General features: G+C 55.7%; 73 protein-coding genes, 2 tRNA genes, 1 pseudogene and 1 riboswitch. Of the genes and pseudogenes, 42 read left to right on the forward strand and 34 right to left on the reverse strand.

All coding sequences use genetic code 11. The features are described 5' to 3' along the window. The 4 genes from EDC90_RS11305 to EDC90_RS11320 all read right to left on the reverse strand — a co-directional run. On the reverse strand, positions 1–90 hold a 90-nt coding region (locus tag EDC90_RS11305), incomplete at its 3' end, for a GTP-binding protein (protein WP_132311443.1). Positions 91–284: 194 nt separating this feature from the next. Beyond that, positions 285–1,487, reverse strand: a complete 1,203-nt coding sequence (locus tag EDC90_RS11310; RefSeq protein ID WP_132311608.1) for a GGDEF domain-containing protein — start codon at positions 1,485–1,487, stop codon at positions 285–287. 200 nt (positions 1,488–1,687) lie between these two features. After that, positions 1,688–1,761 (reverse strand) — tRNA-Gly (locus tag EDC90_RS11315). 18 nt (positions 1,762–1,779) lie between these two features. Then, a tRNA-Tyr gene (locus EDC90_RS11320) sits at positions 1,780–1,864 on the reverse strand. A 216-nt stretch (positions 1,865–2,080) separates the two neighbouring features. On the opposite strand from EDC90_RS11320, the gene EDC90_RS11325 reads away from it, so the two are divergent. The 3 genes from EDC90_RS11325 (at position 2,081) to EDC90_RS11335 (ending at position 5,109) form a co-directional block, all read left to right on the forward strand. After that, positions 2,081–2,959 (forward strand): TrmH family RNA methyltransferase, encoded by an 879-nt coding sequence (locus tag EDC90_RS11325; RefSeq protein ID WP_132311610.1) that lies wholly within the window; start codon positions 2,081–2,083, stop codon positions 2,957–2,959. A gap of 82 nt (positions 2,960–3,041) precedes the next feature. Then, positions 3,042–3,809, forward strand: a complete 768-nt coding sequence (locus EDC90_RS11330) for an HAD-IIB family hydrolase (protein ID WP_132311612.1) — start codon at positions 3,042–3,044, stop codon at positions 3,807–3,809. A 79-nt stretch (positions 3,810–3,888) separates the two neighbouring features. After that, positions 3,889–5,109, forward strand: a complete 1,221-nt coding sequence (locus EDC90_RS11335; protein ID WP_132311614.1) for a glycosyl transferase — start codon at positions 3,889–3,891, stop codon at positions 5,107–5,109. A gap of 99 nt (positions 5,110–5,208) precedes the next feature. On the opposite strand, the gene EDC90_RS11340 is transcribed toward EDC90_RS11335, so the two are convergent. After that, positions 5,209–7,482: a TonB-dependent hemoglobin/transferrin/lactoferrin family receptor gene (locus EDC90_RS11340; RefSeq protein ID WP_132311616.1), complete on the reverse strand. Its 2,274-nt coding sequence runs from the start codon at positions 7,480–7,482 to the stop codon at positions 5,209–5,211. A 286-nt stretch (positions 7,483–7,768) separates the two neighbouring features. Here EDC90_RS11340 and EDC90_RS11345 point away from each other — a divergent pair, with 286 nt between their 5' ends. After that, the gene (locus EDC90_RS11345; protein ID WP_132311740.1) at positions 7,769–8,329 is read left to right on the forward strand and encodes a dual specificity protein phosphatase family protein; all 561 of its coding nucleotides are present in this window, start codon (positions 7,769–7,771) and stop codon (positions 8,327–8,329) included. A gap of 34 nt (positions 8,330–8,363) precedes the next feature. Here EDC90_RS11345 and EDC90_RS11350 read toward each other — a convergent pair whose 3' ends face one another. Further along, positions 8,364–9,248: a LysR family transcriptional regulator gene (locus EDC90_RS11350; protein WP_132311618.1), complete on the reverse strand. Its 885-nt coding sequence runs from the start codon at positions 9,246–9,248 to the stop codon at positions 8,364–8,366. Between the two features lie 131 nt (positions 9,249–9,379). On the opposite strand from EDC90_RS11350, the gene EDC90_RS11355 reads away from it, so the two are divergent. Together EDC90_RS11355 and EDC90_RS11360 are read left to right on the forward strand one after the other, a co-directional pair. Beyond that, positions 9,380–10,876, forward strand: coding sequence for a CoA-acylating methylmalonate-semialdehyde dehydrogenase (locus EDC90_RS11355; RefSeq protein ID WP_132311620.1), 1,497 nt, complete (start codon positions 9,380–9,382; stop codon positions 10,874–10,876). 154 nt (positions 10,877–11,030) lie between these two features. After that, positions 11,031–11,444, forward strand: a complete 414-nt coding sequence (locus EDC90_RS11360; RefSeq protein WP_132311622.1) for an ester cyclase — start codon at positions 11,031–11,033, stop codon at positions 11,442–11,444. A gap of 9 nt (positions 11,445–11,453) precedes the next feature. On the opposite strand, the gene EDC90_RS11365 is transcribed toward EDC90_RS11360, so the two are convergent. Next, positions 11,454–11,906 carry a MarR family winged helix-turn-helix transcriptional regulator gene (locus tag EDC90_RS11365; protein ID WP_207903894.1) on the reverse strand — a complete coding sequence of 151 codons (453 nt, stop codon included), beginning with the start codon at positions 11,904–11,906 and terminating at the stop codon, positions 11,454–11,456. A gap of 82 nt (positions 11,907–11,988) precedes the next feature. Then, a riboswitch (TPP riboswitch) is annotated at positions 11,989–12,084 on the forward strand. 60 nt (positions 12,085–12,144) lie between these two features. Here EDC90_RS11365 and thiM point away from each other — a divergent pair. The 5 genes from thiM to EDC90_RS11390 all read left to right on the forward strand — a co-directional run bounded on the left by thiM (position 12,145) and on the right by EDC90_RS11390 (position 16,074). Beyond that, entirely contained in the window at positions 12,145–12,945 is an 801-nt protein-coding gene (gene thiM, locus EDC90_RS11370; RefSeq protein WP_132311624.1) for a hydroxyethylthiazole kinase, read from the forward strand. Then, a complete protein-coding gene (gene thiE, locus EDC90_RS11375) occupies positions 12,942–13,580 on the forward strand; it encodes a thiamine phosphate synthase (RefSeq protein WP_132311626.1) in 639 nt (212 codons plus the stop codon). The genes thiM and thiE overlap by 4 nt, the downstream gene beginning before the upstream one ends. Continuing rightward, positions 13,577–14,374: a bifunctional hydroxymethylpyrimidine kinase/phosphomethylpyrimidine kinase gene (gene thiD / locus EDC90_RS11380; protein WP_132311628.1), complete on the forward strand. Its 798-nt coding sequence runs from the start codon at positions 13,577–13,579 to the stop codon at positions 14,372–14,374. The genes thiE and thiD overlap by 4 nt, the downstream gene beginning before the upstream one ends. A gap of 136 nt (positions 14,375–14,510) precedes the next feature. After that, positions 14,511–14,954 (forward strand): c-type cytochrome, encoded by a 444-nt coding sequence (locus EDC90_RS11385; RefSeq protein ID WP_245511032.1) that lies wholly within the window; start codon positions 14,511–14,513, stop codon positions 14,952–14,954. 199 nt (positions 14,955–15,153) lie between these two features. Next, positions 15,154–16,074 carry a cytochrome c gene (locus tag EDC90_RS11390; RefSeq protein WP_132311630.1) on the forward strand — a complete coding sequence of 307 codons (921 nt, stop codon included), beginning with the start codon at positions 15,154–15,156 and terminating at the stop codon, positions 16,072–16,074. Between the two features lie 17 nt (positions 16,075–16,091). Here the strand turns inward: EDC90_RS11390 and EDC90_RS11395 are convergent, their stop codons facing one another. Both EDC90_RS11395 and EDC90_RS11400 read right to left on the reverse strand, forming a co-directional pair. After that, on the reverse strand, positions 16,092–16,583 hold the full coding sequence (locus tag EDC90_RS11395; protein ID WP_132311632.1) for a GNAT family N-acetyltransferase: 492 nt from the start codon (positions 16,581–16,583) through the stop codon (positions 16,092–16,094). Between the two features lie 195 nt (positions 16,584–16,778). Continuing rightward, positions 16,779–17,192: a MerR family transcriptional regulator gene (locus EDC90_RS11400; protein WP_132311634.1), complete on the reverse strand. Its 414-nt coding sequence runs from the start codon at positions 17,190–17,192 to the stop codon at positions 16,779–16,781. 81 nt (positions 17,193–17,273) lie between these two features. Here EDC90_RS11400 and EDC90_RS11405 point away from each other — a divergent pair, with 81 nt between their 5' ends. Then, entirely contained in the window at positions 17,274–17,969 is a 696-nt protein-coding gene (locus EDC90_RS11405; RefSeq protein ID WP_132311636.1) for a cation transporter, read from the forward strand. Between the two features lie 90 nt (positions 17,970–18,059). Here EDC90_RS11405 and EDC90_RS11410 read toward each other — a convergent pair whose 3' ends face one another. After that, on the reverse strand, positions 18,060–18,938 hold the full coding sequence (locus tag EDC90_RS11410) for a branched-chain amino acid aminotransferase (protein WP_132311638.1): 879 nt from the start codon (positions 18,936–18,938) through the stop codon (positions 18,060–18,062). A gap of 258 nt (positions 18,939–19,196) precedes the next feature. Here EDC90_RS11410 and EDC90_RS11415 point away from each other — a divergent pair, with 258 nt between their 5' ends. Continuing rightward, entirely contained in the window at positions 19,197–19,847 is a 651-nt protein-coding gene (locus tag EDC90_RS11415) for a haloacid dehalogenase type II (protein WP_132311640.1), read from the forward strand. Positions 19,848–19,923: 76 nt separating this feature from the next. On the opposite strand, the gene EDC90_RS11420 is transcribed toward EDC90_RS11415, so the two are convergent. Continuing rightward, positions 19,924–20,349, reverse strand: coding sequence for an organic hydroperoxide resistance protein (locus tag EDC90_RS11420; protein ID WP_132311746.1), 426 nt, complete (start codon positions 20,347–20,349; stop codon positions 19,924–19,926). 172 nt (positions 20,350–20,521) lie between these two features. Here EDC90_RS11420 and EDC90_RS11425 point away from each other — a divergent pair, with 172 nt between their 5' ends. Next, the gene (locus EDC90_RS11425; RefSeq protein ID WP_281015408.1) at positions 20,522–21,004 is read left to right on the forward strand and encodes a MarR family winged helix-turn-helix transcriptional regulator; all 483 of its coding nucleotides are present in this window, start codon (positions 20,522–20,524) and stop codon (positions 21,002–21,004) included. Between the two features lie 164 nt (positions 21,005–21,168). Here EDC90_RS11425 and EDC90_RS11430 read toward each other — a convergent pair whose 3' ends face one another. From EDC90_RS11430 to focA, 4 genes are all read right to left on the reverse strand, one after another. Next, positions 21,169–22,170, reverse strand: a complete 1,002-nt coding sequence (locus EDC90_RS11430; RefSeq protein ID WP_132311642.1) for an asparaginase — start codon at positions 22,168–22,170, stop codon at positions 21,169–21,171. A 44-nt stretch (positions 22,171–22,214) separates the two neighbouring features. Next, positions 22,215–23,216 carry an NAD(P)H-quinone oxidoreductase gene (locus EDC90_RS11435; protein WP_132311644.1) on the reverse strand — a complete coding sequence of 334 codons (1,002 nt, stop codon included), beginning with the start codon at positions 23,214–23,216 and terminating at the stop codon, positions 22,215–22,217. 118 nt (positions 23,217–23,334) lie between these two features. Further along, positions 23,335–23,889, reverse strand: a complete 555-nt coding sequence (locus EDC90_RS11440) for an HdeD family acid-resistance protein (protein WP_132311646.1) — start codon at positions 23,887–23,889, stop codon at positions 23,335–23,337. Between the two features lie 146 nt (positions 23,890–24,035). Further along, the gene (focA, locus tag EDC90_RS11445; protein ID WP_132311648.1) at positions 24,036–24,899 is read right to left on the reverse strand and encodes a formate transporter FocA; all 864 of its coding nucleotides are present in this window, start codon (positions 24,897–24,899) and stop codon (positions 24,036–24,038) included. Positions 24,900–25,132: 233 nt separating this feature from the next. Between focA and EDC90_RS11450 the strand changes: the two genes are divergently transcribed. The 3 genes from EDC90_RS11450 to EDC90_RS11460 all read left to right on the forward strand — a co-directional run bounded on the left by EDC90_RS11450 (position 25,133) and on the right by EDC90_RS11460 (position 28,299). Further along, positions 25,133–25,774: a glutathione S-transferase family protein gene (locus EDC90_RS11450; RefSeq protein WP_132311650.1), complete on the forward strand. Its 642-nt coding sequence runs from the start codon at positions 25,133–25,135 to the stop codon at positions 25,772–25,774. Between the two features lie 215 nt (positions 25,775–25,989). After that, positions 25,990–27,402 carry a chloride channel protein gene (locus tag EDC90_RS11455; RefSeq protein ID WP_132311652.1) on the forward strand — a complete coding sequence of 471 codons (1,413 nt, stop codon included), beginning with the start codon at positions 25,990–25,992 and terminating at the stop codon, positions 27,400–27,402. 177 nt (positions 27,403–27,579) lie between these two features. After that, positions 27,580–28,299: a phosphoadenylyl-sulfate reductase gene (locus tag EDC90_RS11460; protein ID WP_132311750.1), complete on the forward strand. Its 720-nt coding sequence runs from the start codon at positions 27,580–27,582 to the stop codon at positions 28,297–28,299. A 161-nt stretch (positions 28,300–28,460) separates the two neighbouring features. On the opposite strand, the gene EDC90_RS11465 is transcribed toward EDC90_RS11460, so the two are convergent. From EDC90_RS11465 to EDC90_RS11475, 3 genes are all read right to left on the reverse strand, one after another. Beyond that, positions 28,461–29,483: a LacI family DNA-binding transcriptional regulator gene (locus tag EDC90_RS11465; RefSeq protein ID WP_165972811.1), complete on the reverse strand. Its 1,023-nt coding sequence runs from the start codon at positions 29,481–29,483 to the stop codon at positions 28,461–28,463. Between the two features lie 177 nt (positions 29,484–29,660). Then, positions 29,661–30,881 carry an NAD(P)/FAD-dependent oxidoreductase gene (locus tag EDC90_RS11470; protein WP_132311656.1) on the reverse strand — a complete coding sequence of 407 codons (1,221 nt, stop codon included), beginning with the start codon at positions 30,879–30,881 and terminating at the stop codon, positions 29,661–29,663. Between the two features lie 230 nt (positions 30,882–31,111). Further along, positions 31,112–32,218 (reverse strand): TRAP transporter substrate-binding protein, encoded by a 1,107-nt coding sequence (locus EDC90_RS11475; RefSeq protein ID WP_132311658.1) that lies wholly within the window; start codon positions 32,216–32,218, stop codon positions 31,112–31,114. A 398-nt stretch (positions 32,219–32,616) separates the two neighbouring features. Here EDC90_RS11475 and EDC90_RS11480 point away from each other — a divergent pair, with 398 nt between their 5' ends. The 15 genes from EDC90_RS11480 to EDC90_RS11550 all read left to right on the forward strand — a co-directional run bounded on the left by EDC90_RS11480 (position 32,617) and on the right by EDC90_RS11550 (position 56,012). Further along, a complete protein-coding gene (locus tag EDC90_RS11480) occupies positions 32,617–33,243 on the forward strand; it encodes a TetR/AcrR family transcriptional regulator (RefSeq protein ID WP_132311660.1) in 627 nt (208 codons plus the stop codon). A 2-nt stretch (positions 33,244–33,245) separates the two neighbouring features. Next, entirely contained in the window at positions 33,246–34,211 is a 966-nt protein-coding gene (locus EDC90_RS11485; RefSeq protein WP_132311662.1) for an HlyD family secretion protein, read from the forward strand. Further along, the gene (locus EDC90_RS11490; protein WP_132311664.1) at positions 34,208–35,143 is read left to right on the forward strand and encodes an ABC transporter ATP-binding protein; all 936 of its coding nucleotides are present in this window, start codon (positions 34,208–34,210) and stop codon (positions 35,141–35,143) included. Before EDC90_RS11485 ends, EDC90_RS11490 begins: the two co-directional genes overlap by 4 nt. Beyond that, positions 35,133–36,278: an ABC transporter permease gene (locus EDC90_RS11495; RefSeq protein WP_132311666.1), complete on the forward strand. Its 1,146-nt coding sequence runs from the start codon at positions 35,133–35,135 to the stop codon at positions 36,276–36,278. Before EDC90_RS11490 ends, EDC90_RS11495 begins: the two co-directional genes overlap by 11 nt. Before the next feature lie 130 nt (positions 36,279–36,408). Continuing rightward, a complete protein-coding gene (locus EDC90_RS11500) occupies positions 36,409–39,738 on the forward strand; it encodes a DUF2126 domain-containing protein (protein ID WP_132311668.1) in 3,330 nt (1,109 codons plus the stop codon). Then, complete coding sequence (locus EDC90_RS11505) at positions 39,739–42,174, forward strand: circularly permuted type 2 ATP-grasp protein (RefSeq protein ID WP_132311670.1); 2,436 nt, start codon at positions 39,739–39,741, stop codon at positions 42,172–42,174. A gap of 6 nt (positions 42,175–42,180) precedes the next feature. Continuing rightward, entirely contained in the window at positions 42,181–43,056 is an 876-nt protein-coding gene (locus tag EDC90_RS11510) for a transglutaminase family protein (protein WP_132311672.1), read from the forward strand. Positions 43,057–43,300: 244 nt separating this feature from the next. Next, positions 43,301–45,760 carry a glycogen/starch/alpha-glucan phosphorylase gene (locus tag EDC90_RS11515; RefSeq protein ID WP_132311674.1) on the forward strand — a complete coding sequence of 820 codons (2,460 nt, stop codon included), beginning with the start codon at positions 43,301–43,303 and terminating at the stop codon, positions 45,758–45,760. Further along, positions 45,760–47,970, forward strand: a complete 2,211-nt coding sequence (glgB, locus tag EDC90_RS11520) for a 1,4-alpha-glucan branching protein GlgB (protein WP_132311676.1) — start codon at positions 45,760–45,762, stop codon at positions 47,968–47,970. Before EDC90_RS11515 ends, glgB begins: the two co-directional genes overlap by 1 nt. A 16-nt stretch (positions 47,971–47,986) precedes the next feature. Continuing rightward, a complete protein-coding gene (glgC, locus tag EDC90_RS11525) occupies positions 47,987–49,252 on the forward strand; it encodes a glucose-1-phosphate adenylyltransferase (protein WP_132311678.1) in 1,266 nt (421 codons plus the stop codon). A gap of 3 nt (positions 49,253–49,255) precedes the next feature. Continuing rightward, positions 49,256–50,701, forward strand: a complete 1,446-nt coding sequence (gene glgA / locus EDC90_RS11530; protein WP_132311680.1) for a glycogen synthase GlgA — start codon at positions 49,256–49,258, stop codon at positions 50,699–50,701. Positions 50,702–50,704: 3 nt separating this feature from the next. After that, on the forward strand, positions 50,705–52,333 hold the full coding sequence (locus tag EDC90_RS11535) for an alpha-D-glucose phosphate-specific phosphoglucomutase (protein WP_132311682.1): 1,629 nt from the start codon (positions 50,705–50,707) through the stop codon (positions 52,331–52,333). A gap of 93 nt (positions 52,334–52,426) precedes the next feature. Then, positions 52,427–54,412, forward strand: a complete 1,986-nt coding sequence (gene glgX / locus EDC90_RS11540; protein ID WP_432420003.1) for a glycogen debranching protein GlgX — start codon at positions 52,427–52,429, stop codon at positions 54,410–54,412. Between the two features lie 49 nt (positions 54,413–54,461). Then, a complete protein-coding gene (locus tag EDC90_RS11545; protein WP_132311686.1) occupies positions 54,462–54,944 on the forward strand; it encodes a MaoC family dehydratase in 483 nt (160 codons plus the stop codon). A gap of 9 nt (positions 54,945–54,953) precedes the next feature. Then, positions 54,954–56,012, forward strand: coding sequence for a DUF2332 domain-containing protein (locus EDC90_RS11550; protein ID WP_165972812.1), 1,059 nt, complete (start codon positions 54,954–54,956; stop codon positions 56,010–56,012). Positions 56,013–56,017: 5 nt separating this feature from the next. Here the strand turns inward: EDC90_RS11550 and EDC90_RS11555 are convergent, their stop codons facing one another. The 5 genes from EDC90_RS11555 to EDC90_RS11575 are packed head-to-tail and all read right to left on the reverse strand — an operon-like array spanning position 56,018 to position 61,941. Further along, complete coding sequence (locus EDC90_RS11555) at positions 56,018–56,578, reverse strand: sarcosine oxidase subunit gamma (protein ID WP_132311688.1); 561 nt, start codon at positions 56,576–56,578, stop codon at positions 56,018–56,020. Next, on the reverse strand, positions 56,571–59,534 hold the full coding sequence (locus EDC90_RS11560) for a sarcosine oxidase subunit alpha (protein ID WP_132311690.1): 2,964 nt from the start codon (positions 59,532–59,534) through the stop codon (positions 56,571–56,573). The genes EDC90_RS11555 and EDC90_RS11560 overlap by 8 nt, the downstream gene beginning before the upstream one ends. Then, a complete protein-coding gene (locus tag EDC90_RS11565) occupies positions 59,531–59,839 on the reverse strand; it encodes a sarcosine oxidase subunit delta (protein WP_132311692.1) in 309 nt (102 codons plus the stop codon). The genes EDC90_RS11560 and EDC90_RS11565 overlap by 4 nt, the downstream gene beginning before the upstream one ends. Before the next feature lie 3 nt (positions 59,840–59,842). Continuing rightward, positions 59,843–60,679, reverse strand: a complete 837-nt coding sequence (locus EDC90_RS11570; RefSeq protein WP_132311694.1) for an alpha/beta fold hydrolase — start codon at positions 60,677–60,679, stop codon at positions 59,843–59,845. An 8-nt stretch (positions 60,680–60,687) separates the two neighbouring features. Continuing rightward, the gene (locus tag EDC90_RS11575; protein WP_132311696.1) at positions 60,688–61,941 is read right to left on the reverse strand and encodes a sarcosine oxidase subunit beta family protein; all 1,254 of its coding nucleotides are present in this window, start codon (positions 61,939–61,941) and stop codon (positions 60,688–60,690) included. A 363-nt stretch (positions 61,942–62,304) separates the two neighbouring features. Here EDC90_RS11575 and rpsU point away from each other — a divergent pair, with 363 nt between their 5' ends. Next, entirely contained in the window at positions 62,305–62,517 is a 213-nt protein-coding gene (gene rpsU / locus EDC90_RS11580) for a 30S ribosomal protein S21 (RefSeq protein WP_132311698.1), read from the forward strand. Between the two features lie 168 nt (positions 62,518–62,685). Further along, positions 62,686–63,546: a tetratricopeptide repeat protein gene (locus tag EDC90_RS11585; RefSeq protein ID WP_132311700.1), complete on the forward strand. Its 861-nt coding sequence runs from the start codon at positions 62,686–62,688 to the stop codon at positions 63,544–63,546. A gap of 48 nt (positions 63,547–63,594) precedes the next feature. On the opposite strand, the gene EDC90_RS11590 is transcribed toward EDC90_RS11585, so the two are convergent. Both EDC90_RS11590 and EDC90_RS11595 read right to left on the reverse strand, forming a co-directional pair. Then, entirely contained in the window at positions 63,595–65,067 is a 1,473-nt protein-coding gene (locus EDC90_RS11590; RefSeq protein WP_132311702.1) for a TonB family protein, read from the reverse strand. A gap of 88 nt (positions 65,068–65,155) precedes the next feature. After that, the gene (locus EDC90_RS11595) at positions 65,156–65,599 is read right to left on the reverse strand and encodes a hypothetical protein (RefSeq protein WP_132311704.1); all 444 of its coding nucleotides are present in this window, start codon (positions 65,597–65,599) and stop codon (positions 65,156–65,158) included. A gap of 222 nt (positions 65,600–65,821) precedes the next feature. Here EDC90_RS11595 and hemP point away from each other — a divergent pair, with 222 nt between their 5' ends. The 5 genes from hemP to EDC90_RS11620 are packed head-to-tail and all read left to right on the forward strand — an operon-like array spanning position 65,822 to position 69,876. Beyond that, entirely contained in the window at positions 65,822–65,971 is a 150-nt protein-coding gene (hemP, locus tag EDC90_RS11600; RefSeq protein ID WP_245511033.1) for a hemin uptake protein HemP, read from the forward strand. Positions 65,972–65,985: 14 nt separating this feature from the next. Beyond that, positions 65,986–67,056 (forward strand): hemin-degrading factor, encoded by a 1,071-nt coding sequence (locus EDC90_RS11605; protein WP_132311708.1) that lies wholly within the window; start codon positions 65,986–65,988, stop codon positions 67,054–67,056. A 9-nt stretch (positions 67,057–67,065) separates the two neighbouring features. Further along, positions 67,066–67,974 carry a heme/hemin ABC transporter substrate-binding protein gene (locus EDC90_RS11610; protein WP_132311710.1) on the forward strand — a complete coding sequence of 303 codons (909 nt, stop codon included), beginning with the start codon at positions 67,066–67,068 and terminating at the stop codon, positions 67,972–67,974. A 7-nt stretch (positions 67,975–67,981) separates the two neighbouring features. After that, positions 67,982–69,082, forward strand: a complete 1,101-nt coding sequence (locus tag EDC90_RS11615) for a FecCD family ABC transporter permease (protein ID WP_132311712.1) — start codon at positions 67,982–67,984, stop codon at positions 69,080–69,082. A 5-nt stretch (positions 69,083–69,087) separates the two neighbouring features. Then, positions 69,088–69,876: a heme ABC transporter ATP-binding protein gene (locus EDC90_RS11620; RefSeq protein WP_132311714.1), complete on the forward strand. Its 789-nt coding sequence runs from the start codon at positions 69,088–69,090 to the stop codon at positions 69,874–69,876. 6 nt (positions 69,877–69,882) lie between these two features. On the opposite strand, the gene EDC90_RS11625 is transcribed toward EDC90_RS11620, so the two are convergent. The 3 genes and pseudogenes from EDC90_RS11625 to EDC90_RS11635 all read right to left on the reverse strand — a co-directional run. After that, complete coding sequence (locus EDC90_RS11625) at positions 69,883–70,794, reverse strand: patatin-like phospholipase family protein (protein WP_165972813.1); 912 nt, start codon at positions 70,792–70,794, stop codon at positions 69,883–69,885. Positions 70,795–70,971: 177 nt separating this feature from the next. Continuing rightward, positions 70,972–71,529, reverse strand: coding sequence for a 16S rRNA (guanine(966)-N(2))-methyltransferase RsmD (gene rsmD, locus EDC90_RS11630; protein ID WP_132311718.1), 558 nt, complete (start codon positions 71,527–71,529; stop codon positions 70,972–70,974). Positions 71,530–71,559: 30 nt separating this feature from the next. Next, positions 71,560–72,939: pseudogene (locus EDC90_RS11635) on the reverse strand (pseudouridine synthase); the annotation flags it as partial. A gap of 69 nt (positions 72,940–73,008) precedes the next feature. Between EDC90_RS11635 and EDC90_RS11640 the strand changes: the two are divergent. Beyond that, positions 73,009–73,458, forward strand: coding sequence for a nucleoside deaminase (locus EDC90_RS11640; RefSeq protein ID WP_132311722.1), 450 nt, complete (start codon positions 73,009–73,011; stop codon positions 73,456–73,458). A 3-nt stretch (positions 73,459–73,461) separates the two neighbouring features. Here EDC90_RS11640 and EDC90_RS11645 read toward each other — a convergent pair whose 3' ends face one another. From EDC90_RS11645 to chrA, 6 genes are all read right to left on the reverse strand, one after another. Continuing rightward, positions 73,462–73,950 (reverse strand): GNAT family N-acetyltransferase, encoded by a 489-nt coding sequence (locus EDC90_RS11645; protein ID WP_132311724.1) that lies wholly within the window; start codon positions 73,948–73,950, stop codon positions 73,462–73,464. Between the two features lie 35 nt (positions 73,951–73,985). Further along, positions 73,986–74,633 (reverse strand): hypothetical protein, encoded by a 648-nt coding sequence (locus tag EDC90_RS11650; protein ID WP_132311726.1) that lies wholly within the window; start codon positions 74,631–74,633, stop codon positions 73,986–73,988. A 207-nt stretch (positions 74,634–74,840) separates the two neighbouring features. Further along, entirely contained in the window at positions 74,841–77,744 is a 2,904-nt protein-coding gene (gene ileS / locus EDC90_RS11655) for an isoleucine--tRNA ligase (protein ID WP_132311728.1), read from the reverse strand. Between the two features lie 252 nt (positions 77,745–77,996). After that, positions 77,997–78,977, reverse strand: coding sequence for a bifunctional riboflavin kinase/FAD synthetase (locus EDC90_RS11660; RefSeq protein WP_132311730.1), 981 nt, complete (start codon positions 78,975–78,977; stop codon positions 77,997–77,999). A gap of 46 nt (positions 78,978–79,023) precedes the next feature. Next, a complete protein-coding gene (locus tag EDC90_RS11665) occupies positions 79,024–79,872 on the reverse strand; it encodes a TIGR01459 family HAD-type hydrolase (RefSeq protein WP_132311732.1) in 849 nt (282 codons plus the stop codon). 67 nt (positions 79,873–79,939) lie between these two features. Further along, entirely contained in the window at positions 79,940–81,268 is a 1,329-nt protein-coding gene (chrA, locus tag EDC90_RS11670) for a chromate efflux transporter (RefSeq protein ID WP_132311734.1), read from the reverse strand. A gap of 234 nt (positions 81,269–81,502) precedes the next feature. Here chrA and groES point away from each other — a divergent pair, with 234 nt between their 5' ends. Both groES and groL read left to right on the forward strand, forming a co-directional pair. Continuing rightward, positions 81,503–81,799, forward strand: a complete 297-nt coding sequence (gene groES / locus EDC90_RS11675) for a co-chaperone GroES (protein ID WP_132311736.1) — start codon at positions 81,503–81,505, stop codon at positions 81,797–81,799. A gap of 82 nt (positions 81,800–81,881) precedes the next feature. Next, a complete protein-coding gene (groL, locus tag EDC90_RS11680; protein WP_132311738.1) occupies positions 81,882–83,543 on the forward strand; it encodes a chaperonin GroEL in 1,662 nt (553 codons plus the stop codon). The last annotated feature ends 413 nt before the right edge of the window (positions 83,544–83,956 follow it).

An 83,956-nucleotide genomic window follows, 5' to 3' on the forward strand; every position in this document is an offset into this window, starting at 1 on the left:
TGCCGTCAACGTCGTCTTGCCGTGGTCAACGTGACCAACTGTACCAATGTTGACGTGCGGCTTCGTGCGCGTGAACTTTTCCTTTGCCATTTTTATGCTTCCTGTAACTGGTAACACGGATGACCCGGCGAACCGGTTTAGTGCCGCCGTTTAAGGCTTTCCCGGACAATAAGCAAGACCAAATCGCATAGTTATCGTCGCTGCTGCCTTCTGAAAGCCAAGTGTTTGCAATCGCTATACTGTTTTGCGATTGAAAAACGTCAGTGAAAATTGGCCGGCGCAGTTCAGGCTGGGGTGCTTCCGGTTACTTTTTCACACATTATGGAAGATTTGGTAACCTCAGGACCGGCTGACATATCCCGGCCGTCAGCTTCGCCCACAACCCGGTTGCGACCGGAACGCTTGGCCTGATAAAGAGCCTGATCGGCGTCACGATAAAGCGCTTCATAGCCCAGTCTGGCGGGCAGCGATGCCACACCAATACTGCAACTGATCCTAAAACCTGATGGCACATGATCGAACCGGGCTTCAGAGAAGCGGGCCCTGATCCTCTCGCTCAAGGATACGGCACCTTGCTGACTGATACCGGTTGCAAGAATAGCGAATTCATCACCGCCAATGCGACCAATGAGATCGCTGGAACGGGATTGTTCTCTAAGGAGATTGCCGAACGCGCTCAGCACGGCATCGCCGACAGGGTGACCAAAGGAATCGTTGATCGTTTTGAAGTCATCCAGATCGAGCAGAATAAGCGCGATTTCGGAAGATTCATGAAGATTGTAGACGACGTCTACCGACCGATCAAAGCCCGCGCGGTTCAAAACGCCGGAAAGCGTATCCTGATCCCGCAGCCGGTTCAGGTTTTCCAGCGATTCCACAAAATGCGAGGCGAGAATCTCAAGCGCGAGGATCATCGCGATCAGCAGGATATACATCTGCAGGAATTGCCAGATCGCACTCGATGGATCCGCAATATCAGCGGTGAATAGTGTTGCGACCGTACGCGCTGTATGCATGACACCAAGTGCGACAAGCGTCCAGAAAATCATCTTGTCATGAATGCTGTCCGTCCGGTGCACCCAGAACCGCGCCAAAACCAGCACCATATAAGCAAACAGACTGGCGTTAACGGCAATCGTGCGGGCTTCAATTGTACTGGTCACCAGAAAATAGAGATAAACACCAAACATTGCAGTAAACGCGATCAGGTTTCCGGCAATACCGAATGTTCTGCCTCTTCGTTGCAGAAGCGCTTCACCCAGCAAGACCTGACATAGGATAAAAAGCCCATTACCGATGGCGAGAGCGACATAGTCGTGCAAATGCCAGCGCACGAACATAAAGCAAAACCCAACCGCCAGCACCGAATAAGAAACGGACAGGAGAAGAAGATAGTTGCGTCGCACACCTGTTAGCCAGGCAACAACGAAACTGCCAGCGAGAATAATCAGAGCTCCCGGCACAATGAGTGCTTGCAGAATCGGCATCCGTCGATTGTGACGCTAACAGCGTTCCCCGTTTTTCGCTTAAATGAACGCCCCACCCCACGCATGACTAAAAACGGGTCTATCTTACGTTCACATCCAAAGGTATTATTACCAAAGGTTGTCGCGATGTGGAATTGCAGTATCACGGAAAAATACGATTGAATGCCGTAAAACGAAAACAGGCACAAGAAATGGTGTTTTGGAGCGGGTAGCGGGAATCGAACCCGCGTATTCAGCTTGGAAGGCTGCTGCTCTACCATTGAGCTATACCCGCGGGTCTTCCAGATGCCGGTGGTGGAGGAGGTTGGATTCGAACCAACGTAGACTAAGTCAACGGATTTACAGTCCGTCCGTTTTAACCACTCACGCACTCCTCCAGTACCAGCCTGGACGGCGGTCATGCCGTAGACCGAAACAGTGACTTGGCTTTCGCCGTGACCCCGTTTGCGATCTGCGTGGCGTATATGACCGGCTCGCCTCTTTGTGTCAACACGCTCGTAGCGAAAAAAATGACGAAAAAATAACAATGCACAGCGCCACGCTTTGGTGAAGGAGGGTCTGGCCGTTTCGGCTCCGCAAACGTATAAGACAGTATGAGCAAAAAACACGACAACGAGGGCGGCGCGAAAGACGCGCATTATGCCAAACTGAGACGCGCCCACCGGGATGCAAAGCGCGCCCGCGGTGAGCTGCCACACAAACCGCAGGACAACCGCAAGAAACGGGGACCGGCAGTCCCGCTGCCCGTCGGCGAGGACGAAGTTCTTCTCTACGGCCTGCATACGGTTCGTGCGGCAATCGAAAACCCCGAACGAACGCTGCTGGAGCTGAAAGTCTCTCAGAACGCGCTGGATCGGCTGACGGACGGGTTTTCTCTTCCCGAAGATCTGCCTGTCGAGATCGTCCACCCCCGCGCGATTGACGACATTCTTGGCTCCGACGCAATCCACCAGGGCGTTCTGCTAAAAGCACGCGCCCTGCCCGTGCGCAGGCTGGATGCGCTTCAGAAAAGCCCGCTGATTCTGGTTCTCGATCAGGTCACAGACCCGCATAATGTCGGCGCTATATTGCGCTCGGCCGTGGCCTTTTCCTGCGGCGCAGTGATTACCACGATGCGGCACAGCCCTGCCGAATCAGGTGTTATGGCAAAATCCGCCTCAGGCGCGCTTGAATATATACCCTATATTCAGATCACCAATCTCGCCAAGGCACTCGAAGAGCTGCATGCGCTTGGCTTCACCAGTGTCGGCCTTGATTCGGAAGGGCCTGCCCCGATGGAAGAAACCCTCAGTGGTGACAAGATCGCGCTTGTTCTGGGCGCCGAAGGTAAGGGGCTAAGGCAAAAGACGAGGGAGACCGTCAGTGCCCTTGCGCGTCTGGATATGCCAGGCAAAATCAAATCGCTGAATGTTTCCAATGCTTCAGCGATCTCGCTTTATGCAGCCCGGCAGTATCTCTCCCGCAAGCCCTGACCACATGAAACGGCCGAACAATACGGCCGTTCATACGTTTAAACGTTGACTTGAAAGACCCGCATATCCGGAAGGCATAAAAATGCATATTGTTTTCACCGATCTTGATGGCACCCTGCTTGATCATGAAACATATGCATTTGAACCTGCACGCCCTGCGCTGGAACGCCTTTCAGACCTTGGAGTCCCGCTGATTCTGGCGAGCAGCAAGACCGCTGCAGAGATGCACCCAATCGCGGAAAGCATCGGTATAGACTTTCCAATGATCGTGGAAAATGGCGCAGGCGTCGTTGACCCGTCTCGCGAAACAGCATCGGAAAACACTGTCTATAAGCGGCTTCGGGGCATCCTCAACGACATGCCCGAAGATCTGCGTGCGCTTTTTGAAGGGTTCGGAGACTGGAGTGACCAGAAGGTGGCCGAAAAGACCGGCATGCCTCTGGCATCCGCCAGCCTTGCCAAAAAGCGTCATTTTTCTGAACCGGGACTTTGGAGCGGTAACGAAGATGAACGCGCCCGATTCTGCGAACACCTGGAGGCTGAGGGTTTTCAGGCCGTTCAGGGTGGACGTTTCTTCACCCTGATGCCGCAGACATCAAAGGCGGCACGCATGCGGGAAGTCGCTGACGCATTTCATCAAAGATCAGGCGAAACCATTACAACTGTCGCACTTGGAGACGCGCCAAACGATCTGGCCATGCTGGAAACCGCTGACCACGGCTTCATCATCGCCAATCCGGCCCATAAGCCACTGCCGGTCACAGACCGCGAGCGCAAAGGTTTTATCAGGCGATCAGAAAAACCCGGCCCTGCCGGATGGAATGACATGATATTGCAATTGTTTAAATAATATCATTCGAAACGGGAACAGTACCGGTTGAAGGCCGCAGTGAGTCTGGTCATTCAACCTATAAAGCAGGAGCGCCCCTATGGCTGACTTTCATCAAAACGGCGTTGTCGCAACGCTTCACAATCTTCGCGAGCGTTCACTTCATCGCGTCGAACGGGAGCTGACCAGCTTCAGCGCCACACGTCCCATCACGCTGATCCTGCCATCACTGTTTTCCGAGCTGGAAGCCGACGCGCTTGATAATATCGTCCAGCAGCTCATGGAAGTACCCTACATCTCGAATATTATCATCGGCCTCGATCAGGCCAATGAAGAACAGTACCGCCACGCACTGAAATATTTCAGCCGCCTGCCGCAGCAGCATGCCGTTCTGTGGAACGACGGCCCCCGCATGAAGGCCATTCACGAGCGTCTCGATATGGCTTCACTGGCCCCGGAGCAGCCCGGAAAGGGTCGCAATGTCTGGTATTGCATTGGCTATGTGCTGGGCGCGCGCAACTCTTCTGTCGTCGCTTTGCACGATTGCGACATCGTCACCTACTCGCGTGAGATGCTGGCGCGGCTGGTCTACCCGGTGACCAATCCGGCCTTTCCTTACGTGTTCTCCAAGGGCTATTACCCGCGGATCGCCGATGGCTCTCTCAATGGCCGGGTCACTCGTCTTCTGGTCACCCCGTTGCTCTTGAGCCTTGAAAAGACGATCGGACACCAGCCCTACATCGATTACCTGAAGGCCTTCCGTTACCCGCTGGCCGGCGAATTTGCCATGCGCACGCATATTCTGGCAGATATCCGCATCCCGTGGGACTGGGGACTGGAGATCGGCGTACTCTCGGAACTGTGGCGCAATTTCTCCAATACGGCGATCTGCCAGGTGGATATTTCAGACGCCTATGATCATAAGCACCAGCCACTATCGCCAGAAGATGCGCAAAAGGGCCTCTCGCGCATGTCGACCGACATCTGCAAGGCAGTTTTCCGCAAGCTGGCAACCGATGGCGTCACCTTCTCGCACGAAACGCTGCGTACGGTGAAAGCTGCTTATTTCCGCACTGCACTGGATCTGGTTGAGATCTATCACAACGACGCGCGCATGAACGGCCTTTCAACGGACCGCCATAAGGAAGAACAGGCCGTCGAACTGTTTGCAACAAACCTGACGGAAGCCGGAAACTCGTTCCTCGAGACGCCGGATGCAACGCCGCTGATGCCACGCTGGAACCGAGTCTTAAGTGCAATGCCTGATATTCTTGACGAGATGCAGGGTGCCGTTGCTGCAGACATGGCGGAATACGGATAAGCGGCCACGATCCAGATTAAGACCCGATTTCTAAGCTGAGACAAAAAAAGGCCGGACGCTGATGCGCCCGGCCTTTTCGATCTCGTGTTTCGGCAAGTATCAGAATTTCTGCGTCAGAGAGATTTTGAACGTCCGGCCCGGTTCAGAATAATATTCCTGAGGCTGAGAGATCGAGGTGACTTGATTGTCGAGGGCTTCGTAGTAGGTCTGGTCAAAGACGTTGAACACACCCGCCTGCACGCGCAGACCATTCAGCTGTTCAGGTTCCCACCACGCAGTTAGATCCACGATGCCATAACCTGGCCATTCATAAGCAGCGTCACCGTCCACTGTCGTGTTCTCTGAGACACCGGCAGCAAGAACCCAGTTGGCATTTACGCCCCAGATATCATTGTTGTAGCCACCGCCGAGGATCGCTTTGAGAGGCGCAACGGAAGCAAGGAAACTGTCTCCGTCATCCATGTTCCAGCCCCGTGCAAACGCCAGTGAGCCGCGAACGCTGAAATCATTGGCGAATGTCTTCTGGCCGGAAAGCTCCAGACCGGCAATCTGCACATTGGCAATGTTCACATTTTGCGAAACTGTGCCCGCCCCGAAAAACAGGTTCTCTGGCTGCAGCCCCATAGCCCTTACTTCACTGTCAGTAAATGTCCTCGTACCTATGAAATCATAGTAGCGGTTATAGAAAGTAGAAATTCGAGCGCCAGTATCCACGTCACCGAAATTTGACCCAAATTCGAAGCCCCAGCTTGTCTCCGGCTTCAGATCCGAATTACCTAGCCTAAAATAGGATGTGGGAGACCCATAGGACAAATACAGTTCAGGCGCTGTTGGTGCGCGGAAAGATGTGGCGAACTGACCGAACAGCTCCACATCAGGAGTCAAATCGTACGCCGCAAGGATTTTCGGCGAAACATGGAATCCGGTTTGCTTTTCCGGCTCGCCAACAATCCGATAACCATCGTTTTTGGCGAAGGCATCGCCACTCTTTGGATCACGCCAGTAAGCATCCATTCTCAGGCCCGGTGTCACCGTCAGACCAGTATCACCGAACACCATTTCATCCTGCACATAGAGACCGAGATCATAAGAGTTCACCTCAGGTGAGTCAGACTGATTATTGTGGTATGTACTACACGGAGGAAACATCGCCGCGCGTGGGCTACACGTGTCATGCCCCGCACTATACTGCGTGAAATTGGCATAATCGAAGCTGCCACCAACCGTCACGGTATGCTGCACATCACCGGTGAAGAAGGTGTTGCTCGCCCAGCCGGTGACGCCGTAGTCTTCCTGCGTAATTTTGGAGGTGCGTCCGAAATCGCCTGCCGGCGACGTCAGACGTGTGCCATTTGTGCCGCTGACGCGCTGGTTCCGCTGCCAGTAAACGGTTGCCCAGGCGGCATCCACCCAGCCATCTGTTGAAAATGCGTTATAGCTGTAATCCAGCGAAACGCGATCGCGGTGCTTGTCTTCTGAACCACGCCAGTCATTCGGGTCGTAACGCGAGCCGACATACTGATCTGCCAGCAGATCGATGTCCTTATCGTAATCGTAGCGTTCAACCGTCAGGCCGAGCCGTGTTGCGTCATCAATCTGCTGCTGAAGCTTGAACAGGAAATTGTCTTCATCATAAGTCGCGGGGTTGGCTTCGGTCCGGTCTGCGCCGTAGCCACCGACATTTCCGTTGGTTTCGGTTTCATGGCCGTGGGTGTAAATCCCCTGGAACAACACAGATGTCCCCTTCTCCGAACGGGCAGCAAATGCGGCATCGCCAGTGATGCTTTCATCGGCGCTGTTGTAAAGCGCACGAACGCGACCACCGAATTTCGCGCCCTCCTCCAGCAGGTCGTCCGGCTCCAGCGTATTGACAAGAAATGCGCCACCCATGGCTCCGCCACCCGCGCGGCTGGAATCAGCACCACGCACGATGTCGATCGTGGCAACAGAATTGAAATTGAAACTGTCGACACCACCACCGGAATCGGAACGTGCGCCCGGATCAAGGTAGGGAATCGGAATACCATCGATTGTGGTCAGAACCCGGGGGCCCTGAAGACCGCGGATATTGATCGAGCCACCGTCGTCACCGGCGAAGGCGACGCCTGGAACAAGCATATTTCCAAGATCGTCGACGGACTGGATCATATCACGATCCAGCTCCTGTTCTGTCACCTCGGTGGCAAGCGGCGTTTCCGCAACACCACTTTTATCACGTGTTCCTTTTGTTGTTACCGTCACCGGCTGAAGCACGGTCGTCGCACCATTCTCGGCCGTTGTCGCGGCCTCCTGCGCAAAAGCAGTTGCAGCAAAAGCGACGGTCGCCATGGCCGTGCAGGCAAGAAAGGCAGTTCGGGAAGTCCCCTTACGCATCACTGAAGTCCCTCTAAATCTGGAAGAACCTGGCTGGCTGCGTCCGGGCTATCTGAATGGACTGGCTGGCTGGGTTATGTCTGAAACGGTGTCATAATCCGTTAATGTCGGGACTCGATTAAAAAACATGACTATTTTTGTCAATATTAAATGCCTGACTTTCGTCATATTTGTTCAGGCGTGTTTCTGGCTTGTAAAAAGTTCGTGCCGGGTTAGAATTCTTCCAGAGTGATGGCCACACATCGCCCGCGGCAGGAGTGCCAGTCAGGAAGTGGACGTTTTGAAATTGAAAAAGATTTTCAAGAAGGGGCTGACGGCGCTTGGAATCGTCACCGTCGCAGCAGGCACTTATCTCGGTGGGTTGCAGCTGACAGGCAATTTTCATGAAGTCAAAGCCGGTGAGCTATACCGTTCCGCTCAGCCGGATGCCGCCGATCTGAAACGCTACATCAACGACTACGGGATCAAAACCGTGATCAACCTGCGTGGAGCCAAACCGGGCAAAGACTGGTACGAAGCCGAAATCTCCGAGAGTGCCGCGCTGGCCGTCAATCACGTCGACTTTCATATGTCAGACCGGACTGTGCTTTCCACGGAGCGTTCCCGCGAACTGATTGGCCTGATGCGCGACGCCCCGAAACCGATTCTGATTCATTGCCGAAGCGGTGCGGATCGCACGGGGCTTGCCTCTGTAATGTATCTTCAGCAGCTTGGAGGTGTGGGGGAAGAACGTGCCGAATGGCAACTCTCCCCGTTATATGGGCACATCGGTATTCCGGTAATAGGTCCCTATGCCATGGACCAGACCTGGGAAAACATGGAAAAAGTATTCGGCCTTCCAAGCTGAAGAAAGCTGCGGGTCATCGCCGTCTTAAATGCGGTTACAGCGCAAACCGGTCTCGCTCGGCTCGAAACCGTTTTGTCAAAAAGGACCGGATCAGGGCAATGCGTGCCAGATTGCCGGTATCGGGATGCGAGAGCAGGTAATAGGCGCGCTTAAACTGAATTTCGGGCAGAATGCGAACAAGCCCAGGTTCGGGTCGCGCCGCAAAGTCATGCAGAATGCCGATGCCCACACCAGCACGCACAGCTTCCATCTGACCGGCAACACCGGCACAGCGAAACTGCCGCCGGGTCCATCGGGAAAGATGGCTGGCATAGTTCAGCGATGATGCATAAGCATAGTCTTCCACGCCGGTGACAGCCACATGCGCCGAAAGGTCACCTTCGGTTTGGGGTGTGCCGTTGCGGGCAAGGTAGTCTTTGGAGGCATAGACACTCAGCGTATAGTCCGTGAGGCGTGAGACAACCAGACGCCCCTCTTCCGGTGGGTCCAGCGCAATGGCCAGATCGGCCTCCCGCTTGGAGAGCGAAAAAGTGCGCGGCAGCGGCACCAGTTCAACGACCAGATCAGGATGAGCCTGCTGTAGCTGCCCGAGTTCGGCGGCAAGAAAATAGGTTCCCAGACCATCCGGTGCACCGATGCGCACCGTTCCCGACAGGCTTGCGCCACGCGCGCGGGTATCTTCGGTGATCGCAAGGATCTCGGTCTCCACACGTTCGGCAGCAATCAGGATTCGTTCTCCCGCCTCCGTCAGAGTGGAACCTGAGGGGCGACGGTCAAACAGAGGCTCGCCCAACGCCTCTTCCAGCGCGGTGAGCTTGCGCGCCACTGTCGCGTGATTGAGCCCCAGCGCATTGGCTGCCGCCAGGATTTGCCCATGCCGGGCAACCCCCAGGAAGACCTTCAGATGATCCCAGTCCATATCAAAGCCTCTGGACTATAGTTTCTGCACAATGGATATGCTGATTATCCTGTTTCTTTGCGTAAATGAATAGGCAAAACTGGTGAAACAGTTATCCATTCTTTTAAAACGGGTCACCCGGAGGAAACGGCATGAAAACCATTCAGCACTTTATCAATGGTGCAGCAGCTGCAGGAGAAGGCAGCCGCACGGTTCCCACCTTTAACCCGGCATCGGGCGCGCAGACCGGCACGCTTTCGCTTGCCAGCAGTGCAGATGTGCGTTCTGCCGTCGAAGCCGCCAAAGCCGCGTTTCCGGGCTGGGCCGAAACGACACCGCTGCGCCGTGCGCGAATACTCAACAAGTTTCTCGCCATCGTCGAAGAGCGGATCGAGGAGATGGCAGCCCTGATCTCATCCGAGCATGGCAAGGTTATTTCAGATGCCAAGGGCGAAATTCAGCGCGGGATGGAGGTTGTAGAATTCGCAACGGCCGCACCGCAGCTTTTGAAAGGCGAGTTCACCGAAAATGTCGGCACCGCCGTCGACAGCTGGTCGATGCGCCAGCCGCTGGGTGTTGTTGCCGGTATCACGCCGTTCAATTTTCCGGCCATGGTTCCGATGTGGATGTTTCCCGTAGCTCTGGCCTGCGGCAATACCTTCGTTCTAAAGCCTTCCGAGCGCGACCCTTCCGCCGCACTTCTGATTGCGCAATGGCTGAAAGAAGCCGGACTGCCCGATGGTGTTTTCAATGTCGTTCAGGGCGACAAGGAAGCCGTCGATGCCCTGCTGACTGACCCGGATGTTGAAGCAGTGAGCTTTGTCGGATCAACGCCGATTGCACGCTATATCTACACAACCGCAACTGCGAATGACAAACGCTGCCAGGCGCTGGGTGGCGCGAAGAATCATATGATTGTCATGCCCGATGCCGATATGGATCAGGCCGCCGATGCCCTTATGGGCGCAGGCTTTGGTTCGGCCGGTGAGCGCTGCATGGCCATTTCTGTTGCCGTCCCTGTCGGTGATGAGACTGCGGATCGGTTGATCGAAAAGCTGAAACCGCGGATTGCCGCACTCAAAGTGGGTGCTGGAGCCGACCCGGAAGCCGATATGGGACCGGTCGTGACCGCAGCCGCTAAAGAAAAGATCGAAGGCTATATTACATCCGGCGTCGAAGAAGGCGCGGATCTGATTGTGGATGGTCGCGGTCTGAGCGTTGAAGGCTATGAGAACGGCTACTTTGTTGGCGCAACCCTGTTCGACAAGGTGACGCCTGACATGAAGATCTACAAGGAAGAGATTTTCGGACCGGTTCTCTCCATTGCCCGCGCCAGGAGCTATGATGAAGCCGCCGGCTGGATCAATGATCATGAATTCGGGAACGGTACGGCCATTTTTACCCGTGATGGCGATGCTGCCCGTGAATTCGCTCATAAGATCAAAGTCGGCATGGTCGGTATCAATGTGCCGATCCCGGTTCCCATGGCGTTTCATTCTTTCGGCGGCTGGAAAGCCTCACTGTTCGGTGATCACCACATGCATGGACCGGAAGGTGTGCGCTTCTATACGCGCATGAAAACCATCACCAGCCGCTGGCCAAAGGGTATTCGCTCCGGTGCTGAATTCTCCATGCCGACGATGAAATAGCCACCGCTACACCCCTTGTTTCAAGAAAACCTGTTTCTATGACCCCGGCATGGCAAAGTGCCGGGGTTTCGTTTTCTGGCCATCAGGGATGAGATGTATTGATTTTATACAGTTAAACTGTATATTATATCTCAACTCAACTGGAAGAACGAGCATGTCGAAAGATAGTATAGAAAAACGGACTGTCCGCAGGTTCAACATAGACGTCATAGAGAAAGGTGATGCCGATAGCTTTGACGAACTTATGGGAGAAGATTTCGTCAATCACGCTGCACCCGCCGGCGTTTCCACGGGGCCTGAAAGCATGTGGAACATGCTGGCAAACACACTCCGCCCCGCACTGTCCGACCTCAAGGTGACAATCCACGAGCAACTGCAGGACGGAGACAAGGTGACGTCACGCAAGACAATTACCGGCCAGCATACAGGCGCATTCATGGGTATAGCCGCGACGGGACGGCATGTCTCTATCGATGTTATCGATATTGTACGGGTAAAAAACGGCCAATATATCGAGCACTGGGGCGTTAATACACTTGGTGCCACGCTCACCACTCTGAGGAACTGAGCTGCAGTTTCAACTTTGGGTGAGGCGTTCGAGAAGAGCAGCGGCCTCACTCAGAACCTGCTGCTCACGATGGTTGAGTTGACACGCGAGCGCGCCGGCAATCCAGGCGCTGCGGGCAGAGCGTGATTGCTCCAAAATCTTACAGCCGGTCGCGGAGATCATATTGAGCTGGCTGCGACCGTCTCCGGGAGAAGGTGAGCGCGTCACCAGCGCCTCCTTTTCGAGTTCTGCGATTACGAGGCGCATGCTTTGGTGCTTGACACCACGGTGCCGGGCAAGATCTGTTGTGGTCATCGGTCCGCAGTATTCGAGTAATGCCAACGTTTCATTTCGCGCAGAACTTGGCGTACCCGCCTCAGCTCTCGTTTTACGAACAAAACCACCAACTGCACGACGCAGGCTTTCGGCAAGCTCCATCAGATTGTCATCAGGCTGTGCCTTTATGGGCGTTTTTCTCATCATAGCTGCCTTTCTTCTGCGTTGATAAGACGCGACTACATGTCACCTCTTAACGCATCTCCTTTTTCTGTTATAACACGCGCATCAAGAGAGACAGGGGCGTCCGTTTGAAACGGGCTGAGACGAACCCTTGGAACCTGATCCGGATCATACCGGCGGAGGGAGTCACTCGGGTTCAAGCAGTGCGCCACATTGCCTTCCCGTCCGGGTTCCCCGCCTTCAAAACGCAAAGGAAACCGACATGACGGATATTGCGCCTGAAAAAATCTTCGAAAAAATGCGCTCTGAAACGCCTCTGGTCCAGTGCATCACCAATTACGTGGCGATGAACATCGCTGCCAATGTGCTGCTTTCAGCGGGTGCGTCACCGGCCATGATTCACGCTGAAGAAGAAGCCGGTGACTTCGCCAAGATCGCATCGGCACTGACGATCAATATCGGCACTTTGTCACCGCAATGGATTGCAGGCATGAAAGCCGCTGCCAACGGGGCGAATGAAGCAGGAACGCCTTGGGTGATGGACCCTGTCGCACATTTTGCAACGCCTTACCGTGCCAATGCGGCGCTGGAAATCCTCAATCTCGGGCCGACCATTCTGCGCGGCAATGCCTCTGAAATTCTGGCGTTTTCCGGCGCAACAAGCGGCGGCAAAGGTGTGGATTCCGGCGACAGCGTGGAAGCGGCTGAAGCGACTGCAAAAACACTGGCTACGGAACGATCAATGGTCGTGGCCGTTACAGGGGAGAAGGATTTTGTCACCGATGGAAAACGGGTGGCCCGCATCTCCGGTGGCTCGCCGATGATGCCGCAGATCACGGCGATGGGTTGCGCGCTGACAGGCCTTGTTGGTGCCTTTTCCGGTGTGCACCGTGATGACCCGTTTGAAGCCACAGTCACTGCGCTGGCGCTGTTCGGCGTGGCGGGTGCCAGGGCACACAAGAGCGCAAGCGGGCCCGGTTCATTTTCGGTGCAATTCCTTGACCAGCTTGCGGCAATCACACCGGAAGACCTTAAAAAAGAAGCAGGAATTGAACTGCAATGAAAAACACCTTTGATCTCTCGCTCTATCTCGTGCTCGACCCGGGCCTTTGTGGTGCCTACGGGATGGTTGAAACCACACGTGATGCCGTTGCCGGCGGCGCAACCATGATTCAGCTGCGGATGAAAGATGCCTCCTCGCAGGAACGTACTGAGGTGGGCCGTGCGCTGAAGCAGATTACCGACGGCACAGATACAAAACTGATCATCAATGATGATGTCGAAGCCGCCCTTGCGATTGATGCAGACGGTGTGCATGTCGGCCAGGCTGATGACGGCCCCGCGCTCGTGCGTGATATGCTCGGCCCGGACAAGATCGTCGGGCTCTCGATTGATGGGCTTGAGATTGCCAGAAACTTCGACCCCACTCCGGTCGATTATATTGGTGCCGGACCTGTCTTCGCGACGGCGACAAAGCCGAACCACGCCCCGCCGGTTGGCTTTGAAGGGCTGGCGGAGATGATCCGCATTGCTGGTCTTCCAGCCGTCGCTATCGGCGGATTAAATGCAGGCCACGTTGAAGCCACCTTTGCTGCAGGCGCTGACGGCATTGCCGTTGTCTCCGCGATTTGCGGTCAGCCGAATCCAAAAGAAGCAACGTCAACCCTTTTCCAGGCCATTCAGAAGTTTAAGCGATGATTGCAAATATCCTGTCCATCGCCGGTTCCGACCCCTCAGGCGGCGCCGGTATTCAGGCCGACCTGAAAACATTTTCGGCACGCGGCACATATGGAATGGCGGTTATGACCGCGCTGACGGCGCAAAACACGCAAGGCGTCACCGGCGTGCATGAGGTTCCCTCTGCCTTTGTCTCCGAACAGATCGCAGCGATATTTGATGACATCAGGGTCGATGCCATCAAAATCGGGATGATCTCCAATGCCGATATAGCAATGACCATCGCAGACAGCCTTCGCCATCATGTCGAAGTCCCGGTGGTGCTGGATCCGGTGATGGTTGCCAAGGGAGGCGCGCGCCTTCTGCCTGAAGACGCAGTGCAGGCCGTGCGTGATGACCTTCTGTCTATGGCAGCGGTCTTGACACCAAACCTTCCGGAAGCGGCCGCCCTGCTTGATGAGGACGTTGCGCAAGACCGCGACACGATGCTCAAACAGGGTGAAAAACTTCGGACACTTGGCGCCCAAGCGGTTTTGATGAAAGGGGGCCATCTGGAAGGAAACCAAAGTCCGGATCTTCTGGTCACGGCAATCGGCCATGAATGGTTTGAAAGCGAACGCCTCGAAACAGCCAATACCCATGGCACCGGTTGCACACTATCCAGCGCAATCGCGGCTGAAATCGGCAAGGGCAAAAATCTCTCAGAAGCGGTGAAGGCAGCCAAGGCCTATGTTCACAATGCCATTGTCGCTTCAGCCGAACTAAAGGTGGGGTCCGGCCACGGACCAACACATCATTTCCATAACCTCTGGTAAAGGGAACCATCAGGAAAACGTGAAAAATCGCAATCAGGGCTTATTCTGCATTCATCTTTGAGCGCTGAGCGTTCATACTGCCCTTCGAGAGGAAGGGAGGCGCGTTCGTGCCGCCATGTCAAAAAGGGAGAATTTGATGCGGAATAAAGCCATGATTGCGGGTTTCACTGCCCTCTGTCTGAGTGCCGGAGCTGTTCTTGCGCAGGACGCTCCGCAGATCTTAAGACAGGACGACATGAAACAGATTGGCCGCGCTATGGGACAGCTTGGTGCCATCGCCAAAGGCCAGAAGGATTACGACCCTGTTGTTGTCGAGGGCGCACTTTCGACCATCGCCACGGAAGCGAAGGATTTCACAACACACTTTCCGCCTGATTCACAATCCGGCCATGACACTGAAGCAAGTCCCGCCATATGGGAGAATATGGACGACTTCAAAGCCCATGCGGACAAGCTGGCGGCAGAAGCTGACGCCCTTCTGGCTGATCTTCCAGCCGATCAGGCTGCTGTCGGCAAAGCCATGAAGGCACTCGGCGCAAATTGCGGTGCCTGCCATGAGCTCTATCGGGTCAAAAACTAGTCAACCGAATCTGACGTTCGTCTCATTGTTCCGCTTGCTCTGTACGAACGTCAGATTCAACGAGAGTGACTAGCAAATTTATGTTTCTAGTGTGGGTTTCGAATTTGAAATTCGCATTCGAGGTTGCTGCAACAATGAGGCGAATTTCAAATTCACCACACTAGAGTGCCTTAAAAACTCTGACGCACTTGAAAAAAGGATGAGCCTCTTGAAAAAGCTGACGGCTTTCATCTTGATTATCGCCGCTGTTTTGACCGGCGCAGCATTTGCCGTCGTTCTCACGCCTCCGCAAGTTGACAACACGGCTTTCATAGACCTTCCGGCGCCAGATATTAAGAACGGCCAGCAAATGTTCTGGGCCGGTGGTTGCGCCGGTTGTCATGCCGCGCCGGTCGCAACAGGCGATCAGAGGCTCGTTCTTTCCGGAGGCCTTGCGATCAAAAGTGACTTTGGCACGTTCCACGCCCCCAACATCTCGCCTGACCCGCAGGCCGGGATTGGAGCCTGGTCAGTCCCCGAATTTGCCAATGCTGTGAAAAAGGGCATCGGGCCGGATGGCGAGAACCTTTATCCGTCCCTGCCCTATACATCTTATGTCCGAATGACCAACCAGGACGTTAAGGACCTGTTTGGCTATATCATGACGCTGCCTGAAAGCAGCCAGCCTGACAAACCACACGATCTCGCCTTTCCTTTCAGCTTCCGTCCCGCACTGGCCTTCTGGAAAGAGCTCTATTTCTCCGATCAGCCACGGGTGGAAATTTCAGGAGCGTCAGCGCAGGTCGAGCGCGGGCAGTATCTGGTTGAGGGACCGGGACATTGCGGCGAATGCCATACACCACGAACACGCCTTGGCGGACCGGAATATGATCGCTGGCTGGCGGGCGGACCGAACCCCGACGGCCCGGGAATGGTTCCGAATATCACACCCGGTTCAACTTTCATCGGAAGCTGGTCAGCCAGCGAAATCGCCGACTATCTCGAAACCGGTTTTACGCCGGAATACGATGTCGTCGGCGGTTCCATGGTCGAAGTGCAGAAAAATCTCGCACATCTGCCCCGCTCTGACCTTGAGGCCATTGCCGCATATCTGAAGGCTGTTCCCGCGCGTCAGAATTGATAAGCGGGTGCGGTTCCTTATTCCGCAAGAGACTGGAGATAGCGCATTCCTGTGACCGGCCGCGGAATGAAGGCCATCTGCTCGTAGAATTTGTGCGCCGAAATATTGCCGGTCGTCGCACTCACCGAAAGGTATTCACAACCTGCAGCACGGGCGAAATTGCGCGCACGCTCAATCAGATGCTGGCCGACACCATGGCTTCTGTGCCCGTCACGCACGAACAGATGATGAAGATCCATGCCACGCTTGCCCTGCTGGGCACGGTAAAGCGGGGTCAGAAGAGCGTAGCCCAAAAGACCTGCACCGGCATCGGCTACAAGCGCCATGACCCAGGGTGCAGGCCCGAAAAGATCGCGGTGTAACTGATCTGCAGTGGCCTCGGACACATCGCCATGATGTGCGGCAAGCAAGCCTATCATTTCAACAATTTCGGGAATATCGTTTTCGACCGCTTTTCTGATGGTCATCAGGCGCGGTCGTTCAAGAGAGATTTCACTGTCTTCGGTCATTTTATACGTCCCTTAAAGTTGGTTCTCCACCTGGGACGTGTCGCTGATCACCTTGCCGCCCCAGGCGGCCGGTGATGCACATGATCAAACGCGGCCGCTCCTATCGGAACAGCCAAAAATACTTAGCAGTGTGAAGCGCGATATTGATCATTGTTCTGAAATGCGACGGAAACCGACGAAAGTCAATCAAAAAAATCAGTGCTCATCCGCGCAAAGACTGTGATCGGCCAGCGATCGGATAACATAGCAATCCTCAACTGCATGTCCGTCGCAGCGCGAGGTGATCCGCGCCAACTCACTTTCAAGCCTTTGAAGCCGGGCGATCTTTTCGCGCACTTTCGTCAGGTGCTCGCGCGCAATCGCATCGGCACGAAGGCAGGGCTCGTCCGGGTGCGCCGAAAGCTCAAGCAACTCGCGTATTGCATCAGGTCTGATGCCAAGATCGCGGGCATGACGGATGAAGGTCAACCGTTCCAGTTCCCGTTCACCGTAGCGGCGCTGGTTGCCTTCGGAGCGTTCCAGAGGTGAGATCAGCCCTGCTTGCTCATAATAGCGGATGGTCGGCACCTTCACGCCGGTTCGCTTCGATAATTCCCCGATGGACAACATTTTTCAAAAACCTCTTGAAGCTCTAGTCGCTAGAGGTCCTATGTAGTGTGTCACCGAGGCAAATGACAAGGTGATATCAAAATGAGCGCAGGATGCGGACATTCACACGGCCCCTTCGACGGCATGTCAGAGAGCTATAAAAAGCGGTTGTGGGTGGTTATTTTTCTTAATGCGGCGATGTTCATCGTTGAGATGACCGCCGGTCAAATGGCACGATCGCAGGCGCTTCAGGCCGATGCTCTGGACTTTTTCGGTGACGCACTGACTTACGGCATATCTATGGCGGTGATCGGCTCTTCACTGAAAACACGATCCATCGCAGCCGCCTTTAAAGGCACCAGTCTTTTTCTGATGGGTCTTTGGGTATTCGGCTCCACCATTTGGCGCGTTTTCGTTGCTGGTGTGCCGGAAGCCCCGGTTATGGGCATTATCGGCGCACTGGCTCTGGCCGCCAATCTACTAACCGTATTGCTGCTGCTTTCTTATAAAGACGGCGACGCCAATGTTCGTTCCGTCTGGCTCTGCTCGCGCAACGATGCGATCGGCAATGTCATCGTTATGATTGCCGCAATCGGGGTATGGGGATCGAACACGGCGTGGCCTGACCTTGCGGTCGCCTTTATCATGGCAGGGTTGTTTCTGACGTCATCGTATCAGATCCTCACCCAATCTTGGCGGGAGTATCGTGCCGGAGGCGCTGAAGCTCTTGCAGCCTCGCTTGGAGACGACGGGCATAACCACGGGAAGGGAAGTCGCTGCCAACACGAACATCATTGAATAGCCAGCCGGCCCAAAATCCCCGGCGCAACAAAAAGCCCGGCAGATTGCCGGGCCCGGGCCTTCTTTGTTCCCTGACAAACTCAGGCCTTACTTTTTGCAGGTTGTACGCGCCCAGTTCATGTAAAGCTCCATAGCCTTCTTTGCCATAGGGCCATGTTCAAAATCACGGTCATCAAGCTTAACCACCGGAACAACCTTATTGTAGTTTCCGGTCATGAACAGCTCATCGGCGTCCATGAAATCCTGAACACGCAAAGTGCGCTCTTCGGCTGGAATACCAGCCTCGCGCAAAAGCTTCAGCACACGCTTGCGGGTGATACCGGCGAGGAAACAGCCATTATCTGCCGGGGTCATCGCAACACCGTCTTTGACGAGAAAGATGTTGGCAGACGCGGTCTCAGCAACATTGCCATTCATGTCGCAGGCCAGCGCATTGTCGAAGCCGCGCGAGCGGGCTTCAATCATCATCCGACCGGAGTTCGGGTAAAGACTGCCAGCCTTTGCATATGTCATAGCGACTTCCGGCGACGGACGGCGGAACGGCGACACCGTCAGCGTGACCGGCGTTGTTGACCGCATCGGCGTTTCAAACAGGCATAGTGCAAAGCGTGTTGAGTCCGGATCGGCGGGCACCAGCCCATTGAGGCCATGCTCGGCCCAGTACATCGGCTTGATGTAAACAGCTGTACCGCTTTCAAATTTTTTCAGGCCTTCCCAGACCAGAGCCTCAATCTCTTCCGGGGTCATCGTCGGCTTAAGGCCGAGATTTTTCGCCGAGCGGTTAATGCGCTTGCAATGCTCATCCAGGTCGGGTGCCATGCCTTCAAAATAGCGCGCACCGTCAAACACTGTGGAACCGAGCCACATCGCATGGGATGTCGGGCCGATCAGCTTCGGATTCCCGGTCAGCCATTCACCGTCAACATAGGTCCAGGTCAGGGTCGCGGGGGACGTGTCAATTGTCATTTCAAACTCCTGATAGCCGCCCTCACCTGGCGGGAATGCACGTGCGGTTGCGGTCGTCGATATGGCGGCTGCAGCGGAGGAAGGGCGGCAAAATTTACCGCAGGCAATCAACCCCCCCAATGCCATTCAGGTCAAGAGGAAAATCCATTCTCCCGGTCTCAAACGAAAACAATTTGCCGTTGCGTTGAAGCCTGAGCGTGAACCGTCTAATACACCCAGAACAAATATCCGAAGCTTGCAGCAGGGTGCTTTTATTTCATGTCTCATAATGCCTACGTGTTTGATGCCTATGGCACCCTTTTCGACGTGCACGCCGCCGCCCGAAAACATGCAGATCGCGCCGGTGGTCATTATAAGATGCTCTCGAATGTCTGGCGTGCAAAGCAGCTTGAGTATTCGTGGGTCCTGACGCTGTGCGATGAATATGAAGATTTCTGGGTTCTGACAGAACGCGCCCTGGATTTTGCCATGCATTCCGTCGGCCTGATTGACAAGTCACTGCGCACAGATCTGCTGGAGGCCTACTGGACACTGGACTGCTACCCGGAAGTTCCCAGCGTTTTGGAAACCATCAAGGCCCGCAACGCAAAAGTCGCAATTCTTTCAAACGGAACATCGGCGATGCTTGAGGCGGCCGTGAAGAAGGCCGCGATCAGCGGATTGATCGATGACATCTTCTCCGCCGAGCAACTGCGGCGCTTCAAGCCTGCTCCGGAAGTCTACGATATGGCAATCAATGCCTATCAGATTTATCCGGACAAGATTTCGTTCCAGTCCTCAAACCGATGGGATATCGCCGGAGCCGCCAATTTCGGCTTCCGGACTGTCTGGATCAACAGGCACCAGACACCCAACGAATATGAGGGCATGGGACCGAATCTGATTTTGCCGTCGCTGGAAGGCATCTGAGCCGGCTTTTCGACAGTCACAGAAAAACCCGCGGTAAACGCCGCGGGTTTTGATTTAACTGTCTGTCATTCAGTGATCAGTCAGCAACACTGACCGGCACTTCATAGCTGACACGCAGTGCATGGCTGTAGGGGCAAACAATATGCGCCTGATTGACGAGCGCCTCGGCTGTTTCGCGATCCAGCCCCGGAAGCGATACCGTCAGCTCAGCTTCAATACCGAAACCTTCCCCATCATCGCGAGGACCAACGCCGACCGTTGCCGAAACGGTGGTTTCAGCCGGAAGCTTTACTTTTTTCTGACCGGCAACGTTCTGCAGTGCGGAATTGAAGCAGGCGGCATAACCGGCAGCGAAAAGCTGTTCCGGATTGTTCCCTTCGGCGCCTGGACCACCCATTTCCTTCGGCAGTGAAAGATTGACTTCAAGCGCGCCGTCCTCGGTCTTGACCGAGCCTTCGCGTCCTCCAGTGGAAATTGCCTTCGTTGTATAAAGTTTCTTGATCATAGTCAGTCTCCTTCGTCTGGAACCGCTCAAAAGCGGCCCGGTTATGAGGAAAAATCTATTATCTTCTCTTCGACGTCCGGCAGCCCGATTTGTTCCATAGCCACCGCGATCTTTCTTTTAGATAGTGCACAATTTAATTTTACACAATGATATTTCCAAAAAAATCTGCATGACCTATATTGAGCATATGAAAACCACCTTATCGGAAAAAAATGAGCTGATGCCGCAGCTCGATGATCAGCTTTGTTTCGCTGTCTATGCAGCGGCCCATGCCTTTCAGCACGCCTACAAGCCGCTGCTTTCGCACCTCGGCCTCACCTATCCGCAATATCTGGTCATGATGGTATTGTGGGAGCATGGCACGATCTCAGTCAAAGCCATAGGCCAGCGCCTCGGCCTTGATTCAGGAACGTTGTCGCCATTGCTGAAGCGCCTCGAAACGGCAGGCTACATCAACCGCCGCCGCGCCACCGAAGATGAGCGCCGCGTTGAGGTTACGCTGACCCGTAAGGGTGAGGCTGTGCGTGAAGATGCCCGTGACATAGCGCGTTCCATCGCAGTCAAGACCGGCTGTAGCCAGGAGGATGGGAAGGCGCTTCTGGACAAGCTGAACGGCTTGAGGGCTGAGCTGCTCTCAACCGATAAAGCATAATCAGCCGTCGGCAGCATATCTGCTCCAGGCGGCTTCAATCTGCTGGCGTGCAGGAAAAAGATCTAGAGCATTTCGCAGTCAGATGGAAACATCTGACGTCCGCGAAAATGCGTCAAAACAAAGAGATAGAGCGGTTGCGCGTTTCCATGAAAGGCGGAACCGCTCTAGTTCGGCAGAACAGCCCGGATAACGCCGACTTCCATCCCGTTCCAGTTTTTCATCGTCTGGTGCGCCAGCCCCGCAAGGGCATCGGAGGCACCGGGATCGGCATGCATCAACCGGGAAAGGACAGCGGAAACCATCGCTTCTGCGGCCCGCGTTGTTCCATCCTCGCACTTCAGTGCGATGCCAAGCCCAAGCTCGGGGATTGCAGCACAGAAAACCCCTTCAGCCCCGGTTTTGGCGAACACACGGCCCGGCACCGCACTCATGAGCGTATTGCAGGCGCGCCCGGTTCCCGACACATAAAACGGCTCTGCCATGCAGGCAGAAAGGATGCGCTGTGCAGCCTTGGCGCGCACGGGCTCAAGCCCCGTTCCCGTCGCCATCTTTGCAAACCCATGCGCAAGAGCTTTCAAAGGAACGGCATAAGTGGGAATTGAACAACCATCGGTCCCGCACACATCATGGCCAACAACAGCACCGGTGACATTCTCCATAGCGTCACGGATCTGCTGCTGTAGCGGGTGATCATACCCTGAATAACCTTTAAGCCCGATACCCTGATGAGTGCAGGTGCATACGAAACCGGCATGCTTTCCCGAGCAGTTATTGCACAGCGCATCGGGGGCTTCACGCGCACGGGCCTGATGGATCAGAACCTTGCTGTCCGTTGACCAGTGGGCGCCGCATTCCAGATCCTCGACGCTGCGACCGGCCCTGGCCAGCATTTGCCCGGCCAGCGCGATATGAGCATCTTCCCCCGAATGAGAGGCTGCTGAAAGGGCGATTTCACGATCTCCGAACCCATAGGTATCCGCAGCACCGCTTTCAACAAACGGCAAAGCCTGAATGGCCTTACAGGCCGAACGCGGAAAAACAAGCGCATCGGTTTCCCCCGCAGACCAGACGAGACTGCCACTCTCATCGACAACGGCGATCATGCCGCGATGACGGCTTTCAATGCGCTGACCACGCGTGACTTCAACCAGAACCGGATTGACCATCTTAAAAGCACTCCTGCAGCAGCACCGCCAGAGGGCAGGCCGATTTATTCAAACGTCAGTATGATTTTCCCGATGTGGTGGCCTTCTTCCATAATTTTATGGGCTTCGACAACCTCCTCAAACGGCAAAACTTTGTGAACGACCGGCTTGATCTCACCCTTTTCCAGACGCGGCCAGACTTGTTGCGCCAATTCGTCACGGATACGGCGTTTCTCCTCTTCCGTTCGCGGACGCATCGTCGAACCGGTCACCGTGAGGCGCTTCACCATAATGGGCGTAAGATTGACGTTTTCGGCTTTGGCCCCGCCAAGAAAAGCGATGATCGACAGGCAACCATCGCGCGCCAGTGCCGAAAGGTTACGCTGAAAATAGGATGCGCCAACCATATCGAGGATCACATCAACACCACGACCGCCAGTCTTTTCCTTAACGATCTCGACAAAATCCTGTTCACGGTAATTGATCGCAGCCATCGCGCCGAGGCGCTCGCAGGCGGCGCATTTTTCGGCCGATCCGGCAGTGGCAAAAACCTCAGCTCCGAAAGCCCGTGCCAGCTGGATCGCGGTTGTGCCGATACCGCTCGTGCCGCCGTGAACAAGCACCGTCTCGCCTTCAGTCAGGCCCGCCATCTGAAACAGATTGGCCCAGACGGTGAAGAAGGTTTCCGGCAATGCAGCCGCACCAACCGCATCCATCCCCTCAGGCTGCCGCAATGTTTGGGCGGCCGGCAGAAGGCAATATTCAGCATAGCCGCCGCCATTGGCCAGTCCGCAAACGGCATCTCCGACTTCGAAATCCGAAACGTCTGCGCCTTTTTCAGCGATGACGCCGGCAATTTCCAGCCCCATGACCGGGCTGGCACCGGGCGGTGGCGGGTAGTTTCCCTGTCGCTGCGCGACATCGGGGCGGTTGACACCGGCGGCGTGAACCTTAACCAGAACCTCACCGGGGCCGGGTTTGGGTTTAGGACGTGTGGCGACCGACATAACTTCCGGCGCTCCAAAACCACTGATCGTGATGTATCGCATGGAACCGTCTGACGACATGAGCCTAGCTCCTCCCTCATCTGAGTGTGCGAATAGCTAACAGGTTTCCGGGCCAACCACAAAGACGATTTCGGGGTGCAATGCACCCCGAAAAGACTTCAAACGAAAATGATCATAATCAGCGTGGTCTGAGAGCCAGTGCAAACACGACCATTGCAACGCCGTAGACAAGGAAGTCAGCCGCGACGAACAGCCCCAGCAGCCACAGGCTGTTTTGCGGGAAGTTGTAAGCAATCATGACGGCGGCAAGGATAAGCACCAGACCGGAGAAAATCATCCAACCCCAGCCTTTTGCAGGCCGAACGGTAAATCCGAGATAGAGCCGGAAACCACCGGCAACCGCAAGGGAAACGCCGATGAAAATGGCAAACAGCCCTGAACCCAGAAGCGGATTACTGATCAGCAAAATGCCGGCAAGAACATAGAGAATGCCACTGGCCAGCCAGAATGCGGTTTGGCCCTTTGCCCTGGAATAAAACAACTGGGAAAGATGTGCGACACCGGCGATGATCATCATAACGCCAAAGAAGACGACGGATGCAACTGTCGCAACAGCAATGTTTCCAAGCAAAATCAGGCTGAACAGCACCAGAATGATGCCAAAAGCCATAACCCAGCCCCAGCGGTCTCTTATTTTTTCAACATCGGGATTCAACTGCCCCATCATAACCATCGCTAAGCCCTTCCTGTATGGTTCGTTGGGGCAGACGATAGATAGATCGCGATCCGGGTGCAACTACTGTTGCAGACAACCCGCAAGATGTTTGTGGTCGCGACACTTTCAGTCAGAAAGCGCAGCCGTTTGATCACGCTTCATTTTCAGTGTTTCGCATCGCGAACCGACGGCCGGAGATAGATGAACCAGTAGACCAGCCCGACAAAAAGGCCACCTCCAATAATGTTTCCAATCGTTACCGGGATCAGGTTGTGCAGGATGAAGTTGCTCCAGGTCAGGTCTGCATAATCGGCGATATTGGCTCCGGCCTTTTCCCAAAACTCCGGAGAAGCCCCGTTTTTGGTCAGAATCGCCATGGGAACCTGAAACATGTTGGCCACGCAGTGTTCAAAGCCGGCAGCAACAAACATGGCCACCGGCAGGACAACAGCCAGAAGCTTGTCTGTGACAGTGCGCGCTGCATAGGTCATCCAAACACCAAGACACACCAGAACATTACACATGATCCCCAAGGCAACGGCCTGAATAAAGGTGTGATGCAATTTGTGCTGGGCGATGTGCATATAGTTGAGACCAAGCAAACCACTATCGCCTTCATAGTGCCGCGCGGCCTGCATGATCAGGACAAGTCCGAATGCCCCAACAAAGTTGCCGCAATAGACAAGTGCCCAGTTTTTAAAGAGCTGGCTCCAGGTAATTTTTCTGCTGGCCCGTGCAACAACGGTCAGAACCGTACTGGTGAACAGATCAGCGCCGAGAATAACCACAAGCATCAGGCCGAGGCTGAAAGACAAGCCGCCCAGCATTTTGTTGGCACCCCACCCCATATCCGCATTTCCGGTCGTCACGACGGTATAGAAGATAAATGCAATACCGATGAAGGCGCCTGCGGTAACCGCAGACAAAAAGGAGGAAACCGGATCCTTCGTCGCCTTGGCGACACCGACATCCTCTGCTTTTTTCGCCATCACATGGGGCGGAAAGGCGTCGAAATTCAGATGCTGCATGGAATTATTGCTCTTTTTACTGGCGTGCAGGAACGCTTTTGTCTTGGATTGTGCCGTGTTTAACAAAACAGGCCTGCCGCGCGTTGATCCTGATCATAAACGCAAGACCGAAACACGACCAAAGTTGGAAAGGCCGACGGATTTCAAACCGCCTGCCGCTTAATTTCATGGCTTATTCAGAAACAGGCGTCATAATCAAGTCGCTGATAATGCGTGTAAAGGAGCAGACATACATGCTGGAAATCTGGGGCCGAAGAACGTCATCCAATGTACAGGCGGTTATGTGGACGATTGGTGAGATCGGACTAAGCTATGAGCGATATGATGTCGGTCACAAATATGGCGGCAACAACACCCCTGAATTTCTGGCGATGAACCCGAACGGTCTGGTTCCTGTCATGCGCGATGGAAGCGATAGTCAGCCGGTTTTTGAAAGTGCTGCGATCTGCCGTTACCTTGCTTCAAGATATGGTTGCGAGGCTTTCTGGCCGCAGACACCCGCCCTTCGTGCACAGATCGACAAATGGGCAGAATGGGCAAAATCCTCCGTTGCTCCAGCGTTCACAAAGCCGATTTTCTGGCAGGCTGTTCGCGTGCCGGAACAGGAGCGGGACGCAGCAAAGCTGGCTCAGTCCGTCGAGCTCTTCAGCCGCCTGCTGTCAATCGCCGAAGCGCAGCTGAAAGCGCACTCTTTTCTGGCCTCGGATACGTTCACGCTGGCAGACATCATGCTCGGCCACCTTCTTTACCGTTATTTCACAATCGATATCGAGCGCCCACCCCTGCCGCTGGTTGCAGATTACTACAAGCGGCTTTGTGAGAGCCCGGCTTATCGGGAGCATGTGATGGTTTCGTATGAAGAGCTCAGAGCTTGAAACCTGAAGTGAACGAGGATCGTTCCCATTCCAGTCCCGGCCTCTGGCTGCCAGTCGCCGGAAACCTTGGCCGGGGTTCAGGAATCTCCTGGCAGCATCCTTGAAATCCGGCGCCGAGGAGAGGATAAGGAACCCTGCGAGTCCGCCCGTCGCTAATTTCGGGCGCACTTCATCATTTCAAAGCACCTTAGAAAAATTGTCTCGAAAGCCGTTCGATGCGCCCCTACTATAAAAACGTCAAAATGGTCCGCCGCACCCGAGTGATGTGGGGGTCATGGCGAATATGGCAGCCGCGGCTCGTATTCTGGGTTGGTGCTTTGATGATTGGCGTCATCAGTGTGTTGTTTGCCCGTGCGGCAGACCACGCACAGGAGATGTTCAACGCTATCCGGACTGCGAATGAGTTCACACCATACCTGCCGCTGATCATTACACCGCTTGGCTTTGTCCTCTGCTCTTATATCGGCAACCGTTTCTTCCCGAATTCCCAGGGGTCAGGTATTCCGCAGGCGATTGCAGCACGCCACCTGCACGACCGGGCCAGCCAGCACAGGCTGCTGAACCTGAAGATCGTCGTCGGAAAGATTCTTCTGACGATTGTCGGTTTATTCTCCGGTGCTTCAATCGGGCGCGAAGGGCCGACAGCGCAGGTTGGTGCCTCAATCATGATTCAGACCGCGCACTGGGGCAAGATGATCCAGACCAAAGGCCTGATCGTTGCCGGTTCGGCGGCGGGTATATCCGCTGCCTTCAATACACCGCTCGCCGGTATTGTGTTCGCCATTGAAGAAATGAGCCGCGCGTATGAGTCGCGCGCCAACGGCCTGGTTGTTTCCGCCATCATTCTTTCCGGACTTGCCGCCATAGGCCTTGCTGGCAACTACACCTATTTCGGCCATGCTTCCGCGATTGCGATTCATCCTGAAGAATGGGTCGCCGTTTTTGTCTGTGGCATCGGAGGCGGGCTGCTTGGCGCTATGTTCTCGCTTTACTCGCTGAAGATCGCCCGCCGCGCCAAGCGCTGGGCACAACCGGCTCCGATCAAGCGCATGGCGATGCTGGCTGGTGGCTGCGGACTGCTGGTTGCTGTCATCGGGATCATCAGCGGCGGCACAACGTTTGGGACAGGCTATGAACAGGCCCGAACAGTTATTGAAGGCGGCGAGATCAGCCCGTTCTTCTTCATCGGAAAACTGGCAGCGACATTCCTGTCGATGGCGTCGGGAATTCCCGGCGGTCTTTTTGCACCATCCCTTTCGGTCGGCGCTACACTTGGTTCCAGTGTCGCAGACCTCATGGGCATCAGCATCGGTCTTGGTGCTATTCTTGGCATGGCCGGATATTTCGCCGGTGTCGTGCAGTCACCGATGACCGCGTTCGTGATCATTCTCGAAATGACCGATAACCATGACGGCATTATCACGCTGATGGCCACATCGATGCTTGGCTACATCGCTTCGCGTATGGTTCTCAGTGAGCCGCTTTACCACGGCCTTTCGCGTGCCTTTATTGCGGATAGTATTAAATTTCAGCGTGCGAAAAACCGCTCTTCAAGCGAGACAGAAAAATCGACCGTCGAAGAGGTTCAGAAAGAGACCAGAGATTATGACGAAAAAGGAACCTTATAGCAGAAACAGGGTCATCCTGCATTCTGCGGTATCCTTTGGCAGCACATTCTAAGCCCGCTCTGCTCTTCGGCAAGCTTTTGTCGCGAAGTCGTTTTTTGTGGCAAGCCGGTCTCTGGAAACGCACCTGAAGCAACGTCATACTGCCAAAGCAGTTTCAACAAGGCGAGCCGATTGAAGATGACCCAAGCAGATGCCAAGATCCACAAACTGAATGATACGCTTGCCAGTTTAAGCCTCGGGGAACGGCTGAAATATATCGCCGATCAGCAAGTATCCGCTGTCTTTACGACCAGCCTTGGCATCGAGGATCAGGTTATCACCGAGGCAATTGCAGTGTCCGGGCTGAATATACGGATCGCGACCCTCGAAACCGGTCGGCTGTTCGATGAGACGCTTGCCCTCATCGATGAAACAGAAGAACGCCTCAATATCAGGATCGAGCGCTACCAACCGGATGAAGCAGCGGTCGCCGGATATGTCGATGCGTATGGCCGCAACGGCTTTTATGAAAGTGTTGAAGCCCGTCAGGCCTGCTGTCATATCCGAAAGCTGGTGCCTTTGGCGAACGCTCTTAAAGGGGCTGATATCTGGATTACGGGCCTTCGGCGCGGTCAGTCGGGCAACAGGGCAAGCACACCTTATGCAGAATATGACGCCAAACGTGCTTTGACAAAGGTCAACCCCCTCGCTGACTGGGGCATTGATGACATTCATGCTTACGTGGCAAAGCACAGCGTTCCGGTGAACCCGCTGCACGACCGTGGCTACCCGTCAATCGGATGCGCACCCTGCACGCGTGCGATCAAGCCGGGTGAACCCGAACGTGCTGGCCGTTGGTGGTGGGAAACAGATGCGAAACGCGAATGTGGGCTGCATCTGGCAAAGACGTCCGGCTAGTGGAGTGAATTTGACATCCGCGAAAGTGCGTCAAACGAACAGATAGAACAGATGTGCGCTTCAGTGAAAGCGGAGCCGCCATGCGACCTTTTCGCAGCAAGGCTGCCCCTGATTGTTCGCAAAAACGGCCGCCTTTGGCATAGCCTCAGATGACAGCCCCCTCACCGACGCGTGCTGGCCCCTTCAACCAGCGCGACCTCCAGCTCAACAGCCCCTTCCTTCCGTTCACCGCTGGCCAAAGCCGCCATCAGCATTTCCGCAGCTTTAAAACCGATCTCATAAAGCGGCAGGGAAACTGACGTCAGGGGCGGATCATCGACACCACTGAAATGCAGCCCATTATAGCCGCAAATACCGAGATCTTCAGGAACCCGAAGCCCCAGCTGTGATGCGGCAAACAAGGCTCCAAGTGCCAGTTCGTCATCATGGCAAAAGACCGCATCGATCTCCGGATATCTGCTATTTATGCAACGCATCAGCGAATGACCGTCAGCAACACTGTTGCGACCTTCAGTGTCGAAGACGTATCCGGGTTGATAGAGGCCCGCATCGCTCAACGCTTCACGATAGCCTTCGAAACGGCGGCGTGAACGGATGTCCTTATTGCCGCCAAGAAGTGCGATCTTCGAATATCCTTTCGAGAGAAGATGCCGGACTGCCAGCTTTGCGGCACTCCGATGGCAAACGCCGATCCCCATATCGAGTGGCTCAAGGCTTGTATCCATCATCTGGACAACCGGGCAGTCGATTTCATCAATCAGCGGCCGGTTGACCGGGAATTCGGCAACGCTTTCCATGATGATACCAGCCGGGTTCTGCGCGACAAAGAGGTTGAGTTGTCTGGCCTCCTCGGACGCATCAAGACCGATATTGGCGAACTGGGTTCTCAGTTCGCCAGCCTGAAAGCGATCCTCAATGCCTGAGGCAACCGGAGAAAAGCCGGGAGAGCCAAGCACCGGACCGAGCACGGCGATAATGCCGCTATGACGGCTTGCCAGCGCCCGCGCAGCAAAATTGGGAACATAACCGATCTCATCGACAACACCGAGAATCGTCTCGCGCAGTTTGTCGCTGACCTTATGCGGTTCACGGAGCGCACGCGACACGGTAATCGGGCTCACTCCAGCCTTACGTGCCACATCGCTCAAAGTCGTACGCGCCCGGGCACCACCTCTTAATCGCATGGGCAATTCACACGCCCCCTCTTTCCGCACCGCCATAACATCAGCCCCACTTCCAAATCACATCCGCAATTACACATATCATTGATGATGCTGCACGAATGGAGAAATGATGGCAAAGTTACGGCAACTTTGAGATGCCTTTTAAAATCAATACAATTATAACTTCAGATGATTATCTCAACTCGCCAGCATTTTTAAATCGGTTTGCGGATTTGCTATCTCCTCTTTGGTGGGATTGATACCGGCAGCAAGCATTTTTTTGGCACAAACATAAGCGCGAGCATCGTTGATCGCATCAACAGCAAGGAGCTCTTCGCCTTTGAAATACCAGACCGAAACGCTGCCTTCGCGCATACCAGCCCGCGTGATCACTGTATCATATCCACCATTGTAGCCGGCGATCTGCAATTTTACGTCATATTGATCGGACCAGAACCACGGCGAGGGTTCGTAGGGTTTGTCGCTGCCGGTAAGAACACCGGCAACTGCATCGCCCTGGTCTGTCGCATTTGGCACGGATTCAAGCCGGATAACCTCTCCCTTGAACGGAAGCTCGACACAGTCTCCGACGGCGAAGATATCAGCGTCTTCGGTCCGCCCGAACTGATCGACAGAAATGCCATTGCCAACGCTAAGACCGGCGTCTTTCGCAAGCTGGTCGTTAGGCTGAACCCCGATGCCGACAACAACGATATCGACACCGACTGTCGAACCATCGGAGAGTTCAGCACCACAAACCTCGCCTGAACCATTGTCGATCAGGCGATTGAGACCGGTATTTTCGCGAATCTCGACGCCGTGGCTTTCGTGAATAGCACGCATAACCTTGGCTGTTTCAGCGGCAGCAACCCGTTTGAGGATACGGTCTGCCATCTCAATAACGGTCACATCCACATCAAACTTGCGGGCAACGGCAGCGGCCTCAAGTCCGACATAGCCACCGCCGACAACGAGAAGTTTTTTGCCCGGCTTCATCACTGCGGCAAGTCCGTCGGCATCCCGCTTGTCGCGCATCACAAAGACGCCTTTGAGATCGCCGCCGATATCGCGCGGCAGCCTGCGTGGCGTTGCGCCTGTGGCCAGAACCAGCTTGTCATAGCCCAGCGTTTTACCGTCCTGCATCACGACCTGCTTGTTCTTGCGGTCAATACTCTCGACGAAATGCTGGAGTTTCAGATCGATACCATTTTCAGCGAACCAGCTTTCAGGTCGAAATTGCAAGCGATCAAAAGACATCTCTCCCAGCAGATATTTCTTGGACAAAGGCGGCCGCTGATAAGGCGCGAAAGCTTCTGCACCAATCAGCGTAATCGGCCTTTCATCTTTCAGTGCTCTCAGCTTTGCCGCAACAGCAAAACCGCCCTGACCTGCTCCGACAATTACGATCCGATCCGTCAACCGTCTTTCTCCTCTATGCGCTGAATTCAACCGCTACGTTTGTGCCGCAACTGGTTCCACCTTCTGCAAAGGCAGCTTATCGAATGGCTTACGTTGAGCTTTCAATCAGGTCAATTCAAAGACAGCCGCTAAATGGGCAGCACTGCGCGCTTCAAAAACGCGCGCCCGACGAAAAAGCCCGACCAGCAGGCCGGGCTTTGAAAAGATAGCGCAACGCAGTTTCAGGCCAATCAAAGATTACCGTTACGCTGCTGGATCATCATGTAACGATCAAAGGAGAATTCAGCCAGCTGCATCCAAAGATAGGCATCCTTTTTGAACTCTTCCTGGCTGCTATAGATGCGTTTGAACCAGTCATTCTCGCTGGAAATCTGCGCAAAAATCTCCTTTGATGCTGCAAAGCAGGCATCCAGAATTTCCTGGCTGAAAGGCTTCAGCTCAGCGCCATCGGCTACAAGCTGGCGCAACGCCGGCGGATTGCGCGCATCATACTTTGCCAGCGTATCCAGATTAACAGCGTCGCAGGCATCGGTGAGGATGCGCTTGTAGCTATCCGGCAACGCATTGAAGCGCTCAAGATTGCTGAAAGCATGGATCGTCGGCGCACCTTCCCACCAGGCCGGATAGTAATAATACTTCGCGACTTTTGCGAGACCGAGGCTGAGGTCATCATAAGGGCCAACAAATTCACTGGCATCGATCGAACCGCGCTCAAGTGCGGAGTAGACATCGCCGCCGGAAATCTGCTGCGGCGTGACGCCGAGCTTGCTCATCACCTGCCCGGCAAGGCCAGCGATACGCATTTTCAGGCCCTTGAGGTCTTCAACGGTATTGATCTGCTTGCGGAACCAGCCACCCATCTGCGCACCGGTATTGCCTGCCGGGCGTCCCCAGAGGCCTTTTTCGGCGAAGAACTCGTCAAAGAGTTCGTTCCCGCCGCCCTGATAGAGCCAAGCGTTCTTGAGGCGCGCGTTCATGCCAAATGGCACATCTGTTCCAAGGCCGTAGGTCATGTCCTGACCGATATAGTAGTAGGATGGCGTATAGCACATCTCGACCGTATCGTCGCGCACAGCATCGAGAACCTGAAGCGGCGGAACGATTTCACCACCGGCATAGACCTGGATCTGGAAATTTCCATCCGTCGCTTCTGCAACACGGTCAGCAATGCTGGTTCCGGCACTGTAAAGAATATCGAGCGACTGCGGAAAGGCCGAAGCCAGACGCCAGTTGAGCTTTGGGTTTTCCTGCGCAATGGCCGGGGCGGCCAGTGCCGTCGTGCCGAAAGCACCTGCCGAAACGACTCCGGCTTTTTTAAAGAATGTGCGGCGGTCCATGGGAGTTTCCTGCTTGCTTGTCTTGAAAGGGCTGCGGCGTCGATCGTGCCATCCGCGCCCGTTAACCGTACCGAGCGGTACTACTCGGTTTCAGGTCCGCTTTCAAGTCTTCAATCGTATTTTTTAGCAATACTTGATACTTGCGTATCTAAAGCCGACAGTGCTGCCAGGGCGAAGACTGATTTATTGCAGCGCAAGACTTGAACAAAAGCCTTTCAGCTCCAGTGCAAAACCGCTTGAAAGCTTTTCATAAGGAACTGTTCGCAGCCCTCCCAGGGTCTTCTTTATGAACGGTGCACACGCCCGGTGAAGTCGCATGACAAGCCTTGCGGAAAATATCTTCTTGATCATGACTGACCGGTCAGTCATAAATTCTGAGCCAATCAGGAGATACAGGCTTGAGCAACGAGATATCACACCGTAAACGCCCTAAAGGCTCGGAAGAAAAACGCAGCGCCATTCTGGATGCGGCGGTGACGGTCTTTTCCCGCAAGGGTTTCGCCAATGCACGCATTGAAGACATCGCCAGACAGGCAGGAATCGGCAAGGGGACGGTTTATCTCTACTTTCCGGACAAGGAGAGCCTGTTCAAATCGCTGGTTGCCTCGGCGGTCGAACCAATCCTTGAGCATGCAGACCGGTTCCTTTCTGAGGAGGATACGTCACCCCGCGAAACCATGACAACGGTCTATGACATGATTGATACACATATCCTTCAGTCAGAAAAGCGTCATATCATCCGGTTGATGATCACCGAAATGAGCTACTTTCCCGATATCGCCGCCTACTATCATACCAATATCGTAAGTCGTGGTCTGGACCTTTTAAGAAAGCTCCTGATCCGCGCCGATGCGCGTGGCGAGCTGCGTTCTCAGCACGCGCTGAAAGTGCCGCAGATGGTTTTCGCCCCCGTCGTCATGTCTGTCATATGGAACGCCCTGTTTGCGCGTTTTGAAAGTATCGATACCCACGCAGCCTTTCAGTTTTATCTCGATTCCCTGTTTCAATCGGCCGATGGAGCCTGAGCATGAAACGCATTCTGGCAATCCTTGTCCTGATCGCCGTGGTTTCGGCCATAGGCTGGTATTATCTTCGCCCGCAGCCGGAAAGCAGCTGGCTCGGCTGGATTGAGGCTGACATGGTTTATGTCGGCAGCTCGTCCACAGCCCGGCTCACCGGACGTTTCGCGGATGAAGGCGATGCGGTCAGCGCAGGCAAAGTTCTGCTGACATTTGAAAGCGATGCCGAGGCTGCAGCCGTTCAGGCCGCGCATGCCAATCTGGCAAAATCCGAAGCCGCGCTGGATCTGGCACGCGCGCCGCAGGACAGACCGGAACAGTTAAAGGCACTGAACGCCTCCAGAGAAGAAGCAGAAGCAGCACTGGCCTACGCCGACAAGAGTCTTTCGCGCGCGAAAGAATTATACCGGCAACAATCCGGCACGAAAGCCAATCTGGACAATGCCATAAGCAGCTATGCCCAGGCCAAGGCCGCGCTCGACAAGATCAATGCACAAATCGCCCTTGGAAGACGACCGCAGCGCGACCAGCAGATCACCCAGGCTGAGCAGGCCGTCGCGGCAGCAAGCGCCGATCTCGCTTCCGCCGAAGCCGTGCTCGCTTTAAAAACTGTCGCGGCTCCACAATCCGGGCTTGTTCAGGAAACCTACTACCGCGTAGGCGAAGTGGTGCCCGCCGGACGCCCTGTTATCGCGCTGTTGCCGCCGGAAAATGTCAGGGTTGAGTTTTTCATCCCGGAGCAGGAACGCGCCAGCCTGCATGTTGGCGACACCATCGACTTCAATTGCGATGGCTGTTCTGCGCAAACCGCTCAGATATCATTTATCGCGCAGGAGGCAGAATACACGCCACCGGAAATATTCTCGCGTGAAGAGCGATCCAAGATGGTCTACCGCGCACGGGCTGTCCCGCAATCCCCAGAAGGCCTCGCCGTTGGACTGCCGGTTAATGTCAGTGCCGGGAGTGCCAGATGAATGTCACGGAAAACGTCATCGCTGTTCAGGATCTGACCAAAAGCTTTGGAGGAAAGACCGTTGTCGACCACCTGTCTATGACTGTGAAAAAGGGTACGATCCATGGCTTTCTGGGACCGAACGGCTCCGGCAAAACGACAACCATTCGCATGCTCTGCGGGCTTTTGACACCAGACAGTGGGGCCGGCACCTGCCTTGGCTATGACATCACCACCGATGGTGAACGGCTTCGTCGGCACGTCGGCTATATGACCCAGCGTTTCTCGCTTTATCAGGACCTGACCATCCGTGAAAACCTCGATTTCGTCGCCCGCATTCACGGATTGAAAAATTCGGGACGCAAGGTTTCTGAAGCCATCGAAAAACTGGGTCTTGGCGGACGGGAAAAGCAGCTTGCGGGCAATCTTTCCGGCGGCTGGAAACAGCGCCTCGCACTCGGTGCATGCACCCTGCCAGGCCCGGACCTTCTTTTGCTCGATGAACCGACCGCAGGCGTTGACCCGAAAGCCCGCCGGGAGTTCTGGGCGCAGATCCATGGCCTTGCCGCCGATGGCCTCTCCGTGCTGGTTTCAACCCACTATATGGACGAAGCCGAGCGCTGCCATGAGATCGCCTATATGGCCTATGGCAAACTGATGGTTTCAGGCACAGTGGATGAAGTCGTCGCAGCGTCCGGGCTCAAGAGCTACCTCATCACCGGCCGCAATGTGCATGCGCTTCAAGGCGCGCTGGAGAAAGCCGGTGGTGTCGATCTGGTCGCCCCCTTTGGCGCATCCCTTCACGTTTGCGGCCATGATGAAAAGGCGCTCGAAAAGGCCATTGCTGCCTATCAGGAGCGAGACGACATACGCTGCGAGCCAAGTGCAGCAACACTGGAAGATGCCTTCATTTATCTCATGAACACATCGAAGGATAATTTCGATGACAGCTGAGCGGATTGAAAGATATGCCGCGCTGAACCGTTTCTGGGCGATGACCGTGAAGGAATTCATCCAGATGACACGCGATCGGCTGACCATGGGGATGATGGTAATGCTGCCGATCATGCAACTTCTGCTGTTCGGCTTTGCGATCAACACAACGCCGCATCACCTGCCAACGGCGGTGATGATGGGAGAAAGCACGGATGCCTCCCGCGCCATTCTGGCTGCGATGCAAAACACAGATTTCTTCGACATCGAAAAAATCGTGACCAGTGACGAAGAAATGGACCGCGTGCTGGAAGCCGGTGAAGCGCTTTTTGTCATCGAGGTTCCTGTGAATTTTGAGCGCGACCTGAGACGCGGCGCCTCACCTCAGATTCTTGTCGCAGCAGACGCGACCGATCCCGTTGCATCATCATCCGCACTGGGTGCGCTTTCCGGGATTGTCTCGACCTCCGTTGCCAGTCTGAAAAATGTCAGTATCGACCAGCCGCAGGATCCTCCGTTTCAGATCGTTCAGCATCGCCGTTATAATCCGGCCGGAGAATCGACACTCAACATCATTCCCGGTCTTCTGGGAACGATCCTGACGATGACACTGGTGGTTTTCACGTCACTGGCAGTCACCAGAGAAATTGAGCGCGGCACAATGGAAAATCTTCTGGCCATGCCGATCACGCCAATTGAAATCATGATGGGCAAGATCATGCCCTATGTGCTCGTCGGACTGTTTCAGGCGATATTGATCATCACCGCCGGACTGCTGATTTTTCAGGTGCCGATCCTCGGTGATCCATGGTCTTTGCTGGTCCTCACACTGCTGTTCGTGGTTACCAACCTGTCGATTGGCTATACCTTTTCGACGATTGCGAAAAACCAGCTCCAGGCGGTGCAGATGTCGGTGATGTTCTTTCTGCCAAGTATTCTCCTGTCTGGTTTCATGTTCCCCTTTGCCGGGATGCCGCAATGGGCACAATATATCGGCGAGTGCCTGCCGCTCACACACTACCTCAGAATTGTCAGGTCAATCATGCTGAAAGGTGCGGATATTACGGCGCTCGGCTATGACAGCCTGATGCTTGCTGCAATCGCCATTGTTGCGATTACGGTCGCGATCAGCCGTTTTCAGAAAACACTGGATTAACCACGTTTTCGGCAATCTGGCGTTGCTGCCAATGAGACGAAATCGCGCTTGCTTTATGCCTGACCATTGCCCAAACTTCACGCATAGCGCTTCATGAAGGGGAATGGCCTCAAGGCCGGCAAGGACGCATATGTCGATTAAAGCATCAATTTATCACCTGACCCATTACAAATACGACAAGCCCATCATTCTCGGCCCGCAGATCATCCGGCTAAAGCCCGCCGCCCATTCAAAAACCAAGGTCATCAGCCATTCTTTGAAGGTCACGCCTTCCGATCATTTCGTTAATCTGCAGCAAGACCCTTACGGCAATTATCAGGCCCGTTTTGTCTTTCCCGAGCCGGTGACGGAGTTCAAGATCGAGGTCGATCTTGTTGCCGACATGTCGGTTTACAATCCATTCGATTTCTTCGTCGAGGAACAGGCCACAAAGTATCCGTTCGCCTATGACGACGACATTGAGGAAGACCTGTCGATCTACCGCACGCCGGAGCCGATGGGACCAGGGCTGAAAGCCTATATGGACAAACTCGATCTCAAACCCGGTCAGGGTACGGTCGATATGATTGTCGGTATCAATGCCAGACTTCAGCACGACGTCAACTACATCATCCGCATGGAGCCGGGTGTGCAGACGCCCGAAGAGACCCTTGAACGCGCGTCCGGATCGTGCCGCGACAGCGCATGGCTTCTCGTCCAGATTCTGCGCAATATGGGACTTGCTGCCCGTTTTGTCTCCGGCTACCTCATTCAGCTGGAACCGGACCTGAAAGCGCTCGACGGCCCTTCCGGAACAGATCATGATTTCACCGACCTTCACGCATGGGCTGAAGTTTTTCTGCCCGGCGCAGGGTGGATCGGGCTGGATGCCACATCAGGCCTTCTGACCGGCGAAAGCCATATTCCGCTGGCCGCAACACCGCATTACCGCAATGCTGCTCCGATTTCCGGTGGCTATTTCGGCGAAGCAGAGACCACATTCGACTTCGACATGTCGATTTCGCGCGTGGCCGAGCACCCGCGCATCACCAAACCGTTTTCAGATGAAAGCTGGAATGTACTCAATGCCCTTGGCGTTAAGGTTGACCGCATCATCGAAGAAACCGACATGCGCCTGACGATGGGCGGTGAGCCGACTTTCGTCTCGATCGATGATTTTGAAGCCGATGAGTGGAACACCGGCGCGGTCGGGCCGACCAAACGCGGGCTCGCCGACGCACTGATCCGGCGCTTGCGCGACCGGTTCGCACCAGGTGGCTTTCTGCATTACGGTCAGGGCAAATGGTATCCCGGTGAAAGTCTGCCGCGCTGGACGTTTTCACTTTACTGGCGCAAGGATGGCGTGCCGATCTGGAACAATCAGATCCTGATTGCCCGAGAAACCAAAGATACATCCGTGGATGAAAATGATGCCGGCCGCCTGATGGAGGCCATCGCGACCGAACTGGATATTGAGCCGGATCACGTCGCGCCAGCCTTTGAAGATCCGGCAGAATGGCTGATCCGCGAAGGCAACCTTCCGGAAAATGTCGATCCGTCGAACCCGAAGCTGAAGAACGCAGAAGATCGCGCCCGCTTCGCGCGCGTGTTCGAGCGCGGGCTGACACGGCCCGCAGGCTATATTCTGCCCGTTCAGGCATGGCAGGGCCGTGCCTCCGGCGTGCGCTGGGTCTCGGAAAAGTGGAAGACGCGGCGCGGCCGGATTTTCCTGATACCGGGGGACAGCCCGGTGGGCTTCCGTCTGCCACTGGATTCCCTCGCATGGATCCCGGAATCGCAATATCCCTTCATCAATCCGCAGGATCCATCGGTCAAACGCAATCCGCTGCCGGATTACAGGCTGGATGAAGGCCGTCCGCTGCCTAAGACACAGTTCACGCCATTCGATGAAAACCCGCAACGACCTCAGCGTGTGCCCGGACCATCCATTGGCGGTGCGGTGCGCACGGCGATTTCAGTTGAACCGCGTGACGGACGACTTTGCGTGTTCATGCCGCCGCTGGAAACGCTGGAAGAATATCTCGATCTCGTCGCCTCAACCGAACGCGCAGCGGAAAAACTAGGTCTTCCCGTGCATATCGAAGGCTATGCTCCCCCGGATGACGAGCGATTAAATGTAATCCGTGTCGCCCCGGACCCCGGCGTTATTGAGGTCAATGTCCACCCGGCGTCGAACTGGGACGAATGTGTCGAGACGACGACTGCCCTTTATGAGGAAGCCCGCCAGACGCGGCTGGGCGCAGACAAATTTCTGATCGATGGCCGCCATACCGGCACTGGCGGCGGCAATCACGTAGTCGTTGGCGGCGCCAATCCCGGCAACAGTCCGTTTCTCAGACGTCCCGACCTTCTGAAAAGCGTTGTGCTGCACTGGCAGCGCCATCCATCGCTTTCCTATCTGTTCTCCGGCCTGTTCATCGGCCCGACAAGTCAGGCTCCGCGCATTGACGAAGCCCGCCATGACGGGCTTTACGAGCTGGAAACGGCGATTGCGCAGATCCCACATCCGCAATCGGGCATTGCCCCGCCACTCCCCTGGGTCACCGACCGGCTGTTCCGCAATCTCCTGATTGATGTGACGGGCAATACTCATCGCGCTGAAATCTGCATAGACAAACTGTTTTCGCCGGATGGGCCGACCGGACGTTTGGGTCTGGTGGAGTTTCGCGGCTTTGAAATGCCGCCGAATGCCCGTATGAGCCTTGCACAGCAATTGCTCGTGCGCGCGCTTCTGGCCCGGTTCTGGAAAAATCCGGTTGATGGCAAGTTCGTGCGCTGGGGAACAGCGCTGGCAGACCGGTTCATGCTGCCGCATTACGTCTGGCAGGATTTTATGGATGTGCTGCAGGACCTTAAGGTGAATGGCCTCGATTTCCGTCCGGAGTGGTTTGAGGCACAGCTTCAATTCCGTTTCCCGTTCTTCGGCGAGGTTGAATATGAAGGCAACCGGCTGGAACTTCGTCAGGCGCTGGAGCCGTGGCATGTGATGGGCGAGCATGGTGCAATCGGCGGGACCGTGCGCTATGTCGACTCCTCCGTTGAGCGTCTGCAGGTGCGTTTGGAAAGCAATGCGCCGGAGCGCTACATCGTCACCTGCAATGGCCGCAAAGTGCCGCTGAAGCCGACAGAAAAATCCGGCGTTTCGGTGGCCGGTGTCCGCTTCAAGGCCTGGCAGCCTGCCTCCGGTTTGCATCCGCTTCTGCCCGTCAACTCGCCTTTGACGTTTGACATTTACGACACATGGTCGGCAAGATCGGTCGGCGGCTGCATCTATCATGTTGCACATCCGGGCGGCCGGAATTATGAGACCTTCCCGGTCAACAGCAATGAGGCCGAGGCAAGACGTCTGGCGCGGTTTGAGCCTTCAGGCCACACCGCCGGACATTATGCCGTATATCAGGATGCGCCGAATGCGGAGTTTCCGCTGACGCTCGACCTGAGGCGGCCGGCAGGGCTTTAAATGGTGCGAAACAGGGCGGATCTCTCCGCCGATCTGGATATAGCTGACGAGGCGGCGGAGGCAGAACCCGCGATCGCCTGGAACGCAAGGGATTACAAACCCCTGCCCGGTGTCCCCGATGAGATGATGGACGCCGCAGGGGATGTGCGCCCGGTGTGGAAGCCTTTTCTGAATACCCTTTCCGGCATGACATCCGACGATCTGGCCGAGCGCTTTGCCCGTGCTGACCGCTACCTGCGCGATGCCGGCGTGTTTTACCGGGCTTATGACGGGCAGGACGAAACCCGGTCATGGCCGTTTTCGCACATTCCGGTCATCATCGATGACAAGGAATGGCAGTCACTGGCGGAAGGCCTTCGCCAGCGCGCTGATCTTCTCGAAGCGATGATGGCTGACTTTTACGGTGAAAACCAGCTTGTCTCGGAAGGCTTTGTGCCGCCGTCTCTTGTCGCGGGCAACAGCGAATTTCTGCGTCCGCTTGTTGGTGTTGATCCGCCGGGCGGTCATTTCCTGCATTTCATCTCATTTGAGATCGGACGTGGCCCCAACGGCAAATGGTGGGTGCTGGCCGACCGGGCCCAGGCACCATCCGGCGCAGGCTTTGCGCTTGAAAACCGGGTGGCGGCGGCGCGCTCCTTCTCCGGTATTTACAGTGACATGCATGTGCGCCGTGTTGCCTCGTTCTTCGGCGCTTTTCGTGATGCACTCCAGTCCGACCTTTTAGGCGGCGATGGCCGGATCGGCGTTCTGACGCCCGGCCCCGCCAACGAAACCTACTATGAACATGCCTATATTGCGCGTTACCTTGGCATCTCACTGCTTGAGGGCGAAGACCTTGTTGTCGTAAATGACAAACTGATGGTGCGCACTGTGGCTGGCCCTATGCCGGTCAGCGTCCTCTGGCGCAGATTGGATGCCAGTTTTACCGATCCGCTGGAGCTCAATCAAAGTTCCAGACTGGGAACACCAGGCATGGTGCAGGCCATCCGGGCTGGCAATCTGACGATGGTCAATGCATTGGGGTCCGGCATCCTTGAAACGCGCGCACTGCTGGCGTTTCTGCCATCTCTCAGCCGCCGTCTTCTGAATGAAGACCTGAAGATTCCGTCGATCGCGACATGGTGGTGCGGACAGGAACAAGAGCGCAGTCACGTCGCAGACCATCTGGACCGAATGGTAATCGGCCCGGCCTATTCGCGCATGCCATTCTTCGATGACGCCGGACAATCCTTTACCGGAGAAAAACTGAGAGCCCGCAGGCCCGGTGCAGTTGAACGCTGGCTTAAGCAGTACGGTTCAGGCCTCGTCGGGCAGGAGGCGGTGACATTGTCGACCGCTCCGGCTTTCGTTGATGGCAGGCTGAAACCGCATCCGTTCTCGCTGCGGGTTTTTGCCGCCCGCACGCGTGATGGCTGGCGGATCATGCCCGGCGGCTTTGCCCGGATCGGTGCGAGTGACGACGTCACAGCCATGGCGATGCAGCAGGGCGGCCGCGCCGCCGATGTCTGGGTGGTCAGTGACACGCCCGTGGCGCGCCCGACACTGCTGACCCAGGAAAGCCGCGTGCCGCGCCACAAACCCGCGAACCTGCCAAGCCGAGCTGCCGACAACCTGTTCTGGCTTGGCCGCTACATTGAACGGGCTGAAGGAAATCTGCGGATATTGCGGGCATGGCACGGCCGTTTTGCCGAGGTCGATGACCGCGAACAACCGCTTCTGGCGCAGGTCGAAGCCTATCTTGGTAAGACCGGCATAGACCTTGATGATGGCGCGCTTCCGCCAAGCCTGCTGCGCGATATCGACAGTGCCGTCTTTTCAGCCGGCAACATCCGCGACCGCTTCTCACCGGATGGCTGGCTGGCACTGACTGACCTTTCCAAATCTGCCCGCCGCTTCGTCGATGTGGTTCAGCCCGGAGATGATGCAGCCCACGCGGCAACAGTGCTGTTGCGCAAACTGGCCGGTTTTGCCGGGCTTGTGCATGAGAACATGTATCGTTCAACCGGCTGGCGGTTTCTGTCCATCGGCCGTTATCTCGAGCGCGGCCTTCATATGACGAGACTTCTGGGCGAACTTTCCGGCGAGGATGCCCCGGACGGTGCCTTCGATATCCTGCTGGAAATCGGCGACAACGTGATGACGCATCGGCGACATTACAACGTCAACACAGATCGTCTCACGATCACGGACCTTCTGGCGCTGGATCCGCAAAACCCGCGCTCCGTATTGTTTCAACTGAATGCCATCCTGGCGGAAGTCGAACGACTGCCTGACCGCAATTCTCACGTTCAGATGTCGCCGCTCAATCGTGAAACCATGCGCCTTCAGGCCGGATTGGCCGTTATGACAGCCGACACCGTTTCAGCCGATGACTATGCCCGCCTCGTCAACGATCTAGAAGCGCTGTCAGACTGTCTGGCACAGAACTATCTTTGAGGGACCATGCTGTACGACCTTTCCCTGAAGATGGAATATCATTACGACACGCCGGCCTCGCTGGCCCGGCATATAACGCGCGTTCTGCCGCTCGCTTCCACGCCGCGCCAGCGCATTATCGCCGGACATGTCTCGTTTGATCCGAAACCAACGGAAGAGCGTGGTTTCACCGACTTTTTCGGCCACCCCGCCATCGCAACGTTGATCACGCCGCCACATGACCGCTTCGAAATCAGTATGAAAGCCCGCGTTCAGGTTGATGCCCCGCGCATGACATTTGAACTGGCACCATCCGCTGAGCAGCTGCGGGAAGAATATGAACGGGTCATGGATCTCGGCCCGGACTCGCCGCACCATTTCTTAAGTGTCAGCCCGCGCATTCCGTTCAATCGCGCAATCGCGGCTTATGGATACGCATGCTTCAAACCCGCAGCGAGCGTTCATCAGATTGCAAGCGCTTTGTGCGCACGGATTTTCGAAGATTTCACCTATGACAGCGAGGCAACGACCGTTGACAGCACGCCTGCAGAGGCATTCACCTTAAAACGCGGGGTCTGTCAGGACTTTACGCATGTGATGATTTCAGCCCTCCGGGCACTTGGAATTCCGGCAGGCTATGTCAGTGGCTACCTTCGCACTATACCGCCGCCCGGCAAGCCACGGCTGGAAGGCGCTGATGCCATGCATGCATGGGTCCGGGTCTGGTGCGGCGCATCAGCTGGCTGGATCGAATTTGATCCGACCAATAATATCGAAGCAGGTGCCGATCATATCGTCGTGGGTTACGGGCGCGACTATTCTGATGTCGCTCCTGTCGTCGGTGTCATGAAGACCTATGGCGAGCATCAGGCCACTCAGGCAGTGGACGTCATTCCGGTCTGACAGGAATGCCAGAAAAGTTACAACTCTGGCACAGTGGTTCCACTGGTGCAGGGCGTGACGGCGCATTTTTGTTGCTGTAAAAATTAATTTCCCTTGTTTCACATCGCTTTATTGCAAGTGCGTCACATCAGTGCATAAACTGTGAAGCATAAGGCCGGACAAGTGACCCGACTTATTCCCGGCTGATTAGTACTTTATGGCAGACGATCTCAATTTTAACCGCGCTTTTTAACGGAAACCACCGATGAGCAAAGTTACGAATCCCGACCTCCCTCTGCCCGCACCCCGCGCCAACGACGCTCAGGGACTTGCTGCTTCCATTCTCGAAAAGCTGACCTATGAAGTGGGCAAGGACACAATTGTCGCCCGCCCGCATGACTGGCTGCGCGCAATCAGCCTTGCCGTGCGTGACCGCATCATCGACAACTGGATGGAATCGACACGCAGAACTTACGAAGACGGTTCAAAACGCGTTTATTACCTCTCGCTCGAATTTCTTATCGGACGGCTTCTGCGCGATTCAATCTCTAACCTTGAACTGATGGAAGAGATTAATGAGGCCCTTGAACAGATGGGCGTCAGCCTGGTCGAAATCGCACAACTGGAGCCAGACGCAGCGCTCGGAAATGGCGGCCTTGGCAGGCTCGCCGCCTGCTTCATGGAAAGCCTGGCGACGGTTGATGTTCCCGCCTATGGTTACGGAATTCGCTATGTGAACGGACTATTCCGGCAGGAAATCGCCGATGGCTGGCAGGTCGAGCTTCCCGAGAACTGGCTTGCGCATGGCAATCCCTGGGAGTTCCACCGCCGCGAAAGCACATATGAGATCAATTTTGGTGGCAAAGTCGATATTATCGAGGAAGGTGGCAAAGAGCCACGCTATGAATGGAAGCCTTCCGAACGCATGATTGCCGAGGCCTATGACACACCGGTTGTTGGCTGGCGGGCAAAGCGCGTGAATACGCTTCGCCTCTGGTCGGCTGACCCGATCGACCCGATACTTCTCGACAAATTCAATGCCGGTGACCATATCGGCGCTCTGGAAGAAAGCACAAAGGCAGAAACACTAACCCGCGTGCTTTACCCCGCCGATGCCAACGAGGCCGGGCAGGAGCTGCGCCTGCGCCAGGAATACTTCTTCTCCTCGGCATCGCTGCAGGACATCCTCCGCCGCCACGTGGAACAGTTCGGCGATCTTTCGCTTCTGCCGGAAAAAGTCGCAATCCACATGAACGATACGCATCCGTCGATCGCTGTCGTTGAGCTGATGCGACTGCTGATCGACATTCATGGCGTCGAGTTCGACACCGCCTGGGACCTGACCACGCGAACGTTTGCCTATACCAACCACACGCTGCTGCCTGAGGCCCTAGAAAGCTGGCCTGTACCGCTGTTTGAACGGCTGTTTCCGCGGCATATGCAGCTCGTTTATGCGATCAACGCAAAAATCCTGCTTTCAGCCCGCAAGGAAGCAGGAACCGATGATGACGCCATTCGCCAGATTTCTCTGATTGATGAAGGTGGCCAGCGCCGCGTGCGCATGGGCAATCTCGCCTTCCTCGGTTCGCACAGCGTCAACGGTGTTTCGGCATTGCATACGGAACTGATGAAAGACACGGTGTTCTACAATCTGCACCGCCTTCATCCGGATCGCATCAACAACAAGACCAACGGCATTACGCCGCGTCGCTGGCTGAAAGAATGCAACCCGGGCCTGACCGGCCTTATTCGTGAATCAATCGGCGATGCATTTCTGGATGATACGGAAAAGCTTCAGGCTCTTAATGATCTGGCCGAAGATTCCAGCTTCCAGGAGCGCTTCGCTGAAATCAAATATCAAAACAAGGTCAAACTCTCGAACCTTGTCGGTGAACGGCTTGGCACCCGCATAGATCCGGCAGCGATGTTTGATATTCAGATCAAGCGCATTCACGAATATAAGCGCCAGCTTCTGAACATCATTGAAGCGATTGCCCTATACGATCAGATCCGGTCGCATCCGGAAATGGAATGGGTGCCGCGCGTCAAGCTTTTCGCGGGCAAGGCAGCACCGAGTTACCACAATGCCAAGCTGATCATCAAACTGGCCAATGATGTCGCCAGGGTCATCAACAATGACCCGGCGGTGCGTGGTCTTCTGAAGATCGTGTTCATTCCGAACTATAACGTCTCCACAGCGGAAGTGATGATCCCGGCTGCGGACCTGTCTGAACAGATTTCGACAGCCGGTATGGAAGCGTCAGGCACAGGTAATATGAAATTCGCCCTGAACGGCGCACTCACGATCGGCACACTGGATGGTGCCAACGTCGAAATGCGAGACTGGGTCGGCGAGGAAAATATGGTGATCTTCGGTCTGACGGCTGAGGAAGTCGAAAAGGCTCGCGCAGACGGCCACAACCCACGTCAGATCATCGAGTCCTCTAAAGAACTCTCGCAGGCCCTTTCAGCCATTGCCTCAGGCGTTTTCTCACACGATGACCCGGGCCGCTACACCGACCTCATTGGCGGTCTTTATGATCATGACTGGTTCATGGTTGCTGCTGATTTCGATGCCTTTGCTGCAGCACAGCGTGAAGTCGACACGATCTGGAACGATCGTACCTTATGGAACGTTAAGGCAATTCGAAACACTGCGCGCATGGGATGGTTCTCGTCTGACCGGACGATCAGGGAGTATGCGCGCGACATCTGGAGAGCGTGATGAAATTGCCGGAATCCAATAATCCGGACGGCGGGCGGGGCCATGCCCCGCCTCGGGAGGAAATCGAGAGTATTCTGAACGCGACCCACGGGAATGCGTTTTCCGTGCTCGGCATCCAGGACACAGGAACGGCACATGTAGCCCGATGTTTTCTGCCCGGTGCTGAAAGCGTTGAAGCTTTCGATCTGAAAGGTTCCCCAATCGGTAAACTTGATCGGATCGACGATTCAGGTTTTTTCTCAGGACCAGTCTCAGTTGAAGGATTTGTACCGATCCGTTTTCATGCGAAGCGCGGCGGTGACGAATGGGATGTGACAGACCCTTATAGCTTCTGGCCCGTACTCGGCCCGATGGATGATTATTTTGTTCGCGAAGGGTCGCACCTCAGACTGTTCGATAAACTTGGCGCACGCCCGATTACTCATCAGGGCGTGGACGGATTTCATTTCGCTGTCTGGGCACCCAACGCAAGACGTGTATCCGTCGTCGGCGACTTCAACGGCTGGGATGGTCGCCGCCATATGATGCGGTTTCGTACCGATTCAGGCGTCTGGGAGATTTTCGCTCCCGACGTAAAGCCCGGCTCGGCGTATAAATTCGAGATCATCGGCGCGGACGGAACATTGCTGCCGCTTAAGGCAGACCCTTTTGCCCGCCGCTCGGAACTTCGTCCACAGACCGCTTCGATCACTGCGAAGGATCTGGAACAGGAATGGAACGACGAAGCCCACCGTGAGCACTGGTCAACCTGCGACCGGCGCCGCGAGCCAATTTCGATTTATGAAGTTCACGCCGGTTCATGGCAACGCGGCGATGATGGTTCTTTTTTGAGTTGGGACGAACTGGCAGACCGGCTGATCCCCTATTGTGCCGATATGGGTTTCACCCACATCGAATTCCTCCCGGTTTCAGAGTACCCCTACGATCCCTCATGGGGCTATCAGACGACGGGGCTTTATACGCCAACGGCGCGTTTTGGAGAACCGGAAGGCTTTGCCCGATTTGTCAATGGCTGCCATAAGGTTGGTCTTGGTGTGATCCTGGATTGGGTCCCGGCACATTTCCCGACAGATCAGCATGGCCTGAAGTGGTTTGACGGCACAGCGCTCTATGAACATGCTGATCCGCGGCAGGGCTTTCACCCTGACTGGAACACTGCGATCTACAATTTCGGGCGCACGGAAGTCGCGTCATTCCTGTTGAACAATGCGCTCTACTGGGGTGAAAAATTCCACGTCGATGGCCTGCGTGTCGATGCTGTAGCCTCCATGCTCTACCTCGACTACTCCCGCAAACACGGCGAATGGGTGCCGAATGAATATGGCGGGAATGAAAACCTCGGCGCTGTCCGGTTCATTCAGGAAACCAACAAGGCGGTTTACGGTCAGCATCCGGAAATGATGACGATTGCCGAGGAATCAACGGCGTGGCCAAAGGTTTCCCAGCCGGTGCATGAAGGGGGACTTGGTTTCGGTTTCAAGTGGAATATGGGTTTCATGCATGACACCCTTTCCTATTTTGCCCGCGAGCCGATTTTCCGCAAACATCACCATCAGGAAATCACTTTCGGCCTGCTTTACGCGTTTTCGGAAAACTACGTTCTGCCGCTTTCACATGACGAGGTCGTGCATGGAAAAGGGTCTCTGATCGCAAAGATGCCGGGAGACGACTGGCAGAAATTCGCCAATCTCAAAGCCTATTACGCATTCATGTGGGGGTATCCGGGCAAGAAGCTTCTTTTCATGGGGCAGGAATTTGCCCAATGGAGCGAATGGAGCGAAGCACGGGGCCTGGACTGGAACCTGCTGCAATATCAGACTCATGAAGGCATCCGGCGGCTGGTGCGTGACCTCAACTTCACTTACCGCGCCAAACCGGCTCTTCATGCCCGTGATTGCGAACCCGAGGGCTTCGAATGGGTCATCGTCGATGATGCCGATAACTCCGTCTTCGCCTGGCAGCGCAAGGCGCCCGGTGAAAAGCCTGTTATTATCGTATGCAATCTGACGCCGGTGCCCCGCGAGGGCTACCATGTACCGCTTCCCAAAGCCGGTATCTGGCGTGAAATTCTCAATACCGACGCCGAAATCTATGGCGGCAGCGGAATGGGCAATGGCGGGCGCGTACGCGCAGATCTCCATGATAATGGCTCGATCACTGCCGGCCTGACCTTGCCGCCGCTTGCGACCATCATGCTGGAACCGGAATGAAAAGTGGGAGGGAAGGATGAAACAAAAGGCTGGACACCAACCTCTGGCGCGTGATGCCATGGCCTATGTACTGGCTGGCGGACGCGGCAGCCGTCTGAAGGAGCTGACCGATACCCGCGCCAAACCCGCCGTCTATTTCGGTGGCAAGGCGCGCATTATCGACTTCGCCCTTTCAAATGCACTCAACTCCGGTATCCGCCGCATTGGCGTTGCCACCCAGTACAAGGCACATTCCCTCATCCGGCATATGCAGCTTGGCTGGAACTTTTTTCGCCCGGAACGTAATGAGAGCTTCGATATTCTGCCCGCGTCCCAGCGCGTTTCTGAAACGCAGTGGTATGAAGGAACCGCCGACGCTGTTTACCAGAATATCGACATCATCGAATCCTATGCACCGGAATTCATGATCATTCTCGCCGGTGATCACGTCTACAAGATGGACTATGAACCGATGCTGCAGCAGCACGTCGATTCCGGTGCAGACATCACGATCGGTTGCCTTGAAGTCCCGGTGGAAGAGGCGCGCGGCTTCGGAGTCATGCATGTTGACGGCAATGACACGATCGTCGATTTTGTCGAAAAGCCAGCCGATCCACCCGGAATTCCCGGAAACGAAACAATGTCGCTCGCATCGATGGGCATTTACGTTTTCAATCGCAAATTCCTGTTTGACTGCCTCGAACGGGATGCCGCAGATCCGACCTCAAGCCGCGATTTCGGCAAGGATATTGTTCCCTACATCGTCAAAAACGGCAAAGCGGTCGCCCATCGCTTTTCCAGCAGTTGCGTTCGATCCAGCCGCGAAGACCGGGCCTACTGGCGCGATGTGGGAACGCTGGATGCTTACTGGCAGGCCAATATCGATCTGACAGGCATTGTTCCGGATCTCGATATTTACGACAAATCCTGGCCGGTCTGGACCTATTCGGAAGCCACGCCACCGGCAAAGTTTGTCCATGATGATGAAAACCGCCGTGGATCGGCCATTTCATCCGTTGTTTCAGGCGATTGCATCATTTCCGGCTCCCAGCTTTATAAAAGCCTGCTGTTTACCGGTGTGCGGGCAAATTCCTATTCCCGCCTCGAAGGTGCCGTCATTCTACCGCATGTCTACATCAGCCGCTACGCGCAGCTGAAAAACGTCATTATTGATCATGGCGTGCGGATTCCTGAAGGCCTCGTGGTCGGAGAGGATTCCGAGCTTGATGCCAAACGCTTCAGGCGAACTGAAAGTGGTGTGTGCCTGATCACGCAATCCATGATCGACAAACTGGAAGACTAATCCATGAAGGTTCTTTCCGTCACATCGGAAATCTACCCGCTGATCAAGACCGGTGGACTGGCTGACGTCGCAGGCGCCCTGCCATTGGCGCTCCACGGCTTCGGCGTTCAGACCCGGTCACTGATCCCCGGCTACCCGGCCGTGATGAAAGCCATTGGCGACAAAGCTGAAAAGCTGATGGATTTCCCGGATATTCTGGGAGAAACGGGAAGCCTGCTTTATGCAAGACATGCCGGGCTTGAATTGCTGGTCCTCGATGCTCCGGCCTATTTCAATCGGTTCGGTAATCCCTACAATTCATCGACAGGCGAAGGTTATTCCGACAACTGGCGACGCTTCGGTGCGCTAGCCAAAGCCGCGGCCGATATTGCGGCTGGTGCCTTGCCGGACTGGGAGCCTGACATCGTCCATGCCCATGACTGGCAGGCAGCGATGACCCCGGTTTATATGCGCTATGCCGAAGCACCGGAAAAGCCCTCAATTATCACCATTCATAATATCGCGTTTCAGGGACAGTTCGACCCTGCAATTTTCCCCGCCTTGCGGCTTCCGGCGCACGCCATGGCTGTCGATGGCGTGGAATATTACGGCACGGTTGGCTACCTCAAGGGCGGTTTGCAAGCCGCCTGGGCCGTGACCACCGTCAGCCCGACCTATGCTGATGAAATTCAGACCCCGCAATATGGCATGGGGATGGAGGGGTTGATTTCCGCACGTTCGGAAACTGTTCACGGCATCGTCAATGGCATTGATACAGATGTCTGGGACCCGGAGACAGATGATTCAATCGCCCGGCGCTATAGCTGTGCCAAACTGCGGCAACGTGCACAAAACCGGGAAACGCTGAGCGAGCGGTTCGGCCTTGATAATGACGATTCACCGATTTTTTGCGTTGTATCGCGTCTCACATGGCAAAAGGGCATGGACCTTCTCGCAGAAACCGTCGGCGATATCGTTGCCATGGGTGGAAAGCTCGCCGTACTGGGCACCGGTGACCACCATCTGGAACACGCTTTCGAAAGAGCCGTGCGGCTCTATCCGGGACGTGTTGGCACCATTATCGGTTATGACGAAACGCTTTCGCACACTTTGCAAGCTGGCTCAGACGCCATTTTGATCCCCTCCCGCTTTGAACCCTGCGGGCTGACCCAGCTTTACGGCCTCAGATATGGTTGCGTTCCGGTTGTCGCACGAACCGGCGGGCTTGCCGATACAATTATCGATGCGAACCCTGCGGCCCTGAAAGCCAAGGCCGCAACCGGCATACAGTTCTCGCCCGTCGAGCGTACATCGCTTGTTCAGGCTATCCGCCGTACTGTCCGCCTTTATAAGGACAAGAAAGTCTGGCTGCAGATGCAAAAGCAGGGCATGAAGACTGATGTCTCGTGGGACGCCAGTGCCGAGCGCTACGCCGAGATTTATTCAAAACTCTATAATATGGTGCATTAAACCATGATCAGAACGATTTCGACGACACCATTTGACGATCAGAGGCCGGGCACATCAGGCTTGCGCAAAAAAGTTCCGACCTTTGCGCAACCGCACTATGCCGAAAATTTCATTCAGTCTGTTTTCGACTCGCTGGATGGTTTTCAGGGCAAAACGCTGGTGATTGGCGGTGATGGCCGTTACTTCAACCGGACTGTTATCCAGACCGCGATCAAAATGGCTGCGGCCAACGGCTTTGGCAAGGTTATGGTCGGTCAGGGCGGAATTCTGTCCACGCCTGCCGCATCAAACATGATCCGCAAATATGAAGCATTTGGCGGCATCATTCTGTCTGCCAGCCATAATCCCGGCGGACCGAATGAAGACTTCGGTATCAAGTACAATGCCGGTAATGGCGGCCCGGCGCCTGAGCGCATTACCGATGCGATCTTCGAACGCTCGAAGCTCATCGACCGCTACCGTATTTGCGATGCCGATGATGTGCCTCTGGACAAGATTGGTACATTCATGGTCGAGAGCATGGAGGTCGAGGTTTTCGATCCTGTCGCCGATTATGCGGCGCTGATGGAAGAACTGTTCGATTTCGACGCCATTCGCACCCTGATTGCAGGCGGTTTCCGCATTGCCTTCGATGCCATGAGCGCAGTGACCGGCCCTTATGCAAAAGAAATCATCGAAAACCGGCTTGGCGCCGCTGAAGGCTCGGTGCGCAATTTCGTGCCGCTGGAAGATTTCGGCGGGCACCATCCGGATCCCAACCTCGTTCACGCCAAAGTACTTTATGACGACGTGATGAGGCCCGACGGCCCGGATTTTGGCGCCGCCTCGGATGGCGATGGCGACCGCAATATGATTGTCGGCAAGCAGATTTTTGTAACCCCGTCCGACAGTCTTGCTATTCTGGCAGCAAACGCACATCTCGCCCCCGCCTACAAAGGCGGTCTCGCGGGGATCGCTCGTTCCATGCCGACCAGTCAGGCTGCAGACAAGGTCGCCAGCAAGCTCGGCATCGGTGCCTATGAAACGCCAACAGGCTGGAAATTTTTCGGAAACCTGCTCGATGCCGGCAAGGCAACGCTATGCGGTGAGGAAAGCTTTGGCACCGGCTCCAACCATGTGCGCGAAAAGGACGGGCTCTGGGCAGTTCTTCTCTGGCTCAATATTCTGGCCGCGCGCGGCGAAAGTGTTTACGAGGTCGTCACGTCGCACTGGGCGGAATTCGGTCGCACCTACTATTCCCGCCATGACTACGAAGCCATTGAAACCGATGCAGCAAACAGCCTGATGAGCGAATTACGCAATAAGCTTGCAACGCTGCCCGGCACCAAATTCGAAGATCTGACGGTGGCAAAGGCGGATGACTTCGCCTATCACGACCCGGTCGATGGGTCCGTCAGCAAGCATCAGGGCGTGCGCATTCTGTTTGAAAATGGTTCGCGCGTTGTCTTCCGGCTCTCAGGCACAGGAACATCCGGTGCAACACTTCGCGTCTATCTGGAGCATTATGAGCCGGATGCCAGCAAGCATGAGCAGGATACACAGGGAACGCTTTCCGGCCTGATTGCCTACGCCGAACACATTGCGGGCATTGCGGAGCGCACCGGTCGCGATGCACCGACCGTGATCACCTGATTTCCATCGTTCACCTTCAAGGGACATGCCCAGAAACATAAGGTCAGGCCGTATCCATTGGTCAACCATTCGTGGATGCGACCTGAACGGGATTTGATGAGCAGTATCGAAAACAAGCCAGGCGTCCGGGTCACCGATCGGGGCGTTGAATTTTCTGTCTATTCGGAGAACGCGACCGGCATTGAGCTTTGCCTTTATGACGACAAAGGTGAGCATGAGACCAGACGCCTGCCAATGTCCCATGGCGGCAAGAATGTTTACACACTCTTTGTTGACGGACTTAAGCCGGGACAGCGCTACGGATACCGCGCCTTCGGCAACTTCGATCCGATGCACGGCCAGTGGTTTGATCCTTCAAAACTGCTGGTCGATCCTCATGCCAAGCAGATCGACCGGCCCTACCAGTTCGATCCGATACTCAGCGATTTCGGGACAGATACAGCTCACCTTGTTCCCAAAGGCATCGTCACCGCAGACCTTGATGAAGCAACGAACCATATCGACTTCCCCTCCGGCGGCCTGATTTATGAGGCGAATGTCAAGGCACTGACCCAGATGAACCCGCATGTACCCGAATCCATTCGCGGCACAGTCGCCGCGCTTGGACATAGGGCAGTCATTGAACACCTGCAAAAGCTGGGCGTAGATGCCATCGAGCTGATGCCCGTGACCGCATGGATTGACGAGCGCCACCTCATACCCCTCAATCTGAGAAATGCATGGGGCTATAACCCGGTCACCTTTATGGCTCTTGAACCGCGCATTTGTCCCGGTGGCCTGAAGGAGCTCAGAGAAGCGGTAGACGCGCTGCATCAGGCGGGGATCGGCGTCATACTGGACCTTGTCTTCAATCACACAGGTGAAGGTGACCAGTTCGGCGGTTCCTTAAGCTTTCGCGGCCTTGATAACGCAGTCTATTACAGGCTGGCAGAGGACGACGCCTCGGTGATGATCAATGATACCGGCTGCGGCAACACGATTGCTTGCGATCATCCGCATGTCCGGCAGATGATCGTCGACAGCCTCAAACATTTTATCACACAGGCCGGTGTTGACGGCTTTCGTTTTGACCTTGCTCCTATTCTGGGGCGCACGCGAGACGGCTTCCAAACCCATGCGGAAACGCTGAATGCGATTTTGAATGATCCTGTGCTGAAGAACCGTACGATGATTGCCGAACCCTGGGATATCGGCCCTGGCGGCTATCAGCTGGGGCACTTTCCCGCACCGTTTCTGGAGTGGAATGACCGCGCGCGCGACGATTTGAGAAAATTCTGGCGTGGTGACCAGTCTATGACCGGACGCCTCGCTGATGCCATTTCCGGCTCATCGCATATCTTTTCGACCCGTGATTCCAACGAAACGCGGACCGTGAACTTTATCGCAGCGCATGACGGCATGACGCTCCACGACATGACAGCCTATGTGCACAAGCATAACGGAGCGAATGGCGAACATAATCGCGATGGCCATAACGAAAACTACTCGTGGAACAATGGCGTGGAGGGCGACACCGATAATCATAAGGTCGTCGATAGCCGTAAACGCGACATGAGGGCCTTGCTTTCAACCCTGTTTGCCAGCCGCGGCGCCATCATGCTGAAGGCGGGAGACGAAGGCGGACACAGCCAGAACGGCAACAACAATGCCTATTGTCAGGATAATGAAATCACGTGGCTGAACTGGGAAGATATGGATGAAGACCTTATCGACCACACTGCCAGCCTTTCAGCACTTCGCAAACGCTTTGCCGTTTTTTCCGAAACGGCGTTTTTCACGGAGAACGACGTCACGTGGCTCCGCCCTGACGGCAAAGTCATGGAGGTTGCAGACTGGGAAGCGCCGGAATGTGACAGCCTCAGCATCGTGCTCAACACAGAAGACCGGACCACAGGTCACAAGACACGGCTGGCCGTTCTGATCAATCGCAGCCACGATGAAAAGACCTTTGATCTGCCTGAAGATGATCGCCATGGCTGGCACATGATTACCGGCGAAAGACAGGGCACTGTCGAGATCGCGCTTGAACCCCGCTCGGTATCGTTTTATGCCGAGGAACTCTCAGACACCGAAGCCTGAGCGCGGCTGCGCGAGAGGCCACGCATCAAAACAATGAAAGATGGCCCCCATGCCCATAGAAATTTCGCTTGCCGATGTGAAGAACTATGTTGGCCATGAAGTTGGCGTATCGCGCTGGTTCACCGTCGACCAGACGATGATTGATACCTTTGCAGATGCCACGCTGGACCACCAGTTCATTCACACCGACCCGGAACGCGCACGTGCGGAAAGTCCTTTTGGCGGAACTATCGCGCATGGTTTTCTGACACTCTCATTATTGTCGGCGATGAATTTCGACTGTGTACCGAAGGTGCGCGAGCAAACGATGGGCATCAATTTCGGCTTTGACAAAGTTCGCTTCATGACACCGGTGAAATGCGGTGCGCGGGTACGTGGACATTTCAAACTCAATGAGGCCCGGTTTCGCGGCGGCGAGCTTCTGGCGATCAGCTACGGTGTGAGTATCGAGATTGAGGACGAACGAAAGCCAGCGCTCACAGCAGACTGGATCACGCTGATTCAGTTCAACGCAGAAGACCGGCCGGAATAGGAGCGATCCTTGATCGAAAATGAAGCTGTTCGCGAAGGCTTTGAAAGGCAGGCACGGGCATGTAGTGAGCTTGGTTCGCCCTTCACCGCGCGGCTTTGCCGCATCGCGATTGAAAAGCTGGATCCTTCTTCGTCGATTGGTGCATTGATCAATAGCTGGTCGGAAGAGCGTGTTGTTGCCGATGCGCTGGCACTTCGGTTTTGTGGAGCGCTTCATGCCCTGAAGCGGCAGGGCTTTGCACCGCTGGTCGAGGTTTACCCGCCGCAGCAGCCATCAGACCATATCCTTTGGGACGCGGTTCTGCGGGCTATTGATGAGAAAGCCGATTTCATCGCGGAGCGTATGCGGTTTGCACCACAAACCAATGAAGTGCGCCGTTCAGCTGCTCTTTTTCCGGCATTTTCCGAAATTGCAGCGCGCTTTCCCGGAAAACCTCTGGTACTTTCGGAGATTGGAGCGTCTGCCGGGTTAAACCTGCTTTGGGACCGTTTCTCTTATAAACTATCTGAAAAGCGCTTTAAGCCGAATGGCGAAGTGCGTTTCGAAATTGTGCCAGAATGGAAGGGACCATTGCCGCCCGACCACCCGGTTGACGTTGCCGAGCGTGCAGGATGCGACCTCAATCCGCTTGATGCCAGCAATGAGGACCATTGCGAACGGCTGATGTCTTATATCTGGGCCGACCAGACCGACCGGCTTCAACGAACGGAAAAAGCATTGGCTCTCGCGCGCGACGCGAAGCTCTCAGTCGACCGGGAAGACGCTCTCGTCTGGCTTCAGCAGCGTCTTTTAAAGCCACGTCCCGGCATGGTTCATGTGATCTATCATACGATCGCCTGGCAGTACCTGCCGGATGAAGCCCGAAGAGAGGGCGACCGTCTGATTGATGAAGCCGGACAAAAAGCAGGCACCGATGCTCCGATCTGCCGCCTTGCCATGGAAGCAGATGAGCAGACACCGGGTGCCGGTCTGACACTGACAATCTGGCCAGCAGGCGAAACACGACACGTCGGCAGAGCCGATTTTCACGGCCGGTGGATCGCTTGGCAGGGATGGAATAACACTTAAGAAGCTCACAGGCGAAGGGCAGCATCCTTTGCGCCTTCATCCAGCAGGCTGAATACATAAGGTGCAAACGATCGCCAGCATTCGACGCGGAACGTATTGTCGTCCTTGCGATGAAGAATGATTTCTGTCTTGCCAAAAGCGGTCCGCGCCACCTTGCCGACTGTAAATGTTTCTGGCCGCAAATCCATCGGACACGCGATGTTCAGGGCTGCGGCGGCACCGGGACCGTCGATCATGACCGCGACATTACGGTGTGAAATATCGACAGCGGAAAACGCTGCATCGATACTCTGAAGACGCGCGACAAGGTCTTCACCAAACTCGTCAACCACAAGCCATTCATCCGGTCCAAGCCAGAAAGCATAACGGCCATCACCACCGGCAGAACTTAACGGCAACCGGGGCAGATCGAGTTCCAGTGCTCCCGAAAGCACCTGAAGCGCATCCTCCCCGGCACGCAGTAAAAGCCGCGTCGCCGGTTCTGCAACGACGAGACGGGCAACAGATGATCCCCCGAAGGCTCCCGCCAACGGCAGGGCACGGTCTGCAACCTGAATATCAGCCATGAAGACGGGCTCCTTCCTTGTCATAGAAAATAGTATCAACCACTTCGACGGCGATATTGCGTTCGGGCATGGGCACGTAAAGTGTTTCGCCTTTCCGGCTGTGGCCGTTTTCAATCAGCGCAAAGGCGATCCCCTGGCCAAGGGATCCCGACCAATAAGCAGAGGTGACATGCCCAAGAGCAGAAACGGGCTTGGGCGTGTCAGGATCGACGATCACATGTGCGCCTTCCTCCAGCACCAGCCGCGCATTGCTTTTTGCCACCAGCCCGATAAGCTGTTTGCGATTTTCTGCGATCAGGTCAGGCCGCTTCAGGCCACGCATACCGACAAAATCAGTCTTCTTCTTCGAAACAGCCCAGCCCATGCCGAGATCAAATGGCGTAACCGTCCCATCGGTATCCTGTCCGACAACGATGAAACCTTTTTCGGCGCGCAGAACATGCATCGTTTCCGTACCGTAGACACACGCACCCAAGCTCTCGCCGCGCGCATAGATCTGCTTCCAGACCGACAGCCCGAAATCAGACGGCACGTTGATTTCAAAACCAAGTTCACCTGTGAAAGACACGCGGAAAAGGCGCGCAGGCACGCCGCAAACCCGGCATTCCAGCACGCTCATATGCGAAAAGGCCTCGGCAGAAATATCTGCTCCTTCCACGAAGGGCTCAACGATTTCCCGCGCTTTTGGCCCCTGAACCGCAATCACGGCCCATTGTTCTGTTGTTGAGGTCAGCCAGACCTTCAGATGAGGGAACTCGGTCTGCAGGTAGTCTTCCATATGGTTGAGCACACGCGGCGCACCACCCGTCGTCGTCGTTACGTGAAACCGATCCGGTCCCAGCCGGCCAACAACACCGTCATCGTAAACATAACCGTCTTCGCGAAGCATCAGGCCATAGCGGCATTTACCGGGTTTCAGCGTCGACCAGGCATTGGAATACATCAGGTTCATAAACGCTTCGGCATCCGGTCCCACAACCTCGATCTTGCCGAGTGTTGAGGCATCGAATATCCCGGCAGTCTCGCGGGTTGTCCGGCATTCACGCGCAACGGCATCTTCCTTGGTTTCCCCGACCTTCGGGAAATACCAGGCGCGTTTCCAGTTTCCGACGTCTTCAAAGGCTGCACCCTGCTCGTCCGCCCACTGGTGGATCGGCGTTTTGCGCGCCGGGTCGAACAAGGCCCCGCGGGAATGCCCGATCAAAGTGCCGAATGTAACCGGTGTATAAGGCTGGCGGAACGTGGTCAGGCCAACCTGCGGAATCGGGCGATCCAGCATTTCAGCGGCAATGGCAAGGCCATGCATGTTGGAAAGCTTGCCCTGATCCGACGCCATACCATTGGTCGTGAAGCGTTTTATATGCTCGATTGATGCCATGCCTTCGCGCACGGCCTGCCGGATATCTTTCGCGCAAACATCGTGCTGATAATCAATGAATGCTTTGACATGATCATCAGCGCCTGCGCCCTCACCGGCACCCAGCATTCCGCCGGTCCAGCGCCATGCGTTCTCACCGGTATAACCTGCTTCTCCGCCGCCAGCGGCAGCCGCCTCGCCAATGACAGCATGAATGGCATCGGTGCCGGAACATGCACCGACACAGACGCTGTTCTGAGCATAGGTCCCCGGCACGAAACGCTCTTTCTCGGCATCGAAAATAAGTTTCCCGCGCGACTGCGAGAACAGATGGACAGAAGGCGTCCAGCCGGCAGACGTGATCAGCGCATCGATTGCAAAATCGCGTTTCTTGCCGCTCGAAAGTGCTTTCACCTGCATGGACTTAACCCGCAGACGCCCTTTCGTGTTTACAACCGCATGACCGGTCAGAACCTTGATATCAAGCGACCGCGCTTCATCAACCAGGCCGGCACTGGGCGCTTCACGGCTGTCGATAATCGCTGCAATCCTGACACCGGCACGCTTCAGATCGAATGCAGCCTCATAAGCACTGTCATGGGCGCAATAGACACCAACGCTTTCGCCCACCGCGACGCCATACTGGCGGAGATAGCGGCGCGCCGCCGAAGCCAGCATAATGCCGGGGCGATCATTGTTTGCGAACACCATCGGCCGCTCGATCGAACCGGTGGCAAGGATGACCTGACCTGCCCGCACCTGCCACAGCCTCTCGCGTGGCCCGGATGCTTCTGCCCCCGGCAGGTGGTCTGTCAGTCTTTCCGCCAGGCTGACAAAATTGTGGTTGTAATATCCCGCAGCCGTTGTCCGCGTCATCAGGCGAACATTCTTCATCGCGGCCAGTTCAGCTGTCACACTTCGTGCCCAGTCATACCCGTCTTTTCCGTCAACCCGGGTGCCGGTTTCATAAAGCAACGCCCCACCGGCTTCGGCCTGTTCATCACAGATGATCACGTCTTTGCCGGATCGCGCTGCCGTCAACGCCGCCGTCAGACCGGCAAGCCCGGCCCCGACGACCAGAACGTCGCAATGGGTATAGCGGCTGGCATAGGTATCCGGATCGGCTTCTGTCGGTGCAACACCAAGCCCTGCGGCCTTGCGGATCAGCGGCTCATAAAGCCTGTTCCAGGCCGCCCGCGGCCACATGAAGGTCTTGTAGTAGAACCCTGCAATAAAAAACGGCGAAAGCACATCATTGATCGCACCGGCATCGAAGGACAGAGATGGCCAGCGATTTTGCGAGGTGGCCTTCATACCATCGAAAACCTCCTGCACCGTGCCCCGCACATTGGGCTGACGCCGGGCACTGTCGCGCGCAATATCAAAAAGCGCGTTCGGTTCTTCCGAGCCTGCCGTCAGAAAGCCGCGCGGTCGATGGTATTTATAAGAACGGCCGACAAGATGCACGCCATTGGCCAGCAATGCTGATGCCAGCGTGTCGCCCTCCAGGCCTGTATATGTCTTGCCATCAAAGGAAAACCGGATGGTTTTGGCAGGTGTCAGTCTTCCATGCCCGGCAATACGGTATGCGTCGCTCATTGGCCTGCCTCCTCGCCCATCAGCACCGAGAGGTCGGGACGCGGCTCCCCGGATTTATACGTTTTGAGAAAGCGATCTGAGACCGTGTCACGAGCAGCATTGAAAAAACGGCCGCATCCATGCGTGTGACGCCAGCGTTCAAAGTGAATCCCCTTGGGATTACTGCGCAAGAAGAAATAGGCCTCGAATGCCTCGTCTGAGGTTTCGGCCATGTTTTGCGGACGGGCGATATGCGCTTCACCGGCGGCGGCAAATTCCAGTTCGCTGCGCGCTTCTTCACAATACGGGCAATAGATCAGCAGCATGTCTCAGACTTTCTCCAGTTCGGGCAGCGTTCCCGGCAATGATATAATCAACTGCAGGAGTTCACGCGGTGCCTCCAGCTGCGGCAAATGCCCGGCGTCTTTGAGTGGATGGAGCGGCGTGCCGATCTTGTCGGCCAGCGCACGACCGCGCTCAAGGGGAATCCAGGGGTCTTTCTCGCCCCACAGCACCGTGATCGGGCAATCGGTACTGCCAAGTTTATCGGCAATCTCATCGGTAAAACGATCATCAGCCTGTGCAAACTGCCCATAGAAGCTGATACGCCCCTCCACTGTCAGCCATGGCGACACCAGATCATGCACATCCTGCGGATCGATATCATCCGCCAGAGCACCGCGAATATAAGCTTCGACAATCGCTGCATGAATATGAAGCGGCAGAGGAAGGAAGGCGTCAACATGCCGGCTGACATGATTGAAAAATTCAGATCCCCAAGGGCTGAGCGCAACAGCATTCATCAGCACAAGCTCTTCATAAGAAGCGCCGTGGAGAAGGTGAGCGCGCAGCGTAACGGCACCTCCGAAATCATGGGCAAAAACGGCTGGTGACTCCAATTTCCAGAAATCAAGCATCTCTTTGAAAACACGGCCCTGAACATCGAGGCCGGTTGGCTGTTCGGGGTCTTTGGCCGAGCGCCCGAAGCCAGGCATGTCATACCAGTAAACCGTGTAGACGTGCGACAAAGGCAGTAAAACGCGGTGCCAGGCAAAAGATGACCATGGCCATCCATGTGCCAGCACCAGTGGCGGCCCCTCTCCTGCTTTGCCCCAGGCAACTGTTCCGGCGCTCGTTTCTGCTTTCGAATTTACGTTCCAGAGCATGATACACCTCAATGTGCTACGGCAGCAGCGGCGGCCTCATCAATCAGACGACCTGTACGATACCTGTCCAGTGTGAGGCCGGAAGCCAGCCTGTGCGGTTCACCTTTGGCAATCAGATGGGCGAAAAGATGGGCGGATCCGGGCGTTGCCTTGAAGCCGCCGGTTCCCCAGCCGCAATTGACATAAAGGTTCGGCACCGGTGTTACACTCTGGATTGGAGAGCGGTCTGGCGTGTTGTCGGTGATGCCGCCCCACTGGCGCATCATCTTCACGCGCCGGAAAACAGGAAAGAGTTCACAGATCGCGTCCAGCGTATGGGTAATGATCTGAAGTCCGCCGGTCTGGGAATAGGAATTATACTGGTCCGTGCCTGCGCCAATAACCAGTTCTCCCTTATCGGATTGCGAGATATAGGCATGCACCGAGTTCGACATGACAACGCAGGGGAAAACCGGTTTCAAAGGCTCTGAAACCAGCGCTTGCAAGGGCTGACTTTCGAGCGGCAACCGCACATCCGCCATCGACATGACAACCGAATTGTGCCCGGAAGCGGAAACACCGATCTTCTTTGCACCAATGAAGCCGCGCGAAGTCTCGACACCGCTGACAGCGCCATCCGGACCACGCCGGATGCCTTTCACCTCACAGTTCTGAATAATGTGAACGCCATAATCCGAGGCAGCCCGGCCATAGCCCCAGACCACAGCATCGTGCCGGGCTGTACCGGCGCGGCGCTGAAGTGCGGCCCCATTGATCGGGTAGCGCGCGTTTTTTGCGATATCGAGCGGGGGACAGACGTCCTTTGCCTGCTCAGGCGTCAGCCACTCGTTATCGATGCCGTAAAGCCGGTTTGCATGGACATGTCGTTTGAAAGATTGGCGGTCATGCTCATTGTGGGAAAGCATCAGCACGCCGCGCGGCGAATACATGACGTTGTAATTCAAATCGATGGAGAGATTTTCCCAAAGCTTCAGCGAATGCTCGTAAATATCCATACTTTCGCCGTAGAGGTAATTGGAGCGCACAATCGTCGTATTGCGCCCGGTATTCCCACCACCGATCCAGCCTTTTTCCAGAACAGCAATATTGGTTATTCCATGCTCTTTGGCGAGATAGTAGGCCGCGCCGATGCCATGACCGCCGCCGCCAATGATGATGACATCATACTCCGATTTTGGCTCGGGAGAGTCCCAGTGCCTGTCCCAGCCCTTGTGGTGCCTGAGCGCTTCACGCGCCAGAGCGAAAACGGAATATTTGCGCATCAGCCAACTCCCTCAATCACGGCATCTGCCAGCGGCATCATCTGATCATGAAATCGCAAATCGCCCGACGGCACAACCGGCATTTTTGTGATGCCTTTACGTCATGTTCATACAACTTGAACGACTCGCTGCTATGCAGGCTTTTCGGGCGTAATGACTTGAATATAACCCGACGTTGCTCTATTCCACCTTCAAACTTCAATATCGCATCGCTTCGATACAGGTGGCACTGGACTCACGTGTTGCAATCTGTTATTGGCGGCGCAAGTTGCAAAGCGGGCGCTTTGCGAAGCTTATGTTTGATGCCTGATGCGCGACACTTGCTCAGGCCGCCAACAACAACGTTAAAGGAACGGGATTCACGTGCAAGTACTTGTCCGCGACAACAATGTCGATCAGGCTCTCCGCGCTCTGAAGAAAAAGATGCAGCGCGAGGGTATCTTCCGCGAAATGAAAATGCGCGATCATTACGAAAAGCCATCGCAGAAGCGTGCGCGTGAAAAGGCTGAAGCCATCCGCCGCGTTCGCAAGCTGGCTCGTAAGCGCGCTATCCGCGAAGGTCTGATTTCGCGCTGATTGTCGCTTTCCAGGCACATGCAGGATATTTTAATGGCGGGGGCTGATGCGTCCGCCATTTTTCCTGTTATTTAATGGTCCGGCACTCTTAGCGGTTGATCTTCCGACTTTCGATCTTCACTTTTGCAGAGCCTGTTCCGGCGACAACACGGTCACGAAGGAAACGCAATGACGACCATCAGCAGTGATTTCAACGTTAAAGTCCATGGCCGCTTTCTGCGTTCGGTGTTTTTTGCCGGAACGCTCGGCCTTCTGGCAGCCTGCCAGACTCAAACGATGAACCCGGATGTGGTTGCGCTCGATGCAACTCAGGGCTCGCAGCAGAACATTGCTTCGCTGACCAGCGTGATTGCCGCCAATCCGAATGATCCGGAAGGTTATAATGTGCGCGGCGCCGCCTACGGCCGTGCCGGTGATACCCGCAAGGCGATGGAAGACTTCAATCAGGCACTTCAGCTGAACCCGAATTACTATCAGGCCTATGCTAATCGCGCCCTCATTGAGCGCAGCCTTGGCCGTCAGATGGATGCACTGAACGACTATAACCGCGCATTGCAGATCAACCCCGATTATGATGTGGCCTATATCGGTCGCGGCAACCTTTACCGGGAAGCCGGACAGACCAATGACGCCTTTAATGATTACACCCGTGCGATCGAGCTGAACACAACGGACCCACGCGCCTATCACAATCGCGGCCTGATCTATCAGCGTCGCGGCCAGCAGGAGCAGGCGATCAGCGATTTCACCAAAGCCATTTCGCTGGCACCAAAATCAGCGCAGCCTTATAATGGCCGCGGCGTTTCCTACCTCGCACTCAGCGACGATAAGAATGCGCGTTCTGATTTTGACAAGGCACTGGCGCTGGATCAGTCAAATGCCGAAACCTGGGCCAATCTCGGCCTGATTTTTGAGCGGGAAGGCGATTATCAGAAGGCAGCCTCCTATTATCAGAAGTCGAAGGCTCTGAACCCGAACTATCAGCCCGCTGTTCAGGGCGTTCAGCGGGTTCTGGGCGGTGGCGCTTAAGCCCCTTCATTGCTGATCCCGCCAGATCATGGAAGGTCGCTCTAACGCCTATCGGAGGTTCAGCCTGATGGGCAGGCTGAAGGAATGGCTCGAGCCCCGGTAAGAGGACGGAAACGCACCAAATGGCCCGGCAGCGCGGGCGCGTTGAATCACGATGGTGTCAACCTGACCGTTGCCGGATGAGCGGGCCAGAGAAACCCCTGCGATCTGCCCCGAACGACTGACCGTTACATTCACGGTGACGGTGGTGCTCAAACGGCCAACACCGCGATAATATCGCGAATTACCAACGGAACGGCGAATGCGGCTGCCGACCTTGCCGGCATAGTTGGCCATCGCCGCAGCACCATCGTCCGATGCCCGTGCGGTCGCCTCCGCGCCGCTGGAAGAGCCCGACTGGCTGGTTCCGGTTGATGCCCCGCGTGCAGCATTGGCACTGGCGTTCCCCCCTGCCCCTGTGGCAGTTTCCCGCCTTTGCTGTCTGACTTGCCGCTCGCGCTGAGCAGCCTGACGGGTTTCGACCTGATCCTGAGGCACTGGCTCACTGCGCCAGGGCGAGGGCTGAGGCACAGGCGCCTCTATATCGAGCGCCACCTCAGGATTATCTTCCTGAGCCCTGATGGTTTCGGTTTCCGGCCGCTCCGGATCAATTGGCTCGGCGGCAGAAGCTGCAGTACTGACTTCCGGTTCTGGAGGTTCAAGAGCGTCACTCACAGGTTCAGCCGCAGAAACGGTTGCACTTTCAACCGGCTCTGCCATTTCCGGCTGAACGGTTGCTGCAGCCGGTGCAACGCTTTGCGGTATTTCTTCCGCCGTGGGGGCAACCGACAGCACTTCCGGTTCCGGCGTGGGAGCAACCGCGACAGGCTCTTCCAGCGCTGCAGTTTCGGTCGTTTGTGGCTGCAGCGGCTCGGCTTCTGACACAGACGGCGCTTCCGCCTGCTCAACAGGCGTTGAGGCTGCAATCGGCTCCGCCTCTACCGGCTCCGCCTCAACCTCAACCGGGTTGGCAACCATGTCCTCATTTCCCTCAGCCAGTGCATCGACGTCACCATTGCCGATGGAAACAACACTGACCGTGATACTGCCCGCTTCCTGTGGTGGCTCCGGGATTGTTCGAGCCATATGAACGGCTGCAGCAAAAACAACGGAATGAAACAGGACAGAGACGAGAGCAGCCGAAGAAAGACGTTTGCGCCCTGTACGGGCTGTCTCAGAAGAAATGCGCTCAGAGACCGGAGAAAGATCGTCATCGGGCAACAGTTCAGACCTGGATGGAACGTCACCATCGTCTTCGCCTTCTGTCCCGCCGCTATTATCGCGCGTTGCATTTGCCTCTTCAAGCACGCGAAAAACAGCTGCATCAAAGGCATGATCTGATCCGGCATCGATTTCAACGTCCGGCGCAGTCCAGGCACCATCGCCATCATCAAGCTCAAGATCAATCGGCGTCTCGACAGGCTCGGCGTTCCGCGCACCGCCGGGCAGGTCAAACGCCGAAATTGCCCTGTCATTGTCCATCAAACTACCCGTACTCTCGCGGAAACTGACTAAATGGGAAGCACCACCGAAGAGAAAATCTTTAGTGCGTGCAGAATCAATCAGGCACTCAGCCGTTGAACTCAACACCGGCTTTGGAACTTGTTTGAAGATAGGCCATGCAGTCTGCGCCGCCTGCCTCACAAACCTTGATATCGTTCAGCAGCAACCCGCCGATCTGATCACAGCCAGCGCCCGGAAGCTCAAACTGACGGACCCGCATCTTGCCCTGCGGCAACGTCAGAAAATCGAGCATGGTAAGGCGATCAATCACGCCATCAGCATCAAACAGGGCCACTTCAGCCTTCAGACTTTCCACAGTCTCCGGCATTTCATTATCAATTACAAAGGTCAGCTTGCAGCCATTTTCGGTCGTATCAAGTGCGTTGAGCGAGATCGACAGTGGTTTGCTCTTCGCCTCGATATCCGTTGTCGCTTCAGAGCTTGTCTCCTGCGCCAGAACAGGCTGGGCCAGAGCGAGTGTGAGGGCGGCAGCACTTGCGATGATCTTCATCTTTTAAAATCCCGGTCGGTTTTGAAAACTCATTGCGAAAGAAGCGGAAGGCGGCGTCCACTGGGACGACTCTAATGCCTGACCAAAAAAACGTCTATTGCGTGGATAGACAAAGATGATTTATTGAGTCAAGTTATTAAAACATGATTCTTATCATCAACTTTATTGCATAGCAGAATGACGCCCAACATGACCAGCGACACCAAGCCTGCTTGTTCAGACATGAACCGAAGGCACGATGAGACAACAAAGGCACCAATCGTCGACAGCGAGTCATTGTTTCGCGGCAGCAACGAGATCGTCATCCGTCATCATGGCGCAGATTATCGTATGAAGATTACGCGCCAAGGCAAACTCATACTGAACAAATAAGCAGGCTTTTAAACATGAACACGACCCCCTTGCCCGGACCCGACCAGATTCGCGCCTACCGCGCTGAAAATGCCACGATGCGCGAGCGCGATATTGCCGCTGCACTTGGTGTTTCCGAAGCCGCTCTTGTGGCGGCGGAAGTTGGTTTCTCAGCGACGCGCATTTCCCCCGATCCCGCGCATCTCCTCGCGCACGCTGAGCGCTTAGGCGAGATTATGGCGCTGTCGCGCAACGAAAATGCCGTTCACGAGAAAATCGGCGTTTTTGAAAACATTCGCAGCGGCAAGAAGTCTGCGATTGTACTGGGCGAAAATATTGATCTGCGAATTTTTCCCAGCCGCTGGGCACATGCTTTTGCAGTCACGAAAACAGACAAGGACGGCAATGAAAAGCTAAGCCTTCAGTATTTTGATCAAAGCGGCACGGCTGTTTTCAAACTGCATATGCGTCCGGCATCAAACCTTGAAGCCTATCATCACTTCGTTGAGACTTACAGGCTTGACGACCAGATCCGTACGGTAGAACCGCAAGCAATCACCGCGCATGACACTGATCACACGCGTGATCGCGATGCCGTCGACGTCGAGCTGCTGCGCGATCGCTGGACGGCATTGACCGACACACATCAGTTCTTCGGCATGCTGAACGACCTCAAGGTTCATCGGCAGACAGCGATTGCATCGGTTGGCGACGATTATGCCTTCCGCCTCGCAGACGAGGCCGTCCCGGCCCTGCTGCATGAAGCGTCAAAACTGCCTGAACTGCCGATCATGGCTTTCGTTGCCAATAACGGCATCGTGCAGATTCATTCGGGCCCGGTTTTGAGGATCGTTGAAATGGGACCATGGATCAATGTCATGGATCCGACCTTCCACCTGCATCTGCGTCGCGACCGGATCGCCGAGACATGGTTGGTGCGTAAACCCACCAGCGACGGGCATGTCACTTCGATCGAGGCATTCGACGCCAGCGGCAACATGATCATCCAGTTCTTCGGCAAGCGGCTTGAAGGCTATGCCGAACGTCCGCTATGGCGGGAACTGACCGAAAGCTTGCCACGCCATCAGGCAACACAAGCCGCGTGAGGTCTGCTTATGTTTTCGCATCTTTTTTCACGAAAATCCGGTTTTCTGACACGTTTCGTTGCAACGTCGGGTCTCATTGCTGGCCTGATGATGTCACCATTTGCGCATGCGCAGAATGAGACCCGGCTGGACGACACATCACGACTGGTGACAATCGGCGGCTCAATCACAGAGATCGTTTATGCACTTGGTTCCGGAAGTGAACTCGTCGGACGTGATACCACCAGCACCTTTCCGCCAGAAGCGAATGCTCTGCCGGATATCGGCTACATGCGTCAGCTTTCGCCGGAAGGGATCCTTTCGGTCAATCCATCGGCAATCATAAGCATTGAAGGCGCAGGCCCGCCCGAAACTCTGGATGTTCTGGGCAAGGCGAATGTCGACCTGGCCATCATCCCTGAAAGCTATGATCGTGACGGTATCCTCAAAAAAGTGACTACCGTTGGGGCGCTGCTCGGCAAAGATCAGGAAGCTGCGACTTTGGCCGAAAAGATTGCGGCAAAGCTCGATCCGATTTTGGAAGAAAATGAAAAGCGCCCGGCCGATGCCCGCAAAAGCGCCATTTTCATCCTCAGCCTGCGTGGTGGGAAGGTTATGGCCTCCGGCACTGGCACAGCCGCCAATGGCGTGATCAAGGCCGCGGGGCTGACGAACGCGATTGGCGACTTTCCAGGATATAAAACGCTTTCCGACGAAGCCGTCATCACGGCCGCTCCGGATGTCATCCTGATGATGGATGGCGCGGCGGGAAATCATGTTCCAAAAGACGAAGATGTCTGGGGGCAGCCTGCACTGACCCTGACACCGGCTGGTGCAAGCCATAGTCTCTACCGGATTGACCCCGTCGGGATGATGAATTTCGGCCCGCGTTTTGCCGATCATCTGAAAGCACTCACTGAGCAGATTTACGGAAAATGAGGCGCAAATGACCGTCATCGAAGCGCTGAGCGGACGTTCGAAAATGCACCACTGGCGCCAGACCGGCGACAGGTCGCATATTGCGATTGTCACCATTTTCATGCTTGTGCTTGCATCTGTTGCAGCCGTTCTGGTCTCGGTGGCAAATGGTGCGGCAGACGCCTCCGTTTTCGATGTCGCTTCGGCTCTTCTGTCCGGAAATGCGAGTGATGCGCTGGCCGCGCGCGACCGGATCATCATCTTTGATATACGTTTGCCACGCGCCATAATGGGCTTTCTGGTTGGCGCATCCCTGGCGGTTTGCGGCACAGCCATGCAGGGCCTCTTTCGCAATCCGCTGGCAGATCCGGGGCTTGTCGGCGTTTCGGCAGGCGCCGGGCTTGGCGCCGTCATCATGATCGTCCTGGGTGGCACCGTTGCTGCACCTTTGTACAATCTGCTGGGTTTTTACGCCCTGCCTGCGGCGGCCTTCCTTGGTGGTCTGGCGACAACGCTCATTCTATACAAGGTCGCGACACGCCACGGTCAAACCTCCGTTGCGACGATGTTGCTGGCAGGGATTGCACTTTCTGCGCTCGCAGGCGCCGCAACCGGCTTTCTTGTGTATCTGGCCGATGACCAGCAATTGCGCGACCTGACCTTCTGGTCAATGGGCTCACTTGCCGGTGCAACCTGGACGAAAGTCTGGGCGATTGCGCCGATCATGGCCGCCGCCTTTCTCGTTCTGCCTTTCATGGCCAAAGGTTTGAACGCAATCACTCTTGGCGAAGCCACAGCCTTTCATATGGGCGTCCCGGTCCAGAAACTTAAAAACGTCACGATCATAGCCGTTGCAGCCGCCACGGGCGCCGGTGTTGCCGTTTCCGGCGGCATTGGCTTTGTCGGCATTGTCGTGCCCCATCTTTTGCGTCTGGTCATTGGTCCGGACCACCGCTATCTGCTGCCATGTTCTGCACTGCTTGGGGGCGCACTTCTTGTGCTTGCCGATCTTTTCGCCCGCACGATCGTCGCACCGGCAGAACTGCCAATCGGCATCATTACAGCAGTTTTCGGGGGACCATTTTTCCTCTGGATCCTGCTGAGAAACCGCTCACGCCTGAACCTGTGACATCCATGATCGAAGCTCATAACCTCACCGTGGCGCTTTCCGGTCGCCCGATCCTCAAGGCGGTGTCACTAGAAGCGCTTGCCGGGCAGCTAACGGCCATCTGCGGTCCGAATGGCTCGGGAAAAACGACGACGCTTAAGGCAATTTCCGGCGACATCAGGCCGGAAAGCGGCAACGTGATCATTAACGGGTCTGCAATTTCTGAACTTGCTCCCTGGCGGCTGGCGGAAATGCGCGGTGTGCTGCCGCAGGCCTCCACACTCGCCTTCCCCTTCACCGTTACCGAAGTTCTTCGCATGGGACTTTCCGGTCGGACCCGCACCGATGGACAAGCAGACCGGGCGATCATGCAAAAGGCGCTGTCTGCCGTTGATCTTCATGGCTTTGAAGGGCGGTTTTATCAGGAGCTTTCCGGGGGAGAACAGCAACGGGTTCAGCTTGCCCGCGTTCTCTGTCAGATCGAGGCGCCTGTCAAAGAAGGCCAACCGCGCTGGTTGCTGCTGGATGAGCCGGTGTCGAGCCTTGATATTCTGCATCAGCTCGCAATCATGAGACTGGCGCGCAACTTCTGCAAAGCCGGTGGTGGTGTCATCGCCGTCATGCATGACCTGAATCTGACGGCCCTTTTTGCCGACCATATGGTGCTGATGAAAAACGGCGCTGTCTCGGCGAGCGGCTCACCACAGGCGGTGTTAACTGACGACATTCTCTACAGAGTGTTCGGAGCCCGCCTTTCGGTCAATGCCACACCAGCAGATGATACGCCGTTCGTGCTGCCGCACAGTGCGGCCTGACCCGCATCAGCAACTTTGCAAGAAAGCCTCAACGGCTTTTTCAACAGCGTGCTTAAACGCATCTTTTTCGGTTTCGACCGCTTTCAGGATTTCATTTGCATGGCCGAAATCGAGAAGGCCGAAGCGGTTGACATCCGGTAACCACAGGACATCCGGACGCGAAATGCGCGCTCTCAATGCAATGTTCGAACGCATCATCAGCTGCGCTGCTCCGGATAATGCATCAAACCGGCCCGGCGGAACATTCATCTCACCTTCCGGCCCACCACTGACATCGATTGCAACCGTGACATCGCAGTCGGGTTGAAGGATATCCCATGGCACCGGATTCATGATCGCGCCGTCGAGCATAACGCGGTCATTGACAACAACCGGCAGAAACAGACCCGGAAGTGCGGATGAAGCCGACAACGCAGCATGCAAAGAGCCTCTTTCGAACACAACTTCGCGATGGCCATAATAGTCTGTCGCCACACAGCGGAACGGGAGCTTCAATTGCTCGATCCGCTCCGGCATGGTTTCTGGCAGGATCGTCCGGATGATCCGCTCTATATTGAACGGTGCAAATCCCTGATCTTTTGAAAGTGCGGTCAGGAATGATGCGGGCAACATACTCTTCCAGACCACACCGGCAAAAGCCATACTGCTGCCGACCTTCGTCAGCATCGCTTCACGAATGTCGTGTGGCGACATACCCGCAGCCAGCCCAGCGCCAAAAATCGCACCGATCGACGTGCCGCTTATGATCGCCGGTGAAAGTCCCAGCTCATCAACAGCCTCAAGCAGTGGAATATGGGCAATGCCGCAGGCCCCGCCGCCGCCAAGCGCCAAACCGACACGGATGTCACCTGCAGGCTCTGTCACTGCAGGGTTTTCAGCTTCCGGCAAGGTTTCCGGACCGGTCAGAGTTTCCATCATGTGCCAATCCATAAAAGCACGAACACGGGCTTGCTCTTACTCCGTGCAGATGACCAGAAAAAGACGGCTGCCTGTCGTTCCGATCTCTAGAAAATCGGAAACGATTTTCGGAAAGCACGATGCGTAGATTCAATAGGTTAGAGCGTCCCTTGTGCATCCGTATGGATGCACGGCGCTCTAGGCAGAGTAGCGATAGAAATGCATGGTTGTCTCACCAAACTCCCGAGATTCCAGCACACGAAAACATGCCGGAACGTCGGGCACCACTTCGGCACTTTCTTCAAGAATGGTCAGTGCATTTGGTTTCAGCCAACCGCCCTCATGCGCGGCGGCGAGGGCCTTTTCGCCGAGCCCCTTGCCATAAGGTGGGTCAGCGAACAGGAAATCGAACGGGTCGGTTTTGGTAATGGGACCAAGTTTCGTGGCATCTCGGCGCATAATCCGTGTGCGGCCCTGCAGCCCGAGTGTTTCGATATTCGACCACAAAAGTCCGCGGCCCTCGATACTGCTTTCAACGAAAACAACGCTTTTGACGCCACGCGAGAGCGCTTCCAGCCCCATAGCCCCGGTTCCGGCAAAAAGATCGAGCATTCTCGCGCCGTTCAGGATTTCGGGGTGGGCATGGGCCAGAATGTTAAACAGGCTTTCACGCGTGCGATCCGTTGTTGGCCGGATCGCACTTGTCTTCGGCGCCGTCAGCGTCCGTCCGCGAAATTCACCGCCGACAATGCGCATTGATCAGCCTCTTCTGCCTTTGTTTCCGCCATCGCCACGCGGTTTTGCGCCCGAGGGCCCGCCACGGCTGGCCCCTGAGGGTTTACCGCGCCCACCGGCAGGCCCTTTGCCCGAACCCTTCGGGCCGCGGCCTTCAAAAGGTTTTCCGCGACCACCGGCCGGCCCCTTCGAAGGGCGATCATCACTCCGGCTTTCATATGGCTTGCCCCTGCTGCTTTCGCTGCGCGGCCCTTCTGATGTGCGTCCAGCCTTGCGGGCATCGCGGCGCTCATCCTGCCGGGCGCGATCTTCCGCCTTTTTCTTGGCCTTCGGACCGACGGGACGCGCACCAGGCGCCATCCAGACATTCGATGAGCGCGGACGCCGTTCAACCGGCTTGGCCTCGGGCTTTTCCGCGTCACGATCCCGCTTTGTATCCAGTTTGTCGCGTCCACGTTCACGCTTGTCGGCAAGCTTCAGCTTTTCGCGACGTGGCTTTGCAGCCGCTTCGGCCTTGTCATCGGCATCGCCGGGCTTTTCATTATAAAGCGGGGCATCGAAATTAGCGCCCGCCTCTTCAACCAGGCGCGGACCCAGTTGATCGCGCAAGGTCCGGCCACGCACTTCCATGACCTGACCTTCAGGGATCTCGCCCAGTTGAAACGGGCCGTAAGAAATACGGATCAGACGGCCAACTTCCAGACCAAGCGCACCGAGGACATTTTTGATCTCACGGTTTTTGCCTTCGCGCAGCCCCATCGTGATCCATACATTCGACCCCTGCACGCGGTCCAGCGTGGCATCAATGCCGCCGTAAAGCACGCCCTCGACGGCAATACCGTCCTTCAGCTTATCGAGATCCGCCTGCTCAATCTTCCCGTGGGCGCGCACGCGGTAACGGCGCAGCCATCCGGTCGCCGGAAGCTCCAGCACGCGGGCGAGACCGCCATCATTGGTCAGCAGCAAAAGGCCTTCTGTATTGATATCGAGACGGCCGATAGAAATGACGCGCGGCAGTTCCTTCGGCAGACGTTCAAAGACCGTCGGCCGGCCTTCCGGGTCAGAATTTGTCGTCACCAGCCCCGCAGGCTTGTGGTAGATCCACATGCGCGTACGCTCGATCCCGCGGATTTCAGCACCATCAACTTCGATCTTGTCGGCAAGCGTCACATTGATAGCAGGGCTTTCAAGCACCTTGCCATTCAGCTTGACGCGCCCTTCGAAAATCATACGCTCGGCATCGCGCCGCGAGGCAACGCCAGCGCGCGCCATGATCTTGGAGATACGTTCCGGCGGCCGCTCGCCAGCCACGACGGGCGCTGCAGGCGCAGATTTTCTGGTTGCTTCGCCCGAACGCGAACCATCTTTTTTCGGCTTTCCGCTGCTGGCGGATTTCGGGCCGCGTTTATTGAACTTGTCTTTTTCGGTCATTTCGCTTTGCCTGTTGGTTCCGATCCTCTATCAGGTCGGACGAAAAGGGTTAAGAGGAATCTTGATAAAATGCCGGTTGGCTCAGATTTCATGGCACTTGCATTCGAAGAAGCCGAGAAGGCTGCGGAACGGGGCGAAGTCCCCATCGGCGCCGTCGTCGTGAAAGACAATCAGGTTCTGGCTTCAGCCGGCAACCGAACGCGCGAACTCGCTGACCCGACAGCCCATGCTGAAATTCTGGCGCTGCGGGCAGCCTGCAGGCATGTCAACTCGGAACGTCTGCCGGGTGCCTGGCTTTACGTTACGCTGGAACCCTGCGCAATGTGTGCTGCAGCCATCTCATTTGCCCGCATCGAGCGGTTATACTACGGCGCAGAAGATTCAAAGGGCGGCGGCGTTGATCATGGCGGACGTTTTTTTGCACAGCCAACCTGCCACCACGCACCCGACGTTTATTCCGGCTTATCCGAAACAAGATCGGTTGCTCTGCTGAAATCCTTTTTCACCAAAAAGCGCTGATCTTCAGCAAGCCTTGTCATCCGCAAAATTTGTCAGAGAGGCATCTTCCAGACGATACCGGATCCACTCGCTTTGCGGCTTGCCGCCAACGCCATCATAAACACGGATGGCATTTTCGTTCCAGTCGAGAACACTCCACTCCATACGCCCGCAACCGCGCTCAATCCCGACCTGAGCCACCGACTGCATCAGTGCCCGGCCGAGTCCGGAACCGCGAAATTCCGGCGAAACATAAAGGTCTTCCAGATAAATACCATTGCGACCCTGCCAGGTTGAAAAGCTGAAATAATACAAGGCAAAACCCGCCGGTTTGCCATCGACCTCGGCAATCAACCCTTCTGTAACAGAGTTTGGGCCAAAGATCGCCTCAGCGAGGCCATCTTCAGTCGTCTGCACCTGATCCAGCGCTTTTTCAAAGTCTGCCAGTTCACAAACAAAACGATATATCGTCGCGGCGTCTTTCCGCTCCGCTCTTCTGATTATGTAAGACACTTCAAAGCCCCGGTTTAAACCGCAGATACCGTCACTTACTTGTCCAGCAAGGTCGTGTTCTCATTGTTGCATGTCAGGAACAGGAAGCATTTGTCCGGATCTTTACCCTCGGCAAGCTTCTTGCGGCGCGCCTCTTTCACACGCTCGGACTGACCAAGGTCGCTCAACGCTTCCGGACTGGAGGGCTCACGATATTGTGCAGGCGGATCGACAAGATAACGGCGCTGCGTGATATCGACGGTCGTCGCTTCCTTGCGGGCTTTGCGGAATGCTTCGAGCTGCTCTTTCTCGGTCATCTTTGACGGATCCTTGCCCGTCAGCAGAGGGTTTTGATAATTGAGGTTGCCCTCGTTCTCCTCAATCTCGGCATAAAGACGTTCACGCTGCTCTTCGGGCGATTCGATCCACTCGGCATTATCGGTGGTTGCCACTGATTTCTGCGGCTGCACCAGCGCGGTCGTCGTCTGCCCCTTTGCAGGGCGCACCAGCTCGGGGCGCGGCTTATAGCTGATGTCCTTGTTATTGTCCGGGTTGACGATGAGAACCGCCTCGCCCAGATCTTCGACAAGCTGCGTCGTCGCAGATGTTCCGGTGCCATAGGTCGGGGCCTTGAGACATCCCGAAAGCGAGGCGACGCCAACGAGAGCGACCGCGATCTTCAACGAACTGGAAACAAATGACATGCGCTCTAAACCATTCCTCTGCGCTTCATAACAGCGCCTTCAACAGGACATCCGGCCTGTGATCTATCAGACATAAATCCGGCGAAACCGCGATAGCACTAACGTAAATCTATCATTTTCGCAATTCTTCACACAATACCTTATCGGAGAAGACAAAAAGCGCCGGAACGTAAAGTATTTCGGCGCTTAAAATCCAGCGGACTAAGTTCAGGCTTTCAATGCAGCCAGCTCTTTCAGCGCCGCTGCATCACGGGCGGATACATCCGGATAGTCCGGGTCGGAGCCGACATCATCCGTAATGCGCCAGGAACGTGCGCACTTCGTGCCCTTTGCCAGAGCAGGCACAACAGCAACACCGGCAACTTCACCAAGGCGGAAAGCCTCTTCCGGCCCCTCACCTTCCTTTACAGTAATGCCCGATGTGATGCAGATCTCCTCGAAATCCCGGCCTTCCAGCGCGGCAAGAAGCGCTTTGTCAGCGATATAGACCACCGGTGCGGCCTCCAGCGAGGCGCCAATCCGCTTTTCGCGGCGCTCGATTTCGAGAGCACCGGTTACGACGCGACGAACCGCCCGGACCTTCTCCCAACGTGTGGCCAATTCAGGGTTCAGCCAGTCGGCGGGAACGTCCGGAAACTGCTCCAGATGAACAGAAACGGCATCCGGATTGCGCGACAGCCATGCTTCTTCCATGGTAAACGGCAACATCGGCGCCAGCCATGTCACCAAGCAATCGAAGAGTTTGCGGATAACAACAAGTGCCGAACGACGGCGCAGCGAAGACGGCGCATCGCAATAAAGCGCATCCTTGCGGACATCGAAATAAAACGCCGACAATTCGATATTGGCAAAGTCCGTCAATGCACGGGCAATCTTCTTGAAATCGAAGTTGTCATAACCGGTGCGCACCAGATGATCCAGCTCGGCAAGGCGATGCAGCATCAGCCGCTCCAGCTCCGGCATATCGGCAACGGCGATATCCTCGCCCTCGTCATGGGCAAGCGTGCCGAGCATCCAGCGCAGCGAGTTCCTGAGCTTGCGATAGGTATCAACATTGGTCTTGATAACCGTGTCGCCCAGACGCTGATCTTCCCAGTAATCCGTGGTCATCACCCACAAACGCAGGATATCGGCACCGGATTTGGCCATCACATCCTGCGGGAAGACCTGATTACCCAGCGATTTCGACTGTTTGCGGCCCTGTTCATCCATGGTGAACCCGTGGGTAACGACGGCATTGTAAGGCGCACGGCCGCGCGTGACGCAACCTTCCAGCAACGAGGAATGGAACCAGCCGCGATGCTGGTCGGAGCCTTCGAGATAGACATCGGCCGGCCATTTCAGGTCCGGGCGGTCTTCCAAAACGAAGGTATGCGTCGAGCCTGAGTCGAACCAGACATCGAGAATGTCGGTGACCATTTCCCAGTCTTCCGACGCCCGCTCGCCGAGGAAGCGTTCACGCGCGCCTTCGGCAAACCAGGCGTCGGCACCTTCTGCCTCAAAGGCCTCGAGGATACGGGCATTCACGGCATCGTCCACCAGCACGTTTCCGGCCTTGTCGGCAAAGATGCAGATCGGCACGCCCCAGGCGCGCTGACGCGAAAGCACCCAGTCGGGCCGCCCCTCGATCATGCCGCGCAACCGGTTCTTGCCGACAGCTGGCACAAAGCGCGTATCATCAATGGCTGAGAGAGCACGCGAACGAAGTGTGGAAGCGTCACCGAGGTCTTTGTCCATATAGACAAACCATTGCGGCGTGTTGCGGAAGATGACGGGCTTTTTCGAACGCCATGAATGCGGATAATCATGCTTGATGCGGCCACGGGCAAACAAGCGGTCAGCGGCGATCAGGGCCTTGATAACGCGGTCGTTTGCATCGCCCTTCTTGCCGTTGTCATCCATGACACGGGCAGCCCCGCCTTCAGCCGACGGACCGAAACCCGGAGCCTCGTCGGTGTAGAAACCATCGTCGCCGACCGTGAACGGGATCTTCGGCGAGATGCCGCGCTCTTCCAGTTGACGCGCTTGATCCATCCATGCGTCAAAGTCCTCCCGACCGTGGCCCGGCGCAGTGTGGACGAAACCCGTACCGGCGTCATCGGTCACGTGGTCGCCATCAAGCAGCGGCACTTTGAAGTCATAGCCGAGATCGACGAGTGGATGAGCACAGGTCACGCCGGCAAGCTCGTGTGCATCAAGATCGCGAACGAGCTTCAGTGTCACTTTCGCTTTCGCAGCGCATTCGTCGGCTAGGTTCTTGGCAAAGAGAACGCGCTCGCCCGGCTGCGGACCAAAATCGTTGACCGCTTCGGTGACTTCATAAAGCCCGTAGGCAAAGCGCGAGGAGAACGACACGGCGCGGTTGCCCGGGATCGTCCAGGGCGTGGTGGTCCAGATGACGACGAAGGCCCCTTTGAAATCATCTGGACCTTCCGTCACCGGGAACTTCACCCAGATCGTATCCGACTGAACCTCGTGATATTCAACTTCCGCCTCAGCCAGCGCGGTGCGCTCGACCACAGACCACATGACCGGCTTGGAGCCACGGTAAAGCTGACCGGATTTGGCAATTTTCAGAAGCTCGCCTGCAATCCGGGCCTCAGCATGAAAATTCATCGTGGTGTAAGGCTTTTCGAAATCGCCCTCGATGCCAAGCCGTTTGAACTCAGCGGTCTGAACATCAATCCAGTGCTGAGCGAAATCACGGCATTCCTGCCGAAATTCGTTGATCGGCACTTCGTCCTTGTTCTTGCCCTTGGCGCGGTAGGCTTCCTCGATCTTCCATTCGATCGGCAGGCCGTGGCAGTCCCAGCCCGGCACATAGTTCGAATCGTAACCGCGCATCTGGAAAGAGCGGGTGATCACGTCCTTGAGGATCTTGTTCAGTGCATGGCCGATATGGATATTGCCGTTGGCATAGGGCGGGCCATCATGCAGCACGAATTTCTCGCGACCTTTGGCGTCCTCGCGCATCTTCTTGTAGAGGTTCATTTCCTCCCAGCGCGCAACAATTTCGGGCTCTTTCTTGGGCAGGCCCGCACGCATGGGAAAATCGGTTTTCGGCAGATTAAGCGTTTCAGAATAATCGATGGTATCTTTTTTGTCGCTCATGATATCGCGGCTTTTTCTCTGGTGCTGCGCCGTGCGGCGTGCTTTCGCAAATCGTTAGGGAATCTGTCGGTGGCAAGGGCGTCACAAACGCCGAAATCCCGGACCTTCCGGCGCCTCAGTTCAGGCTGCGCGGAAAGCCGGGCCAATAATTCGAATGATGCGAAACCGTATCCCAGTTATCATGCGCCCGTCTTTACGGCTTTTTGTCCGGGATGAAAAGAGGGTTGTCGGCAGCAGGGCGTTTTCAAAGGCTCAGAATGCAAACTTACCATCCAGCTCTGAGAACGGCTGAACCGCTGAAAGCAAAGCTTTCGCCTGATCGGCATCGCGATGCATCTGTGCCACGAGCGCTTCCAGCCCGTCGAACTTGATCTCGTCACGCAGGCGGCCGAACAGTGAGACAATGCCCGTCTCACCATAAAGGTCGCCCTTGAAATCGAAAATATAGGTTTCAAGAAGCGGGCGCCCGTCTTCGACCACAGTCGGACGGCGACCAAAACTTGCAACACCATCGTGCAGCGTGCCGCAAGGGCGGCGGTAACGGACAGCATAAATGCCGGGCCTGAGCTTGGCATCGGGATCGAAGGCCATATTTGCGGTCGGGAAGCCGAGTGTACGCCCCAGCTTCTCACCATGGATCACCTCGCCCATGACCGTGTAGCGATAACCGAGCAAGCCGGAAGCTTCCACCACTTCCCCCCGTGTCAGCAGATCCCGGATCCGGCTGGAGGAGACAACCTCGGCATTCTCGTCACGAAAGGCATCCATCAGCGTTACGCCAAAGCCATGACGTTTGCCAGCCTCCATCAGATAGGCCGGGCCGCCCTCGCGATTGCGCCCGAAATGGAAATCGAAGCCGGTCACAACTTCGCTGGCAGCCAGCCAGTCCATCAAAACCGTGGTAACGAATTCCTCAGGCGAGCGCTGAGAAAATGTGCGGTCGAATGGATATTCGATCACAGCATGATAGCCCATCGCCTCCAGCAGCTTGGCTTTCATCGGCGCCGGTGTCAGCCGGAAAACCGGTGCCTGCGGATTGAAAACCGTGCGTGGATGCGGCTCGAACGTCAGCACGAGTGCAGGCACACCGCGTGCTTCGGCGATTTCGAGCGCCCGATTGAGCACGGTCTGATGTCCGCGATGAACGCCGTCAAAATTGCCGATGGCGACAACCCCGCCTTTCAGCCCTTCCGGCAGCGGTTCACGGAATTCATTGCGATGGAATACGGTCATGCGTCGTGTCCAGTTGGATGCTTGGAAGCCCTTTTTCAGCCGCCCTTCAGGCCAGCTTCGGCATCCAGTATTTTGGATGTGCATTCTTTTGCGTCAAGAAGCGATCCAGCAACTGAGCGTCAACTGTTCCGTTGTCGCTGTATTCAGCCTCATGAATGCCTTCTGCGACAAAGAGCAGATCGAGGCCATAATCCAGAGCACCTTTCACATCTGTCGGCATACCGTCACCGATGGCCAGAATGCGTGCCTTATCCGCTTCAGCGCCAAGCTCCTTGGCTTTGACACAGGCCGCATCATAGATCGGCTTGTGCGGCTTTCCGGCTATACGGGTCTCGCCGCCGAGCGTATCGTAAAGGGCGGCAAGTGCGCCGGCACACGGCACAAGCTTATCGCCGCGCGAAACGATCAGATCCGGATTGGCACAGATAAAGGGCAGAGCCCGTTTCTGAAAGGCTGACAGCATCTCGCGATAATCTTCCGCGGTTTCTGTCTCGTCATCAATCAGTCCGGTGCACAGAATACCCTGAGCATCTTCTTCCGGCACAAGTTCCACGCCTGTGCCTTCAATCAGATCGATATCGCGATCTGGCCCGAGGAAGAACAGCTTGCGCGGACCTTCAGCAACCAGCGTCCGCGTAACGTCGCCGGACGTCACGATCGCATCATAGCTTTCGTCGGAGATACCAAGGGTGAGAAGCTGGCCGGCAACACCGGTCGAAAGCCGCGGCGAATTGGTCAGCAAAATGACTTTTTTCCCGTCTTCACGCGCTTGTTTCAGCGCTTCTTTCGGGCCGTCATAGGCACTGACGCCATTATGCAGGACACCCCAGACATCACAGAGGACAACATCATAATGTTTCGTGACGGTGCTCAACGCCTGAATGGATTCGGCCATACGGGATCCTTTTGAAAATTGTTTTTGGCAGTTGCCGGAAAAGGCTGATTGTTGTGCGGCCAAATGCTCATAACACCGCTTCAAAGGCAAGCCCCGCAACACCTGCAACAATGAGCAGCGGAACGACGCCCAACCGGAATTTCAGCAGTGCAATCGTAGCTGAAACGCTCAGCACCAACGAAAAGACATGAAGGCTGGACCAGTCTGGCCAGACCGGCCCGGCATCGACGAAAGGTTTCAACGTGAAAAGTTCCATCCGCCCGACATCATCGAAAAGAACATGAAGTCCGAACCATAGCGAAAGATTGGCAATCACACCGACAATCGCAGCGCCGATACCGGCCATTGCACCAGCCAGTTTCGGGCTTCTGCGAAGATCTTCAATGAACGGCGCTCCAGCGAAAATGAAAACAAAACTAGGAACGAAAATTGCCCACGCGGTTAAAAATGCACCGATCAGGCCGGATATTACCGGCGCGGCAAACACAGGAGACGCATGGGCGGCAAGAAAGCCCACAAAGCAAAGAACGAGGACCAGCGGCCCCGGCGTGGTTTCAGCCAGCGCGAGCCCATCCAGCATCTCCGAGGGTGTCAGCCAGTGATAAGTCACGACCGCTTCCTGCGCCACATAAGAAAGAACGGCGTAGGCTCCGCCAAAGGAAAACAAAGCGATCCTGACGAAGAATCCGAAAATCTCGGTCAATGTCTGCGGCCCGCTCATTGCGACCAGCAGAAAGAGAGGCAGAAGCCAGATCAACGACCAGATCAGAACCGTGGCTAGCGCGCGCAAGCCCTTTCGCGACCGCGGATTTACAATGTCAGCAACGTCATCACCGACAGTAGGCGCCCGGACCAGGAAATAGCCACCGATACCCGCAATCAGAATAACGAGTGGAAACGCGACACCGAAGACAAAAAGTGCGAGAAAGGCGGCCAAAGCAAAAACAAGCGAAACCGGCCCTTTCAGGGACTTTTTCGACATGCGCCAGAGCGCCTGAATGACAATCGCCAGGACCGCAGACTTCAGCCCCATGAAGATGGCCTCAAGCCAGCTTGTATCACTCAGAAAAGCGTAGAGCGCAGACAAGGCGACAATAACGGCGAACCCCGGCAGAACGAAAAGCAGACCGGCAACGACGCCCCCGCGCACGCCATGCAAAAGCCAGCCGAGATAGGTTGCCAGTTGCTGTGCTTCGGGGCCCGGCAACAACATGCAGTAGTTTAAGGCATGAAGATACCGGTCCTCGCGGATCCAGCGCCTTTCGTCGACCACGACGCGATGCATCAGCGCGATCTGACCGGCCGGGCCACCAAACGACAGACAGCCGATACGGGCGAAAACGGAGACCAGTTCTGAAAAATCCGGTTTATCCACTTTGTTTGTCTCGATTGTCACATTGTTCTCTCATTGACGCGGCAATCTGAAAGCCGCTACACGGCTGGCACAAAGGTTGTGTGAAATCCGTCGATGATTTTCGCAAAACGGTCAGATTTTTTTTCACCGTTTTCTTGACACTGTGTCACCCCCCACCTAAGTCTCCGTCATTAGCACTCCCCAGACAGGAGTGCTAACAGTATCCAGGTGGTCACGAAAGTGACCGCGAATGTCATTTGATCGAGGGTATAGACAATGGCAAGCATTTCTTTCCGCCCCCTGCACGACCGCGTCGTTGTTCGCCGCGTAGAGTCTGAAGAAAAGACCAAGGGTGGCATCATCATTCCTGACTCCGCCAAGGAAAAGCCGCAGGAAGGCGAAATCGTCGCTGTCGGTACCGGCGCACGTGACGAGAGCGGCAACGTTGTTGCACTCGATGTCAAGGTCGGCGACCGCGTTCTGTTCGGCAAGTGGTCGGGCACGGAAGTCAAGCTCGACGGCGAAGACCTTCTCATCATGAAGGAAGCCGACATCATGGGCGTTATCGCCTGATCGGCACACGCCTCTGACGCTTACCATTCCATTCAGCCGGGCTTATGAGCCCATAAAGGTTTGATAAACCAGGAGTTTTCAAATGGCTGCCAAAGAAGTCAAATTCGGCCGCACGGCCCGCGAAAAGATGCTCGACGGCGTCGACATTCTCGCAAATGCTGTAAAGGTCACGCTCGGCCCCAAGGGTCGTAACGTTGTTATCGAAAAGTCCTTCGGCGCGCCGCGCATCACCAAGGACGGTGTTTCGGTCGCCAAGGAAATCGAACTCGAAGACAAGTTCGAAAACATGGGCGCCCAGATGGTCCGCGAAGTTGCTTCGAAGACCAACGACACGGCCGGTGACGGCACCACGACGGCAACGGTTCTCGCCCAGGCCATCGTCAAGGAAGGTTCAAAGGCTGTTGCTGCCGGCATGAACCCGATGGACGTCAAGCGCGGCATTGACCTCGCTGTTGCTGAAGTTGCCAAGGAACTTGTTGCCAAGGCCAAGAAGATCAACACCTCCTCTGAAGTTGCTCAGGTTGGCACCATCTCCGCCAACGGTGAAAAGCAGATCGGTGAAGACATTGCCCACGCAATGCAGAAGGTTGGCAACGAAGGCGTTATCACGGTTGAAGAAGCCAAGACCGCTGAAACCGAGCTGGAAGTCGTTGAAGGCATGCAGTTCGACCGCGGCTACCTGTCGCCCTACTTCGTAACCAATTCTGAAAAGATGGTTGCTGAGCTGGAAGACTGCTACATCCTGCTGCACGAGAAGAAGCTTTCCAACCTGCAGGCCATGCTGCCGGTTCTGGAATCGGTTGTTCAGTCCAACAAGCCGCTCCTCATCATCGCTGAAGATGTTGAAGGTGAAGCGCTTGCGACCCTCGTCGTCAACAAGCTGCGTGGCGGCCTGAAGATTGCTGCCGTCAAGGCGCCTGGCTTCGGCGATCGCCGTAAGGCTATGCTGGAAGACATCGCCATCCTGACGGGCGGCACGGTCATTTCCGAAGATCTCGGCATCAAGCTCGAAAATGTTACCCTCGACATGCTCGGCACGGCCAAGAAGGTCTCGATCACCAAGGAAAACACCACGATCGTCGACGGCGCCGGCCAGAAGGCTGACATCGAAGCACGTGTTTCCCAGATCAAGGCTCAGATCGAAGAAACCACGTCCGACTATGACCGCGAAAAGCTGCAGGAACGTCTTGCCAAGCTTGCTGGCGGTGTTGCCGTGATCCGCGTTGGCGGCTCCACGGAAGTCGAAGTGAAGGAAAAGAAGGACCGCGTCGACGACGCCCTGAACGCAACCCGCGCTGCTGTTCAGGAAGGCATCGTTCCCGGTGGTGGTCTTGCTCTTCTGCGTTGCTCGCATGCCGTTTCGGTTAAGGGCGAAAACGAAGACCAGGACGCTGGTATCGCCATCGTTCGCCGCGCTCTGCAGGCTCCGGCCCGTCAGATCGTCACGAACGCCGGTGACGAAGCCTCCATCGTTGTTGGCAAGGTTCTGGAAAACAACGACTTCAACTACGGCTGGAACGCTCAGACCGGTGAATATGGCGACATGATCGCTATGGGCATCGTCGACCCGGTCAAGGTTGTTCGCACCGCTCTGCAGGACGCAGCCTCGGTCGCTTCGCTGCTGATCACCACCGAAGCCATGATCGCTGAACTTCCGAAGAAGGAAAGCGCCGGCGGCGGCATGCCCGACATGGGCGGCATGGGTGGAATGGGCGGCATGGGCGGCATGGGCGGCATGATGTAATCAGGCGAAAGCCTGTTATGAAATGACCAGTCCGGCCCAATCCGGCAAATATTTTAAGGGCGGCCTTCGGGTCGCCCTTTTTATTTCGGCGCAACCACCCAGAGAGATCGCCGGACAGGCTGTTCTTTGAGGCCAGCACCGGCACCTTCTGCGTTTAACTGAAAATTTTTCAGTTGAATGCCTGCCAGCCCGATAGCCTTTACGGACAAGCATGCGGAGTGCATTTACGACGGCTCTTTGATGTTCCGGTTAAATTCGAAAAGCGTCTTACCGAGTGCTCTTCTTCATGAAAAACCGATATGACATGTTTGGCTAGAACGTCAGGCGCGATGAATGAATCGTATGGGATTCCGTTTTTGTGTGATTTGTGATTCCTTGTGTCAAAGGAGATTTCCGATGACCCGAGCTCTTTC

This window comes from Martelella mediterranea, from assembly GCF_004342225.1.
Taxonomy (GTDB): Bacteria; Pseudomonadota; Alphaproteobacteria; order Rhizobiales; family Rhizobiaceae; genus Martelella; species Martelella mediterranea_B.

Bases quoted from the DNA above. Each gene is read 5' to 3' on its own strand.
- EDC90_RS11310 (WP_132311608.1), bottom strand. From the start codon at position 1,487: ATGCCGATTCTGCAAGCACTCATTGTGCCGGGAGCTCTGATTATTCTC.
- EDC90_RS11325 (WP_132311610.1), top strand. From the start codon at position 2,081: ATGAGCAAAAAACACGACAACGAGGGCGGCGCGAAAGACGCGCATTAT.
- EDC90_RS11330 (WP_132311612.1), top strand. From the start codon at position 3,042: ATGCATATTGTTTTCACCGATCTTGATGGCACCCTGCTTGATCATGAA.
- EDC90_RS11335 (WP_132311614.1), top strand. From the start codon at position 3,889: ATGGCTGACTTTCATCAAAACGGCGTTGTCGCAACGCTTCACAATCTT.
- EDC90_RS11340 (WP_132311616.1), bottom strand. From the start codon at position 7,482: ATGCGTAAGGGGACTTCCCGAACTGCCTTTCTTGCCTGCACGGCCATG.
- EDC90_RS11350 (WP_132311618.1), bottom strand. From the start codon at position 9,248: ATGGACTGGGATCATCTGAAGGTCTTCCTGGGGGTTGCCCGGCATGGG.
- EDC90_RS11355 (WP_132311620.1), top strand. From the start codon at position 9,380: ATGAAAACCATTCAGCACTTTATCAATGGTGCAGCAGCTGCAGGAGAA.
- EDC90_RS11360 (WP_132311622.1), top strand. From the start codon at position 11,031: ATGTCGAAAGATAGTATAGAAAAACGGACTGTCCGCAGGTTCAACATA.
- EDC90_RS11365 (WP_207903894.1), bottom strand. From the start codon at position 11,906: ATGATGAGAAAAACGCCCATAAAGGCACAGCCTGATGACAATCTGATG.
- thiM (WP_132311624.1), top strand. From the start codon at position 12,145: ATGACGGATATTGCGCCTGAAAAAATCTTCGAAAAAATGCGCTCTGAA.
- thiE (WP_132311626.1), top strand. From the start codon at position 12,942: ATGAAAAACACCTTTGATCTCTCGCTCTATCTCGTGCTCGACCCGGGC.
- thiD (WP_132311628.1), top strand. From the start codon at position 13,577: ATGATTGCAAATATCCTGTCCATCGCCGGTTCCGACCCCTCAGGCGGC.
- EDC90_RS11385 (WP_245511032.1), top strand. From the start codon at position 14,511: ATGCGGAATAAAGCCATGATTGCGGGTTTCACTGCCCTCTGTCTGAGT.
- EDC90_RS11390 (WP_132311630.1), top strand. From the start codon at position 15,154: ATGAGCCTCTTGAAAAAGCTGACGGCTTTCATCTTGATTATCGCCGCT.
- EDC90_RS11395 (WP_132311632.1), bottom strand. From the start codon at position 16,583: ATGACCGAAGACAGTGAAATCTCTCTTGAACGACCGCGCCTGATGACC.
- EDC90_RS11400 (WP_132311634.1), bottom strand. From the start codon at position 17,192: ATGTTGTCCATCGGGGAATTATCGAAGCGAACCGGCGTGAAGGTGCCG.
- EDC90_RS11405 (WP_132311636.1), top strand. From the start codon at position 17,274: ATGAGCGCAGGATGCGGACATTCACACGGCCCCTTCGACGGCATGTCA.
- EDC90_RS11410 (WP_132311638.1), bottom strand. From the start codon at position 18,938: ATGACAATTGACACGTCCCCCGCGACCCTGACCTGGACCTATGTTGAC.
- EDC90_RS11415 (WP_132311640.1), top strand. From the start codon at position 19,197: ATGTCTCATAATGCCTACGTGTTTGATGCCTATGGCACCCTTTTCGAC.
- EDC90_RS11425 (WP_281015408.1), top strand. From the start codon at position 20,522: ATGACCTATATTGAGCATATGAAAACCACCTTATCGGAAAAAAATGAG.
- EDC90_RS11430 (WP_132311642.1), bottom strand. From the start codon at position 22,170: ATGGTCAATCCGGTTCTGGTTGAAGTCACGCGTGGTCAGCGCATTGAA.
- EDC90_RS11435 (WP_132311644.1), bottom strand. From the start codon at position 23,216: ATGTCGTCAGACGGTTCCATGCGATACATCACGATCAGTGGTTTTGGA.
- EDC90_RS11440 (WP_132311646.1), bottom strand. From the start codon at position 23,889: ATGGTTATGATGGGGCAGTTGAATCCCGATGTTGAAAAAATAAGAGAC.
- focA (WP_132311648.1), bottom strand. From the start codon at position 24,899: ATGCAGCATCTGAATTTCGACGCCTTTCCGCCCCATGTGATGGCGAAA.
- EDC90_RS11450 (WP_132311650.1), top strand. From the start codon at position 25,133: ATGCTGGAAATCTGGGGCCGAAGAACGTCATCCAATGTACAGGCGGTT.
- EDC90_RS11455 (WP_132311652.1), top strand. From the start codon at position 25,990: ATGCGCCCCTACTATAAAAACGTCAAAATGGTCCGCCGCACCCGAGTG.
- EDC90_RS11460 (WP_132311750.1), top strand. From the start codon at position 27,580: ATGACCCAAGCAGATGCCAAGATCCACAAACTGAATGATACGCTTGCC.
- EDC90_RS11465 (WP_165972811.1), bottom strand. From the start codon at position 29,483: ATGCGATTAAGAGGTGGTGCCCGGGCGCGTACGACTTTGAGCGATGTG.
- EDC90_RS11475 (WP_132311658.1), bottom strand. From the start codon at position 32,218: ATGGACCGCCGCACATTCTTTAAAAAAGCCGGAGTCGTTTCGGCAGGT.
- EDC90_RS11485 (WP_132311662.1), top strand. From the start codon at position 33,246: ATGAAACGCATTCTGGCAATCCTTGTCCTGATCGCCGTGGTTTCGGCC.
- EDC90_RS11490 (WP_132311664.1), top strand. From the start codon at position 34,208: ATGAATGTCACGGAAAACGTCATCGCTGTTCAGGATCTGACCAAAAGC.
- EDC90_RS11495 (WP_132311666.1), top strand. From the start codon at position 35,133: ATGACAGCTGAGCGGATTGAAAGATATGCCGCGCTGAACCGTTTCTGG.
- EDC90_RS11500 (WP_132311668.1), top strand. From the start codon at position 36,409: ATGTCGATTAAAGCATCAATTTATCACCTGACCCATTACAAATACGAC.
- EDC90_RS11505 (WP_132311670.1), top strand. From the start codon at position 39,739: ATGGTGCGAAACAGGGCGGATCTCTCCGCCGATCTGGATATAGCTGAC.
- EDC90_RS11510 (WP_132311672.1), top strand. From the start codon at position 42,181: ATGCTGTACGACCTTTCCCTGAAGATGGAATATCATTACGACACGCCG.
- EDC90_RS11515 (WP_132311674.1), top strand. From the start codon at position 43,301: ATGAGCAAAGTTACGAATCCCGACCTCCCTCTGCCCGCACCCCGCGCC.
- glgB (WP_132311676.1), top strand. From the start codon at position 45,760: ATGAAATTGCCGGAATCCAATAATCCGGACGGCGGGCGGGGCCATGCC.
- glgC (WP_132311678.1), top strand. From the start codon at position 47,987: ATGAAACAAAAGGCTGGACACCAACCTCTGGCGCGTGATGCCATGGCC.
- glgA (WP_132311680.1), top strand. From the start codon at position 49,256: ATGAAGGTTCTTTCCGTCACATCGGAAATCTACCCGCTGATCAAGACC.
- EDC90_RS11535 (WP_132311682.1), top strand. From the start codon at position 50,705: ATGATCAGAACGATTTCGACGACACCATTTGACGATCAGAGGCCGGGC.
- EDC90_RS11545 (WP_132311686.1), top strand. From the start codon at position 54,462: ATGCCCATAGAAATTTCGCTTGCCGATGTGAAGAACTATGTTGGCCAT.
- EDC90_RS11555 (WP_132311688.1), bottom strand. From the start codon at position 56,578: ATGGCTGATATTCAGGTTGCAGACCGTGCCCTGCCGTTGGCGGGAGCC.
- EDC90_RS11560 (WP_132311690.1), bottom strand. From the start codon at position 59,534: ATGAGCGACGCATACCGTATTGCCGGGCATGGAAGACTGACACCTGCC.
- EDC90_RS11565 (WP_132311692.1), bottom strand. From the start codon at position 59,839: ATGCTGCTGATCTATTGCCCGTATTGTGAAGAAGCGCGCAGCGAACTG.
- EDC90_RS11570 (WP_132311694.1), bottom strand. From the start codon at position 60,679: ATGCTCTGGAACGTAAATTCGAAAGCAGAAACGAGCGCCGGAACAGTT.
- EDC90_RS11575 (WP_132311696.1), bottom strand. From the start codon at position 61,941: ATGCGCAAATATTCCGTTTTCGCTCTGGCGCGTGAAGCGCTCAGGCAC.
- EDC90_RS11585 (WP_132311700.1), top strand. From the start codon at position 62,686: ATGACGACCATCAGCAGTGATTTCAACGTTAAAGTCCATGGCCGCTTT.
- EDC90_RS11590 (WP_132311702.1), bottom strand. From the start codon at position 65,067: ATGGACAATGACAGGGCAATTTCGGCGTTTGACCTGCCCGGCGGTGCG.
- EDC90_RS11595 (WP_132311704.1), bottom strand. From the start codon at position 65,599: ATGAAGATCATCGCAAGTGCTGCCGCCCTCACACTCGCTCTGGCCCAG.
- hemP (WP_245511033.1), top strand. From the start codon at position 65,822: ATGAACCGAAGGCACGATGAGACAACAAAGGCACCAATCGTCGACAGC.
- EDC90_RS11605 (WP_132311708.1), top strand. From the start codon at position 65,986: ATGAACACGACCCCCTTGCCCGGACCCGACCAGATTCGCGCCTACCGC.
- EDC90_RS11610 (WP_132311710.1), top strand. From the start codon at position 67,066: ATGTTTTCGCATCTTTTTTCACGAAAATCCGGTTTTCTGACACGTTTC.
- EDC90_RS11615 (WP_132311712.1), top strand. From the start codon at position 67,982: ATGACCGTCATCGAAGCGCTGAGCGGACGTTCGAAAATGCACCACTGG.
- EDC90_RS11620 (WP_132311714.1), top strand. From the start codon at position 69,088: ATGATCGAAGCTCATAACCTCACCGTGGCGCTTTCCGGTCGCCCGATC.
- EDC90_RS11625 (WP_165972813.1), bottom strand. From the start codon at position 70,794: ATGATGGAAACTCTGACCGGTCCGGAAACCTTGCCGGAAGCTGAAAAC.
- rsmD (WP_132311718.1), bottom strand. From the start codon at position 71,529: ATGCGCATTGTCGGCGGTGAATTTCGCGGACGGACGCTGACGGCGCCG.
- EDC90_RS11640 (WP_132311722.1), top strand. From the start codon at position 73,009: ATGCCGGTTGGCTCAGATTTCATGGCACTTGCATTCGAAGAAGCCGAG.
- EDC90_RS11650 (WP_132311726.1), bottom strand. From the start codon at position 74,633: ATGTCATTTGTTTCCAGTTCGTTGAAGATCGCGGTCGCTCTCGTTGGC.
- ileS (WP_132311728.1), bottom strand. From the start codon at position 77,744: ATGAGCGACAAAAAAGATACCATCGATTATTCTGAAACGCTTAATCTG.
- EDC90_RS11660 (WP_132311730.1), bottom strand. From the start codon at position 78,977: ATGACCGTATTCCATCGCAATGAATTCCGTGAACCGCTGCCGGAAGGG.
- EDC90_RS11665 (WP_132311732.1), bottom strand. From the start codon at position 79,872: ATGGCCGAATCCATTCAGGCGTTGAGCACCGTCACGAAACATTATGAT.
- groES (WP_132311736.1), top strand. From the start codon at position 81,503: ATGGCAAGCATTTCTTTCCGCCCCCTGCACGACCGCGTCGTTGTTCGC.
- groL (WP_132311738.1), top strand. From the start codon at position 81,882: ATGGCTGCCAAAGAAGTCAAATTCGGCCGCACGGCCCGCGAAAAGATG.